The 115,343-nt window shown below is 55.4% G+C and carries 100 protein-coding genes (1 of these 100 cut by a window edge); 37 read left to right on the top strand and 63 right to left on the bottom strand.

The genetic code is table 11. The features are described 5' to 3' along the window. From ACOTZC_RS01030 to ACOTZC_RS00985, 10 genes are all read right to left on the bottom strand, one after another. Positions 1-771, bottom strand: the 5' portion of a protein-coding gene (locus ACOTZC_RS01030) for a winged helix-turn-helix domain-containing protein (protein WP_421635550.1). It extends 459 nt beyond the left edge of the window; 771 of the gene's 1,230 nt are visible here — the first part of the coding sequence; its start codon is at positions 769-771; its stop codon lies off the left edge, out of view. Positions 772-815: 44 nt separating this feature from the next. Continuing rightward, the gene (lpxK, locus tag ACOTZC_RS01025; RefSeq protein WP_126302795.1) at positions 816-1,793 is read right to left on the bottom strand and encodes a tetraacyldisaccharide 4'-kinase; all 978 of its coding nucleotides are present in this window, start codon (positions 1,791-1,793) and stop codon (positions 816-818) included. Then, positions 1,790-3,538: a lipid A ABC transporter ATP-binding protein/permease MsbA gene (msbA, locus tag ACOTZC_RS01020; RefSeq protein WP_023310998.1), complete on the bottom strand. Its 1,749-nt coding sequence runs from the start codon at positions 3,536-3,538 to the stop codon at positions 1,790-1,792. Before msbA ends, lpxK begins: the two co-directional genes overlap by 4 nt. A 36-nt stretch (positions 3,539-3,574) precedes the next feature. Continuing rightward, positions 3,575-5,839, bottom strand: coding sequence for a ComEC family protein (locus ACOTZC_RS01015; RefSeq protein WP_126302796.1), 2,265 nt, complete (start codon positions 5,837-5,839; stop codon positions 3,575-3,577). Positions 5,840-6,054: 215 nt separating this feature from the next. Next, positions 6,055-6,342 (bottom strand): integration host factor subunit beta, encoded by a 288-nt coding sequence (gene ihfB, locus ACOTZC_RS01010; RefSeq protein WP_008499965.1) that lies wholly within the window; start codon positions 6,340-6,342, stop codon positions 6,055-6,057. A gap of 170 nt (positions 6,343-6,512) precedes the next feature. Further along, entirely contained in the window at positions 6,513-8,186 is a 1,674-nt protein-coding gene (gene rpsA, locus ACOTZC_RS01005) for a 30S ribosomal protein S1 (RefSeq protein ID WP_008499966.1), read from the bottom strand. Positions 8,187-8,297: 111 nt separating this feature from the next. After that, positions 8,298-8,981 carry a (d)CMP kinase gene (gene cmk / locus ACOTZC_RS01000; protein WP_013097305.1) on the bottom strand — a complete coding sequence of 228 codons (684 nt, stop codon included), beginning with the start codon at positions 8,979-8,981 and terminating at the stop codon, positions 8,298-8,300. Positions 8,982-9,166: 185 nt separating this feature from the next. Continuing rightward, complete coding sequence (gene aroA / locus ACOTZC_RS00995) at positions 9,167-10,450, bottom strand: 3-phosphoshikimate 1-carboxyvinyltransferase (protein WP_421635549.1); 1,284 nt, start codon at positions 10,448-10,450, stop codon at positions 9,167-9,169. A gap of 69 nt (positions 10,451-10,519) precedes the next feature. Then, positions 10,520-11,608 carry a 3-phosphoserine/phosphohydroxythreonine transaminase gene (gene serC, locus ACOTZC_RS00990; RefSeq protein ID WP_029739497.1) on the bottom strand — a complete coding sequence of 363 codons (1,089 nt, stop codon included), beginning with the start codon at positions 11,606-11,608 and terminating at the stop codon, positions 10,520-10,522. 162 nt (positions 11,609-11,770) lie between these two features. Next, complete coding sequence (locus tag ACOTZC_RS00985; RefSeq protein WP_063408042.1) at positions 11,771-12,463, bottom strand: DUF421 domain-containing protein; 693 nt, start codon at positions 12,461-12,463, stop codon at positions 11,771-11,773. Between the two features lie 127 nt (positions 12,464-12,590). Between ACOTZC_RS00985 and ycaO the strand changes: the two genes are divergently transcribed. The 4 genes from ycaO (at position 12,591) to pflA (ending at position 18,893) form a co-directional block, all read left to right on the top strand. Further along, a complete protein-coding gene (ycaO, locus tag ACOTZC_RS00980; protein WP_164554872.1) occupies positions 12,591-14,351 on the top strand; it encodes a 30S ribosomal protein S12 methylthiotransferase accessory factor YcaO in 1,761 nt (586 codons plus the stop codon). A 406-nt stretch (positions 14,352-14,757) separates the two neighbouring features. Further along, positions 14,758-15,615, top strand: a complete 858-nt coding sequence (focA, locus tag ACOTZC_RS00975) for a formate transporter FocA (RefSeq protein ID WP_008499974.1) — start codon at positions 14,758-14,760, stop codon at positions 15,613-15,615. A 51-nt stretch (positions 15,616-15,666) separates the two neighbouring features. After that, entirely contained in the window at positions 15,667-17,949 is a 2,283-nt protein-coding gene (gene pflB / locus ACOTZC_RS00970; RefSeq protein ID WP_023310992.1) for a formate C-acetyltransferase, read from the top strand. Between the two features lie 203 nt (positions 17,950-18,152). Continuing rightward, the gene (gene pflA, locus ACOTZC_RS00965; RefSeq protein ID WP_047173346.1) at positions 18,153-18,893 is read left to right on the top strand and encodes a pyruvate formate lyase 1-activating protein; all 741 of its coding nucleotides are present in this window, start codon (positions 18,153-18,155) and stop codon (positions 18,891-18,893) included. 36 nt (positions 18,894-18,929) lie between these two features. On the opposite strand, the gene ACOTZC_RS00960 is transcribed toward pflA, so the two are convergent. The 10 genes from ACOTZC_RS00960 to lrp all read right to left on the bottom strand — a co-directional run bounded on the left by ACOTZC_RS00960 (position 18,930) and on the right by lrp (position 32,975). Next, on the bottom strand, positions 18,930-19,451 hold the full coding sequence (locus tag ACOTZC_RS00960; protein ID WP_045404123.1) for an anti-virulence regulator CigR family protein: 522 nt from the start codon (positions 19,449-19,451) through the stop codon (positions 18,930-18,932). 123 nt (positions 19,452-19,574) lie between these two features. Then, entirely contained in the window at positions 19,575-20,723 is a 1,149-nt protein-coding gene (locus ACOTZC_RS00955; protein WP_045404121.1) for an MFS transporter, read from the bottom strand. Between the two features lie 274 nt (positions 20,724-20,997). Beyond that, complete coding sequence (locus tag ACOTZC_RS00950; RefSeq protein WP_045404119.1) at positions 20,998-21,861, bottom strand: dimethyl sulfoxide reductase anchor subunit family protein; 864 nt, start codon at positions 21,859-21,861, stop codon at positions 20,998-21,000. Position 21,862: 1 nt separating this feature from the next. Then, on the bottom strand, positions 21,863-22,480 hold the full coding sequence (locus ACOTZC_RS00945; protein WP_021240882.1) for a DMSO/selenate family reductase complex B subunit: 618 nt from the start codon (positions 22,478-22,480) through the stop codon (positions 21,863-21,865). Between the two features lie 10 nt (positions 22,481-22,490). Continuing rightward, a complete protein-coding gene (gene dmsA / locus ACOTZC_RS00940) occupies positions 22,491-24,935 on the bottom strand; it encodes a dimethylsulfoxide reductase subunit A (RefSeq protein ID WP_045404117.1) in 2,445 nt (814 codons plus the stop codon). Between the two features lie 212 nt (positions 24,936-25,147). Beyond that, positions 25,148-26,440 carry a serine--tRNA ligase gene (gene serS / locus ACOTZC_RS00935; protein ID WP_008499983.1) on the bottom strand — a complete coding sequence of 431 codons (1,293 nt, stop codon included), beginning with the start codon at positions 26,438-26,440 and terminating at the stop codon, positions 25,148-25,150. Between the two features lie 92 nt (positions 26,441-26,532). Next, positions 26,533-27,876: a replication-associated recombination protein RarA gene (gene rarA / locus ACOTZC_RS00930; RefSeq protein ID WP_047173345.1), complete on the bottom strand. Its 1,344-nt coding sequence runs from the start codon at positions 27,874-27,876 to the stop codon at positions 26,533-26,535. A gap of 9 nt (positions 27,877-27,885) precedes the next feature. Beyond that, the gene (gene lolA / locus ACOTZC_RS00925) at positions 27,886-28,500 is read right to left on the bottom strand and encodes an outer membrane lipoprotein chaperone LolA (protein WP_023310983.1); all 615 of its coding nucleotides are present in this window, start codon (positions 28,498-28,500) and stop codon (positions 27,886-27,888) included. Between the two features lie 128 nt (positions 28,501-28,628). Continuing rightward, positions 28,629-32,345, bottom strand: coding sequence for a DNA translocase FtsK (ftsK, locus tag ACOTZC_RS00920; protein WP_248168961.1), 3,717 nt, complete (start codon positions 32,343-32,345; stop codon positions 28,629-28,631). Positions 32,346-32,480: 135 nt separating this feature from the next. Next, positions 32,481-32,975: a leucine-responsive transcriptional regulator Lrp gene (gene lrp, locus ACOTZC_RS00915; RefSeq protein WP_000228469.1), complete on the bottom strand. Its 495-nt coding sequence runs from the start codon at positions 32,973-32,975 to the stop codon at positions 32,481-32,483. A 544-nt stretch (positions 32,976-33,519) separates the two neighbouring features. Here lrp and trxB point away from each other — a divergent pair. The 5 genes from trxB (at position 33,520) to infA (ending at position 39,343) form a co-directional block, all read left to right on the top strand. Further along, positions 33,520-34,488, top strand: a complete 969-nt coding sequence (gene trxB, locus ACOTZC_RS00910; RefSeq protein WP_023616696.1) for a thioredoxin-disulfide reductase — start codon at positions 33,520-33,522, stop codon at positions 34,486-34,488. A gap of 114 nt (positions 34,489-34,602) precedes the next feature. Further along, positions 34,603-36,369: a heme ABC transporter permease/ATP-binding protein CydD gene (gene cydD, locus ACOTZC_RS00905; protein ID WP_348941848.1), complete on the top strand. Its 1,767-nt coding sequence runs from the start codon at positions 34,603-34,605 to the stop codon at positions 36,367-36,369. Next, positions 36,369-38,090 carry a heme ABC transporter ATP-binding protein/permease CydC gene (gene cydC / locus ACOTZC_RS00900; RefSeq protein WP_248182550.1) on the top strand — a complete coding sequence of 574 codons (1,722 nt, stop codon included), beginning with the start codon at positions 36,369-36,371 and terminating at the stop codon, positions 38,088-38,090. Before cydD ends, cydC begins: the two co-directional genes overlap by 1 nt. A gap of 45 nt (positions 38,091-38,135) precedes the next feature. After that, on the top strand, positions 38,136-38,840 hold the full coding sequence (gene aat / locus ACOTZC_RS00895) for a leucyl/phenylalanyl-tRNA--protein transferase (protein WP_126302804.1): 705 nt from the start codon (positions 38,136-38,138) through the stop codon (positions 38,838-38,840). A gap of 284 nt (positions 38,841-39,124) precedes the next feature. Continuing rightward, the gene (infA, locus tag ACOTZC_RS00890; RefSeq protein ID WP_002211347.1) at positions 39,125-39,343 is read left to right on the top strand and encodes a translation initiation factor IF-1; all 219 of its coding nucleotides are present in this window, start codon (positions 39,125-39,127) and stop codon (positions 39,341-39,343) included. A 208-nt stretch (positions 39,344-39,551) separates the two neighbouring features. On the opposite strand, the gene ACOTZC_RS00885 is transcribed toward infA, so the two are convergent. Then, positions 39,552-41,078, bottom strand: a complete 1,527-nt coding sequence (locus ACOTZC_RS00885) for an aryl-sulfate sulfotransferase (RefSeq protein ID WP_047173342.1) — start codon at positions 41,076-41,078, stop codon at positions 39,552-39,554. Between the two features lie 22 nt (positions 41,079-41,100). Next, positions 41,101-42,654: a bifunctional metallophosphatase/5'-nucleotidase gene (locus ACOTZC_RS00880; protein ID WP_248193268.1), complete on the bottom strand. Its 1,554-nt coding sequence runs from the start codon at positions 42,652-42,654 to the stop codon at positions 41,101-41,103. A 121-nt stretch (positions 42,655-42,775) separates the two neighbouring features. On the opposite strand from ACOTZC_RS00880, the gene ACOTZC_RS00875 reads away from it, so the two are divergent. Continuing rightward, a complete protein-coding gene (locus tag ACOTZC_RS00875; RefSeq protein ID WP_126811024.1) occupies positions 42,776-44,050 on the top strand; it encodes an IS1 family transposase in 1,275 nt (424 codons plus the stop codon). 146 nt (positions 44,051-44,196) lie between these two features. Here ACOTZC_RS00875 and ACOTZC_RS00870 read toward each other — a convergent pair whose 3' ends face one another. The 3 genes from ACOTZC_RS00870 to clpS form a co-directional block, all read right to left on the bottom strand. Then, positions 44,197-44,634 (bottom strand): hypothetical protein, encoded by a 438-nt coding sequence (locus ACOTZC_RS00870; RefSeq protein ID WP_126302807.1) that lies wholly within the window; start codon positions 44,632-44,634, stop codon positions 44,197-44,199. Between the two features lie 484 nt (positions 44,635-45,118). Continuing rightward, a complete protein-coding gene (gene clpA, locus ACOTZC_RS00865; RefSeq protein ID WP_008499992.1) occupies positions 45,119-47,398 on the bottom strand; it encodes an ATP-dependent Clp protease ATP-binding subunit ClpA in 2,280 nt (759 codons plus the stop codon). 27 nt (positions 47,399-47,425) lie between these two features. Then, positions 47,426-47,746, bottom strand: coding sequence for an ATP-dependent Clp protease adapter ClpS (gene clpS, locus ACOTZC_RS00860; protein WP_006174393.1), 321 nt, complete (start codon positions 47,744-47,746; stop codon positions 47,426-47,428). A 267-nt stretch (positions 47,747-48,013) separates the two neighbouring features. On the opposite strand from clpS, the gene cspD reads away from it, so the two are divergent. Next, positions 48,014-48,235 carry a cold shock-like protein CspD gene (gene cspD, locus ACOTZC_RS00855; protein ID WP_006809408.1) on the top strand — a complete coding sequence of 74 codons (222 nt, stop codon included), beginning with the start codon at positions 48,014-48,016 and terminating at the stop codon, positions 48,233-48,235. 70 nt (positions 48,236-48,305) lie between these two features. Here the strand turns inward: cspD and macB are convergent, their stop codons facing one another. Continuing rightward, positions 48,306-50,246, bottom strand: coding sequence for a macrolide ABC transporter ATP-binding protein/permease MacB (gene macB / locus ACOTZC_RS00850; protein ID WP_421635548.1), 1,941 nt, complete (start codon positions 50,244-50,246; stop codon positions 48,306-48,308). Then, on the bottom strand, positions 50,243-51,358 hold the full coding sequence (gene macA / locus ACOTZC_RS00845) for a macrolide transporter subunit MacA (RefSeq protein ID WP_045619541.1): 1,116 nt from the start codon (positions 51,356-51,358) through the stop codon (positions 50,243-50,245). Before macA ends, macB begins: the two co-directional genes overlap by 4 nt. 159 nt (positions 51,359-51,517) lie before the next feature. Here macA and ACOTZC_RS00840 point away from each other — a divergent pair, with 159 nt between their 5' ends. Then, complete coding sequence (locus ACOTZC_RS00840) at positions 51,518-52,474, top strand: VirK/YbjX family protein (RefSeq protein ID WP_163353643.1); 957 nt, start codon at positions 51,518-51,520, stop codon at positions 52,472-52,474. Here ACOTZC_RS00840 and ACOTZC_RS00835 read toward each other — a convergent pair. Then, positions 52,471-54,129 (bottom strand): ATP-dependent endonuclease, encoded by a 1,659-nt coding sequence (locus ACOTZC_RS00835; protein ID WP_163353642.1) that lies wholly within the window; start codon positions 54,127-54,129, stop codon positions 52,471-52,473. The genes ACOTZC_RS00840 and ACOTZC_RS00835 overlap by 4 nt on opposite strands. Before the next feature lie 372 nt (positions 54,130-54,501). On the opposite strand from ACOTZC_RS00835, the gene aqpZ reads away from it, so the two are divergent. The 4 genes from aqpZ to hcr all read left to right on the top strand — a co-directional run bounded on the left by aqpZ (position 54,502) and on the right by hcr (position 59,054). After that, the gene (gene aqpZ, locus ACOTZC_RS00830) at positions 54,502-55,197 is read left to right on the top strand and encodes an aquaporin Z (RefSeq protein ID WP_163353641.1); all 696 of its coding nucleotides are present in this window, start codon (positions 54,502-54,504) and stop codon (positions 55,195-55,197) included. 181 nt (positions 55,198-55,378) lie between these two features. Next, complete coding sequence (locus ACOTZC_RS00825; protein WP_033145072.1) at positions 55,379-56,278, top strand: lysine exporter LysO family protein; 900 nt, start codon at positions 55,379-55,381, stop codon at positions 56,276-56,278. A 144-nt stretch (positions 56,279-56,422) separates the two neighbouring features. Beyond that, complete coding sequence (hcp, locus tag ACOTZC_RS00820) at positions 56,423-58,075, top strand: hydroxylamine reductase (protein WP_045403612.1); 1,653 nt, start codon at positions 56,423-56,425, stop codon at positions 58,073-58,075. A gap of 10 nt (positions 58,076-58,085) precedes the next feature. Continuing rightward, entirely contained in the window at positions 58,086-59,054 is a 969-nt protein-coding gene (gene hcr / locus ACOTZC_RS00815) for an NADH oxidoreductase (protein ID WP_126302813.1), read from the top strand. Positions 59,055-59,142: 88 nt separating this feature from the next. On the opposite strand, the gene ACOTZC_RS00810 is transcribed toward hcr, so the two are convergent. Further along, positions 59,143-59,577 carry a DoxX family protein gene (locus ACOTZC_RS00810; protein ID WP_115874615.1) on the bottom strand — a complete coding sequence of 145 codons (435 nt, stop codon included), beginning with the start codon at positions 59,575-59,577 and terminating at the stop codon, positions 59,143-59,145. Positions 59,578-59,728: 151 nt separating this feature from the next. Here ACOTZC_RS00810 and poxB point away from each other — a divergent pair, with 151 nt between their 5' ends. The 4 genes from poxB to ACOTZC_RS00790 all read left to right on the top strand — a co-directional run bounded on the left by poxB (position 59,729) and on the right by ACOTZC_RS00790 (position 65,040). Continuing rightward, a complete protein-coding gene (poxB, locus tag ACOTZC_RS00805) occupies positions 59,729-61,447 on the top strand; it encodes a ubiquinone-dependent pyruvate dehydrogenase (protein WP_421635547.1) in 1,719 nt (572 codons plus the stop codon). Between the two features lie 38 nt (positions 61,448-61,485). Beyond that, positions 61,486-62,487 (top strand): low-specificity L-threonine aldolase, encoded by a 1,002-nt coding sequence (gene ltaE / locus ACOTZC_RS00800; RefSeq protein WP_109846001.1) that lies wholly within the window; start codon positions 61,486-61,488, stop codon positions 62,485-62,487. 10 nt (positions 62,488-62,497) lie between these two features. Continuing rightward, a complete protein-coding gene (locus ACOTZC_RS00795; RefSeq protein ID WP_248161340.1) occupies positions 62,498-63,934 on the top strand; it encodes an SDR family oxidoreductase in 1,437 nt (478 codons plus the stop codon). 92 nt (positions 63,935-64,026) lie between these two features. Then, positions 64,027-65,040 carry an NAD-dependent epimerase/dehydratase family protein gene (locus tag ACOTZC_RS00790; RefSeq protein WP_045354430.1) on the top strand — a complete coding sequence of 338 codons (1,014 nt, stop codon included), beginning with the start codon at positions 64,027-64,029 and terminating at the stop codon, positions 65,038-65,040. 69 nt (positions 65,041-65,109) lie between these two features. Here the strand turns inward: ACOTZC_RS00790 and ACOTZC_RS00785 are convergent, their stop codons facing one another. From ACOTZC_RS00785 to ACOTZC_RS00715, 15 genes are all read right to left on the bottom strand, one after another. Next, positions 65,110-66,933 (bottom strand): chitinase, encoded by a 1,824-nt coding sequence (locus ACOTZC_RS00785; protein WP_045403626.1) that lies wholly within the window; start codon positions 66,931-66,933, stop codon positions 65,110-65,112. 143 nt (positions 66,934-67,076) lie between these two features. After that, complete coding sequence (gene iagB, locus ACOTZC_RS00780) at positions 67,077-67,529, bottom strand: type III secretion system invasion protein IagB (protein ID WP_421635546.1); 453 nt, start codon at positions 67,527-67,529, stop codon at positions 67,077-67,079. 132 nt (positions 67,530-67,661) lie between these two features. Then, positions 67,662-70,430 carry a glycosyl hydrolase family 18 protein gene (locus ACOTZC_RS00775; protein WP_421635545.1) on the bottom strand — a complete coding sequence of 923 codons (2,769 nt, stop codon included), beginning with the start codon at positions 70,428-70,430 and terminating at the stop codon, positions 67,662-67,664. Positions 70,431-70,689: 259 nt separating this feature from the next. Continuing rightward, entirely contained in the window at positions 70,690-71,487 is a 798-nt protein-coding gene (locus tag ACOTZC_RS00770; protein WP_421635544.1) for a prepilin peptidase, read from the bottom strand. Beyond that, positions 71,484-71,969 carry a type II secretion system protein GspM gene (gene gspM / locus ACOTZC_RS00765; protein WP_045403637.1) on the bottom strand — a complete coding sequence of 162 codons (486 nt, stop codon included), beginning with the start codon at positions 71,967-71,969 and terminating at the stop codon, positions 71,484-71,486. Before gspM ends, ACOTZC_RS00770 begins: the two co-directional genes overlap by 4 nt. Then, the gene (gene gspL, locus ACOTZC_RS00760) at positions 71,966-73,111 is read right to left on the bottom strand and encodes a type II secretion system protein GspL (RefSeq protein WP_163353638.1); all 1,146 of its coding nucleotides are present in this window, start codon (positions 73,109-73,111) and stop codon (positions 71,966-71,968) included. The genes gspM and gspL overlap by 4 nt, the downstream gene beginning before the upstream one ends. Positions 73,112-73,126: 15 nt before the next feature. Next, complete coding sequence (gene gspK / locus ACOTZC_RS00755; RefSeq protein WP_126302821.1) at positions 73,127-74,146, bottom strand: type II secretion system minor pseudopilin GspK; 1,020 nt, start codon at positions 74,144-74,146, stop codon at positions 73,127-73,129. Then, entirely contained in the window at positions 74,143-74,823 is a 681-nt protein-coding gene (gspJ, locus tag ACOTZC_RS00750) for a type II secretion system minor pseudopilin GspJ (RefSeq protein WP_126302822.1), read from the bottom strand. The genes gspK and gspJ overlap by 4 nt, the downstream gene beginning before the upstream one ends. Then, the gene (gene gspI, locus ACOTZC_RS00745; RefSeq protein ID WP_023310955.1) at positions 74,816-75,199 is read right to left on the bottom strand and encodes a type II secretion system minor pseudopilin GspI; all 384 of its coding nucleotides are present in this window, start codon (positions 75,197-75,199) and stop codon (positions 74,816-74,818) included. Before gspI ends, gspJ begins: the two co-directional genes overlap by 8 nt. Next, positions 75,192-75,677, bottom strand: coding sequence for a type II secretion system minor pseudopilin GspH (gspH, locus tag ACOTZC_RS00740; protein ID WP_023310954.1), 486 nt, complete (start codon positions 75,675-75,677; stop codon positions 75,192-75,194). Before gspH ends, gspI begins: the two co-directional genes overlap by 8 nt. Next, positions 75,677-76,126, bottom strand: coding sequence for a type II secretion system major pseudopilin GspG (gene gspG, locus ACOTZC_RS00735; protein ID WP_023310953.1), 450 nt, complete (start codon positions 76,124-76,126; stop codon positions 75,677-75,679). Before gspG ends, gspH begins: the two co-directional genes overlap by 1 nt. Before the next feature lie 2 nt (positions 76,127-76,128). Next, on the bottom strand, positions 76,129-77,337 hold the full coding sequence (gene gspF / locus ACOTZC_RS00730; protein WP_023310952.1) for a type II secretion system inner membrane protein GspF: 1,209 nt from the start codon (positions 77,335-77,337) through the stop codon (positions 76,129-76,131). After that, positions 77,337-78,815 carry a type II secretion system ATPase GspE gene (gene gspE / locus ACOTZC_RS00725; RefSeq protein ID WP_047742354.1) on the bottom strand — a complete coding sequence of 493 codons (1,479 nt, stop codon included), beginning with the start codon at positions 78,813-78,815 and terminating at the stop codon, positions 77,337-77,339. Before gspE ends, gspF begins: the two co-directional genes overlap by 1 nt. Positions 78,816-78,827: 12 nt before the next feature. Continuing rightward, on the bottom strand, positions 78,828-80,753 hold the full coding sequence (gene gspD / locus ACOTZC_RS00720) for a type II secretion system secretin GspD (RefSeq protein WP_421635543.1): 1,926 nt from the start codon (positions 80,751-80,753) through the stop codon (positions 78,828-78,830). A 14-nt stretch (positions 80,754-80,767) separates the two neighbouring features. After that, the gene (locus ACOTZC_RS00715) at positions 80,768-81,499 is read right to left on the bottom strand and encodes a type II secretion system protein N (RefSeq protein WP_126302985.1); all 732 of its coding nucleotides are present in this window, start codon (positions 81,497-81,499) and stop codon (positions 80,768-80,770) included. A 300-nt stretch (positions 81,500-81,799) separates the two neighbouring features. Here ACOTZC_RS00715 and ACOTZC_RS00710 point away from each other — a divergent pair, with 300 nt between their 5' ends. Together ACOTZC_RS00710 and ACOTZC_RS00705 are read left to right on the top strand one after the other, a co-directional pair. Continuing rightward, positions 81,800-83,374, top strand: a complete 1,575-nt coding sequence (locus ACOTZC_RS00710) for a peptidoglycan-binding protein (RefSeq protein ID WP_421635542.1) — start codon at positions 81,800-81,802, stop codon at positions 83,372-83,374. Further along, on the top strand, positions 83,374-83,988 hold the full coding sequence (locus ACOTZC_RS00705) for a hypothetical protein (RefSeq protein WP_047173329.1): 615 nt from the start codon (positions 83,374-83,376) through the stop codon (positions 83,986-83,988). The genes ACOTZC_RS00710 and ACOTZC_RS00705 overlap by 1 nt, the downstream gene beginning before the upstream one ends. 18 nt (positions 83,989-84,006) lie before the next feature. Here the strand turns inward: ACOTZC_RS00705 and ACOTZC_RS00700 are convergent, their stop codons facing one another. The 3 genes from ACOTZC_RS00700 to ACOTZC_RS00690 all read right to left on the bottom strand — a co-directional run bounded on the left by ACOTZC_RS00700 (position 84,007) and on the right by ACOTZC_RS00690 (position 86,040). Further along, positions 84,007-84,630, bottom strand: coding sequence for a helix-turn-helix domain-containing protein (locus ACOTZC_RS00700; RefSeq protein ID WP_045403662.1), 624 nt, complete (start codon positions 84,628-84,630; stop codon positions 84,007-84,009). Between the two features lie 259 nt (positions 84,631-84,889). Then, entirely contained in the window at positions 84,890-85,720 is an 831-nt protein-coding gene (locus tag ACOTZC_RS00695) for an N-acetylmuramoyl-L-alanine amidase (protein ID WP_047173328.1), read from the bottom strand. Next, positions 85,717-86,040, bottom strand: a complete 324-nt coding sequence (locus tag ACOTZC_RS00690; protein WP_023310944.1) for a heavy metal-binding domain-containing protein — start codon at positions 86,038-86,040, stop codon at positions 85,717-85,719. The genes ACOTZC_RS00695 and ACOTZC_RS00690 overlap by 4 nt, the downstream gene beginning before the upstream one ends. Before the next feature lie 97 nt (positions 86,041-86,137). Between ACOTZC_RS00690 and ACOTZC_RS00685 the strand changes: the two genes are divergently transcribed. The 6 genes from ACOTZC_RS00685 (at position 86,138) to artJ (ending at position 90,658) form a co-directional block, all read left to right on the top strand. Further along, entirely contained in the window at positions 86,138-86,656 is a 519-nt protein-coding gene (locus ACOTZC_RS00685; RefSeq protein WP_023310943.1) for a lipoprotein, read from the top strand. A gap of 226 nt (positions 86,657-86,882) precedes the next feature. Further along, positions 86,883-87,611, top strand: coding sequence for an arginine ABC transporter ATP-binding protein ArtP (gene artP / locus ACOTZC_RS00680; protein WP_023310942.1), 729 nt, complete (start codon positions 86,883-86,885; stop codon positions 87,609-87,611). A gap of 19 nt (positions 87,612-87,630) precedes the next feature. Then, the gene (gene artI / locus ACOTZC_RS00675; protein ID WP_008500032.1) at positions 87,631-88,362 is read left to right on the top strand and encodes an arginine ABC transporter substrate-binding protein ArtI; all 732 of its coding nucleotides are present in this window, start codon (positions 87,631-87,633) and stop codon (positions 88,360-88,362) included. 6 nt (positions 88,363-88,368) lie between these two features. After that, the gene (gene artQ / locus ACOTZC_RS00670) at positions 88,369-89,085 is read left to right on the top strand and encodes an arginine ABC transporter permease ArtQ (protein ID WP_025756069.1); all 717 of its coding nucleotides are present in this window, start codon (positions 88,369-88,371) and stop codon (positions 89,083-89,085) included. Continuing rightward, a complete protein-coding gene (artM, locus tag ACOTZC_RS00665; protein ID WP_023310940.1) occupies positions 89,085-89,753 on the top strand; it encodes an arginine ABC transporter permease ArtM in 669 nt (222 codons plus the stop codon). The genes artQ and artM overlap by 1 nt, the downstream gene beginning before the upstream one ends. A 173-nt stretch (positions 89,754-89,926) precedes the next feature. Further along, on the top strand, positions 89,927-90,658 hold the full coding sequence (gene artJ, locus ACOTZC_RS00660) for an arginine ABC transporter substrate-binding protein ArtJ (RefSeq protein ID WP_021240923.1): 732 nt from the start codon (positions 89,927-89,929) through the stop codon (positions 90,656-90,658). A 58-nt stretch (positions 90,659-90,716) separates the two neighbouring features. Here the strand turns inward: artJ and ACOTZC_RS00655 are convergent, their stop codons facing one another. From ACOTZC_RS00655 to nfsA, 13 genes are all read right to left on the bottom strand, one after another. Continuing rightward, a complete protein-coding gene (locus ACOTZC_RS00655; protein WP_421635541.1) occupies positions 90,717-91,598 on the bottom strand; it encodes a formylglycine-generating enzyme family protein in 882 nt (293 codons plus the stop codon). Then, entirely contained in the window at positions 91,595-93,850 is a 2,256-nt protein-coding gene (locus tag ACOTZC_RS00650; protein ID WP_052135642.1) for a hypothetical protein, read from the bottom strand. The genes ACOTZC_RS00655 and ACOTZC_RS00650 overlap by 4 nt, the downstream gene beginning before the upstream one ends. A gap of 61 nt (positions 93,851-93,911) precedes the next feature. Next, entirely contained in the window at positions 93,912-95,381 is a 1,470-nt protein-coding gene (locus ACOTZC_RS00645; RefSeq protein ID WP_252040627.1) for a sensor histidine kinase, read from the bottom strand. Then, positions 95,365-96,072: a response regulator transcription factor gene (locus ACOTZC_RS00640; protein WP_023310937.1), complete on the bottom strand. Its 708-nt coding sequence runs from the start codon at positions 96,070-96,072 to the stop codon at positions 95,365-95,367. Before ACOTZC_RS00640 ends, ACOTZC_RS00645 begins: the two co-directional genes overlap by 17 nt. Before the next feature lie 72 nt (positions 96,073-96,144). Further along, complete coding sequence (gene rlmC / locus ACOTZC_RS00635) at positions 96,145-97,272, bottom strand: 23S rRNA (uracil(747)-C(5))-methyltransferase RlmC (RefSeq protein WP_248182518.1); 1,128 nt, start codon at positions 97,270-97,272, stop codon at positions 96,145-96,147. A 40-nt stretch (positions 97,273-97,312) separates the two neighbouring features. Beyond that, entirely contained in the window at positions 97,313-97,786 is a 474-nt protein-coding gene (locus ACOTZC_RS00630; RefSeq protein ID WP_045403675.1) for a YbjO family protein, read from the bottom strand. 65 nt (positions 97,787-97,851) lie between these two features. Beyond that, positions 97,852-98,697: a putrescine ABC transporter permease PotI gene (gene potI, locus ACOTZC_RS00625; RefSeq protein WP_023310934.1), complete on the bottom strand. Its 846-nt coding sequence runs from the start codon at positions 98,695-98,697 to the stop codon at positions 97,852-97,854. Continuing rightward, the gene (gene potH, locus ACOTZC_RS00620) at positions 98,694-99,647 is read right to left on the bottom strand and encodes a putrescine ABC transporter permease PotH (RefSeq protein ID WP_045354414.1); all 954 of its coding nucleotides are present in this window, start codon (positions 99,645-99,647) and stop codon (positions 98,694-98,696) included. Before potH ends, potI begins: the two co-directional genes overlap by 4 nt. Before the next feature lie 10 nt (positions 99,648-99,657). Then, positions 99,658-100,791, bottom strand: a complete 1,134-nt coding sequence (gene potG / locus ACOTZC_RS00615; protein WP_023310932.1) for a putrescine ABC transporter ATP-binding subunit PotG — start codon at positions 100,789-100,791, stop codon at positions 99,658-99,660. A gap of 143 nt (positions 100,792-100,934) precedes the next feature. Continuing rightward, on the bottom strand, positions 100,935-102,047 hold the full coding sequence (potF, locus tag ACOTZC_RS00610) for a spermidine/putrescine ABC transporter substrate-binding protein PotF (protein ID WP_045354411.1): 1,113 nt from the start codon (positions 102,045-102,047) through the stop codon (positions 100,935-100,937). 351 nt (positions 102,048-102,398) lie between these two features. Then, positions 102,399-102,875 carry a YbjN domain-containing protein gene (locus ACOTZC_RS00605; RefSeq protein WP_014169308.1) on the bottom strand — a complete coding sequence of 159 codons (477 nt, stop codon included), beginning with the start codon at positions 102,873-102,875 and terminating at the stop codon, positions 102,399-102,401. Positions 102,876-102,938: 63 nt separating this feature from the next. Beyond that, the gene (rimK, locus tag ACOTZC_RS00600) at positions 102,939-103,841 is read right to left on the bottom strand and encodes a 30S ribosomal protein S6--L-glutamate ligase (RefSeq protein ID WP_023310930.1); all 903 of its coding nucleotides are present in this window, start codon (positions 103,839-103,841) and stop codon (positions 102,939-102,941) included. A gap of 69 nt (positions 103,842-103,910) precedes the next feature. Further along, positions 103,911-104,633 (bottom strand): nitroreductase NfsA, encoded by a 723-nt coding sequence (gene nfsA, locus ACOTZC_RS00595; protein WP_045403691.1) that lies wholly within the window; start codon positions 104,631-104,633, stop codon positions 103,911-103,913. 184 nt (positions 104,634-104,817) lie between these two features. Between nfsA and ACOTZC_RS00590 the strand changes: the two genes are divergently transcribed. Next, positions 104,818-105,087, top strand: a complete 270-nt coding sequence (locus ACOTZC_RS00590) for a GrxA family glutaredoxin (RefSeq protein WP_006809455.1) — start codon at positions 104,818-104,820, stop codon at positions 105,085-105,087. Positions 105,088-105,117: 30 nt separating this feature from the next. Here ACOTZC_RS00590 and ACOTZC_RS00585 read toward each other — a convergent pair whose 3' ends face one another. Continuing rightward, positions 105,118-105,492 carry an inner membrane protein YbjM gene (locus ACOTZC_RS00585; protein ID WP_023310928.1) on the bottom strand — a complete coding sequence of 125 codons (375 nt, stop codon included), beginning with the start codon at positions 105,490-105,492 and terminating at the stop codon, positions 105,118-105,120. Between the two features lie 273 nt (positions 105,493-105,765). Between ACOTZC_RS00585 and ACOTZC_RS00580 the strand changes: the two genes are divergently transcribed. The 4 genes from ACOTZC_RS00580 (at position 105,766) to arsC (ending at position 109,797) form a co-directional block, all read left to right on the top strand. After that, positions 105,766-107,451, top strand: coding sequence for an aspartate:alanine antiporter (locus ACOTZC_RS00580; protein WP_163353629.1), 1,686 nt, complete (start codon positions 105,766-105,768; stop codon positions 107,449-107,451). Positions 107,452-107,702: 251 nt separating this feature from the next. Then, positions 107,703-108,023, top strand: a complete 321-nt coding sequence (locus ACOTZC_RS00575) for a metalloregulator ArsR/SmtB family transcription factor (protein WP_163353616.1) — start codon at positions 107,703-107,705, stop codon at positions 108,021-108,023. Between the two features lie 40 nt (positions 108,024-108,063). Next, positions 108,064-109,353: an arsenic transporter gene (locus tag ACOTZC_RS00570; RefSeq protein ID WP_163353615.1), complete on the top strand. Its 1,290-nt coding sequence runs from the start codon at positions 108,064-108,066 to the stop codon at positions 109,351-109,353. A gap of 12 nt (positions 109,354-109,365) precedes the next feature. After that, positions 109,366-109,797, top strand: coding sequence for a glutaredoxin-dependent arsenate reductase (gene arsC / locus ACOTZC_RS00565; protein ID WP_239632165.1), 432 nt, complete (start codon positions 109,366-109,368; stop codon positions 109,795-109,797). A gap of 21 nt (positions 109,798-109,818) precedes the next feature. Here the strand turns inward: arsC and ACOTZC_RS00560 are convergent, their stop codons facing one another. Further along, positions 109,819-110,370 (bottom strand): TetR/AcrR family transcriptional regulator, encoded by a 552-nt coding sequence (locus ACOTZC_RS00560; RefSeq protein ID WP_023310923.1) that lies wholly within the window; start codon positions 110,368-110,370, stop codon positions 109,819-109,821. A gap of 81 nt (positions 110,371-110,451) precedes the next feature. Here ACOTZC_RS00560 and ACOTZC_RS00555 point away from each other — a divergent pair, with 81 nt between their 5' ends. Together ACOTZC_RS00555 and ACOTZC_RS00550 are read left to right on the top strand one after the other, a co-directional pair. Continuing rightward, positions 110,452-111,666, top strand: coding sequence for an MFS transporter (locus ACOTZC_RS00555; RefSeq protein WP_023310922.1), 1,215 nt, complete (start codon positions 110,452-110,454; stop codon positions 111,664-111,666). After that, positions 111,656-112,468: a Cof-type HAD-IIB family hydrolase gene (locus ACOTZC_RS00550; protein WP_045403703.1), complete on the top strand. Its 813-nt coding sequence runs from the start codon at positions 111,656-111,658 to the stop codon at positions 112,466-112,468. The genes ACOTZC_RS00555 and ACOTZC_RS00550 overlap by 11 nt, the downstream gene beginning before the upstream one ends. A gap of 90 nt (positions 112,469-112,558) precedes the next feature. Here ACOTZC_RS00550 and ACOTZC_RS00545 read toward each other — a convergent pair whose 3' ends face one another. Continuing rightward, positions 112,559-113,791, bottom strand: coding sequence for an MFS transporter (locus tag ACOTZC_RS00545; RefSeq protein WP_045355703.1), 1,233 nt, complete (start codon positions 113,789-113,791; stop codon positions 112,559-112,561). A 168-nt stretch (positions 113,792-113,959) separates the two neighbouring features. Here ACOTZC_RS00545 and ACOTZC_RS00540 point away from each other — a divergent pair, with 168 nt between their 5' ends. Together ACOTZC_RS00540 and ybjG are read left to right on the top strand one after the other, a co-directional pair. Beyond that, complete coding sequence (locus ACOTZC_RS00540; protein ID WP_421635540.1) at positions 113,960-114,688, top strand: phosphatase PAP2 family protein; 729 nt, start codon at positions 113,960-113,962, stop codon at positions 114,686-114,688. Between the two features lie 7 nt (positions 114,689-114,695). Then, the gene (ybjG, locus tag ACOTZC_RS00535) at positions 114,696-115,304 is read left to right on the top strand and encodes an undecaprenyl-diphosphate phosphatase (protein ID WP_023310918.1); all 609 of its coding nucleotides are present in this window, start codon (positions 114,696-114,698) and stop codon (positions 115,302-115,304) included. Positions 115,305-115,343: the final 39 nt, after the last annotated feature.

Here is a 115,343-nt window from a genome sequence, read left to right as displayed (position 1 = left end):
TTCCACCGTGACCGGGATGACGCGCTGTTCGCGTTGCCAGATGTCCAGCAGCGGTTTCAACGCGGGCTGGCGAAGGCGATAGTAATCTGCCAGCCATTGCGTGCGGAAAACCCCCAGGCTGCGGGCGCTGTTTTCGAGCATGATGGCCTCGGCCGCCTCCTGGGTAAGCAGGCCACGCTCGTCGTCCCAGTGCGGCATCACGCGATGCGTCAGGTCGTACACGCGCTGAAAATTACGCCGCTCAATCACCATGACTTTGCCTGAGGTAAACAGCCCTTCGAGATGACGCTTATGCGGTTTCCACTCCCACCAGCCGCTGGTGCCTTTGCGCGGGTGTTCAAAATCGGCGGAGCGTACGGGACCGTTATCCTGAATATGCGCGATTAGCTGCTCAATTTCGGCCGCATGTTCCAGCATCCACGCCTGACGGTATTTCCAGCCCATCTTTTCCGGAGCAAGCATACGGTGGCGAACCAGGGCAAAATCGCTGCGGGGCAGGAAGCAGGCTTCGTGCGCCCAGTACTCCATTAACTCTCCCTTGCTGAGCGCCTCATCCAGCCACTGCGAAGGATAATTCCCCAGACGGCTAAACAGCACCAGGTAAGGGCTTCGCGCCACAATGCTAATGGTGTCGATTTGAAGTAGCGACATGCGCTGGACGGTCGAGAGAATATCGGCAGGCTGCGCGCGGCGGCGGGGCTTTTTAAGCAGCCCCTGCGCGGCAAGGTGTAAATGACGTGCGGCTGAAAGCGAGAGTTGCGGTAAAGACATGCGTTATCCTGTCAGTCAAAGCGCCACCAGAACCGCGTAAGCGTTTATTTCACCAACGCAATCAGTTCCTTGAGCAAACGTTCCGGCTGCTCGCCGCTGAGTTCAGCGTCAACCGGCAGATACCACCAGTTTTCTTTCGCGAAGGCACGGCATTTCACCGCATCTTTTTCGGTCATGATCAGCGACTGCCCGGGTACGGTCAGGGCGTCTACCTGCCCTTCCGCCAGCGCCTGGTGGTCGGCCAGCGGAACGCGTTTTTCCAGCCGGGCACCACACTGTTCCAGCGTCGCAAAGAAGCGCGGCGGATGGCCAATCCCCGCCATAGCCACCGGTGAAGGCAGCTCAGCAACCGACCGGCGCTCACCCGTCACCAGGTTGATCGCCAGGCCTGGCTGCAGGTACATCGGGATTTCACCCGCTTTTGCCTCACCACCGTTCAAAATCACCGCATCAACGGACTTAAGGCGCGAAGCGCGTTCGCGCATAGGTCCGGCCGGCAGCCACCAGCCGTTGCCGAAACGGCGAACCCCGTCGATCACCACAATTTCTTTATCACGCGCCAGGGCGTAGTGTTGCAGGCCATCGTCAGTGATAATGATTTGTACCGCATGTTCGGCAAGCAGTGCCTGAACGGCGTCGCTGCGCATCGGGGAGACCGCAACCGGCGCGCCGGTACGCTGGAAAATCAATACCGGCTCATCACCCGCTTCGGCAGTCGTGGTTTCCGCCGTCAGCAGCAGCGGATAACGCCCCGCTTTACCACCATATCCGCGCGATACCACACCCGGGCGGATACCGCGTTTTTGCAATTGCTCCACCAGCCAGATCACCACCGGCGTTTTACCGTTGCCGCCCGCCGTAAGATTACCGACCACCACCACCGGAACCGGCGCGCGCCAGGCACGCTTCAGCCCCAGACGGTAAAACAGACGGATAGTGCCGCTCACCAGGCCGTAAAGCCAGGAGAGCGGCAAAAGCAGCAGCCACAGCGGGGATTCACCGGACCAGATGCGTGCAATCATTCGCCGAACTGCATCTTATGAAGCTGGGCGTAAACGCCGCGGTGTTCCAGCAAATCAGCATGGCTTCCGCGTTCAACAATGATACCGTCCTCAACCACGACGATTTCGTCAGCCTGCTCGATAGTCGACAGACGGTGCGCAATCACCAGCGAGGTACGGTTCTTTTGCAGCTCATCCAGCGCAGACTGAATAGCGCGTTCAGATTCCGTATCCAGTGCGGAGGTCGCTTCGTCCAGAATCAGAATTGGGCTATCGCGCAGCAGCGCACGCGCAATGGCGATACGCTGACGCTGACCGCCGGAGAGCAGCACCCCGTTCTCACCGATTATCGTATCCAGACCGTTATCCATCTTGTTGATAAAGTCCATTGCGTAGGCCATACGCGCAGCATTCTCAATCTGCTCGCGGCTGTATTCATCCGTGCGCGCATACGCAATGTTGTTTGCCACAGTATCGTTGAACAGGTGCACGTTCTGGGAGACCAGCGCCACCTGGTTACGCAGCGACTGCAGGGTATACTCCCGCAGATCATGACCGTCCAGGAGGATCTCACCTTCGTTAATATCGTAGAAACGGGTGATCAGGCTGGCAATAGTTGATTTACCCGAGCCGGAACGACCCACCAGCGCCACGGTTTTACCCGCCGGAATGGACAGGTTGATATTACGCAGCGCCGGCGTTTCACGTCCAGGATAGGCGAAAGTGACATTGCGGAATTCAACGTCGCCACGGGCGCGCTCAATCTCGCGTGTACCTTCATCTTTTTCCTGTTCGGAATCCAGAATGCTGAACAGCGTCTGACAGGCAGCCATCCCGCGCTGGAACTGGGCGTTGACGTTCGTCAGGGATTTCAGCGGACGCATCAGGGCGATCATTGAGGAGAAGACCACGGTGATAGTACCCGCCGTCAGCGTCTCCATGACGCTCGGGAAGCTTGCTGCATACAGGACGAATGCCAGCGCCAGGGAGGCAATCAGCTGAATAATCGGGTCAGAAATGGAAGAGGCCGAGACCATTTTCATCCCCTGCAGACGCATTTTGTTGCTGACTTTATCAAAGCGTTTGGTTTCGACGTCCTGACCGCCAAAAATCAGAACTTCTTTATGCCCTTTCAGCATCTGTTCCGCGCTGGTCGTCACCTGTCCCATCGTGTTCTGCATGTTCTTACTGATATTGCGGAAGCGCTTTGAGACGACGCGGATAGCAATAGAAACTATCGGCGCCAGAACGATAAGGATGATCGACAGCTGCCAGCTGTAATAGAACATCATCGCGAACAGACCGATGATTGACGCGCCCTCACGCACAACGGTGATCAGCGCGCTTGAGGACGAGGAGGCAACCTGCTCAGAATCGTAGGTAATACGAGACAGCAGCGTCCCGGTAGACTGCTTGTCAAAGAACGAGACCGGCATGCCCATCATGTGGCTGAACAGGCGACGGCGCATGGTCATCACCACTTTCCCTGATACCCAGGAAATACAGTAGCTGGAAATATAGCTGGTGATGCCGCGTAAGATCATCAGTCCGATAACCACCAGAGGCATCCATAGCAACACTGAGCGATCCGTTTTACCAAAACCGTCGTCCAGTAACGGTTTGAGGAGCGATAGCATAAAAGTATCGCTGGCTGCGTTGAGGATTAACGCTACACCCGCCACGATCAGGCCTGCTTTAAAGGGTGCAATCATCGGCCAGAGTCGGCGGAAGGTTTGCCACGTGGAGAGATCTTTGTCGTTATGCATTCAAAAAACCAGCATTCGTTGAAATAGCCGCATATTCTACCCGTTATCGACGGGCTCGCCAAACCACTGATGATACCAAACGGGTAAAAATTGCTCTCGCAAGCGCCGGATTTGCCAGTGATGTTGCGAGAATGTCACCGATATTTGTCCAGAATGAGGGGTATCGTGCCAGATGTACCCCTCTTTTCGATAGCGTCGGACAACTTTTGCCGACGGGAATCGCCATGCGTTATAGCGGGCCGCGGAATCCAGTGCGATCTGACCTTCCACCCGCTGTACCAGCGGCAATGACGACGAAGTATTGCTGCCATGATGGGGCACCTGTATAAGCGTGGACGTCAGATAACGCCAGTAATGGCTAAGCATAGCCTGTTCCGCTTGCGCTTCAATGTCCCCCGTTAGCAGAACGCTCTGCTCACCGTCGTCCACCTTTACCACGCAGGAATGGTTATTTCCCTGAGCCGGGTAATTTTCGGGGGGCCAGTGGACAGTGAAGGAGAGTCCCTGCCATTTCCATCTCTGCCCGCGAAAACAGGGCCGATGTCCCGCCTGGCGCAACGGGCTTCTTACCCACGCGTCCGGCCACGCTTTTTGCAACGATGCGAGTCCTCCCGCATGGTCGAGGTGTTCATGACTGAGAATAACGCCTTCAGGCCGCAGGTGATGCCAGCGAAGCCACGGGATAATCAACCGCTGCGCGCTATCCCCGCCCGGCCAGGCGAGCCCGGTATCATAGAGAATGGCTTTTCCCTGCCGTTCAATGACCATCGCCAGCCCCTGCCCTACATCCAGCATATGCAGCGTCCAACTCTCGTTTTTTTCCGTTCTCCAGAGAGGAAATGTGAGTAAAACACTTCCTGCAAGACAAACGGCAGGAAGGGTTTTCCAGGCACGAAAGCGCCAGCCAATGATGATAAGCCAGGGCAGTAGCGTCATGTACTGCCAGCGTTGATCGACACTCTGCCAGCCGTCAGGCAGGCGCATGAGGAGCCAGAACAGCCCCGCAAGTGACTTATTGGCTGCGAACCAGACGACGCTTTCCGGTGCCGCCAGCGGCAGCAGATGAAGCAGCATGCCGAGCAGGATCAGCGGCACGGAGACAAACGTCACCAGGGGAACGGCAAAGAGATTCGCGACCAGGGAGGAGATGCTGAATCCATGGAAAATCAGAACCTGTAGCGGCATCAGCAGCATCAGCATGCCGACCTGCAGATAGATCAGGTTCAGCAGCGGCCGTATACGTCGTACCCGGTGCCAGCCAGGAAGAGGCAGCCACTGAAACCAGAAAATCAGCGCAGCGACAGCAAATGCAGACAAGAGCAGACTCTGCGAGAGTATGGCTAAGGGATCGCTTATCAGGATCGCCGCGATACAGCACACCCATACCTGCCATGGAGACCATTGCCGGGCAGCGATACGCAACATTGCAAGCACAGCCAGCGCGATGACCGTTCGTAGCGCAGGTGGTTGAAGAGCGGTTAGCCAGGCGTAGATCGCGGCAAAGCATAACCCGGCCAGAAGAGGCATTTGCCATTGGATCCAGTGGCTGGGTAATAAAAACTGAATCCCACGCGCGAGTAACCAAGCGAGGGATGCCGCCAGCGCGATATGCAGACCCGAAATAGCCATCAGATGCAGCGTCCCTGTTTCACGCATCAGGTCTTTTATTTCCCGGGGCACATCCAGACGTTCGCCCATTCCCAGTCCGAGAATGACCGCCCCCCATCGGTAAGCAGAAAGGCGGTTTTGCAGTGATATGAGATATTGCGCTCGCAGGCTGCAGCGTCCATCAACGAGTTCCGCACGGGTGAAACGCCCGCTAAGCGTTTGGTGCCGGGCAAAAGCGCTGCGCTGGGAATCATAGCCGCCGTCGTTCAGTTCGCCATGAGCAGGCCTGAGCCTGAGCGTCATACTCCAGCGCTGGCCGGCACACGCTTTCTTTGGCAGATAATTTCCATACAGCGTTACACCTGTAGAGGCCCACCAGCGCTTGCCATCAACGCGGAGAATGTTTCCCTGATGCTGCGTTGCGCCATCTGTGGCGGTAATTGCTACCTCAGCCTGCACGGCCCCCGTCGTTAAATGCTGCATCGGCCAGACGCTCTCCTTCGCAGCCAGAATACCCCACACGCAAAATAACAGCGTGAGACCCGCATACTTCAGTCGTACGTTTCGCCGTGCGGCCAGCACGACCCCGCCAACGATCATTATCCACACGGTGTGGCGTGATGGCAGTTCAGGTAACCAGAGTAACGGGGCTATTGCCAGAATGACGCAGACGCTAAGCGCGGGAATTCCCATTGCTACCTCCCTGTTTCAGAGGGGCAGTATCTAATCAGGCAGAGCGAATTGTCAGATGGGAAAAGTACGTTTTACAGCGCGCGCTGTTCTGTTTTTATCGGTTTGCAGAAAACGAAACGGAAAAATGCGGGGCACCTTCAGAAGGAAAGCGACAGAGACAAAAAAAGCACCCGCAGGTGCTTTCTTTCGAACCCAGTTTAACCGGCTGGCTAAACTCAGTTGCCGTAAATATTGGCGCGATCGCGCAGTTCTTTACCCGGCTTAAAGTGTGGAACGTACTTGCCTTCCAGTTCGACTTTATCGCCAGTTTTCGGGTTACGCCCGGTACGTGGAGCACGATAGTGCAGAGAAAAACTACCGAAACCGCGGATTTCAATGCGCTCGCCCTGGGCAAGAGTGGAGGCCATATGCTCCAGCATCTCTTTTACGGCATCTTCCACTGCCTTGGCAGGGATATGCGGTTGCTGACTGGCAAGTCTTTCAATCAATTCTGACTTGGTCATGATTCCTCCGGTTCCTTTCAAACCAATTAGCTGAACAGCTCATTAAACAAGGGCGGCCGTAGCCGCCCTTTGTTATTGATTACAGGACGAATCCTGCAATCTGTCAAGTTTGCTCCTCATCCTTCACGCTGTAAATGCGTTACAGCGCAAATGATGCTGAGAACCTGATATTACTCGCCTTTAGCTGCTTTGAAAGCTTCAGCCATTGCGTTGTTAGAGAAGTTTGCATCTTCCTGTTTGTTAACAGTTGCGATTGCATCTTTCTCATCAGCTTCGTCTTTAGCACGAACAGACAGGCTGATTGCACGGTTCTTACGGTCAACACCGGTGAACTTAGCTTCAACGTCGTCGCCTACGTTCAGAACCAGAGTGGCATCTTCAACGCGGTCACGTGAAGCTTCAGAAGCGCGCAGGTAACCTTCAACGCCGTCAGCCAGTTCTACGGTTGCGCCTTTAGCGTCAACTGCAGTCACTTTACCGTTTACGATTGCGCCTTTCTTGTTCAGTGCAACCCAGTTGTTGAACGGATCTTCTGCGAGCTGTTTAACGCCCAGGGAGATACGCTCACGCTCTGCGTCAACCTGCAGAACAACTGCAGCGATTTCGTCGCCTTTTTTGTATTCACGAACTGCTTCTTCGCCTGCAACGTTCCAGGAGATGTCAGACAGGTGAACCAGGCCATCGATGCCGCCGTCCAGGCCGATGAAGATACCGAAGTCAGTGATAGACTTGATTTTACCTTCAACACGGTCGCCCTTGTTGTGGGTTTCCGCGAACTGCTGCCATGGGTTGTTTTTGCACTGTTTCAGGCCCAGGGAGATACGACGACGTTCTTCGTCGATATCCAGAACCATCACTTCCACTACATCACCAACGTTAACAACTTTGGATGGGTGGATGTTTTTGTTGGTCCAGTCCATTTCGGAAACGTGCACCAGACCTTCAACGCCTTCTTCGATTTCAACGAAGCAGCCGTAGTCAGTCAGGTTGGTTACGCGACCAGTCAGTTTAGTACCTTCTGGGTAACGCTTAGCGATAGCTACCCATGGATCTTCGCCCAGCTGTTTCAGGCCGAGGGATACACGAGTACGCTCGCGGTCAAACTTCAGCACTTTAACAGTGATTTCGTCGCCCACGTTCACGATTTCGCTTGGGTGCTTAACGCGTTTCCACGCCATGTCGGTGATGTGCAGCAGGCCATCAACGCCGCCCAGGTCAACGAATGCGCCGTAGTCAGTGAGGTTCTTAACGATACCTTTGACTTCCATGCCTTCCTGCAGGTTTTCCAGCAGCTGATCGCGTTCTGCGCTGTTTTCGGATTCGATAACGGCACGACGGGAAACAACAACGTTGTTACGCTTCTGGTCCAGCTTGATTACTTTGAACTCAAGCTCTTTGCCTTCCAGGTGCAGAGTGTCACGAACTGGACGAACGTCTACCAGAGAACCTGGCAGGAACGCACGAATACCATTCAGCTCAACAGTGAAGCCACCTTTAACTTTGCCGTTGATAACACCGACCACAGTTTCAGCTTCTTCGTAAGCTTTTTCCAGCGTGATCCATGCTTCGTGACGTTTAGCTTTCTCACGAGAAAGCAGGGTTTCACCGAAGCCGTCTTCTACTGCGTCCAGAGCAACGTCAACTTCGTCACCAACCTGGATTTCCAGCTCGCCCTGGGCGTTTTTGAACTGCTCTGCCGGAATGGCGGACTCAGATTTCAGACCGGCGTCAACCAGTACTACGTCTTTGTCGATAGCAACAACAACACCGCGAACGATGGAACCCGGGCGGGTTTCGATTTCTTTTAAGGATTCTTCAAACAGTTGAGCAAAAGATTCAGTCATGTTTAATCTTCAGGTTAATATTAACGTCCACCTGGCTCCGTGCCGGATGGGGTTGTTTCACATACCCGCCGTCAATCCATTGCAGCGGGGGTACTGCTAAATCGGTCGCGATTACGCGAGTGCCAGTTTTTGGCGCGCATATTGTAGCGCTTTTTCAATCACTTGCTCAATAGTTAAACTGGTTGAATCCAGAACTAATGCATCTTCTGCAGGAACAAGTGGGGCGACGGCGCGGTTACGATCGCGGTCATCGCGCTCTTTTATCTCGGATAAAAGGCGATCAAAGTTAACACTAAACCCCTTTTCCTGCAACTGAAGCATGCGGCGTTGAGCACGTTCTTCCGAAGAGGCGTCAAGGAAAATTTTCACTGGCGCATCAGGGAATACCACCGTTCCCATATCGCGTCCGTCAGCGATCAGCCCCGGGGCTTCACGGAAAGCGCGCTGACGACGTAACAGCGCCTCACGAACGCGCGGGAACGCAGCGACCTGAGAGGCCGCATTAGCCACTTCCTGCGTACGGATTTCGCCGCTCACGTCTTCCCCTTCAAGGATGACTTCCAGGTTGCCATCGGTCGATACGAAACGCACATCCAGATGCGCAGCCAGCGGAACCAGCGCTTCTTCAGACGCGACATCCACATGGTGATGCAGCGCGGCCAGCGCCAGCACGCGATAGATTGCTCCCGAATCTAAAAGATGCCATTGCAATGCTTCCGCCATCGCTTTGCACAGAGTACCTTTCCCTGCGCCACTCGGCCCATCAATGGTGATTACCGGGGCAACTGCCGTCATCTTTTTCTCCTTAAATAAGGCATACCGTTTATATGAACGCCGCGCATTATACGCGCCAACGTGCGCAACTGTTACCTTTGCGTGCAAATTACGGAATGATTGAAGCAGAGTGTAGAAGAAATGAGCGGAGGTGTTCGTAATGAAGCGTAAGGAAATGCCGCATCGGGCGATGCGGCAATACGTTATCAGGCCAGCGTGCTAATGCGTGCCAGCTGTTCGAAGTAGTCCGGGAAGGTTTTCGCCGTACATTTCGGATCAAGAATAGTAACCGGCGTGTCTGACAACGCCACCAGCGAGAAGCACATCGCCATGCGGTGATCGTTGTAGGTGCCGATTTCCGCAAACTGCAGTTTTGCCGGAGGGGTCACGCGAATGTAGTCTTCGCCCTCTTCCACCTCGGCACCGACTTTTCGCAGCTCGGTCGCCATCGCGAACAGGCGGTCCGTCTCTTTTACGCGCCAGTTGTAGATGTTACGCAGCGTGGTAGTGCCTTTGGCAAACAGCGCCGCCGTGGCAATGGTCATCGCCGCATCCGGGATATGGTTCATGTCCATGTCGATGGCGTTCAGCTCACCGTGGGTACAGGAGATGAAGTCATCGCCCCAGGTGACAATGGCGCCCATTTTTTCCAGCACGTCCGCAAAACGGATGTCGCCCTGCACGCTGTTACGGCCAATACCGGTCACTTTTACCGTGCCGCCTTTAATCGCACCCGCGGCAAGGAAGTAGGACGCGGATGACGCATCCCCTTCAACCAGGTAGTTGCCCGGAGACTGGTACTGCTGCTCCCCGCGCAACACGAAGCGCTGATAGGACTGGTTTTCCACCTCAACGCCGAAGGTTTTCATCAGGTGCAGCGTGATATCAATGTACGGTTTGGAGACCAGCTCACCTTTAATTGTGATAACCGTATCCAGCGGTGCCAGCGGCGCGGTCATCAGCAGTGCCGTCAGGAACTGGCTGGAGACGCTGCCGTCCACCTCGACGTGACCGCCGGTAAAACCGCCGCGCAGACGCAGTGGCGGATAGTTTTCCTGCTCAAGATACTCAACCTGCGCGCCGCCCTGACGCAAAGCATCCACAAGGTGACCAATCGGACGCTCTTTCATGCGCGGCTCGCCGGTCAGCACAATGTTGTTGCTACCCAGGCACAGGGCCGCCGCCAGCGGGCGCATCGCGGTACCCGCGTTGCCCAAAAACAGCTCAAGCTCTTCGCCCGAGCGCAGCGCGTCGCCGTTGCCGGTCACTTCGCAGCGGGTACGATCGTCGGAGAGAGTGTAATGAACGCCCAACGCTTTCAGCGCATTGAGCATATGGCGCACGTCATCGCTGTCCAGCAGGTTTGTGAGGACGGTGGTGCCGTTTGCCAGAGCTGCCAGCAGCAGAGCGCGGTTCGAGACACTTTTTGAACCAGGCAGATTAATGGTGCCATCTACCCGCGCGATAGGTTGTAACGTCAGGGATTCCATGAAAACTAAACTCTCAACTAAACATAATAAAAACCCCGCAGGGACGCTGCGGGGGTGAAAAACAGCAAATTAACCGTGACGACGTTCGAAGTCGATCATGAAATCCGTCAGGGCTTTAACGCCTTCCAGCGGCATTGCGTTATAGATGGAGGCACGCATGCCGCCAACGACACGGTGACCTTTGAGCGCATGCAGGCCTGCCGCGAAGGACTCTTCCAGGAACACTTTGTCCAGGCTGCTGTCCGCCAGCTGGAACGGCACGTTCATGCGGGAACGGTTAGCTTTAGCCACATCGTTGCGGTAGAAATCGCTCTTGTCGATCACGCCATACAGGAGTTCAGCTTTCTGCTGATTGACCTTGTCCATCTGCGCCACGCCGCCGTTTTGCTTCAGCCATTTGAAGACCAGGCCGGAGAGATACCAGGCAAACGTTGGTGGGGTATTGAACATCGAATCGTTATCGTTGAGCACGGTGTAATCGAGAATCGACGGGCAGGATTTATGCGCTTTACCCAGCAGGTCCTCACGCACGACGACGATAGTCAAACCGGCAGGGCCGATATTTTTCTGCGCGCCCGCATAGATAACGCCGTAGCGGCTGACATCAATTGGCGCAGACAGAATGGTGGAGGAGAAGTCGGCGGCAACCACGACATCGCTGCCGAAGTTTGGCGTCTCGTCGATGGCAATCCCGTCAATGGTTTCGTTCGGGCAGTAGTGCAGATACGCTGCGTTATCGGAAAGCTGCCACTCGCTCATTGGCTTCACGGCGCGCAGACCGTCAACGGTTACTTTGGCGTCGATAACATTCGGCGTGCAGTATTTATGCGCTTCTTTAACGGCGCTTGCTGCCCAGTAACCCGCGTCAACGTAGTCAGCCGTCGTTTTGTCACCGAGGATATTCAGCGGAACGCCTGCAAACTGGCCGCGTCCACCGCCGTGACAGAACAATACTTTGTAGTTCGAGGGAATATTCAGCAGATCGCGAAAATCCTTTTCTGCCTCTTCCGCCACCTGAATAAACTCTTTACCACGGTGGCTGATTTCCATCACCGACGTACCGAGACCGTTCCAGTCACAGAGTTCCTGTTGAGCCTGTTTAAGCACGTCTGCCGGTAACATTGCCGGACCTGAACTGAAATTAAAGACTTGAGCCATTTCCCCTCACCACGCTAAAAGCCATAAGTTATAACTGTGGATATCGGTTTTATCATTCAGTGACACGCGCCGCAATGTCTAAAACTTATGACCCGTGAAATGTGCCCCGCGTCACACAAAACAATCTGCCGCCTCGCTAAGACAAAACCGACAAAATGGCTGTCAGGTAATGCGTTTGGCCCGGCTAACCTTCGTCCATTCCGGATTTGCACAGCGGGGGCATAATTGGCGATCCCCCGGCTGCATCGCGACAACATGGCTACATTGTACGCAAGCATACTCGCCTGATTCCGGTACCGTTCTGAAACGCTCAATGAGCATATCCGGCAGGATACACAGTCCCGGCTTCACCTCGTCGTCAGAATAGTAATAGACGCTGATCTGCCCGTTGGTTTCCATGATCGCCAGACGCACCTGCCCGAGCTGTTCAACGCTGTTCAGGCGAAGCTCCATAAAGAACTCAAACTCGGTCATATTGGCGCTTTGTACATTTTCCCAGGCCAGCTGTCCGTCCTCGACGATAACGACAGGCTTCCCTTCAAGCAGATCTTCCAGCTTTTCGCTTTTCGACATCAGCCACATGACAAGGCGGTAAAGTAGCGCCAGTGAGACAAAAACGATAAACACCGGCACCATCGGCACATCGTCATAAAAGGCGACGTCCCCCGCCGCCGAGCCCAGCGTCAGGATGATCAACACCTCAAAGAGCGACATCTGCCGCACGCCGCGGCGGCCGGTGATTTTAAGAAACAGGAAGACGAGGACGAAGGTATACAGGCTACGCAGCGCCACTTCGCCCAGAAATTCAGGAGGAACTTTATCAAACGCCATCCGCTGGAGATCAAATGCTTTCATTTTTCTATGCCTTAACAGTCAGTTACTGCCACTAAGCATAGTCCAGCCTTTTATTTTCGCCGAAGATAGCACCCGTCACGCAAAACCCGTATCATTGCGCGCTTTACGTACGATAAAAGTGAACGCCATGACTCAAACGTTTATCCCCGGCAAAGACGCCGCTCTGGAAGATTCCATCGCTCGCTTCCAGCAGAAACTGACCGACCTGGGTTTTAACATCGAAGAAGCCTCCTGGCTCAATCCGGTGCCTCATGTCTGGTCCGTGCATATTCGCGATAAAGACTGTGCCCTGTGCTTTACCAACGGTAAAGGCGCGACAAAAAAAGCGGCACTGGCCTCTGCGCTGGGTGAGTATTTTGAGCGTCTGTCCACCAACTATTTCTTCGCTGACTTCTGGCTGGGCGAAACCATCGCTAACGGCCCGTTCGTTCACTATCCAAATGAAAAATGGTTCCCGTTGACCGAAGATGACGAACTGCCGGAAGGTATTCTCGACGCGCGCCTGCGTGCTTTCTACGATCCGGAAAACGAACTTACCGCCAGCATGCTGATCGATCTGCAGTCTGGCAATGAAGACCGTGGGATCTGCGCCCTGCCGTTCACCCGTCAGTCTGACGAGCAGACCGTGTATATTCCGATGAACATCGTCGGCAACCTGTATGTGTCCAACGGTATGTCCGCCGGTAACACCCGCAATGAAGCGCGCGTGCAGGGTTTGTCTGAAGTCTTTGAACGCCACATTAAAAACCGCATCATCGCTGAATCCATCAGCCTGCCTGAAATTCCGGCAGACGTGCTGGCGCGCTACCCGGGCGTAGTGGAGTCCATCGCTAAGCTCGAAGCAGAAGGTTTCCCAATCTTTGCCTACGACGGCTCGCTGGGCGGCAAGTATCCGGTTATCTGCGTGGTGCTGTTTAACCCGACCAACGGCACCTGCTTCGCCTCATTCGGGGCGCACCCTGACTTCGGCGTGGCGCTGGAGCGTACCGTTACCGAGCTGCTGCAGGGCCGTAGCCTGAAAGATCTCGACGTCTTCACTCCGCCAACGTTTGACGATGAAGAAGTGGCCGAGCATACCAACCTTGAAACCCACTTCATTGACTCCAGCGGTTTAATTTCCTGGGATATGTTCAAGCAGGACGCCGACTATCCGTTCGTGGACTGGAGCTTTGCCGGTACCACGGAAGAAGAGTTCGCCACGCTGATGGCTATCTTCGACGCGGAAGATCAGGAAGTCTACATTGCCGACTACGAACATCTTGGCGTCTACGCGTGCCGCATTATCGTTCCGGGCATGTCCGACATCTACCCGGCTGAAGATCTGTGGCTGGCGAACAACAGCATGGGTGCCCATCTGCGCGAAACGCTGCTGGCTCTGCCGGGCAGCGAGTGGGAGAAAGAAGATTATCTGAACCTGATCGCCCAACTGGACGAAGAAGGCCACGATGACTTCACCCGCGTACGCGAACTGCTGGGTCTGGCGACCGGTAAAGACAACGGCTGGTATACCCTGCGCATCGGTGAGCTGAAAGCGATGCTGGCCCTGGCGGGTGGCGATTTGGATCAGGCCCTGGCCTGGACCGAGTGGACCATGGAATTCAACCAGTCTGTCTTCTCTGCCGAACGCACCAATTATTACCGCTGCCTGCAAACCCTGTTGCTGCTGGCCCAGGAAGAGGACCGCGAGCCGCTGCAATACCTGAATGCTTTCGTACGTATGTACGGAGCTGAGGCCGTAGAAGCAGCCAGCGCGGCTCTGAGCGGCGAAGCGCCGTTCTATGGCCTGCAGGCTGTTGATAGCGATCTGAAAGCCTTCCCGGCGCATCAATCGCTGCTGAAGGCCTACGAAAAGCTGCAGAAAGCAAAAGCCGCTTACTGGTTAAAATAAGCGCACATAACATTACCAGCAGTAGGCGTATTCAATCGTCTGGGCTATATTACGGGGCAATTTCATTGCCCCGTTTTTTATTTTCTTCGGCAATGACTGTTGATTGTAATAATAAAGTTAAACATGGGTAAATATAATAATATTTACCTGGGCTTTACTGTTACTTTTTATGGTAAATACTCCATATTAATTAACTGCGCCAGGGGTGGCCGAACGAAAAAATTCAACTCTTTTCATAACTTTTAAAATTTATTTTTATACTGATAATCAATTACTTACTCCGCATTTGTTGTAAAACCATACACACTGCGGGCCTATAAGCCAGGCGAGATATGATCTATATCAATTTCTCTTCTATAATGCTTTGTTAGTATCTCGTCGCCGACTTAATAAAGAGAGAGTTAGTGTGAAAGCTGACAACCCTTTTGATCTTTTACTCCCTGCTGCGATGGCCAAAGTTGCCGAAGAAGCGGGTGTCTATAAAGCAACGAAACACCCGATGAAGACGTTCTATCTGGCGATCACGGCTGGTGTGTTCATCTCTATCGCTTTCGTCTTCTACATCACCGCCACCACCGGTACTGCCGGAATGCCTTTCGGCATGGCCAAACTGATTGGCGGCATTTGCTTCTCACTGGGTCTGATTCTCTGCGTCATCTGCGGCGCCGACCTCTTCACCTCAACGGTGCTGATTGTCGTGGCAAAGGCCAGCGGAAGAATTACCTGGGGTCAGCTGGCACGTAACTGGCTTAACGTCTACGTGGGTAACCTGGTTGGCTGTCTGCTCTTTGTTTTGTTGATGTGGCTTTCTGGCGAGTACATGACCGCCAACGGTGGCTGGGGCCTTAACGTCCTGCAAACCGCCGACCACAAAATGCACCACACATTTATCGAAGCCGTTGCTCTCGGCATCCTCGCTAACCTGATGGTCTGCCTGGCTGTATGGATGAGCTACTCGGGTCGTAGCCTGATGGACAAAGCCTTAATTATGGTTCTGCCGGTTGCGATGTTTGTTGCCAGCGGCTTTGAGCACAGTATCGCGAATATGTTCATGATCCCAATGGGCATTGTCATCCGCGACTTTGCGAGCCCGGAGTTCTGGACCGCAGTTGGTTCATCCCCGGAAAGTTTCTCTCACCTGACTATTATGAATTTCATTACTGATAACCTGATCCCTGTCACTATCGGGAACATTATCGGTGGGGGTCTGTTAGTTGGGTTGACATACTGGGTCATTTACCTGCGTGGCGACGATCATCATTGATGGTTTTCTCAGGCAGTAAATAAAAAATCCACTTAAGAAGGTAGGTGTTACATGTCCGAGCTTAATGAAAAGTTAGCCACAGCCTGGGAAGGTTTTGCGAAAGGTGACTGGCAGAATGAAGTAAACGTACGTGACTTCATTCAGAAAAACTATACCCCGTATGAAGGTGACGAATCCTTCCTGGCTGGCGCAACTGACGCGACCACCAAGCTGTGGGACAGCGTAATGGAAGGCGTTAAACTGGAAAACCGCACTCACGCGCCAGTTGATTTTGACACCTCCGTTGCTTCCACCATCACTTCTCACGATGCTGGCTATATCAACAAAGCCCTTGAGAAAATCGTTGGTCTGCAGACTGAAGCACCACTGAAACGCGCAATCATCCCGTTCGGTGGTATCAAAATGGTTGAAGGTTCCTGCAAAGCGTATAACCGCGAGCTGGATCCAATGCTGAAAAAAATCTTCACCGAATACCGCAAAACCCACAACCAGGGTGTATTCGATGTTTACACCAAAGACATTCTGAACTGCCGTAAATCTGGCGTTCTGACTGGTCTGCCAGATGCGTATGGCCGTGGCCGTATCATCGGTGACTACCGTCGCGTTGCGCTGTACGGTATCGACTTCCTGATGAAAGACAAGTACGCGCAGTTTGTTTCCCTGCAGTCCGATCTGGAAAACGGCGTAAACCTGGAAGCGACTATCCGTCTGCGTGAAGAAATCGCTGAACAGCATCGCGCGCTGGGTCAGATCAAAGAGATGGCGGCGAAATATGGCTGCGATATCTCTGGTCCGGCTACCAACGCTCAGGAAGCTATCCAGTGGACCTACTTCGGCTACCTGGCCGCAGTTAAGTCTCAGAACGGTGCAGCAATGTCCTTCGGTCGCGTATCCACCTTCCTGGATGCCTACATCGAACGTGACCTGAAAGCAGGCAAAATCACCGAGCAAGACGCTCAGGAAATGATTGACCACCTGGTCATGAAACTGCGTATGGTTCGCTTCCTGCGTACCCCTGAATACGATGAGCTGTTCTCCGGTGACCCAATCTGGGCAACTGAATCCATCGGCGGTATGGGCGTTGACGGCCGTACTCTGGTAACCAAAAACAGCTTCCGCTTCCTGAACACCCTGTATACCATGGGTCCTTCTCCGGAGCCGAACATCACCGTTCTGTGGTCTGAAAAACTGCCTCTGAACTTCAAGAAATTCGCCGCTAAAGTGTCCATCGACACCTCTTCTCTGCAGTACGAGAACGATGACCTGATGCGTCCGGACTTCAACAACGACGATTACGCTATCGCTTGCTGCGTAAGCCCAATGGTTGTTGGTAAGCAAATGCAGTTCTTCGGTGCGCGTGCAAACCTGGCGAAAACCATGCTGTACGCAATCAACGGCGGCGTTGATGAAAAACTGAAAATGCAGGTTGGTCCTAAGTCTGAACCGATCAAAGGCGACGTTCTGAACTTCGACGAAGTGATGGACCGCATGGATCACTTCATGGACTGGCTGGCGAAACAGTACGTCACTGCGCTGAACGTTATCCACTACATGCACGACAAGTACAGCTACGAAGCTTCTCTGATGGCGCTGCATGACCGTGACGTTATCCGCACCATGGCGTGTGGTATCGCTGGTCTGTCCGTTGCAGCTGACTCCCTGTCTGCAATCAAATATGCGAAAGTTAAGCCAATTCGTGACGAAGACGGTCTGGCTATCGACTTCGAAATCGAAGGTGAATATCCGCAGTTTGGTAACAACGACTCTCGCGTTGATGACATGGCGGTTGACCTGGTAGAACGTTTCATGAAGAAAATTCAGAAACTGACTACTTACCGTAACGCTATCCCGACTCAGTCTGTTCTGACCATCACCTCTAACGTTGTGTATGGTAAGAAAACCGGTAACACCCCAGACGGTCGTCGTGCTGGCGCGCCATTCGGCCCAGGTGCTAACCCAATGCACGGTCGTGACCAGAAAGGTGCGGTTGCCTCTCTGACTTCCGTTGCTAAACTGCCGTTTGCTTACGCGAAAGATGGTATCTCTTACACCTTCTCTATCGTGCCAAACGCGCTGGGTAAAGACGACGAAGTGCGTAAAACTAACCTCGCGGGTCTGATGGATGGTTACTTCCACCACGAAGCGTCCATCGAAGGTGGTCAGCACCTGAACGTGAACGTCATGAACCGTGAAATGCTGCTCGACGCGATGGAACACCCTGAGAAATATCCTCAGCTGACCATCCGCGTATCTGGCTACGCAGTACGTTTTAACTCCCTGACTAAAGAACAGCAGCAGGACGTTATCACCCGTACTTTCACTCAGTCCATGTAAGTGGAATTGACTGAAATCACGCGTTAACAAGCGTACAATAAAGGCTCCACGTCAGTGGGGCCTTTTTAGCACCCTCTCCACCTCAGTCTCTTTTGTCCGCTATCTATACTGAATGGATAACAGCCAAAACAGACTTAACACAGCCGGCTTTGAGCTGTGCATACACAGGCCCGGGACGGGCCGATGATGGAGATATCACCGCAATGTCAATTATTGGTCGCATTCACTCCTTTGAATCCTGTGGCACCGTCGATGGCCCGGGTATCCGCTTTATCACCTTTTTCCAGGGCTGCCTGATGCGCTGCCTGTACTGCCATAACCGTGACACCTGGGATACGCACGGCGGTAAAGAAGTGACCGTTGAAGACTTGATGAAAGAGGTGGTGACCTACCGCCACTTTATGAACGCGTCCGGCGGCGGCGTCACCGCATCCGGCGGTGAAGCCATTCTGCAGGCTGAATTTGTCCGCGACTGGTTCCGCGCCTGCCATACAGAAGGCATTCATACCTGCCTCGACACCAACGGCTTTGTACGCCGCTACGATCCGGTTATCGACGAGCTGCTTGAAGTGACCGATCTGGTCATGCTCGATCTCAAACAGATGAACGATGAGATCCACCAGAACCTCGTTGGCGTCTCAAACCACCGCACGCTGGAATTCGCCAAATACATTGCCGATAAAGGCATCAAAACCTGGATCCGCTACGTGGTGGTTCCCGGCTGGTCAGATGATGACGACTCCGCGCACCGCCTGGGGGAATTTACCCGCGACATGGGCAACGTCGAGAAAATTGAGCTTCTGCCCTATCACGAGCTGGGTAAACATAAATGGGTGGCAATGGGCGAAGAGTACAAACTCGATGGCGTGAAGCCGCCGAAGAAAGAGACGATGGAACGCGTCAAAGGTATTCTTGAACAGTACGGCCACAAGGTGATGTATTAAAGAAAAGGCCCGGTGAGAACCGGGCCTTTTTATATTCTATTTAAAGACGCCGTTAATAACGGAGGTCACAATGGCTGTACTCAGCGCAATTAAGACCAGGTCATCTCCGACCACGCGCCATTCATAGCCCGGGTAGGAAGGAAGCTGGCCCAGCATTGAGGCCGGCACGGTTTTCTTCGCAATGCCCGGAGGCAACGGCTTACCGCGCGCCAGGTTTTTCGCGATACCCGGAGGCAGAGAGTCATAGCCCGTTAAGCCATAATTCAGCGCCAGATGGCGGGCATGATCGAAGCTCACGCGAGCGTCGACATCGTTACCGACATCTTTACTGCTTTTAAAACTTTTATCCGATTTCCCAGGGTTATCCTGGCCGTTATTTTGCTTATTGCCATGGTTACCAGAATTCCCGTTACCATGATTACCGCCATTACCTTGCCCGCCACCGTTCCCGTGACCACCGCCATTCCCGTTACCAGGATTAGCCATGACCGGAGCCGTTGCAAACGTTAAAGACAACACTACGGCAAGTGCGGTAGCGGAAAAACGACGAATAGACATGATTGCTGCCTTATAGTGGTAGGACTCACATGAATTATCGCCTGGCGTAATAAACAAACAATAAGTAAAACTCTTAGTTGTGACAGGGACAAAAAAGCCTGTCATCGACAGGCTTTTAATTAATCAGGCATGAGCCACAGGCGTTGGGTGCTCTCCCGCTTTGCGCAGCAGCATTAAAAGATAAATAAACGATACGCTGGCGATCATGATAAACAATAAATTATCAGAGTAATTCTGCATCAGCATCGCGGTAAACGTCGGCCCTAATAAACTGCCGATGGTATAGCTCAGTAACAGCGCCTGGTTCATTGCCACCAGCTGGTGATGTTCTACTTTCTCACAGGCCCAGGCCATCGCAACCGGATAGAGCGTAAAGCCGGCGGCCCCGAGAATAAACAGCGCAGGCGCCATCGCGGCGTTGCTGAGCATCGCAAGGCATCCCATAATCACCACAAAGACCTGGACGCGCAGCACCAGAAGACGACCGAAACGATCCGCCAGACGGCCTATCGGCCACTGCCCGACAATACCCGCGCTCACCATGACCGCCATCCAGAAGCCAATTCCGGAATCGCTGACGCCCTGATGATTAAGATAGAGCGGCATCAGGCCGTAGAGCGAGCCCAGTACAATCCCCGAGATAATGCAGCCGTTAACGCCCAGACGCGCATGACGAAGTCTCAGCATCGGCCAGACGTGGGTCGCTTCCTGATGCTCGCTGTTCTGGTTCACAATGCGCGTGAAGAGCAGCGGCAGGATCGCGGCCAGCACCATGCCCGTTACCCACGGCAGAACGCTCATCAGATCGGTTGGCAGCTTGCTGACCATCAGTTGCCCCAGCACGGTGCCGACGTAATAAACCATCATATAGGCCGCCAGCAGGCGTCCACGGTTGCGGGAGGTGCCGCTGCACATCAGCGCACTTTCAACCACCACCCAAATCATCGCGCAGCCTACGCCAGCGATAAAGCGCCACGCCATCCAGCTCCAGAAGCCGACCATCAGGCCCAGCCCGGCACACCCGGCGGCGAAAATCAGCGAAGCCAGATAATAGCTGCGATTAAAGCCAAAGCGCTTAATCAGGCTCCCGGTCATTAGCGTACCCAGCAGGTTCCCGGTAAAAAAGGACGAGCTGACCATACCCACCTGCCAGGTCGGTAAGTTTTCATGGGCGAGCCATAGCGGGACGAGCGTATTTAACACTGCGATCGCCAGGGTCAACAGAAGCAGGCCACAGAGCAACAGAAGCACTGGCCGGGTATAGGTGGTCATGGATTAAAAACCGTGAGGAAGTTCAGATTTCGTGCGCATCATGCCACTGGCAAAAACAAAGTCAATCCACTGATTTAGCCGCCTCGCACAATATGTTCCCTGTCGATTTAAAAAACTTATCCTGCTAATGCCACGCCTGCTATAGATATTAATTATGTGTCTGTTTTTATTTATTAATGGGCGAAATTAAAACAAAACGACAGTCGAAAAATTTCATGATCGAAAAAAGAAAAACCGGGCACTCAGGCCCGGCTTGATATAACTCAATGCAACGTTAGCTGGCGATAGCCATACCAACGGTCATATGCAACCCGTAGAACACGCCGCGGCCAATCAGTTCACCCGCCAGTACCAGCACAAAAGCCAGTGACAGCAGCGGCAGCGCCGGCTGATAGCCTTTGAGCTGAGGGGCAATCCAGAATACCAGCGCGGCGACCAGAAGAACGATACGCCAGGCCATCAGCGCACCGTAGTCCGGCACCAGGGCAGAAGCCTGCTGGATAGAGCTGTGAATGGTTGCCAGTTCAGCCCCCTGCATCAGGGCGACCATCGCACTCACCACCAGCGCCAGCAGCGAAACAGCGGGCAGCAAACGCATTGCCCACCCGTCTACGCCCGCCACGCGCAGCAGCAGGTAGCCCAGCAGCGGCCCGCCGATAAACATCGTCAGGAAGAAGCTCATCGGCGTCCAGACGCTGTACCAGGTTGGAACGGTATCGATGGTGTTATAGACGCGCACCATCATCCACACGAACACCACGCCCAGTACCATGGTCACGATCAGCCACAGGCTGCGCAGACCCGCAGGCAATTTCTTCAAAGCGGCCAGCAGCCAGCCCAGCCCACCGACGGCAAAGAAAATTGCCCCGCTGGCAATCTCGTTACTAAGGGATGAGGCCCCCACGCGGTTCAGAGAGTTAAACGCGCGCATCGGCGAACCCAGGTGCAGCGTAGAGGCGATAAACCCAATCCCCATCAGCACCCACAGGCCAAACATGCTCAACACCAGACGCTGCTGCTGTTCAGCGTTGAGATTCCCCTTCAACAGAGCCAGCGCGAGCACAATGAAACCGCCCGCCACGCACTGACCAAAGACCGTGAAGATCATCAGCGGCCATTCATGCCATCCACTTCCCATCTCACACCTCCTTCGGATTTGCCAGGTAGCCGGTAGTGTCACCTGTAGGACGGCTGTTGGCGTTAGGTTTAATCACAATGCTCGGCTTCGTGAAGTGCGCAGACGGCAGCGGTGCCACTGCGGCAAGCTGACCGTGTTTTTGACGCAGCTCTTCAATCGGGCCGAAGTCCAGCGCGCGCAGCGGGCAGGACTCAACGCAAATCGGCTTTTTGCCATCCGCCACGCGGGTGTGGCAACCGTCGCATTTTGTCATATGACCTTTGGCGGCGTTGTACTGCGGCGCACCGTACGGGCACGCCATGTGGCAGTACCGGCAGCCGATACAGACATCTTCATCCACCACCACAAAGCCGTCTTCACGCTTGTGCATTGCCCCGCTCGGGCAGACCTTGGTGCAGGCCGGATCTTCACAGTGGTTGCAGGCAATCGACAGGTAATAGGCAAAGACGTTCTGATGCCAGACGCCGTTATCTTCCTGCCAGTCGCCCCCGGCGTATTCGTAGATGCGGCGGAAGCTGACGTCAGGAGTCAGGTCTTTGTAATCTTTACAGGCCAGCTCGCAGGTTTTGCACCCGGTGCAACGGCTGGAATCGATAAAAAATCCATACTGGGTTGTCATCGGCTACTCCTTAAACCTTTTCAACCTGGACAAGGTTTGTGTGGGATGGGTTGCCCTTCGCCAGCGGCGACGGACGCTGCGTGGTCAGTACGTTAATACTGCCCGCCTGGTCGATACGGTTGGCATCAGGGCTGTACCAGGCCCCTTCTCCCAGCGCCACTACGCCTGGCATCATGCGCGGCGTCACCTTAGCTTCAATGTGCACCTCGCCGCGACCGTTGAAGATACGCACGCGATCGCCATTGCTGATGCCTCGCGCTTTGGCATCCATCGGGTTGATCCACATCTCCTGACGGCAGGCGGCCTTGAGTACGTCGACGTTACCGTAGGTGGAGTGCACGCGCGCTTTGTAGTGGAAACCGGTCAGCTGCAGCGGGAATTTCGCCGTCAGCGGATCGTTGTAGTTTTCGAAACCTGGCGTGTAGATCGGCAGCGGATCGATAACGTCCCCTTCCGGCAGCTCCCAGGTCGACGCGATTTTTGCCAGCTCTTCGGAGTAGATTTCGATTTTGCCCGACGGCGTGGTCAGCGGATTCGCCTGCGGATCTTCACGGAACGCTTTGTAAGCCACGTGGTGCCCTTCCGGATCGCGCTGTTTGTACATACCCTGCTTGCGGAAGGTATCGAAATCCGGCAGGTCAGGGACCGCCTTACGGGAGAGTTCATGCAGATGACGCATCCACCCTTCCTGTGTACGTCCCTCGGTAAACTGCTGCTCAACGCCAAGACGTTTCGCCAGCTCAGAGGTCATCTCATAAATGGTTTTGCACTCGAAGCGCGGTTTGATCGCCTGATCGGTGAAGATCACGTAGGACATGTTGCCGCAGGAGGCGTCCAGCGCGAAATCCATCTGCTCAGAGGCGGTGCAGTCCGGCAGCAGGATATCGGCATATTTCGCCGAGGAGGTCATGTGGCAGTCGATCACCACAATCATCTCGCACTTCTTATCATCCTGCAGGATTTCATGGGTGCGGTTGATTTCGGAGTGCTGGTTGATGAGACAGTTACCGGCATAGTTCCAGATCATCTTGATCGGCACGTCCAGCTTGTCCTTGCCGCGCACGCCGTCGCGCAGGGCGGTCATTTCAGGACCACGTTCGATCGCATCGGTCCACATAAACATGGAGATGCTGGTCTGAACAGGGTTATCCAGCGTCGGCATACGTTCAAACGGCACTTCATACGAGCCTTCACGCGCGCCGGTGTTACCGCCGTGAATACCGACGTTGCCGGTCAGAATGGAGAGCATGGAGATCGCACGGGTCGCGATTTCGCCGTTCGCATGGCGCTGCGGTCCCCAGCCCTGGCTAATGTAGGCCGGTTTGGCCGAGCCAATCTCACGCGCCAGCTGAACGATACGCTCGGCCGGAATACCGGTGATGGTGGACGCCCACTCGGGCGTTTTCGCCACGCCGTCGCTGCCCTGCCCGAGAATATAGGCTTTGTAATGACCGTTAGCAGGCGCGCTGGCTGGCAGGGTTTTCTCGTCATAGCCGACGCAGTATTTATCCAGGAAAGGCTGATCGACGAGGTTTTCGGTGATCATCACCCACGCCAGCGCGGAGACCAGCGCTGCATCGGTACCCGGACGGATTGGGATCCACTCGTCTTCACGTCCGGCGCCGGTATCGGTATAGCGTGGGTCGATGATGATCATGCGGGCATTGGATTTGGCGCGGGCCTGTTCAAGGTAATAGGTTACCCCGCCGCCGCTCATGCGGGTTTCGCCCGGGTTATTACCGAACAACACCACCAGCTTACTGTTTTCGATATCAGACGGGCTGTTGCCGTCCGCCCAGCCGCCGTAGGTGTAGTTGAGTCCCGCAGCAATCTGCGCCGATGAGTAGTCACCATAGTGATTGAGATAACCGCCGCAGCAGTTCATCAGGCGTGCCACCAGCGTTTTACCCGGTGGCCAGGAGCGGGTCAGCGTACCGCCGAGCGTCCCGGTGCCGTAGTTCAGGTAGATGGATTCGTTGCCGTACTCTTTGATAAGGCGCTGCATATTGGTGGCGATAATGTCGTAGGCTTCATCCCAGCTAATCCGCTCGAACTTCCCTTCCCCACGCTTACCGACGCGCTTCATCGGATATTTCAGGCGGTCCGGATTATACACGCGACGACGCATGGAGCGGCCGCGCAAGCAGGCGCGAACCTGATGTAACCCTTCATAGTTATCGTCCCCGGTATTGTCGGTTTCGACATATTTAATTTCGCCATCCACCACGTGCATACGCAGCGGACAACGGCTACCGCAGTTAACGGTACAGGCACTCCACACCACTTTTTCCGGAGCTGAAGCTGGGGATAATGCATCCGCCGCTGAGGCCAGTCGGGTAAAAGGGAGCGTGAAAGCGCTGCTGGCTACGGCCAGGCCGCCTATTGCCGTGGTTTTCATCAACCCACGGCGAGTGACCTCGGCAGCCATTAATGCTTCAGGCGCGTTGATTTTCATAGAGACTCACTTTGGTTGCTCACAAAGAAAAGAGTGGCGGCGCAAAACCGCTATTTAGTTTTATATACAACGAATTTCTACGTAATCAGCTTTTTATGCTGACTTTCATTCGGAGGAGTATTACTACTTTAGAGGGAGGGGGTATTGCGTCGTATCAATTCCGCGGCATAAAAAAAGCGCCTAAAGGCGCTTTTTTGTTGTGAGGCAAAGAATTAGCCAATGTACTGCTGGCCTTTCATGTATGGACGCAACACTTCAGGGATCTCAATACGACCATCTGCCTGCTGATAGTTTTCCAGCACGGCAACCAGCGTACGGCCCACAGCCAGACCAGAACCGTTCAGGGTATGCACCAGACGGGTTTTCTTGTCAGATTTGCTGCGGCAGCGTGCCTGCATACGACGCGCCTGGAAATCCCAGACGTTAGAGCAGGAGGAGATTTCACGGTAGGTGTTTTGCGCAGGCACCCACACTTCAAGATCGAAGGTTTTGCAGGCGCCAAAGCCCATATCACCGGTGCACAGGGCCATACGACGATACGGCAGGCCCAGCAGCTCCAGCACTTTCTCAGCGTGACCGGTCATCTCTTCCAGCGCGTCCATGGACTCTTCAGGACGGACGATCTGCACCATCTCAACTTTGTCGAACTGGTGCATACGGATCAGACCGCGCGTGTCGCGACCGTAAGAACCTGCTTCAGAACGGAAGCACGGAGAGTGTGCCGTCAGCTTAATTGGCAGGTCGTCTTCATCGATTATCTCATCACGCACGAGGTTAGTCAGCGGCACTTCAGCGGTTGGGATCAGCGCGTAGTTGCTGCTGTCTGCTTCCTCGTCCAGCGGACGGGTATGGAACAGATCGCCGGCAAATTTCGGCAGCTGGCCCGTACCGTACAGCGTATCGTGGTTGACCAGATACGGCACGTAGGTTTCGCTGTAGCCATGCTGCTCGGTGTGCAGATCCAGCATGAACTGCGCCAGCGCGCGGTGCAGATGGGCAATCTGGCCTTTCATCACCACAAAACGGGAGCCGGTCAGCTTAACCGCTGCCGCAAAGTCCAGCCCCGCGTGCATTTCGCCCAGCGTCACGTGATCGCGCACTTCGAAGTCAAACTCACGAGGTGTACCCCAGCGTTTCACTTCAACGTTGTCGTTTTCATCTTTGCCGACAGGCACGCTGTCGTCAGGAATATTCGGGATAGCCAGGGCAATATCACGAATCTCGGCCTGAAGAACGTCCAGCTCAGCTTTTGCCTGATCCAGTTCTTCACCCAGTTTGTTCACTTCCAGGCGTAATGGCTCAATATCTTCCCCGCGCGCTTTCGCCTGGCCGATGGATTTCGATCGAGAGTTACGCTCTGCCTGCAGATTTTCAGTTTGTACCTGCAGAACTTTACGACGCTCTTCGAGAGCGCGCAGCTTATCTACATCCAGCTTAAAGCCCCGGCGTGCCAGTTTTTCAGCGACTGCGTCTGGCTCATTACGCAGCAGATTGGGATCGAGCATGCTTATCCTGTGCTTATCGAATTAAAATAGGAAAATGTGACCACAGCCTGCGGCCACAAGGATACATTGCCAACATTACCGCAACGATTGAACTAACGGTAGCGTTTTATAGGGCTATTTTGATCCTGTCCGGCGAGCCAGGTGAGCTTTTCACCAATCTTGCCTTCAAGACCTCTGTTTGTGGGGTGATAATAGCGCGTTTGTGCCATCTCCTGCGGGAAATATTCCTCCCCGGCAGCGTAGGCATTGGGTTCATCATGAGCGTAACGATACTCCTGCCCATATCCCATCTCTTTCATCAGTTTGGTCGGCGCGTTACGCAGGTGAACCGGCACATCGTAGTCCGGACGTTCACGCGCATCGGACATCGCCGCTTTAAACGCGGTATAAACCGCATTACTTTTCGGCGCACAGGCCAGATAGACAATTGCCTGCGCAATGGCTCGTTCGCCTTCCGCGGGCCCAACGCGGGTGAAGCAATCCCAGGCCGACAGTGCAACCTGCATGGCGCGAGGATCGGCATTGCCGACATCTTCTGACGCAATCGCCAGACAGCGACGCGCGACATATAACGGATCGCCGCCCGCAGTGATAATACGCGCGTACCAGTAAAGCGCCGCATCCGGCGCGCTGCCGCGCACGGACTTATGCAGCGCCGAGATCAGGTCGTAAAAACGGTCGCCTTTGTTATCGAAACGCGCGCTGCGCTCCCCCGCAATTTCGGTGAGCAGTTCCGGTTTCAGCACCCGCTTCCCTGCATCGTCGATTTCGGCCATATCGGCCATCATTTCCAGCGTATTCAGCGCACGACGCGCATCGCCGTTGACCAGCTCGGCAATTGCACGACGCGTGTCGTCAGGCAGAACGATATCCTGTCCGCCGTAGCCGCGCGCTTTGTCGTCCATCGCCTGGGTGAGAACCTTTTCGATATCATCGGTGGTGAGCGATTTGAGCAGGTAAACGCGCGCGCGGGAAAGTAGCGCCGAGTTCAGTTCAAACGACGGGTTTTCGGTGGTCGCACCGATGAAGAAGATCGTGCCGTCTTCAATATGCGGCAGGAAGGCATCCTGCTGGCTCTTGTTGAAGCGGTGGACTTCGTCCACGAAGAGGATGGTGCGCCGCCCGGCATTGCGGTTCTGCCGCGCACGCTCGATCGCCTCACGGATCTCTTTCACGCCGGAGGTGACCGCCGAGATACGTTCAACGTCCGCGTTGGCATAGCGGGCGATCACTTCTGCAAGCGTAGTCTTGCCGGTGCCAGGGGGTCCCCAGAGGATCATGGAGTGAAGATGCCCCGACTCAATGGCGCGCGGCAATGGCTTACCGGCAGCCAGCAGATGCTGCTGGCCGATGTACTGCGCTAAATTTTCTGGCCGCATACGGGCGGCCAGAGGTTGAAACGCGTTATCTGAAAAATCGAGCGACAGATTGCCCACTCATGCCTCTTACTTATTGCGTTGGTCGTCCACCGTTACGCCCTGCGGCGGGGTAAAGGTGAATTTCGAAGCATCAACGGCGCCGTTCTGCTGAGACTTGAGCTGGTAGCTGCTGCGCTGATCGTCCTGCTCAACCGCGCCGAACTGATTAATCGTACCGTTGGTGCTTACGTTAATGGTGAACTGCTTCAGGTTGCCGTTGCTGCCTTTCGGCGTCAGGACAAACTCGTCACCCGTCTGTTTAATATTGTACTGCTGCCAGTCGCTGGACTGGTTACGAGCAATCAGCATAAACGGCGTATTGCTGGTGGCATCTTTCAGCCAGGTCGCCGTTGCCTGCTCAACGAACGGGTTGAAGAACCATAAGGTTTTACCGTCAGAGACCAGGATGCTTTCATCCGGCTGGGTCATGTGCCAGTTGAACAGATTCGGGCGTTTTACCCACAAATCTCCCTGACCTTCCTGCACCGCGTTGCCGCTGCCGTCCGTCACTTTTTGCGTGAAGCTGGCGTGGAAGCTGCTTACTTTATCCAGTCGGCTTTTAAGGTCGCTGGCCGCATCAGCCCAGACGCTGCTGGCGACAAAACTGGTGAGTAATGCACAGGCGATGGCGATTTTTTTCATTGTTATTCCTTAAAATACGTCTTCCCGATATGGGGTTTCCGTCTTCTATTCTGGACCTGCCCGAAGGCAGGCGACAGAAGAAAATGCTTAATTTTGGCTGATTTACCCTTCTTTGCAATCGCTGAAGGCTAATCAAACGGCGGCGGTGCCAGCACCTCGCGGTTACCGTTATGCCCCTGCTCGCTCACAATGCCCTGCGCTTCCATCTGCTCGATGATACGCGCTGCGCGGTTATAGCCAATTCGGAACTGGCGCTGCACGCCAGAGATTGACGCTTTGCGTTTTTCGGTAACGAAGTTAACCGCCTGATCGAATAACGGATCCAGCTCTTCGCCGCCGTCGAAGCCACCGCCGCCGCCTTCGCTTTCCGTATCGCTGGTGATGCCGTCAACATATTGCGGACGACCGCGCGCTTTCCAGTCCTGCACGACGGCGTGTACTTCCTCATCGCGGACGAACGCACCGTGAACGCGCACCGGAGAGGTGGAGTTCGGGCCTGAATAGAGCATGTCACCCATACCCAGCAGCGACTCTGCGCCGCCCTGGTCAAGAATGGTACGGGAGTCAATTTTACTGGATACGGTAAAGGCGATACGCGTCGGAATGTTCGCTTTGATAAGACCGGTGATAACGTCCACGGAAGGACGCTGGGTCGCCAGCACAAGGTGAATACCGGCCGCACGCGCTTTCTGCGCCAGACGGGCAATCAACTCTTCTACTTTCTTACCGACGGTCATCATAAGGTCAGCGAATTCATCAACCAGCACGACGATATAAGGCAGCTTTTCCAGCACCGGATGCTGAGCATCCATGCTGTCACCCGGCTTCCAGTAAGGATCCGGGATCGGACGCCCCATGCGCACAGCCTGGGCGATTTTCTCGTTATAACCGGCCAGGTTACGCACGCCTAACGCAGACATCAGCTTGTAGCGGCGTTCCATCTCATTGACGCTCCAGCGCAGGGCGTTGGCGGCGTCTTTCATGTCGGTGACCACTTCGGTCAGCAGATGCGGGATGCCTTCGTAGACCGAAAGTTCGAGCATTTTCGGGTCGATCATGATGAAACGCACATCTTCCGGCTGCGCTTTATAGAGCATGCTGAGGATCATGGCGTTCACACCGACAGACTTACCGGAACCGGTAGTACCCGCTACCAGCAGGTGAGGCATTTTGGCAAGATCCGCAACGACCGGATCGCCAGCGATATCTTTACCCAGCACCACCGTCAGCGGAGAGGGGTTATCGCGGAATTTGGTGTTATCCAGCACTTCGCGCAGGTAGACGGTCTGACGTTTCTTGTTCGGCAGCTCAAGACCAACGTAAGGTTTACCCGGTATCACTTCCACCACACGCACCGCCACGGTCGACAGAGAACGCGCCAGGTCGCGGGACAGGTTGGAAATACGCGCGGCTTTAACGCCGGGTGCCAGGTTCAGTTCAAACCGGGTGATCACCGGACCCGGCGAGTAGTTCACCACGTCCGCCTTGATGCGGAAGTCAGCCAGACGAGCTTCCACCAGACGCGCCATCTGCTCCAGCGCGAAGGTATCGACCGGCTCCACTTCTGACGGCGGCGGCGTTAACAGATCCAGAGACGGCAGCGGCGTGCTTGGACGCTGCAGCGGACGGCTGTCACCGTTACGCATCAGCAGCGGGTGAATCAGACTTTCCTGCGGCTGAGGCGCAGTCTGCTGGAACTGCGGTGGCTGTGGCGGCTGCTTCGGCTGCGGCTGCTGAACAGGTTGATGCTGCTGCGCATACGGCTGCTGAACAGGCTGATGCGGCTGCGCGTAGGCCTGTGTTGCTGGCTGCTGGCGCACAGGCTCCGCTTCAGGCATCACGCTCGGGGTAAATAACGGCTCGCTCGGGCCATCATCCACCAGATCCTTCATCGGCGAGAATTCAAAATCAGACAGCGAGAACGGATTTGCGCCAGCCGGTTGCTCACCGGAATAGCGCTGCTGTTGAGTGGCCGCAAACTGGCGCGCCAGTTCTGCTTCAGCCGCGTCCTCTTCGTCTTCCAGCACCGGTTCATCGTGCTGGTATTCATCACCGTAGCGCTGATTCTGCTGCGCGGCGAACTGACGGGCCAGCTCGTCCTGCTGCATTTCATCGGCGTCGTCTTCGTACTCAGGCTCGCGCGCTTTCTCTTCGGCCATACGCTGGGAAGGCAGCTTGATGCCATAAGAGGCAAGCTCACGACGGGTGGGTACACGAACGCGGTTAGGGCGAGGCAGTTGCGGACCAATCCCCTCCTTCACCTGAGGACGTGGCGTGCCCCCTGTCGCCAGGCTAAAGACAGGTGCAGCTACGGCAGCGGCCGCGGTAGCCTGCTTCACGCTTTCCGCTACGGGTGCGACTGCAGGCGTCGGGTCGATCGGTGGAACGGAAACAGAAGGCGCTTTCGTCACCGGCTCCTGCACCGGTTCAGGCACAGGCTGGTACCAGGCCGCCAGCTGCTCGCGTTCACGCGCGCGACGCTCTTCAACTTCTTCAAAATAGTACATCGGTGGACGAGAGGGTTTTACCTCTTCCACTATTTCAGCTTCAGGCTGCGGCTCTACATAAGGCTGAACAGGTTCAACCGGCTCAGGCACATACTCCTGATAAGGTTGGGCCACAGGCTGTTCATAGTGCGGGTAATCTTGCGGTTCATACGCAGGCTGCGGCGGCTGATAAGGCTGCTGCCACTGCTCCTGCTGCACAGGAATGTAGCTTTCAGGTTCAGGCGCGATAACCGGCTCCGGCGTGTGAACGCCTGGCGCAGTCTGCCAGTCAACCTGAGGCTGCTGAATAACGGATTCCGGCGGCGAAACCGGCGCGGATGGCATCACGGCGTCGACAGGCGCGGCATACACCTGCGCAGCGGTCGTCGCGGCTGCGGCGGCCGCAACCGGCTCGGTAACCGAATGACCATTTAACAGCGGATCGTATTCGTCGAAGTCACCCGGAGTGGCCCGGCTGCCGGAGAAGAGCACATCGTCAGGATCGACGGCGATACCTGCAGCGCGATACGCCACCTGCTCGTCTTCATCCATGCGCTTACCGGAGAAGAGAGCCGCATCGGTTTTACGACCCAGCGGGTTGGCAAATTTCTCAGCAACACGCTGACGACGGGCTAGCGCGCCGCGCAGAATACGCGCACGACGAGACTCGCGACGCTGCACAGGCGCGTCATCTTCCTCTTCATCTTCGTATTCGTCTTCATCAACCCACGTATCGTCACGGCGGGTACGGTTGCTGGCGAAGGTCAGAATGGTGAGGATAAAACTGCCGATTTTCTCGGCAATGCTCACCCAGGACCAGCCGGTGAACAACGTCAGCCCGGCCGCCCAGATACACAGCAGCGCCAGCGTGCCACCGCTGCTGTGCAGCATCGGCTGCAGCGCAGAACTGAGTAAACTGCCGATCACCCCGCCAGAGGCGAAGTACCAGATATCATCCGCATTGATTGCCGCCAGCCCGCACGAGGTGAGGATCAGCGCCAGCGCGCCAATCAGGCGCAGCGACACGGCAAAATAGTCGATGTAATCATCGTTCTGACGATGACGCCACGCAAACCAGCATCCGCCAATGATAATAACGGGAAGGGTGTAGGCCATCACACCGAAAATGAAAAACAGCGTGTCCGCAAGCCAGGCACCGGGGACACCGCCTAAATTATGGATAGGCTCATGCCATGCAGTTTGTGACCAGCTGGGATCTGAAGGGTTGAAACTGAGTAAGGCTGCCATCAGCCAGACGGCAAAAAGGGCAATAACAATCAGCAAAGCCTCGAGGAGACGACGTCCGCTGCTTAGCTTCGATAGTGTGACTTCTTTGTCTTCAGTGTATTCCTGGCTCAAAAAAGGCTCTCCAGGTATCAGGCATATCCTGCCTTTTTGCTAAAACGGACAACAGCGCCGGGACTCCCCGGCACTGTTGCTGTATGGATTAACAGGAGTGTAATCAAACTACGCTGATTTTGCACCTGTTCCGTGTTAGCGCGTCTTAATAACCAGACGATTGCTCTGTTTGACCTCTTCCATCACCACATACGTACGGGTGTCGTTCACGCCTGGCAGACGCAGCAGGGTTTCCCCCAGCAGCTTACGGTAGGCGGACATATCAGGCACACGGGTTTTCAACAGGTAGTCGAAATCACCGGATACCAGATGACACTCTTGAATTTCTTCAAGTTTTTGTACAGCGGCGTTAAATTGCTCAAACACATCCGGCGCACCACGATTCAGAGTAATCTCAACAAATACCAGAAGTGAGGCATCCAGATAATGCGGGTTCAGCAGAGCAGTATAGCCCTGAATGAAACCCTGTCTTTCCAGTCGGCGCACACGCTCAAGGCACGGCGTCGGGGAAAGTCCCACACGTTTTGAAAGCTCGACGTTGGAAATACGCCCATCCTTTTGCAATTCATTAAGAATGTTACGATCGATACGGTCGAGATCTTTGCCAGGGCGCTTCTTGCTATCTACCATTATTATTGTCTCTCTGTATTCCTTCCCTACTCCTGCCTGGACCCTGTGCACATCACTGTTCAGAGCCTGTACCCGTTAGTCATCACATCGCCTGGTTTTGTATTAGACGCGATGCGGATTCGGGTTCTGTTGGTAAGAAGACCGTTGCCCGAAGGCAGTCACCGACATCACGTATGGCGTCTGTCCACGCCATGCGTAGATTTCACTGACCCGGTAAAAATGGCATTTACGTGCATGCCTATGCGGCATACGGTTAACGCGGTTTTTTTTCTTCCTTGAATGTTTTCGCAAAAGCGCAGGGGATTGTCAAAGCAAAACATCGTTTTTTAGTACAACATGCCGGATATTCATTACGGCAGGGTATTAATCCTCATTTTATTGCCTTACAAACGACCGGTTTTCAGGCGAAAGCGTGATGTTATAGCGCGCCACTCATCGTCCGTGGCTATTACACAGATTGATATCAAAATTGCTGCGCTCTTTTTTTACGACAACAAATTCCCTACAATCCAGCCAAATGTCTGCCAACAACAATGGGGATCTCATGGGCACGGCCAAACACAGTAAGCTGCTAATCCTTGGTTCTGGACCTGCGGGATATACCGCAGCGGTCTATGCTGCACGCGCTAACCTGCACCCGGTACTCATCACCGGAATGGAAAAAGGCGGTCAGCTGACCACCACCACCGAAGTGGAAAACTGGCCAGGGGACCCGAACGACCTGACCGGGCCGCTGCTGATGGAACGTATGCACGAGCATGCCGCTAAATTCGAAACTGAAATTCTGTTCGACCACATCAATAAGGTCGATCTGCAGAACCGTCCGTTCCGCCTGACGGGCGACAGCGGCGAATACACCTGTGACGCGCTGATCGTTGCCACCGGCGCCTCTGCCCGTTATCTCGGTCTGCCATCCGAAGAAGCGTTCAAAGGTCGCGGCGTCTCTGCCTGCGCAACCTGTGACGGTTTCTTCTACCGCAATCAGAAAGTCGCGGTCATCGGCGGCGGCAACACCGCCGTAGAAGAAGCGCTCTACCTGGCGAACATTGCCTCTGAAGTGCACCTGATCCACCGTCGCGAAACCTTCCGCGCGGAGAAGATCCTGATCAAACGCCTGATGGATAAAGTGGCCAGCGGCAACATCGTGCTGCATACCAACCGTACCCTGGAAGAGGTGACGGGCGACCAGATGGGCGTTGCCGGTCTGCGTATCCGTGATACCCAGAACACTGACAACGTCGAAACGCTTGAAGTGGCGGGTCTGTTTGTGGCGATCGGTCACAGCCCGAACACCGCGATCTTCGACGGTCAGCTGGAGCTGGAAAATGGCTACATCAAAGTGCAGTCCGGCATTCACGGTAACGCGACCCAGACCAGCATCCCGGGCGTGTTCGCGGCTGGCGACGTGATGGACCATATTTATCGTCAGGCGATTACCTCTGCTGGCACCGGCTGTATGGCCGCGCTGGACGCTGAGCGCTACCTCGATGGACTGGCTGAACAAGGTAAATAATCTTTACAAGTCAGTAACAAACGTAAATAAAGGCGGCGATAAGTCGCCTTTATTGTCTCCCCGTTGTAACATTGCGCTGCCCAATTTCTAATAACGTCACCTGCAAAGTACGCAATGGAAAAAACCCGTCAACAAGAGTTAACACGCTGGCTGAAACAGCAAAGCGTTATTTCCCGCCGCTGGCTTACGATTTCCCGTCTCCTGGGGTTCGTTAGCGGTCTGTTGATTGTTGCCCAGGCATGGCTGCTGGCCCGCATTCTTAATCACATGATCATGGAGAACATCCCGCGCGAAGCGCTGTTGCTGCCTTTTATTGTCCTGATCCTGATTTTTATCCTGCGCGCCTGGGTGGTGTGGCTGCGTGAGCGCGTCGGTTTTCACGCCGGACAGCACATCCGCTACGAGATCCGCCGTCAGGTGCTCGATCGTCTTCAGGAAGCGGGACCCGCGTGGATCCAGGGTAAACCGGCCGGTAGCTGGGCGACGCTGATCCTTGAGCAGATTGACGATATGCACGACTACTATGCGCGCTATCTGCCGCAAATGGCCCTTGCCGTCTTCGTTCCGCTGCTGATCGTGATCGCCATCTTCCCGCTGAACTGGATGGCTGCGCTGATTCTGATGGGCACCGCCCCGCTGATCCCGCTGTTTATGGCGCTGGTCGGCATGGGGGCAGCGGATGCCAACCGCCGTAACTTCCTGGCACTGGGTCGCCTGAGCGGTCATTTCCTCGATCGTCTGCGCGGCATGGAGACGTTACGCATTTTTGGCCGCGGTGAAGCGGAAACCGAAAATATTCGCCGGGCATCGCAGGACTTTCGTCAGCGCACCATGGAAGTGTTACGCCTTGCCTTCTTATCCTCCGGCGTACTGGAATTCTTTACCTCGCTGTCGATTGCCCTCGTGGCGGTCTACTTTGGCTTCTCCTACCTTGGCGCGCTGGATTTCGGCCATTACGGCACGGCGGTGACCCTTTCTGCCGGCTTCCTGGCGCTGATCCTGGCCCCGGAATTTTTCCAGCCGCTCCGCGATCTGGGGACCTTCTATCACGCCAAAGCGCAGGCGGTTGGCGCAGCCGATAGCCTGAAAACGTTCCTGGAAACGCTGCTGGCTCACCCGGAGCGCGGTGACGTGACGCTGAATGCTAAAGACCCCGTGACCATCGAAGCACAGGACTTTTCCATTCTGTCACCGGAAGGCAAAGTGCTCGCGGGTCCGCTGAATTTTACCTTACCTGCCGGACAACGGGTGGTGCTCGTCGGCACCAGCGGTTCCGGTAAAAGTTCTCTGCTGAATGCGCTGTCCGGCTTTATGGCCTACACGGGTTCACTGCGGATCAACAAAACCGAACTGCGCAACCTCGATCCAGACGCCTGGCGTAAACAGCTCAGCTGGGTAGGACAAAACCCCCAGCTTCCCGCCTCTACGCTGCGTGAAAACGTCCTGCTGGCGCGCCCGGACGCGCGTGAAGATGAACTGCAATCGGTGCTCGATCGCGCCTGGGTCAGCGAGTTTCTGCCGCTGCTTCCGCAGGGGGTAGATACCGTTGTCGGCGATCAGTCCGCCGGGCTGTCGGTCGGACAGGCGCAGCGCGTAGCCGTTGCCCGCGCGCTGCTTAATCCATGCCAGCTGATGCTGCTGGATGAGCCCGCCGCCAGCCTGGACGCCCACAGCGAACAGCGCGTAATGGAGGCCCTGAACGCCGCCTCCCGGCAGCAAACCACCCTGATGGTCACCCATCAGCTGGAGGGGATTGCCGACTGGGACCAGATCTGGGTCATGGAGAACGGCCGTATTGTTGAGCAAGGCGATTACGCCTCTCTCGTTGCCGCGCAGGGACCGTTTGCCGCCCTGCTGGCGAACCGTCAGGAGGACATCTGATGCGTGCTCTGCTGCCTTATCTTGCGCTCTATAAACGCCACAAATGGATGCTGACGCTGGGGATTGTGCTGGCGATTGTCACGCTGCTCGCCAGCATTGGCCTGCTCACCCTTTCCGGCTGGTTCCTGTCAGCCTCGGCCGTCGCGGGCTTTGCCGGTTTATACAGCTTCAACTATATGCTCCCGGCAGCCGGTGTTCGCGGTACCGCCATCACGCGGACTGCCGGACGCTATTTCGAACGGCTGGTCAGCCACGACGCCACTTTCCGCGTGCTGCAGCACCTGCGCATCTACACCTTCAGCAAACTGCTGCCCCTCTCCCCTGCCGGGCTGGCGCGTTTTCGTCAGGGTGAATTACTTAACCGTGTTGTTGCGGATGTCGACACGCTGGATCACCTTTACCTGCGCGTGATTTCCCCGATCGTGGGCGCGTTTGTGGTGATTGTGGTTGTCACGCTGGGGCTGTCTGTTCTGGATGTTTCCGTTGCGCTGACGCTGGGCGGGATCATGCTGCTGACGCTCATCATTCTGCCGCCGCTGTTTTACCGCGCCGGGAAATCGACCGGGGAAAACCTGACGCGCCTGCGCGGAGACTACCGCCAGCAGCTCACCTCCTGGCTTCAGGGGCAAGCAGAGCTGACGATTTTTGGCGCCAGCAAGCGCTACCGTGCGCGGATGGAAAGTACGGAGCTTAACTGGCATGAGGCCCAGCGCCGCCAGTCGGAGCTGACGGCCTTCTCTCAGGCGCTGATGATGTTAATCGGCGGCGTGGCGGTGATTGCCATGCTGTGGCTGGCTTCCGGCGATGTCGGGGGGAATTCACAGCCGGGTCCACTTATTGCCCTTTTCGTCTTCTGCGCGCTGGCGGCGTTTGAGGCGCTAGCCCCGGTAACGGGCGCCTTCCAGCATCTGGGCCAGGTGATCGCCTCTGCCCTGCGCATCACGCAGATTGCCGAGCAGGAGCCTGAAGTCACGTTCAGTGCCGGGCAGACCGCGGTACCAGAGCAGGTTGCGCTGACGCTTGAAGATGTCACCTTCGCCTATGACAAACAGGCGCAGAACGCGCTGGACGGTATCAACCTTTCTGTTAACGCAGGTCAGCGGATGGCGATCCTCGGCCGTACAGGCTGCGGTAAATCGACGCTGCTGCAGTTGCTGACCCGCGCCTGGGATCCGCAGCGCGGCCATATTCGTTTTAATAACACGTTGCTGACCGATTTCAGCGAGCAGGCCCTGCGCAAGACGGTGAGCGTCGTTCCGCAGCGCGTGCATCTGTTTAGCGCCACCCTGCGCGATAACCTGCTGCTGGCCGCGCCAGAGGCCTCTGATGATGCGCTTCGCGCCGTGCTGGAGCAGGTCGGGCTGCAAAAACTGCTTGAGGACGACGGGCTGAACAGCTGGCTGGGCGAAGGCGGCCGTCAGCTCTCGGGCGGTGAACTGCGCCGTCTGGCTATTGCGCGCGCGCTGCTGCACGATGCGCCGCTGATGCTGCTCGACGAACCCACCGAAGGGCTGGATGCCACAACCGAAAGCCAAATCCTTGATTTACTGGCGAATGCCATGACAGGCAAAACCGTGCTGATGGTCACACACCGCCTGCGCGGACTGGCGAGTTTTGATCGGATAATTGTGATGGACAACGGACACATTATTGAGCAAGGTAGTCACGCAGAGCTGTTGGCGAAACAGGGTCGCTACTACCAGTTTAAACAGCGTCTGTAGACTATATTTGTAGCGTCCTCACTCGCGTACTGGAGTTTTGCTGTCATGCGCCTGGTCCAGCTTTCTCGTCATAACATCGCGTTCCCTTCTCCGGAAGGGGCGCTGCGTGAGCCCAACGGGCTGCTGGCCCTCGGCGGTGACCTCAGTCCCGCTCGACTATTAATGGCGTACCAGCGCGGTATATTCCCCTGGTTTTCCCCCGGCGATCCGATTTTATGGTGGTCCCCCGATCCGCGTGCCGTGCTGTGGCCAGCGCAGTTTCACGCGAGCCGCAGCATGAAGCGTTTCCATGCGAAATCACCCTACCGCGTCACCCTCAATCACGCCTTTGGTCAGGTCATTGAAGGCTGTGCCGAAGACCGCTATGAAGGGACATGGATAACCCGCGATATCATTACCGCCTACCTCCAGCTCCATGAGCTTGGCTACGCCCACTCCATCGAGGTGTGGGAAGGCGGAGCACTCGTCGGCGGCATGTACGGCGTGGCGCAGGGGACGCTGTTTTGCGGCGAGTCGATGTTCTCTCGTGCGGTTAACGCCTCGAAAACCGCGCTGCTGGTCTTCTGCGAGGCGTTTGCCCAGCGCGGCGGACGCCTGATCGATTGTCAGGTGCTCAACGAGCACACGGCCTCCCTGGGGGCTGTTGAAATCCCGCGACGCCAGTATATCGAGCATCTGGATGCCAGCCGTCAGGAGAAGCTTCCGCGCGACTTCTGGATACCGAGAACGCTCTTTATGCCCAATGCCTAAATGTTTTCCGCATATTTTTTGTGAGGGTGTTATAATTATGCCGCAGAGTAGCTTCTGCCTGTTGCCCCGCCGCCGTTTGGGACCCTCGCTTCAGATAACGTCCTGACGTTTATCCTGTTGTCTCCCCTTTACGAATGCGCTTCCTGTTCGGTTGTACCGTGACGCTTGGGCAATGCGCCGAAACTGTTTTGCTGCGTTTTAATCGCGCAATTCTTTACTTAATTGATGAATTTCGGCATTATCTTGCCGGTTCAAAACTTGGTAGTGATACCCCAGAGGATTAGATGGCCAAAGAAGACAATATTGAAATGCAGGGTACCGTACTTGATACGTTGCCTAATACCATGTTTCGCGTAGAGCTGGAAAACGGTCACGTGGTAACTGCGCACATCTCCGGTAAAATGCGCAAAAACTACATCCGCATTTTGACGGGCGACAAAGTGACTGTTGAACTGACCCCGTACGACCTGAGCAAAGGCCGCATTGTCTTCCGTAGTCGCTAATTGTTTTCGCCTGTAATGGCAGATGAATATTAAATAAGGCCGGGATTTTCCCGGCCTTACTTTTTTTGTGCTGCAGGTGATTATTTGAACAATTATTCAGCCGTTCGTTTCAGCGTCAGGCTGTCTGGTCGACAGCAAGGCCAGCCACTGTAAGTGACCGACATTAGCAGCCGCAATGCCCTTTTAATGGCTGTGTCTGGCTATGCTATCAGCCGTTTGCCACCTGATAACCTATATTTATCAAAGCATCAAGCTCGTCTTTTGCAAACAACCTTGCCCGATAGCATTCGCCAGGGAACTCTGGATAGCCATCCAGCGAGCAAATCAAATCGTAGATTGTGGCAATAATATGGCCTGTCACATCGCTGATAAAGAAAGAGCGCGCATGGTTGGTGTAGATGCCATAGTAGTCACCATAATCTATTGCTGCCCCCATAAAATCAGTGACTTGAGGAACACGATCGGAAGGTAACTCGAAACTTTCGTGAGCCTGAGTTGCTGTATTGGCGACGAGATCAACAGCATAGAAAACGACTCTCGCAGGATCGGTTTTGTAAAAAACAGCCGTTGAATCAAGCGTAATATCTCGAGTAACTGCATTGCCTTCATTATCGACGCAGGAGCGATTATCAAATAGCGAAAGAACAAATTTCCCTTCAGTCTCATTGCTTAACCCAGCAAAAGCGCTATTTTTAGTGACAAATACGGTATGAGCACCATTTTCAAAATCCGCTATACCGGAAGTATCTATCTGCGTAACGCCCTGTCCTGCAGCGAAATTACTGTTAAACCCCCCTGTATTAATACTCCACAGCATCTTACCATCGGCAGGAGAAATACCAAACGTCAGGCCTGCAGAGCGAGTATGAACAACAATCGCTTCAGCATTTGCCTCACCCGCGGGGATCCAGGAAAGCGAGTTAAGGTGAGCATCGTTTGTGGGACTATTATTCAGGATCTTCGTATTATCAAAAGCACGAGTGTAATTTTTTGCCCACAGCAACACGCCTGTCTTTTCATCAAATTTTAATATTGATGCATCCTGTCGCATAGTATTGGTAGAACGGTCCGGGTTATCATTACCAATCATGAAGAGATTACCAGCTGAATCCCAGATCAGATCGTGGGTGTTAGCATAGCGGTTGCCATCGCGGTCACGTAAATCAAATTCCAGAATCTCGTTGCCCAAAATATCGATTTTGAAAAAGCGTCGCCCATACCAATGTTCATCTTCATCACTGCCGATATAGAAATAACCTTTATGCGTTTTTAGCATCTGGTTACGGTAGGGCTGAGCATAATAGCAGCGAAGATCGCCGTTCCGGTCGTAGCCATCACAATTGGTTGTCATTAACCAACTGTTTCCCCATACGGTCGTGAAGTTAGCGGGATCCGTTTGCTCAATATCGATATGGAAAATTGTCCCATCGCGGTAGAGTTGTTCCTGTGTGCTTACTTGGATGATTTGATTAAAAATTTCCACTCCGCTAAGGTTTTTAAAGATAACCTGCACTTGGTTAAGGTAGTTTGCGTACAGCCCAATAACTGGAACTTTTATCTCAGGTAAAGTGATAATGTCACTTGAAGAATACGTAAAATCTAAACTTGTCGTGCTAGTCGATCTTCCCAGAACCGTATAGGAATATGTTGCCTCTTCATCAATTATAAACTTCAGATAGACCGCAAGCTGGTTGTTAGCAGGAGCGAGATCCATTCCAAGATAGGTAATTGCCATATTATTCACCTGTTGTTAATTATTACTGTGTAACTTCTTTTACTCGCATCTCATTCACCTGTTGGGGAATGATCTTATTTCCTTTCACCAGATAATCAATAACCGCATTGGAAAGGTTATATCCACCTTTTACCTGTTTGTTCTGACCATCAATGAATGCAGTAAAGCCATCACCACCAGGGGCAAGGAAACTATTTGTCGCTACGCGATAGGTATCAGAGTCTACAATTGGCTTGCCATTAAGCGTAAGTAGCACAACGCGTTGCCCGACAGGTTTATGTTGGTCGTAGCGCATCTCCAGTCCTTTCGACATCTGCAAAACACCGTTAGTGAGTGATGCACTGTGCTCCATAAGATTTCGTAAGGATTTCCCTTTCAAATCCATTATGGTTAGCTCATTTGGAAACGGGAACGCGCTAATAACATCGCCGAGGGTTATCGGACCGGCATTCAAATCAGCACGCAGACCACCTGAATTAGTGAGCGCCAGTTGCGCATCAGGCGCAGCAGCAAGCATTGCATCGGTAAATAAATTGCCCAGCGAAGATGATTCCCCGTAGGCGCGCGTAAGCGTAACAGGCGTCTCTCCAACTTTTTGGCGAACCGTTTCGGAGAGCTTTTTATTCCAGCTATCAATAACACTCTGAGTTGCCGGATCGGGTTTCCATTCATCAGCGTAAAGGGTTTTAAGTTCGAAGCTTTTTATTTTGTTGTGATGTTTTTTTAGATCCACATCCAGGACCAGTTTACCAATATCAATCCCACCACTATCAGTCGAAAGCACCAGCGTGTTATCTACTTTAAGCGGCTCCGGCGTCCCAACATGCGCATGTCCGGTAATCAGAATATCCAGTCCTTTCACCTGTTTCGCCGCCTGGATATCCTTATCAAGGGCACGTTTGACATCAGTATTGCCGATACTGGACTGGCGTGCAGGGAAACCTTCATGAATGAGTGCAACGGTTATATCTACTTTTCCACGTAGTTCATCCAAATAACGCTGGAGATATTTCACCTCGTCACGCGCTTCAATACCCTGACGCATTGACGATGAAACGGTATCATCGAAAGCGAATACGCCATGCAACCCAATGACCCCAATTTTAACGCCACCCTTTTCAAGGATTGTATACGGCTTATTCCAGAAAAGGACATTGCTATTTTTATAAAACACGTTACCTAACAGTATCGGGAATTTAGCCTGACTGAGCTGTATCAGCGTATTATCCCAACCATGGTCGAACTCATGATTGCCGACAGACGCAGCATCAAATGACATTGTATTCATAATATCTATGATTGCCCGCCCTTTTGTCAGGCTGCTAATGTATGGACCGGTAAAGTAATCTCCAGCATCGAAATAAAAAGTAGCCTTATTTTTTTGCTTTTCTTGCTTAACGTAAGTCGCAATATTTGCGAAGCCACCGACAGCTCTTTTACCTTCTGCAACATAAGGGAGTTTATAGGGCTCAACATGTGCATGCAGGTCATTGGTATAAATGACGGTAACGTCCTGCGCTGGACTTAGCGAAGCATATCCCGATAGTAATAAAACCGCGATTACTGTTTTTTTCATTTTTAACTCTCGAATTAAAGAAAGAATTTCATTATCGATTAGCAAAAAACAGATTTTGTGAACCTTCTCACGACATATGGAAAAGGGAGACGCGAAAATTTACGACTAACAGAATCAGTTGGTGAAGCACATGGAATCCGCTCAAAAAATAGATCTCAATGTTTGCAAAAGCTGGTCATGTCCAAATCTCGGAATACCAGATGCGAGTGATTATGTTTTTCCTGTTTATCGTCTGGGCTACGCAGCACTTGAATGTCAAAAATGTGGCAGTCTTCCTCCACTGTTTAATACAAAAGAATGTGACGAGTGGTTCAGTCAATTCATGCAACGAAAATTAGGAAATACAGGACAAGGTTGTCCCCGCTGTTTTACAGCGCACATCATTCGCTATGGATACACAAAAGCCAGAACACCCCGCTTTCAATGTTGTACCTGCCGTTATGTATTTACTCCACACTATGACAATGCTGTAGGCCTGAATAAAAATATCACCCTTCTTTCCCAGCTCGAACAAGGGGTGCACTCTGGTGAAACGACAAACCAAAGGGTGCTTGCGCAAGCGGTTAACGGGTTCGAGCGCGATCTGCATGTTTCACTCCCTGCGCTAACAAGGGTGTCAACGACCACAATGGTTATACCGTTTCAGGGTCATTCAACCAGGCAGAAACTGTATGTTGTGATCAGTGCCGATGCTGACTCCGGCAAAATTATTCAAATAACAACCAACTATTGCGACTGGAAGGCAGGTGATTCATTGCTCTATCAGGGTTCTAAGTCTTTCCCTTCTTCGATACTACCGTCGAGCGATACCGATCTTATTCGGGAGCAAGAAATGCAATTTCTTAAACGGAGTCAATTTGATGAAATTCAGTACGGTAGTGCCGAGCTTAAGCGAAACGACCGGGGAAGCATAGTCCGTCCTGTCATTACCATACACAGTCATTTCCAGCGATTAAAACGACGCTTCCCGGGTGTAACCGATCATTATCTCGCCCATGAGTGCGTTTTGCGCGGCGGGGCTATAACTGCCTGGTCAACAGAAGTCCGACTTGGAAAAACCGATCTTTGGTTTGTATCTGAAAAGAATGAAAAGGCCAACCTCTCTGACAAAGCATTTTGCCTTACAGGTAGCTGGAAAATGGGATGGTGGAAAAATGTGTGGCAGCGTTGGGATAATGGCGAGGTATGCAAGATGATTGGCCTACTGACCGGACAGCAAAGTACAGCGGAGCCCGCGTTGATTTCACTTGCATACTGCACTGCGTTTGCTGTCTGGCTGAAATCCCATCCATGGTCATTACAGTGTCATAACTATGGGGCACGGGTAGTGAGCCAGCATTTAGTGGGTCTTGGCTGTATTTATAACCAACAGATGAAGGAAAATTCAGGCAGTTAAGGGCCACATAACGCGAGCTGTACGGCGGCGAACTGCACTTTTTTTTAGTGTCATCAAAAGTTATTAACGTCTTCCTGTAACACCCACTTTTCCGAGAATTAATCCATTTGGCGTCAGAGCAACTCCCCCGACGCCTCGGATCGACGTCAGGAAATAATGTGAATTACCGTTTCTGCACTTTGAGGTGCAACGACATCTGCGGCCATCGAATGCGTAATGTTATGGAGTAGCCCAGTCAGGTGCGGCAACATATCGCGGTCAAAATGCGATACCAGCAGTATGTGGTTTAACGCCCGACAGTAATCACACTGTGCTTCGGTGTCTTCAAGCAGCCACTCTTTTTGTCTCGGTTGTTCCGCTTCGTCCTCAAATTCCACCACCTGAAAATCATGCATTGACTCTGTGAGGCCGGATTTCATTTCTTCCAGATACGCCCCAAGGCAGCGACAGATGGGCTGCGTTTGTGGGAGTGATGTGCAATCGAGGAGGATTTCGGTGAGCAATTTGCAGCGCTCTGCAAGGGTTGGGAGATCGGGGTTGAGGGAGAGTTCGCTATAAAGCGGTGAAAGATTGTTATGTTCCATTTGATTATGACTCCGTGTGAAATGATGAGATCTCCACCCGAACGCCAACTCAGGCGGCAGACTGAACCGGTTTGGCGTACCGACCCACACGGGAAAATCGGCGCTTCAAAAGAAGCCCCGGTTCAGCCCACCATAATTGAGTCTGCGATTATATCGCTAGCTTTCAAAAGTGTGAACGAACCTGATGATAGTTGACGTATCAACATCATTTCTCGTGTGTAATCAGGACGCCAATCCCGGCACCTGATTTTGCAGGTGCGACGCCATTTTATTACTGTGGTTTTATCCAGCAATTGACTTCGAAGGAAACTGGAAAGCGCCTCGCAAAATTCCTCTGCGGTCTGTTGCCCTCACCCCAACCCTCTCCCACAGGGAGAGGGAGAAAACACTAAAAACGACAACACTGTTGTCGTTTTGCTTTTACCTTGGCAGGCATAAAAAAACCGGGCAAAAGCCCGGTTTTTAACATTAACGTTCAACTCACTCAGTGAGCCGCTTCCGGCTTGTGCTTCGCCGCGCTCTGGAAATCGTACGTCAGTTCGTTTTTCGCCTGATCCAGCGCCACGGTCACCTGACCGCCGTCCACCAGCGAGCCAAACAGCAGCTCGTTCGCCAGCGGTTTCTTCAGGTTGTCCTGAATCACGCGCGCCATCGGACGGGCACCCATCGCTCGGTCGTAGCCTTTCTCGGCCAGCCAGTTGCGGGCCTCCTGGCTCACTTCCAGCGACACGCCTTTCTGATCCAGCTGAACCTGCAGTTCGACGATGAACTTGTCCACCACCTGATGGATCACCTCGGTAGACAGGTGATCGAACCAGATAATGTTGTCCAGACGGTTACGGAACTCCGGCGTGAAGATCTTCTTGATCTCCTCCATCGCATCGGTGCTGTTGTCCTGGTGGATCAGGCCGATGGATTTACGCTCGGTTTCACGCACGCCGGCGTTGGTGGTCATCACCAGCACCACGTTGCGGAAGTCCGCCTTGCGCCCGTTGTTGTCGGTCAGCGTCCCGTTGTCCATCACCTGCAGCAGGATGTTGAACACGTCCGGGTGCGCTTTCTCGATTTCATCGAGCAGCAGGACCGCGTGCGGATGCTTGATCACCGCGTCGGTGAGCAGGCCGCCCTGGTCAAAGCCCACGTAGCCCGGAGGCGCACCAATCAAACGGCTGACGGTGTGACGCTCCATATACTCGGACATATCAAAGCGAAGCAGCTCAATGCCCAGCGCTTTGGAGAGCTGAACCGTCACCTCGGTTTTCCCCACACCGGTTGGGCCAGCGAACAGGAAGGAACCGACAGGCTTGTGGTCATGCCCCAGCCCGGCGCGGGCCATCTTGATCGCTTCGGTTAAGGCCTCAATGGCTTTATCCTGACCAAAGACCAGCATTTTCAGGCGATTGCCGAGGGTGCGCAGCGTGTCGCGGTCGCTCTGAGAAACGCTCTTCTCAGGGATACGCGCGATGCGGGCCACCACGGACTCGATATCCGCCACGTTAACGGTTTTCTTACGCTTGCTGGCCGGCATCAGGCGCGCACGCGCCCCCGCCTCATCAATCACGTCAATTGCCTTATCCGGCAGATGACGGTCGTTGATGTATTTCACCGCCAGCTCCACCGCCGCACGGACCGCTTTCGCGGTGTAACGCACGTCGTGGTGCGCTTCGTACTTCGGCTTCAGGCCGTTGATGATCTGCACCGTTTCCTCGACGGACGGCTCGGTCACGTCGATTTTCTGGAAGCGGCGCGCCAGCGCACGGTCTTTCTCAAAGATGTTGCTGAACTCCTGGTAGGTCGTGGAGCCAATCACGCGGATCTTGCCGCTGGAGAGCAGCGGTTTGATCAGGTTCGCGGCATCCACCTGGCCACCGGAGGCCGCACCTGCGCCGATGATGGTGTGGATCTCATCGATAAACAGGATGCTGTTGGTGTCCTGCTCCAGCTGTTTTAACAGCGCCTTGAAGCGTTTTTCAAAATCACCGCGGTATTTAGTGCCCGCCAGCAGCGAGCCGATATCCAGCGAGTAGATGGTGCAGTCGGCAATCACTTCCGGCACGTCCCCCTGGACAATGCGCCAGGCAAGCCCTTCGGCAATCGCGGTTTTACCCACGCCTGACTCACCCACCAGCAGCGGGTTGTTCTTGCGGCGACGGCACAGCACCTGGATCGCGCGCTCCAGCTCTTTATCGCGACCAATCAGCGGGTCGATACCGCCAACGCGAGCAAGCTGGTTAAGGTTGGTGGTGAAGTTTTCCATACGATCCTCCCCGCCTGCTTGCTCTTCATTGTTATTGACCTGATTGCTGGAATCCGATGCCTGGTTAGGCTCGTCTTTGCGCGTTCCGTGAGAAATAAAGTTAACCACGTCGAGGCGGCTGACTTCGTGTTTGCGCAGCAGGTAGGCAGCCTGTGACTCCTGCTCGCTGAAGATGGCGACTAAGACGTTTGCGCCAGTCACTTCGCTACGCCCGGAAGACTGGACGTGGAATACCGCGCGCTGCAGCACGCGCTGGAAGCTGAGCGTCGGCTGCGTGTCGCGCTCTTCTTCACTGGCTGGCAGCACCGGTGTGGTTTGTTCGATGAAGGCTTCGAGTTCCTGACGTAGCGCCACCAGATCCACGGAGCAGGCTTCCAGCGCTTCGCGGGCAGATGGGTTGCTAAGCAGTGCGAGCAGTAAATGCTCGACGGTCATAAACTCATGTCGGTGCTCACGCGCTCTGGCGAAAGCCATATTTAAACTGAGTTCCAGTTCTTGATTGAGCATAGGCACCTCCCCCAATTTTATGCCTTATCAGGCCTTTTCCAGCGTACACAGCAACGGATGCTCGTTCTCCCTCGCATAGTCGTTCACCATCGCCACTTTGGTTTCCGCCACTTCGGCTGTGAAGATGCCGCAGATAGCTTTGCCACGATAATGAACGGTAAGCATCAGTTGCGTTGCACGTTCTACATCATAAGAAAAGAACTTTTGTAGCACGTCAATAACAAATTCCATCGGCGTGTAATCATCGTTCATTAACATAACTTTATACATAGATGGCGGTTTTAGCGCGTCGCGCACTTTGTCTTCCGCCAGCTGGTCGAAATCCAGCCAATCGTTGGTCTTACCCATTATGCATAACCACTTTGAATCTACCTCAGATGTTAGATAACAATCATCTATTACTGTCATCCGCGATGTCTGTCACAAACTGTTGCAATAGCGTTAACTGCTTCAAACTTTGGTTGATTATTGTCCCATCTCCAGCGCCAAACGCTTGACGACTTCTTTCGTTTCTCTAAATTGTACAAGCGTGAGATGGCGAGGTTTTGAACAGCCCCCACTCCACCACCGGTTCATTCCATCTTAACTTATAAGATTTACTAAGGATGTCGAAGCATGGAAATGGGTACTGTTAAGTGGTTCAACAACGCCAAAGGGTTTGGCTTCATCTGCCCCGAAGGCGGCGGCGAGGATATCTTCGCTCACTATTCCACCATTCAGATGGATGGTTACAGAACGCTCAAAGCCGGGCAGTCCGTCCGGTTCGATGTACATCAGGGACCAAAAGGCAATCATGCAAGCCTAATCGTACCCGTTGAAGCAGAGACGGTTGCATAGCTCTCTGTTTTATTGTGTACATCCCGCAGTCAAAATGCCAGCCCGATCGGCTGGCATTTTTATTTTCGGGTTATTCCCGAGCCAGCGCGTCCACCGGATCCAGCCGCGCCGCGTTGCGGGCGGGCAACCAGCCAAACAAAATGCCGGTAAAGGTCGAACACAAAAACGCGGTGATAATGGCAACCGGTGAGAAGACAATCTCCCAGCCGGGTAAAAAGAGCTGGAGCGCAAACGCGATCATCATCGAGAGCGCAATGCCCATCGCCCCGCCGACCAGACACACCAGAACCGCCTCAATCAAAAACTGCTGCAGCACATCGCTGGCCCGGGCGCCGACCGCCATGCGAATACCGATCTCTCGCGTGCGCTCGGTGACCGACACCAGCATGATATTCATCACCCCGATGCCGCCGACGACCAGCGAGATCACCGCCACCAGCGTGAGAAACAGCTGAAGAGTACGTGTGGTCTTTTCCGCCGTTTTCAAGAGGCCGTCCATATTCCAGGTGAAGAAATCTTTCTTCCCGTGGCGCAGGGTTAACAGTCGCTCAAGCTGCTGTTCGGCGAGCGCGCTGTCGTAGCCCTCCTTCACGCGTACGGTGATGGAGTTGAGCCATGACTGCCCCATAATCCGCCCGGAGATGGTGGTATAGGGCAGCCAGACGCGCAGGATCTTGCTGCTGCCAAACATCGACTGCTTCTCTTCCGCCACGCCAATGACCGTGGCGGGCATGTTGCCGACCAGGATCACTTCGCCCACCACGCTGGCTTTATTGGGGAAGAGCTGCCTGCGCGAGTTCGCGTCCAGCACCACCACCTGCGCCCTGCCCGCCAGCTGCTCGGCGTTGAAGGTAGCGCCTTCGCTGAAGGTCATGCCGTAGACGTTGAAATAGTCCCCGCTCACGCCGTTCGCGCTGGCGGCCACGTCAACATTCCCCACGCGCAGACGCAGGTTCTGCGACACCGCAGGCGTGGCGGAGTTCACCCACGGCTGCTTCTGAATTGCCCCCAGATCGTCATACTTCAGCGCCTGCTGATACTGCGGCTCGTCGTCACCAAAATCTTTGCCCGGATAGACGTCAATGGTATTAGTGCCGATGGCGCGGATATCGGCCAGCACCAGCTGCTTGGCCGCGTCGCCCACCACCACGATCGATACCACCGAGGCGATACCAATAATGATGCCGAGCATCGTCAGCAGGGTACGCATTTTGTTAGCCGCCATCGCCAGCCAGGCCATGGTCAGCGCTTCGCGAAAGCCGCTGGAGAACTGTCCCCAGCCGGTTGATGCCGGTAGCGCTTCTTTCGGCGCCGCAGCCCTGGACTCACGCGGCGGTGGATTGCTGACCAGCTCGCCGTCGTGGATCTCAATAATGCGTTCCGCCTGCGCCGCCACCTGCGGATCGTGGGTAACGATAATCACCGTGTGCCCCCGATCGCGAAGCTGATGGAGGATCGCCATCACCTCTTCGCCGGAGTGGCTGTCGAGCGCGCCGGTCGGTTCATCCGCGAGGATCACCTGCCCGCCGTTCATCAGTGCCCGGGCAATACTCACGCGCTGCTGCTGGCCGCCGGACAGCTGCGAGGGCAGGTACTCCACCCGCTCCGCCAGCCCCAGACGCGTCAGCAGCATCTGCGCGCGCTCAAGGCGCTTTTTCCGTTCGACGCCCGCATACACCGCGGGCACTTCCACGTTCTGGGCCGCGTTAAGGTGAGAAAGCAGATGGTAACGCTGGAAGATAAAGCCGAAGTGTTCCCGGCGCAGCTTCGCCAGCGCGTCGCCGTCCAGCGTGGAGACATCCGTCCCGGCCACGCGATAGGTCCCGCTGGTCGGTTTATCCAGACAGCCGAGAATGTTCATCAGCGTCGATTTACCGGAACCCGACGCGCCGACAATCGCCACCATCTCGCCCGCCTCCACGCGCAGGGAGATGCCCTTCAGCACCTCCACCGGGCCGTCGCCTGACGGATAGCTGCGACGAATGTTATTTAGCTCAAGCAGCGCCGTCATTTAGCGGCTCCGGGCAGGGTTTCGCTGACAACAACCTCCTCGCCCTCTTCCAGTCCTTTCACCACCACCACGTCGGTGTCGTTGCGCGCGCCGATCACGACCTCGCGCTCGCGCGTTTCGCCGTTGCGCAGCACTTTCACTTTATAACGACTATCACCGGCGGACTCGCCGAGCGCAGAGAGCGGAATGGTCAGCACGTTCTTCACGCCGGTCAGCTGGATATGCACCTGTGCGGTCATGTCCAGACGCAGCACGCCCTGCGGGTTTGGCACCTCAAAGCGGGCATAGTAGAAGATAGCGTCGTTAACTTTCTCCGGCGTCGGCAGAATGTCTTTAAGCACGCCTTCGTAGCGCGTCTGCGGGTCGCCAAGCACCGTAAACCAGGCGTTCTGCCCCGGCTTAAGATGGATCACATCCGCCTCTGAAACCTGGGCTTTGACCAGCATGGTGCTCATGTCCGCCAGGGTCAGAATGTTCGGCGCCTGCTGCGCGGCAATCACCGTCTGGCCCTGCAGCGTGGTGATCTGGGTCACTTCACCCGCCATCGGCGCGACGATTTTGGTGTAGTCGAGGTTGGTTTTTGCCGTATCCAGCGAGGCCTGATTGCGTTTGATCTGCGCGTCAATCGTGCCAATTTGCGCCTGTTTTACCGCCAGTTCAGTGGTGGCAGTATCTAAATCCTGTTTCGAAATAGCCTGGGTTTTGGCCAGCGCCTGCTGACGGGTCAACGTTACCTGAGCCAGGTTACGTTCTGCCAGCGCCTGCGCACGCTGCGCGCGCAGCTCCATCAGCGTGGCTTCCACCTCGCGGATCTGGTTCTCAGCCTGCTCAGGATCAATAACGCCGAGCAGCTGGCCTTTTTTCACCTTGTCGCCAATCTCAACCGACAGCGTTTTCAGCTGGCCGCTGACCTGCGCCCCGACGTCAACCTTGCGCAAAGCGTCAAGCTTGCCCGTCGCGAGGACGTTTTGCTGCAGTTCGCCCGGGCGAACAATCAGCGTCTGATACTGCGGCGCCGGCGCATTCAGCACCTGCCATAGCCAGTACCCACCGGCTAAAACCACGACCGCCAGCAGCAGAAACAGCGTTCTGCGTTTTCCCTTGAGGTTCATAAATATTCCAAATAAATGTTCTGGCAATGATAAGCGTTGATTCTAACTAAACGACTCTTCAACGAAAGCCCTGTTCTCCGAAATCGTCCTAATTTGTTTACGAGATGTTGACATTTCTCCTGCTGAAATAGCGATATTCCAAAAGGATGAGGATCTACCATGTCTTCTATCGTCGATACATCACTTTCAAACCTGCCGCAGCCAAAATCCGGCTGGCAGCTCTTCAAAAACCTGGCTTTCGGTGAGATCGCACCCGGGCTGGCATGGGAAAAAACCGCCTATCGACGCAAGTTCATGCTGCGTTCACTGGCGACACCGCTCAGCACCGCTCGCCTGCTGTCTGATCTTGCGAAACATCCGCACTTGATGCAAATGCTCCAGGTTCAGCCTGGGCTGCCCTGCCGCCTTCATCGTCCGTGGTTAACGGTCAATATGGATCGACAGCGTGTGCTGGAATCGCTGTCCTGGCACTATCAGATGATGTGCCGCCAGCTGCCGGCGACGCTGACAAAGGGTTACCTTTCAAAGCAGGGCGTGTCCCTGCTGACCTTAACCGGAAAAGATGAACAGCAATTTACCGTCCGCCTGTGTGCCGACGCGTTTATGGATAAAGAGGGAGAAGCTACCCTCGTTTTCTGTGACAGTCAAAATACGGCGCTGGCGGAGATGACCTTTACGCTATGCCAGTTTGAGGGAAAAACGACGCTGTTCATTGGCGGTTTGCAGGGCGCAAAAGCGCATGTTCCCCATGAGCTGATCCAGGGAGCGACGAAAGCCTGCCACGGCCTGTTCCCGAAACGTCTGCTGGTCGAGGCCGCCATGACGCTCGGCGCCGCGTTCCCGGTAGAGCAGATTGTCGCCGTCAGTAACGATACCCATATTTATCGCAGCTGGCGCTACCGCAAGAAAAAAGAGGGCAAACTGTTGGCCGATTACGACAGTTTCTGGCTCTCCATCGGCGGTGAAAAGCAGGATAACGGTAATTTTATGCTGCCACTCGTCATGCCGCGTAAACCGATGGAAGAGATCGCCAGCAAAAAACGCTCCGAATATCGCCGCCGCTACGCGCTGCTGGATAGCCTGATTCAGCAGATGAAACAGGCGACCCAACGCTAATCCGCTTTCCCGCGTGCCAGCCACAGCACGCGGGAGAACATCTTCCGTAGCAGGGTCGGTACCGCCTCCACGCCCCGCCTGCCCGCTTCCGTCGCCACTTCAATGGCTAAATCCGGTTTTGACGAACGGTGAATGGCTTTGGCGATCACCCGCCGCATGTTCATCGGGACATCGACCGGCACCATGGCAATGCGGTGGAAGACGTCGTCGAACCCCTGACGATACATAAAGTGTTCCATGTCCATCGCGGGGAGCATGGTTAAATGGTCGCGCTCTTCCTCGCGCTCGTTATTCAGCAGGCTCCGCACGGTCGAGGCATATTTTTTACCCGCCTCATCACCGTCTACCAGAACGTGCCACTCGATCCCCATCCGGCGGGCGAATTTTATCAGCGGCTTTAATCCCGACTGGGCGAATTCGATCACCTTAATGCCTTCCGCATCAAAGTGGTGGCCGCATTGGCGCGCCAGCTCGTTGATGACCCAGGTTTCCGTTTCCCCCTCCACTAGCAGCCAGCAGCGGGCAAAGAGCGACGACGCCCGGTTAAAGCGAATATGAAACGCGATGCGCCGCCCGTCTTCCGCATTCAAACCGCCCGCCCCAAGCCGGAAAGCGGAGACGCGGGAGGATTCACGCACCAGGCGACAGACGTGTTCAACCGGCGTCAGCGATAATAACTCTCCGGAATTGGTGGTCGTAATGCGCTGGAGCGGCAGCAGGTTCAGCAGATGCCATGCCACGGAGAGCATGATGGGATGCAGGCGCGTTTCCGGGTCTTCCACCAGCAGCAGCGGCCGGGCGTCCCGGTCAAGACGAACGGTGCCTTTGGCCTGCAGAAGCGTTGAAAACAGACCCAGCAAAATCACCCGATGGGTACGGCCGCCGGGCCGGTCGATCATCCGGTTAATGATGTCGAGATAACGCCAGCTTCGCTGCTCATCATGAGAGCGGCGGCGCATCAGACGGTGGCGCGACTCCGAGGTTCCCTGCTCGGAAAAATAGTGCTCCAGGAGTTGCACCATTGCGGACAACCCCTGACGAATTTGACCGTCGGTCAGATTCTGCGGGCGCGACACCAGCTCTCTGGCCAGAAAATCCAGCTCGCGGGCGGTGACTTCAACTTCCGGCATATTGGGTACGGTTCCGTTACGAATACGCCGCATAAAGCGCGCATCGCGCAGGCGTAACACCGGCGTCAGGCGGATCAGGTGACGGGCCAGATCGTCGATATTGTCCAGCGAGATCGGGTTGGCTTTCTCATCGAGAAAATCACGCAGGGTGAGTACCCCTTCGTTCTCCGCCATCTCACCTTCAAGCCGATAGAAAATCCGGTGGAAACCGTCATCGCACGGTACCCAGCAGGGTGACAGCGGGCGGAAGCGACGCACGCGGTGACGTCCGGGCTCGGATTCGCGGAACGTCAGGATGATATGCAGGTGCTTCTCGCGCCCCGTTACGTCGCCGGGCGGAAACCAGAAATCATCGCGAACGAAGTGATACAGATCGTCTTCGGGCGAAAGCAGTAGCGTCAATGCATCCAGCAGGCTGGACTTACCCCACGCGTTCTCGCCGATCAGGACGTTGTTCTGCTCCAGCTGCAGCGACAGGCGGTTAATACCGCGAAACCCGACAATTTCCACACGTTCGAGAAGCATAAATCCCCCGCGATATGATCACTTTTTCCTTTAAGTAATCAGCAGTATAGCGGGATGCACACGGGCTTGACACTGCAATCCGCCTCCATATCCTGGCGGAAGCACGAAAAATTCAGAATTTATCCATCAGGTTTCATTTGAAATAACCCGCATCTCACAAGATACTACCGCCCGCAAATTGGTCTATGCTCTATTTACCGCTGATTTGAACAAGGATTGACATCACATTGCCTTAAATCAAATTAATCGAATTTATTTAAGTGGCGAAGGGGTGTTGTTGGTTTTTAAAATACGGGCTCTTTGAGTCGTCATCCCTTTATGGCGATATATCCCGTGCGCGGGAATGCGTGCGGATAATTATTTGAGGTGGTTATGTTTAGAAAATTGGCAGCAGAATGCTTTGGTACATTCTGGCTGGTATTTGGTGGCTGCGGTAGCGCCGTTCTGGCAGCAGCATTCCCGGAATTAGGTATCGGTTTTGTCGGCGTCGCGCTGGCGTTTGGTTTAACCGTATTAACCATGGCATTTGCCGTGGGACATATTTCCGGCGGTCATTTTAACCCGGCAGTGACGTTAGGTTTATGGGCGGGCGGCCGTTTCCCGGCGAAAGACGTAATTGGCTACATTGTGGCGCAGGTAGTTGGCGGTATTATTGCGGCGGGCGTTCTGTACGTGATTGCCAGCGGTAAAGCCGGCTTCGACGCGGCGGCCAGCGGCTTTGCCTCTAACGGCTTCGGCGAACACTCTCCGGGCGGTTACTCCATGCTGTCTGCCATCGTGATTGAAATCGTGCTGACCGCCGGCTTCCTGCTGGTGATCCACGGCGCAACGGACAAACACGCGCCAGCCGGTTTTGCCCCGATTGCCATTGGTCTGGCGCTGACGCTTATCCACCTGATTTCTATTCCGGTCACCAACACCTCCGTTAACCCGGCACGCAGCACCGCCGTCGCCATCTTCCAGGCCGGCTGGGCGCTTGAGCAGCTGTGGCTGTTCTGGGTGATGCCAATTATCGGCGGTATCCTGGGTGGCGTGCTGTATCGCACCCTGCTGGAAAAACGCGATTAATCTTTCCCTCCCTCTCCCCGTGGGAGAGGGCCACGGTGAGGGCCACAGGCCGCACACCCCACATAGACACAAGCCGGGTAAGGCGTAGCCGCCACCCGGCTTTCTTTTGCCGCTTTACTGAACAGCCTTTATTGGGTAGTGTCACTGGCGCTTAACCGATACTCAAAAGGACCGGCTGTTCATGTTTTCAGGACTCCTCATCATTTTGCTGCCCTTGATCGTGGGCTATCTTATTCCGCTGCATCGTGAATCCGCATTAAGGCTCATTAATCGATTCCTGAGCTGGATTGTCTACGTTATTCTTTTCTTTATGGGGATTAGCCTGGCATTTCTGGACAACCTGTCGGCGAATTTACTCTCCATCCTCCATTATTCTGTCGTCACCGTGGTGGTTATTTTGCTGTGCAATATTGCCGCGCTGCTGTGGCTGGAACGCACTATTCCATGGAAAAATCACCACCATCAGGAAAAACTCCCTTCACGAATTGCAATGGCGCTGGAATCATTAAAATTATGCGGCGTCGTGGTGCTCGGTTTTCTTCTTGGGCTGACCGGTTGGGCATTTTTACAGCACGCGACTGAGGCCAGTGAATATACGCTGATCTTCCTGCTGTTCCTGATCGGTATTCAGCTGCGAAATAATGGCATGACGCTGAAACAAATTGTCCTCAACCGTCGGGGGATGATGGTTGCCGTTATGGTTGTCGCCAGTTCAATGGTGGCGGGCGTCATCAACGCCTTTATTCTCGATCTGCCGCTGAAAACCGGCCTGGCGATGGCATCCGGTTTTGGCTGGTACTCCCTCTCCGGTATTCTGCTGACCGAATCATTCGGCCCGGTGATCGGCAGCGCCGCCTTCTTTAACGATCTGGCGCGCGAGCTGATTGCCATCATGCTGATCCCGAGCCTGGTTCGCCGCAGTCGTTCTACCGCGCTGGGCCTGTGCGGCGCAACGTCGATGGACTTTACCCTGCCGGTACTACAACGCTCAGGAGGGCTGGAGATGGTTCCCGCGGCTATCGTGCACGGCTTTATTTTAAGCCTGCTGGTTCCGGTCCTGATGGCCTTCTTCTCTGCCTGATACTTCTTTGGCGGTAGGTTTCCTGCCGCCAAAATTGCGCTAAATCAATCTCCCTCTATTTTGTAGCAGAAAGCCCTTTTCTCCGTTCTGGCACAGGCATAACCTTAAACATGTATATTAAATATAACTTTAACAGGTGTGATTATGTTTTGTGTGCAATGTGAACAAACCATCCGTACCCCGGCAGGCAATGGCTGCTCTTACGCACAGGGTATGTGCGGCAAAACCGCAGAAACATCTGACCTGCAGGACCTGCTGATTGCGGCTCTGCAAGGCCTTTCCGCCTGGGCGTTCAAAGCCCGCGAATACGGCATTGTCGACCACTACGTCGACAGCTTCGCCCCGCGCGCCTTCTTCTCCACGCTGACCAACGTTAACTTCGACTCTCCGCGCATTGTCGGCTATGCCCGCGAAGCGATTGCCCTGCGTGAAGCGCTGAAAGCCCAGTGCCTGAAGGCGGACGCCAGCGCCCGCGTGGAAAACCCGATGTCTGAACTGCAGCTGGTCAGCGACGATCTCGGCGACCTCCAGCGTCAGGCGGCAGAGTTCACCCCGAATAAAGACAAAGCGGCGATTGGCGAGAACATTCTCGGCCTGCGCCTGCTGTGCCTGTACGGCCTGAAAGGCGCTGCGGCCTATATGGAACACGCGCACGTTCTGGGTCAGTACGACAATGAGATTTACGCCCAGTACCACAAAATCATGGCGTGGCTGGGTACCTGGCCTGCCGATATGAATGCCCTGCTGGAATGCTCAATGGAAATCGGCCAGATGAACTTCCGCGTGATGAGCATTCTTGACGCCGGTGAAACCAGCACCTACGGCCACCCGACGCCGACGCAGGTCAACGTCAAGGCAACCGAAGGCAAGTGCATTCTGATTTCCGGTCACGACCTGAAAGATCTCTACAACCTGCTGAAGCAAACCGAAGGCACCGGCGTTAACGTTTATACCCACGGCGAAATGCTGCCGGCACACGGCTACCCGGAACTGCGTAAATTTAAGCATCTGATCGGTAACTACGGCAGCGGCTGGCAGAACCAGCAGGTGGAGTTCGCCCGCTTCCCTGGCCCTATCGTGATGACCTCTAACTGCATCATCGACCCGACCGTCGGCGCGTACGATGACCGCATCTGGACCCGCAGCATCGTCGGCTGGCCGGGCGTGAGCCATCTTGAAGGTGACGATTTCGGTCCGGTTATCGCCCAGGCGCAGCAGATGGCGGGCTTCCCGTACACCGAGATCCCACATCTCATCACCGTCGGATTTGGTCGTAAAACCCTGCTGGGTGCCGCTGATTCGCTGATCGATCTCGTCAGCCGTGAAAAGCTGCGCCACATCTTCCTCGTCGGCGGCTGCGACGGCGCGCGCGGCGAGCGTAACTATTTCACCGATTTCGCCACCCGCGTGCCGGAAGACTGCCTGATCCTGACCCTGGCGTGTGGCAAATACCGTTTCAACAAGCTGGATTTCGGCGACATCGAAGGTCTGCCGCGCCTGATCGATGCGGGCCAGTGTAACGATGCTTACTCGGCCATCATTCTGGCGGTCACCCTGGCGGAGAAACTGGGCTGCGGCGTGAACGACCTGCCGCTGTCGCTGGTGCTGTCATGGTTTGAGCAGAAGGCGATTGTCATTCTGCTGACCCTGCTCTCTCTTGGCGTCACCAACATCGTGACCGGACCGACCGCGCCAGGCTTCCTGACGCCGGACCTGCTGGCCGTGCTGAACGAGAAATTCGGTCTGCGTTCCGTGACCAACGTTGAAGACGATATGAAGCAGCTGCTGAGCGCGTAAGGAGGGATTCATGACCATGCCAACCTCACAATGCCCGTGGCGGATGCAGGTTCATCACATCCATCAGGAGACGCCGGATGTGTGGACGCTGTCGCTGTTGTGCCATGACTACTATCCATATCGTGCAGGCCAGTATGCGCTGGTCAGCATTCGCAATTCGGCGGACACCCTGCGCGCCTACACGATCTCCTCGACGCCGGGCGTGAGCGAATACATTACGCTCACCGTCCGCCGCATTGACGACGGCGCGGGCTCCCAGTGGCTGACGCAGGACGTGAAGCGCGGGGATTACATCTGGCTGTCCGACGCGCAGGGGGAATTCACCTGTGACGACAAAGCTGACGATAAATTCCTGCTGCTGGCGGCGGGCTGTGGCGTAACGCCGATTATGTCAATGCGCCGCTGGCTGGCGAAGAACCGCCCCCAGGCCGACGTGCAGGCGATCTTCAGCGTCCGTTCCCCGGAAGATGTGATTTTCGCCGAGGAGTGGCGTGAATATCCGGTGACGCTGGTGGCTGAGCACAACGCGACCCACGGTTTTGTGCCCGGTCGCCTGAGCCGCGAGCTGCTGCAAAGCGTGCCGGATGTTGCGAACCGAACGGTGATGACCTGCGGCCCGGCGCCGTTCATGGCTATCGTGGAAGAAGAAGTGAAAGCGCTTGGCGTAACCCGCTTCTTCAAAGAGCAGTTCTTCACGCCGGTGGCGGAAGCGGCAAGCAGCGGCGTTAGGTTCACCAAACTGCAGCCTGCCCAGACCTTCTTTGGCCGCGTGGGGACCACGCTGCTGGAGGCGCTGGAAAGCAACAAGGTGCCGGTAGCGGCTGCCTGTCGTGCTGGCGTGTGTGGCTGCTGTAAAACCAAAGTGGTTTCCGGTGAGTACACCGTCACCAGCACCATGACGCTGTCCGACGCGGAAATTGCCGAGGGTTACGTGCTGGCGTGCTCGTGCCATCCGCAGGGGGATTTGGTCCTCGCATAAACGATAAACGTTCGTTCGTAGGCCCGGTAAGCGTCAGCGCCACCGGGCTTTTTTGCCGGGCGGTACTGCGTTTACCCGACCTGCAATTTTACCGCCACGCGGGCGCTTTACCCAGCGCAAACCGCCCTGCCCCTAAAAACGCGACAGCCAGCGAGCCGATAAAGAAGTACACCAGGCTTTCAATCGCCCATGCCCCAACCTTATCAAGGGCGAACGTTTCACCCATTCCCACCATCAGCCACGCCACAATCATCGTAAACGCCAGCACCAGCGCGGCCGGGCGCGTAAACAGCCCGACAATAATCAAGATCGGCGCCACGACTTCGCCAACCAACACGCCGTAGGCGATAAATCCCGGCAGCCCTTTTTCCACCAGCATGCCGCTGATAAACCCCACGCCGCCAAAAAGCTTGTGCAAACCATGAAAAAGCATCAGCCCGCCGACGGCAAGTCGTAACAAGAGTTTGCCAAGATCGTCGCACGATAGCTTTTCATTAACAGCAATTAACAATGATTTAACCATTTGAAATTATTCCTGTTTTAACTGAGGCACTCCCAGATTATGCCGAATAATTGCGCGTGAAAAGCACCTTTTAATTGTGGGGATGCGACGGGCAATACGGAGACTTTCTTCTAAGCTTGTAAGCGTTATCACAAAAAGGAGACGGACAACCATGAAACAAACCGTGGCTGCATATATAGCGAAAACGCTCGAACAGGCTGGCGTAAAATGTATCTGGGGCGTCACCGGCGACTCCCTGAACGGACTCAGCGACAGCCTCAACAAGATGAAGACCATCGAATGGATGCCGACCCGCCATGAAGAGGTTGCCGCCTTCGCCGCAGGCGCTGAAGCGCAGCTTACGGGTGAACTGGCCGTCTGCGCCGGATCCTGCGGGCCGGGTAACCTGCACCTGATCAACGGCCTCTTCGACTGCCACCGCAATCACGTGCCGGTGCTGGCGATTGCCGCTCATATCCCCTCTTCCGAAATCGGCAGCGGCTATTTTCAGGAGACGCATCCGCAGGAGCTGTTCCGTGAATGCAGCCATTATTGCGAGCTGGTTTCATCCCCGGAGCAGATCCCTCAGGTGCTGGCGATCGCCATGCGTAAAGCCGTGCTGAATCGCGGCGTTTCTGTGGTCGTTATTCCGGGCGATGTGGCCCTCAAGGCTGCGCCAGAAGGGGCAAGCACTCACTGGTATCACGCCCCGCAGCCCGTCGTCACGCCAGCAGAAGAGGAGCTAAAAAAGCTGGCGCAGCTGTTGCGTTACTCCAGCAATATCGCCCTGATGTGCGGCAGCGGCTGCGCTGGCGCGCACAAGGAGCTGCTGGAATTTGCCGGTAAGCTGAAAGCGCCGATTGTCCACGCCCTGCGCGGCAAAGAGCACGTCGAGTACGACAACCCCTACGATGTTGGCATGACCGGACTGATCGGTTTTTCTTCAGGCTTCCACACCATGATGAACGCCGACACGCTGATCCTGCTTGGTACCCAGTTCCCGTATCGCGCGTTCTACCCGACGGATGCCAAAATCATTCAAATTGATATCAACCCTGCCAGTATCGGCGCGCACAGCAAGGTCGATATGGCGCTGGTGGGCGATATCAAATCCACCCTTTCCGCCCTGCTGCCGCTGCTGGAAGAGAAAACCGATCGCAAGTTCCTTGATAAGGCGCTAAGCGACTATCGCGATGCCCGCAAGGGGCTGGACGATCTCGCCAAACCGAGCGACAAAGCCATTCACCCGCAGTACCTGGCGCAGCAGATCAGCCATTTCGCTGACGACGATGCCATATTTACCTGCGACGTGGGCACGCCAACCGTCTGGGCGGCACGCTATCTGAAGATGAACGGCAAACGCCGCCTGCTCGGCTCGTTCAACCACGGTTCGATGGCCAACGCCATGCCGCAGGCGCTGGGCGCAAAAGCGACGGCGCCGGAGCGTCAGGTCGTGGCGATGTGCGGCGACGGCGGGTTCAGCATGCTGATGGGGGATTTCCTGTCGGTGGTGCAGATGAAGCTGCCGCTGAAAATTGTGGTTTTCAACAACAGCGTGCTGGGCTTCGTGGCGATGGAGATGAAGGCCGGAGGCTATCTCACGGACGGCACCGAGCTGCACGACACCAACTTCGCGCGCATCGCCGAAGCCTGCGGCATCACCGGTATTCGCGTGGAGAAAGCCTCAGAGGTGGACGAAGCCCTGCAGCGTGCGTTTTCCATTGACGGCCCTGTGCTGGTGGATGTTGTCGTCGCCAAAGAGGAGCTTGCGATCCCGCCGCAGATCAAGCTTGAGCAGGCTAAAGGCTTTAGCCTGTATATGCTGCGCGCCATCATCAGCGGGCGCGGTGACGAGGTGATCGAACTGGCAAAAACCAACTGGCTCAGGTAAAACATTTCGCACGACCTCTTAAAATAAAGGGATGTGAAATGATTGATTTACGCAGTGATACCGTAACCCGCCCGAGCCGCGCCATGCTCGAAGAGATGATGGCCGCCCCGGTCGGGGATGACGTCTACGGCGATGACCCGACGGTCAACGAACTGCAGCGCTACGCGGCTGAACTGAGCGGCAAGGAGGCCGCGCTGTTCCTGCCGACCGGAACGCAGGCTAACCTGGTCGCGCTGCTCAGCCACTGCGAGCGCGGTGAAGAGTATATCGTCGGCCAGGGCGCGCATAACTATCTGTATGAAGCAGGCGGTGCCGCCGTGCTCGGCAGCATTCAGCCCCAGCCGATTGACGCCGCGCCGGACGGTTCCCTGCCGCTCGATAAAGTCGCGGCGAAAATCAAAGCCGACGATATTCACTTCGCCCGCACCCGGCTGCTCAGCCTCGAAAACACCCACAACGGCAAAGTCCTGCCGCGCGAATACCTGAAAGCAGCGTGGGAATTCACCCGCGAGCGCGGGCTCGGCTTGCACGTTGACGGCGCGCGCATCTTTAATGCCGTCGTGGAGTACGGCTGCGAGCTGAAAGAGATTGCGCAATACTGCGACTCGTTCACCATCTGCCTCTCCAAAGGGCTGGGCACGCCGGTGGGCTCTCTGCTGGTGGGCAACGCGGACTACATCAAGCGCGCCAACCGCTGGCGCAAAATGACCGGCGGCGGCATGCGTCAGGCGGGTATTCTGGCGGCGGCCGGGCTGTATGCCCTGAAAAACAACGTGGCGCGCCTGAAGGACGATCACGACAACGCCGCGTGGATGGCTACGCAGCTGCGCGAGATTGGCGCCGAGGTGATGCGCCACGACACCAACATGCTGTTCGTACGCGTGGGCGATGACCGCGCCGCCGCGCTGGGCGAATTTATGAAATCACGTGGCGTGCTGATCAACGCCTCACCCGTCGTGCGTCTGGTCATGCATCTCGACGTGAGCCGCGAACAGCTGGCCGACGTGGTGAAACACTGGCAGGCGTTTTTACAGCGATAAGGAGCATCACGTGCCGCAACGAATTCTGGTGCTCGGCGCCAGCGGGTACATCGGTCAGCATCTCACCGCGGCGTTAAGCCAGCAGGGGCACCTGGTGCTGGCAGCGGCACGCAACACCGAACGCCTGCAAAAGCTTAGTTTGCCTGGCGTTACCTGCCACAGCGTTGACCTCAACTGGCCGAAGGAACTTCCCGCCCTGCTGGAAGGGGTCGACACGCTTTACTACCTGGTGCACAGCATGGGTGAAGGCGGAGATTTTATCGCCCACGAGCGGCAGGTGGCGATGAACGTCCGCGATGCCCTGATGCAAACCCCGGTGAAGCAGGTCATTTTTTTAAGCTCGCTCCAGGCGCCTGAACACGAGCAGTCCGATCACCTGCGCGCCCGCCAGCTGACGGCCGAAACCCTGCGCGGGGCGAATATCCCCGTCACCGAACTGCGCGCCGGGATCATCGTCGGCGCGGGCTCCGCCGCCTTCGAAGTGATGCGCGATATGGTCTACAACCTGCCGGTGCTCACGCCACCGCGCTGGGTGCGCTCGCGCACCACGCCGATTGCGCTGGAAAATTTGCTGCACTATTTGGTAGCCCTGCTGGATCATCCGGCAGAGCAACACCGCGTGCTCGAGGCGGCAGGTCCTGAAGTGCTGAGCTATCAGGAGCAGTTCGAGCATTTCATGCGCGTCAGCGGCCGCCGCCGCTGGCTGATCCCCATCCCCTTTCCGACCCGCTGGATTTCGGTATGGTTTTTGAATGTCATCACCTCGGTGCCGCCGACGACCGCCAAAGCGCTGATCCAGGGGCTCAAACACGATTTACTGGCGGACGATCGCGAACTGCGGGCACTCATTCCCCAGGACCTGATCCGCTTTGACGATGCCGTGCGCAATACGCTGAAAGAAGAAGAGCAGCTGGTGAACTCCAGCGACTGGGGTTACGACGCCCAGGCGTTTGCCCGCTGGCGCCCGGAGTACGGCTATTACCCGAAACAGGCGGGCTGCACGGTGAGAACCCACACCAGCCTGGCCGCGCTGTGGGAGGTGGTGAACCAGATTGGCGGCAAAGACGGTTATTTCTTCGGCAATATCCTCTGGCAAACGCGCGGGGCAATGGATCTGCTGGTGGGGCACAGGCTGGCAAAAGGCCGCCCAGCACGCCCGTATCTTGAGTTGGGCGATGCGGTTGACAGCTGGAAGGTCATCATCGTCGAGCCGGAAAAACAGCTGGCACTGCTGTTCGGTATGAAAGCCCCGGGGCTGGGCCGGCTCTGCTTTACCCTGAAAGACAAAGGCGATTGTCGTGAACTGGACGTCCGCGCCTGGTGGCATCCCCACGGAATGCCGGGTCTGTTCTACTGGCTGTTGATGATCCCTGCCCACCTGTTTATCTTCCGGGGAATGGCGAAACGCATTGCGCAACGGGCAGAACAAAAGACGGAAAAGATCTAAATAAAACTCTCTTTCTTTCACCTTTCCCATTGCATAGCGCCGTAATTCACGAAAGAATGCGCACGAAATTCTTTTCAACACAGTGGATAGCTATGAAGGTACTGGTTACCGGGGCGACCAGCGGCTTAGGCCGAAATGCGGTCGAATTTCTGCGCAACAAGGGCATCAGCGTCAGGGCTACAGGTCGCAACGAAGCGATGGGAAAACTGCTGCAAAAAATGGGCGCGGAGTTCGTCCATGCTGACCTGACGGAGCTGGTCTCCTCGCAGGCGAAAGTGATGCTCGCCGGTATCGACACGCTGTGGCACTGTTCCAGTTTTACCTCCCCATGGGGGACCCAGGAAGCCTTCGATCTCGCCAACGTGCGGGCTACCCGCCGTCTGGGTGAATGGGCCGTTGCCTGGGGCGTGCGTAACTTTATTCATATCTCGTCACCGTCACTCTATTTCGACTATCACCACCATCGTGACGTGCAGGAAGATTTCCGCCCTGCTCGCTTTGCCTGCGAGTTTGCCCGCAGCAAGGCGGCCAGCGAAGAGGTGATTGACCTGCTGGCACAGTCGAACCCGCACACCCGTTTTACGGTCTTACGTCCGCAGAGCCTGTTCGGGCCGCACGACAAAGTGTTTATTCCGCGCCTGGCGCAGATGATGCACCACTACGGCAGCGTGCTGCTGCCGCGCGGCGGCGATGCGCTGGTGGATATGACCTATTACGAAAACGCCGTCCACGCCATGTGGCTGGCAAGCCAGCCGGACTGCGATAAGCTCATCTCCGGTCGCGCCTACAACATCACGAACGGCGAACCCTGCACGCTGCGCAGCATTGTGCAGCGCTTAATTGACGAGCTGCAGATCGACTGCCGCATCCGTTCAGTCCCTTACCCAATGCTGGATATGATTGCCCGCAGCATGGAGCGTTTTGGTAGTAAATCGGCCAAAGAGCCTGCGCTGACGCATTACGGCGTATCAAAGCTTAACTTTGATTTCACGCTGGATATTTCGCGAGCGGAGAACGAGCTTGGGTACAAACCGATCGTGACGCTGGATGAAGGGATTACGCGTACGGCGGCGTGGCTGCGGGATCACGGGAAGCTTCATCGGTAGATCGGGTCCTGCATTTTTACGACGAGAAAAAAACGGCAACCCGAAGGTTGCCGTTTGTCATTTTGCTGATTACAGCGCAGTCCACGCGTCCTGCCATGCAATCCCTTTACCTGGCTCGTAGTAGGATGGCGCGTTATTGCACCAGCCGCTGTACGGATAAGGTTTGCACTGGAACAGCTGGCCGCGGTTGTTCACGATATCGCCCGCTTTCCATTTGGTTTTGGAGGTCCAGGTCGGGTAAGTCCCGGTTTGGCCGCCGTTGGTCTGCTTAGCCTGTACGTTCAGCGTATAGGTTGTGGTGCTGCTCAGCTCGCCGTCACTGACGGTAAGGTTGATCGGGTACTGCGTCGCCGCAGCCACTTCCGGCGCATTGAAGGTAATAATCGCTTTATCTTCGCCGCTTACGGTCTGACCGTTCGGAGCCGTCCAGGTATAAGTCAGGTGGTCACCGTCTTCGTCAGTCGAGCCAGACGCGTTCAGAGAAACAGATTTACCCGCTTCAACCGCACCCACCGGACCGGCGATTTTTGCTACCGGCGCATGGTTTACCGGCGCTGGCGTATTATCGTCCGGAGCCGGGGTGTTATCGTCTGGCACCGGCGTGGTATTGCCTTCGTCCGTTGGGTCGACAGGGGTCGGCGTTGGCGTGACGCTACCGCCGTCGGAAGTCCCGTCTTCACCCACCACGTTGACATTGAAGTAATGCTTCACGCATTTGGTGTAGTCACCCTCTTTAAAGGCGCTGAATGGCGTCTGGTAACCCACCAGCTGGCAAGAGTAGGTCTGGCCTGACGGAGTATCCGCGCTCCATCCCCAGTCCTGTTCCCAGTAGATCTTCAGCGCGCCGGCACCGCCTTCGTCGAATTGTTTCATGTTGGCGCAGCCCAGCACTTCGTTAGAAGGAACTGGTACTTTCAGGTAGTTGGCGAACTCTTTGTAATATTTGATACGGTTTTGAGACTGGGCGATCTCAGTCGGACCACCGCACTCCACGCCGCCGTTGATGATCTGCGTGGTCACGCCGAAGCCCGGTACCAGACCATTCGCCTTATCGTGATCGTTCGGCTGCCAGGTGCCGTCGATAACCTGCAGCATGCTCGGTTTTGGCGGCTGCGGGTAGGCGAAGAAGAAGATCGCGGAAGCAAGGTTCAGCCAGGTGTCCGCCACCAGCTCAGGTTTGTCCAGCAGTACACGGACGTCGCCGTACATCGCTTCAGAGAACGGGCCGTAGTTGTAGTTATAGGAGAGCTGTTTCGCACCGCGACCAAAGTAGCTAACGAAATCGCCATCTTTGTCTTTACCGCACGGCCAGGTCTGACCCTGCCAGACATCCGGGTTACATTCACCGTTGTAGCCGCCCTTCTGACCTTCGCTCCAGCCCATCTCACGCACGTAGACCAGCGCCTGTCGCCACTCGGCTTCCGGACGCCACGACTCGTGGCCGCCGGTTTCCTGCGCGAAGTGCGCAAACATGGTTGCCAGAGACTTACGGCAGATGGCATCGCTGTTACGACCATCGGTATAGGTCTGGCACAGCGCCGGGAATTTACCCACCGCTTTCAGGAAGTTGCTGTAAGTATATTCCGGCGCACGCAGTGGGAAGAGGTAATCCCAGTCGCTGGCCTTGATAATCCCTTCCACGCGCTTGACGTTTTCCGGGTTTGTCGATTTCCCCGGCTCAATTTGTTCCACCAGGCTGTTGTCCAGCGTGCGGATGGTTGACTTCACTGAAGCCATAAGCGGGAAGTTGGTCAACTCCTGCTCTTTCTTCTGCAGATCGCTGGCCTTAACGGTGTAAGGTTCGCTGCTGGCCTGCAGCAGGGTTGCCTGAGCCATAAACGGTGCAACACATGCGCCCGCAATAAGAACACTGAGTAATGTCCTTTTGTTCATATTCAATGGTCCTCTTAAGGATATTAAGGGTCTATAAAAGTTAATTTGTTTCGCGGTTTATTTATTAATCATTTAATAAATAAACCCGGGAGCAGTTTTCGTTTTATGAAGAACACCAGTCGGTACTCTTCAAAAAATAAAAATCAATAATAATAACGGTTGCTGGTGCTACGTTTTAACTTCTGATATTTATTCCAGACCTTGCGGGCATAGACCATGCGCTGCGCGAAATTCTCTTTTTTCAGTCCCGCGTTATAGGCGCCGACCGCCTCCCAGTTATAGCCATAAACTTTAATCATTCCGGATAATATCGATGCGCCAACCATAATCGAGGTGCAGGGCTCGGTAATTAACCGGTACTCATTAATGCCTTTTCGCTCCAGCTCGGAAAAATGTGAGCTGTTAATCTGCATCAGGCCGACATCACGCGAGCCATCATTATTCTGTCCAATCGCGTTGGGATTCATTCCCGATTCAACATTAGCAATGGCATACAACAGATAAGGATCCACATGATAATAACTGGCGGCTTTATCCCAGCAGTTGGCAAAGACGCTATGGCTTATTACCAGCAACAATAAAAATAACGTTTTCATTTTCAGTCCGGCTCTTTTTCATTGTCTCCTTACGCGGTTATTACTCTTTTCCTGATTTACGGCCCACGTCCGTCTCGGGACGTGGACCGTAATAGCGGGCAAATTTCTTACCCGCATCGTTATAGCAGTGGCTTACTGGCAGTCAGTCGCCGGGCCTTTTTTCACCCATACATCGCTGCTACCTGGTTTATCACCCTTCGTCCACCATTTCGCGGTGTAGGTGTAACCGTTGTAGGTAGTGGTGTCGCCGCCGTTATAAACCACGTCGGAGCGCCAGTTGAATTTCACCTGACTTACCAGCTCCCATGCATCCACACCGAAGCCCGGCTGGTTGCCCTGAGTCCAGTATTTTGCTTTCCAGACCAGGTTGTCGAAGCTGACGGTATTCCCCGCGTTGTAAACCTTGCTTGCGCTCCAGGCCGCATATTTGCTGGCGTTAGCGTCAACTGGCTTATCGCAGCTATTGATGGCAGAACCTTCGTCAGACGGCGTGTTACCTTCATCGGATGGGGTGTTACCTTCGTCAGACGGCGTATTCCCTTCATCGGAAGGGGTGTTGCCTTCGTCAGACGGCGTGTTGCCTTCATCGGATGGGGTGTTGCCTTCGTCAGACGGCGCTTCCGCCGCTTTAGGCGTTACCGTCACCTGTACGTTAGTCTGTACGCTGGACTTGCCATCGCTTACCACCACGGTCAGCGTGTAAGTTGATTCCGTGTCCACGTCCGGTGCGGTGATGTTCAGGTTCGCGGTGTCTGCGCCTGTCGCCTGCATATTCGCAGGAACGCTCCAGGAGTAGGTCAGCGCGTCGCCATCTGGATCGCTCGCCTGAGCGTGCAGAGAGTAGCTCTGGCCAGCTTCCAGCGTCACGGCTTCCATCTGGTTCACAACCGGCGCCTGGTTTGCTTTCGGCGCTTTGTTCACGACCTGGACGTCAGCAGTGCTGCTCAACCCTTTCGCGTCAGTAACCGTCAGGCGGAACGCCAGAGTCTGGTTACTGGTGACAGCGGCAACGTTAAAGGTCGCTTTCGCTTTGGTGCTGTTGGTGATGGTCACGGATGGACCAGAGATCTGCGTCCACTTGTAGGTGATGGCATCGCCATCCGGATCGGTGGAAGCCGAGCCATCCAGCGTCACCGTCGCCGGACCGGTTACGCTCTGGTCAGCGGCAGTCGCCACAGGCGCATGGTTGGTTACTACCGGATCAACCGGCGCAGCGCCGCCGCCCGTCAGGCTTTCATTCATCGCGTTCAGAATGTCTCCGGTATCGGAGTCGATGGACCAGGCAAACAGACCGCCCAGGTTTTTCGCCAGCACATACTGACCTTTCGCCGTTGCGGAACGCGCGTCTTCATAGGTGATCAGATCGCCGGTGGTTTTGTTAAACAGATACGGCGCTTCAGCGGTGGCATCATAGTTGTATTCCCAGCCCGCTTTGCCTTTGTACTCGTTAACGATCTGACGATAGTCAACCACGCCCGGCTCCCAGGTCCCTTTCACCATGCCCGTTGCCGTGCCGGTGAACGGGTTGTTATTGCTGTAACCGTGAACGCCGGTCCAGCCGCGACCGTACATGGCCGTCCCCACGACAATTTTGCCGGGCTGTACGCCCTGTGCCAGCAGCGCATTCACGCCGTTTTCGGTGGTGTAATTAGTATCCGGTTTGTTCGCCGGCGCACGCAGTGCCGCCTGATGACCCAGATCGGTGTTGCTCCAGCCGCCGTAGAAGTCGTAGCTCATCAGGAAGATATGATCCATGTACTGCTGGGCAGCGGTGTAATCAACGTCTTCAATTTTGTCGCTGCCTGAACCGATTGCTGAGGTCAGTTCAAAGGTACGGCCGGTTTCGGCTGACAGTTCATTCATCATGGTGCGCAGTTCGCGCATCAGTGCGGTATACGTCTCTTTATCCTGCTGCGGGTTGCCCAGCGTTTCGTTCTGACCGCCGCCGCCAGGGAATTCCCAGTCGATGTCTACGCCGTCGAAGAATTTCCAGGTTTTCAGGAAATCTTTTACGGACGCGACGAAGCGCGCGCGGATCGCCGGGTCGTGCATTTTGAAGAACGGGTCAGACAGCGTCCAGCCACCGATAGACGGCAGCACTTTCAGCCCTGGATTGGCTTTCTTCATCGCCATCAGCTGGCCGAAGTTGCCTTTGTAGGGGTCGTCCCAGTTGCTGACGCCAGCCTGAGGTTTCTGCAGGGCGGCCCACGGGTCGTGAATCGCCACCTGGAAGTCCTGACGGCCCGCACAGGCGCGTTTCAGCGCTTCGAAGCTGTTACCGCCTTCGATGGTTTTCAGGCTGTCGTTGATGCCGTCGCCACCGCAGATTGGAATGAAGCCGTACAGAATGTGGTTAAGGTTAGCCGCCGGAATTTTGTCCACGGGGAAGTTACGGTCGTAAACACCCCACTCAGGGAAATAAGCCCCCACCACTTTATCGGTGTGCTTAGAGAGGGTTTTGTTATTTTCCTGCATGGTGGTGTTGAGTGGCAGCAGATGGCTACCGTCGGTATCCGCGACGATAATCAGTTTGCTGGCACTGGTGCTGCAGCCGCTGGCATTGCAGAGCTCAACCGTTTCCTGATAGCGACCGCCTTTCTTCACTTTAAACGTAGCCGTGCCGGACATGCTGCCTGCGCCGGTCCAGACGGTTTTGCCGTCAAGCAGCACTTTCGCTGAAGTCGGCGCCGCGCCGCTCCAGACGTCCCACTGCACTTTAACATCGGCGCCATCATGAACTTTGACGAGGTTGTTGTAAGCAGAAGCAGACTGATCAACTTCAACAATGGCAAATTTATCATTACCACTGGCGATAGTTGCTTTACCGGGCACTGCTGCGAACACCGGGCTTGCAGCCGCTGCAACGAAGAGTGCCAGATATTTAGGCTTCAGAAATTTCATTATTTGATCCTGATAATACGATTTGTGAAATTAAATACCCATGCTTTTCCATTAAACATGGACGAACGTTATTGACTGATAAATTAATCATGAACGCTTCTGGTTCATGAAAGACCTTCTTATTATTACGCCGTACTTTCCTCCACTCATAAAACCTTCAACAAATATTTTATTGCGGAGAGGAGAATACAGTGGGGAATTTAATTTTTCCTTTCATTCCCTCAATGAAAAAACTTCAAAAAAAACTTGACTTCATTATTTAAAAGATGAAATGGAGAATTTGATAAATAAAGACAGCCAGCCCGGAAAACGCAATATATGGGCCAAAGGAAATAAGGTTATTTTTATTCTCAAAGGGTTTTAAAAGGCAATTCATAATGATGCCCCCCAGCGCCGCGATCAGCATAATAGAGGGTAACGCCTGCCATCCGCACCACGCGCCTAGCACCGCCAGCAGCTTAAAATCACCATAGCCTAACCCTTCTCGGCCGCTCAGCAGGCGGAATGCCCAGTAAACCAGCCAGAGCGACAGATATCCCGCCACCGCGCCAAAGATAGCATCGGTCAGCGGTAGCGTCCGGAACAGGGCATGGAACATCAGCCCCGTCCACAGCAGCGGCTGGGTCAGGCAGTCCGGCAGCAGCATATGGCGCGCATCGATCACCGCCAGCGGCAGCAGAAAACTCCACATCACCCACAGCGCGATGAGCGCCGAAAACGACGGTGCCAGCGCGGCGCTGGCGGCGAAAAAGGCAGCGCTACAGACTTCCACCAGCAGCAGTCGCAGCGGAATCGCGCAATGGCAGTGGCGGCAGCGACCGCGCAGCGCACACCAGCTAATGATGGGAATATTTTCCCACGCGCTCAGGGAATGGTGGCATTCCGGACAGTGAGAGGCGGGAAACAGCAGATTGCCTGCCCCCTCTTCTTCCATTACCAGCGGCGGAATACGCTCCGCGACTACGCCCAGGAAACTGCCGAGGATCGCGCCCAGCGCTCCGCTCATCGCGCACAGTCCCGGCAGATTCGCTTGCTGCAACAGCATTAGCGGGTTCATGCGCTTTTCGCCCAGCTCAGCGTAATGTGTGCCTTGACGTCACTCTGACGATCCACCGGCGTTAACGCGAGTTTCTCCAGACGTATACCGGAAGAGACGTTCATCTCACGCAGCCAGTTTTGCAGGGCAGAAATGTTGACGCGCTCGATAACAAAGGTTAGCGACTGCTCTTCCTGACGCACGTCTGTCAACGCGACGTGCACGACTTTGGCACTTTCTTCCACCACGCTGCGCGGATTCGGGGTATTGACTATTCTGGACTGGAGATGGTTTTTATCAATTTCCTGGCGCATCCAGTTCAGCGTCTGCTTCTGCTTAAATAACACGGCCTCGTTATTTTTGATCAGAGTATCGAGCGGCATCATCGCGCCGTAATAAACCATCGCACAGCAGAGTGCCCCGCCGCAGAGTTTAAATAAATTACGCTCGCGTGGACTATAATTTTGCCAGCGGTTTTTTAACTGGGCTATTTGCGTTTTCATTTATAGCTCCCGGTAATAATGGCGGTATAAGGCGCCTCGCCGGAAATTGGCTGCATCGCAAATTCAAAAGTTTCGGCGCTGCGGGCGACAAAATCCTGCAGGGTCTGTTTATCCATGGATTTCACATTCAACGTCAGCTGATTTTGCGTTTCGTCATATTCCACGTTATTGATCTCCAGAGACGGCAATGACTGCTTGATTTGATTCAGCGCTTCGAGCTGCAGGAAGATCCCTTTCTTCGCCTTGCTGATATTCTGCCCGAAGTAGTACTTCAGGTTGCTGGTCTGGCGCAGGGTCGGGAAATAGTGCTGCGCTACGGTGGTCATCTCACGGTGGATCTCGTTTTGCTGGTGAGTGAGCATCAACGCCATACCTACGCGGGGGCCGATCAGCAGGCCGACGCAAACCAGCGCCGCAGCAGCGAGGGCCGTTTTCGCGTGGCGAAAATGCGGACCGCTGGCGCTGCGCCCGGAAAACTCCCCGTGCAGCATGTTGATACGACAGCCCTGCCACTGGGGCTGGATCAGCACCAGCGGATGCTGCCACGCCAGCAGTTCATCCACCTGTACCTCCTGCGGCACATCGCCATAGCAGCACACCTCACCCGCCGGGCATTTACTCAACAGCAGCGGCAGCAGGACCGCATCGGCTTCGCCAGCGCTGCTGGGGGAAAAACGCAGCCAGTAGCTCTCTTCCAGGCTCACCAGCGTAGTGCCCCCTTCGCTCACCGGCAGCAGCCAGGCATCCGGCAGCGCCTGGACCACCGTGAGCCCCGCCTGAGCGAACAGCTCAAGCCAGTGGCGCAGACGTTCAGCGTCGATGGCCACGGCATCCACTTCTGGCCCCTTTTTGTTCAGCACCGTCCAGTGCAGCGTCTCCACCTCGCCGAGCAATGTCTCTTCCGCCATCCACGAGAACTGCGCCGTCTGGGCTGAAAGTCCTTTTTTCGGCAGGGTAAAATGACGAAAGATCGTCTCGCTCGCCGGCAGCAAAAGGCACACCTGCTGAGAAAGCGGATGGCAGGAAAGTTCGCTCAGTGCGCTCCAGCCCGTCAGATATTCCACCCGATCGTTACCGGATTCACACCACCAAATTTTGCCGTCCTCACGGGTATCGGGACGAATAAAAAGCACCTTTTTCATCATCTTCTACTTATCTTATTCAACCATTCGGTAGCGGCGTTGCCAGGTAACGACCTTGCCCACCTCACTGTCAACGTGAAGCTGGCTGACGACGCGCAGCGTTAAATCATCGGTATTGCCGGTTGTATCCACCCGAAAATAGCGACTGTTGACCGCAACCCTGTCCTGGATCTGCGCCAGGATATCTTTGGTCTGCGGATAGTTGCTCTCCAGCACTTTGCTGAATGCCTCGAGCGATGCCCACCCCTCCTCCGGGCGTGAATCGATCAGGCGGGCAGCGTCGTCCGTGTTTAACACGCCGGTAAAAACCGCCGCCAGCAGCGGCGCCTGTTCGCGTGTTAAGGTATTCACATTTATGGTGCCATCCGTATCCGGCAAGGCGCACAGCAGCTTGCTGACCTTCGGCCACGCAGCCTGCGGAAAGGCGGGCAGCAGTCTGATTTCGTTGATGGTGCGCATCATTTGATTCGCCGGACCGCGGGCGGGCGTCACGCTCGCCCAGCTATCGACTTCCTGGCCCTGTTTCGCCGTCACGTCGTCGGCGTCAAGATAATCCACCAGCTGCTGGTAAATCTCTTCTGCCGCCAGCGTACCGACGCCACTTTCAGCCAGCAGTTGTTCGATAATCTGCTCTTTGACCGGTTTTTCCGGCAGCGCAGTAGGGTCGGCCGGGGCCGCTGGCGCCGCGTCACCGGCCAGGAGACTATTGACGTTAAAGCAGGTCCGGGCATCCTCCACCTGACTCACCACGGTGTAATTATCCCCGTGGGTTTCCAGCGGCTGCGCCCAGTCACCTTGCGGCGACAGCCCCGCCCCTTCTGAACTGGCCGCTTTATGCAACACGTTTTCCAGTACCTTCTGTTGACGGGCAATGGCCCAGCGCAGCGTCTGCTGGCTGACCTGGTAATGCGTTTTTTGCAGGTGGCGGCAGAACTGCTGACTGATCTTCGCCGCCAGGGCGGACATCATCACCAGCAGGATCAGCACCACCAGCAGCGCCACGCCACGCTCTTTTCGCGCTGTTTTGCCGCTCATGAACTCACTCCTGGATCGACTGCCGTATCGGGCTGCGGGGTTGTTACGGGCTGGGCCGCATTCTCCGCAGCCGGCTGCGTCGGGTCCGCATTCGTCTCTTTTGGCGCGGTCTGGATCTCAGGCATATCGCCGGGAGTGATAAAAACCCAGCGCCAGGTTTCGCCGTTTTCCATGGTCAGATTCAGCTCAACGCCATCAGGCTGATGGGCGATGTCGGTCCATTTTTCCTGCCAGCCTTCGTGCCAGAAGCGCCATTTCATCGCTTTCACATCGCTCAAAATCGGCACTTCTTCCGGCTGCGCGCTGGCGGGACCGTCGATAGCAGCCCAGACGTTGCGCCACAGGCGCTTGTCCTTTAACGTCCAGCGCACCCGCTCCAGCTGCACCTGGCCGCTGATGCCGTTCAGGGTTGTCATTTCCACACCATTCTGCTGCTGAACGAACACCTCGCCGCTGTTGCGCGGCGCGCGCGCCTGCTGCTGGTAAAAGTCACGCGAGAGGAGGTTGTACGTGCGCTGAAGCGCCGTCACTTTTGCCGCCGCCTCGTCGCTGGCCGTCGAGGTGCGCATCGCGCCGTCGAGAGTTTGCCAGGCGAGAATGCTGATCACCGCGAAGATGGCCAGCGCAATCATAATTTCCAGCAGGGTAAAGCCCTGCTGACGCTGCACCTTACTCACGATCCACCTCCGGTTCGGCGAGCTGAAGCGCCACCACCGGTTGCGCATCGCTTGCTTCGCTGTAAACCCGTACCTCATCGGCAAAGGTATTTTCGGCGGTTTTCACCCGCTGGATATGCCAGGTCCAGGTTTGTCCGCCCATGGTTTCGGTACCCACCTGCTCGGCGTCCGGGAAATCGGTCTGAGCCAGCTGCGCTTGCGCCAGCTGATTTTCCGCCACCCAGCCGGCCTGCAGCGTTTCCGACAGGCTGTGGGTAAAGCGCACGTTCAGGGTGACGGAGTTCATCAGCGCCAGCGCCGCGGTGGAGAAAATCACCAGCGCCACCATCACTTCCAGCAGGGTCATCCCCTGCTCTTTGGTTTTGCGTTTAGTCATCGTTTTCCACCACCACGGGAACAGAGCCCTGTGACGTCACGTGAAAGCGCTGCTTTTTATCCAGGCTTTCGAGGCTGAGCGTGAAGCGGCTAAGCTCGCCGTCCGGCAAAAAAATGATTTGCGGTTCATCGTCCAGCGTGGCCGCCAGCGTTCGCGATGAGAGGGAGACATGCATCTCCTCAGGAAACTCGCCGCGGGTGGCGATCCGCCCCGATTTTAACGGTGCCCAGTGGCGCTCTCCGTTATTTACAACCTGCGTCACCAGTTCAAATTCTGACGAGGTCATCACCAGCCCGACAATATTTCCGTCCATTACCGCACGGTCAGAACCATATTCAACGAGGGATTTTAGCTGCTGACCAAATGTATCTGCGCCGCTGCGTGATGGAATGGTGGTGACCACCATCATGGCGCTCAGGGCGAATATCACCAGCGCCACGATAATTTCCAGCAAGGTAAATCCACGTTGCTTATTCATTACTTATCTTTTTTATCAAAAGACCAGTTGCTGATATCGTCGGCAGTATTAGCTTCTGCATCCGGACCGGCTGAGAAAATATCGACAGCGCCATGCTCACCCGGGCTAACCAGAATATAGTCATTGCCCCACGGGTCCTGCGGCAGGCGGCGAATATAGCCATCGTCACGGTAACCTTTCGGAATGGGCGCAATTTCAGGTTTGGTTACCAGCGCCTGCAACCCCTGCTCGGTGGTCGGATAGCGATGGTTGTCGAGTTTGTACATATCCAGCGAACCTTCCAGCGCCACAATATCGCTGGTCGCTTTCTGAATATCGGCTTTTTCTTTATTGCCCATTAAATTAGGCACGACCATACTGGCCAGCACGCCGAGAATAACGATAACTACCATTAATTCGAGCAGCGTGAACCCCGCCTGACGCTTCAGGCTATTTTTTTTCAAAGTCATGATTAACCCACCATATTATTAAGTTGAAGAAGCGGTTGTAATATTGAAAGAACGATAAATAAAACAACGGTCGCCATAGTTACTACCAGTGCCGGTTCAAATACCGACAGCGTTAACGTAATTCGATGCTGTAATGCAGATTCCTGGTTTTCCGCCGCACGATCCATCAACGAGCCCAGCTCGCCGCTCTCCTCCCCGGAGGCCACCATGTAGAGCATGGTGGGTGGGAAAATTCTCGCCTGTTCCAGCGCGTTGTAGAGGGATGCCCCCTGGCGAACGGTGTCCGCTGCCTGCTCAAGCACCTGCCGGGCATAGAGGTTTTCAATCCCGTCCATCGCGATGTACATCCCCTCCAGCAGCGGAACGCTGCTGGCCTGCAAAATACTCAGCGTACGGATGTAGCGCGCGCTGTTGATGGCGCAGACCAGTTTTTTCAGCGGTGACTTTAGCAACAGCCACCGATGATAAACAAACCGGTTCTTTTCTACTTTTATCCAAAATTTAAAGCTCGCCGACGCCCCGAACAGGCCGCCGGCGATAACGATGCCCCAGGCCTGTAGAAAGTCGCTCACCGCAATCAGCGTGCGGGTGGTCACCGGCAGCTCTTGTTTCATGTGGGTGAACTGGTCGATGACCTGCGGCACCACGGCGACCAGCAGAATGGAGATCACCGCGATCGCCACCACCGTCAGGGTGATGGGGTAGACCATCGCCTGGGTGAGCTTGCTTTTCATCTTCTGGCGCTGCTCGTTGTACTCGGCGAGCTTTTCCAGCACGCCACCGAGATGACCGGTCTTTTCACCGGCCATCACCAGGGTGCAGTAGAGCTTATCGAAGCTGCGCGGAAACTGGCTGAAGGCGTCGAACAGCGTGTGACCTTCCACAATCTTGTCGCGGATCTCGGTCACCATCGCCGCCAGGGTTTTATCTTCCGTCTGCTTCGCAATCGCCTTCAGCGCACTCTCCAGCGGCAGCGCGGCATTGACCAGCGTCGCGAGCTGTCGGGTAAACATCGACAGCACCGGAATCGACAGTTTTGCCCCTTTACGGGCGTTTTTTCCCGCCGCCGGATCGCTGGTCGGCGCAATGTTCACTGGCATCAGCTTCTGTTCGCGCAGCATCTGGCGCACCTGCTTTGGCCCTTCGGCCTGAAGGGTGCCGCGCTGGGTTTTCCCCGCAGCGTCCGTTGCGGACCACGCATACCAGGCCATTACGCATCCCCCCCGCGCTCGGCGGTGACGCGCATCACCTCTTCCAGCGAGGTCACGCCGGAGATCACCTTCAGCAGACCGTTTTCACGCAGGCTGTAGGCCTCTTTGAAAAGCTGCGTTTCGATGGACATCTCATCTTTGTCTTCATGGATCGCACGGCGCATGGCGCTGTCGACCACCAGAAATTCATGGATGCCTGCGCGCCCCTGGTAGCCGCTCTGGCGACACTGTTCACAGCCCACGGCGCGATAAATCGCTTTCGGCGGCGTTTCCATAAAGGTGAACAGCGCTTTCTCATTGTCATCCAGCGGACTGGTCGTGCGACAGTGCGGACACAGCCGACGCACCAGACGCTGGGCAATGACGCCAAGCAGCGACGAACCAATTAAAAATGACTCCAGCCCCATATCACGCAGACGGGTAATGGCGCCCGCGGCACTGTTGGTGTGCAGCGTGGACATCACCAGGTGACCGGTGAGCGAGGCCTGTACTGCGATTTGCGCGGTTTCACCGTCACGAATTTCCCCGATCATCACCACGTCCGGGTCCTGGCGCAGAATGGCGCGCAGTCCGCGCGCAAAGGTCATGTCCACGCGCGGGTTGACCTGGGTCTGCCCTACCCCTTCCAGTTCATACTCGATCGGATCTTCCACGGTCAGAATGTTGCGTTCATGGCCGTTAAGCGCCGACAGCAGCGCGTACAGGGTGGTACTTTTCCCCGAACCGGTCGGGCCGGTCACCAGGATGATGCCGTGCGGACGTTCAATCAGTCCCTTTAACTTCACCAGCTCTTCGTCAATCAGACCGAGCTTGTTGATGTCCGGCTTAAGATTGCTTTTGTCCAGCAGACGCATCACCACGCGTTCGCCGTACTGAGACGGAATAGTGGAGACACGAACGTCAATAGCCTTACGACCAATGCGTAGCGAGATACGACCGTCCTGGGGGAGACGTTTTTCGGCGATGTCCAGTTTGGACATCACTTTGATACGCGACACCAGCAGCGGCGCGAGCTTGCGCGCCGGCTGCAGCACCGGACGCAGCACGCCGTCAACGCGAAAACGAATGCTCAGGGTGCGCTCGAAGGTCTCGATGTGAATATCGGAGGCCCCCTCCTTCACCGCTTCGCCCATAATGGCGTTGATCAGGCGGATCACCGGCGAGTTCTCGTCGTTATCGAGCAGATCTTCGTTGTCCGGGATCTCCTCGGTTAACGCCATCAGGTCAATATCGGCGTCCATGTCGTCCACCAGCTGCTGCGAGACGCCGCTGTTCTGCTGCCAGATGTTGGTCAGCAGTTCGTCAAACGCGTCCGCCGTCAGGATCGTCGGGGCATAGGAGCGCCCCAGCACGCGGCGCATCTCCAGCAGGGCATACGCCTGCGCATCCTCGCGGATATAAACCTCGTCGTTATAGAACAGGACCCCGTTCTCTTTCGCCCAGGTGCTGGTACAGAGCGCATTACTCATCTCGGTCATGTCGCTTGCGCCTTACTCTTTAAACGGGTTGCGGGACGACACCGGCGCACTGGCGCTCACTGGCGCGGCGTGGCTCTGGGACGGATAGGCTGGCAGCATCGGTGAATCAGCATTCTCTACGATGCCCAGCTTGTGCTCTTCCATACGCTGCTGTTGACGCGCCTGGATCTGATCGTATTTCTCTTTCGACGCCGCGCCGTAGTTGTCATCGTCGCGCAGTACGGTGGTGTGAATAAACACCATCAGGTTACGTTTGGCGCTGTCCTGGGAGGTATAGCGGAACAGCTGACCCACTACCGGAATATCACCCAGCAGCGGCACTTTCGAGACCGACTGTTTGGTGACGTTTTCCATCAGGCCGCCCAGCACCACCGTCTGCCCGCTGTGGACCATCACTTCGTTGTTGATGGTGCGGGTGTTGAACGTTGGGCCCAGGCTGGCATCGGCCGTCGAGGTGTTATCCACGCTGGAAACTTCCTGCTCGATCTTCAGATGGATCATGTCGCCATCGTTGATCTGCGGTACGATTTTCAGCTTCGTACCAACGGTTTTACGTTCCACCGAGTTAAAGACGTTATCGCCGCTGGTGGTCTGCGAACCGGAGAGTACCGGCACGTCCTGACCGACGTTGAACGACGCCTCTTTGTTATCCAGCGTCACCACGCTCGGCGTCGACAGAATGTCGTTTTTACCGTTAGTGGACAGCGCCGTCATCAGCGCGCCAAAGTCGCCGTTAAAGAAACCGGTCGCCAGGCCCGTATAGCTGCCAATGACTTTTGACTTCTTGATCTGGCTGATCGGCAGGCCGGTCGAACCAAACTGAACCCCACCGTGTTTACCGGTCCACTGCACGCCCAGATCAAGACCGTTACCGTCCTGAACTTCGGCGATGATCGCCTCCACCAGCACCTGCGGACGGCGGATATCCAGCTTGTCGATCACTTTTTCCAGCGAATTCATGACGTTTGGCTGGGCGGTGATCACCAGCGAATTGGTAGACTCGTCGGCGGTAATATTCAGGTCACCTGCCATCGGCGCGGCTTTGCTCTTGCCGCCGCCCGCTTTATCTTTCAGTTGCTCGCCGATCCCCGTCAGCACCGGCACTACTTTGCTGGCGTTGGCGTATTTCAGGTAGAAGACGCGGGTGTTGCCCTCGTTGTTCTGCTCGCGATCGAGCTGGGAGATTAGCATCCGGGTGCGCTGACGCGCGTCCGGGCTGCCGCTGATCACCAGGCTGTTGGTTTCGTCGTCGGCGACAACTTTGGTCGCCAGCTGCGGGGCGTTTTGCCCTTTCTGCTCTTCGTTGTTGAGGTTGTTCAACATGTCAGAAAGATCTTTGGCCGAGGCAAAACGCAGCGGCACGATTTCACGGCGCTGGACGCCGCTTTGATCCACACGCTGCACCAGATCCACCAGGCGGTTAACCACCGAGGCTTTGCCGGTTAACAGCAGCACGTTTGACGGTTCAAAATGGACCACGTTGCCGATGCCGGAGGCGTCGTTCAGCTGACGCAGCAGGGGAGCCAGCTCACGTACCGGGACGTTCTCCATCCGCACCACGCGGGTGATGATTTCGTCACCTTTTCCGGGGTTTTTGCTGTCGGCAATCGGTGCGCCCGACATGCGGGCCACCGAAGAGCGCACGACTTTCACCATCCCGTTATCCATCGGAATCACCGACAGACCATAGAGATCCAGCACGCTCAGGAAGAACTGGTAATATTCATCTTCCGTCAGTACGTTGTAGGTGCGAACCGACACCGTTCCCTGAACGGAAGGATCGACCAGAATGGTTTTATTAAGGTTACGCCCGACGGTATCGATAAATTCGCGGACATCGGTATTTTTAAAACTGGCGCTAAAGTTCGCCGCGAACAGCGAACCTGAATATAACGACAATGCGGTCAGCGCTACGCACGCCCATGGAAATTTCTTCATGTCTGTTACACTTATTAATTGTTTAGAACATTGACCCGAATATTTTCAAGGTGAGCGTGACGCCGAATAACGACATCCGCCTCTTTCATTTTTGACCAGCGGGCAACGAGCTCTTTTGCCTGCGCCTCTTTAGTCATATCCACATCGTCAACTTTTACCACCACATCACCTTTTTCCAGGCCAGCATGGCTGTAGAAAGGGGACGCATTGCGTGGATTAATGTTGTAGCCTTCCAGCTGGCCTTTTTCGATTATTGGTTTTAACACCAGATAATCATCCAGATGCAGATTATCCAACCCTGCATCTTTCTTCGATTTGGTTACCGGGGCGCTGTCAACGCCGCCTTTGAAATAGTCTGGTTTTTTAAGTGAAATAACCTGCGGCGCGCCTTCATAATTCACCATCACATTATCAGGATGAATTTCCGCAATATAGGCATTGTCAAAACCGACGAGCATTTCGCCCTCGCGATAGCTCTTTTGTCCGGCGGGGGTTTTTATCACCGCAAAGGACAGCCAGGCTTCGTCGCTGCTGAGAATACCTTCGATTTCCGCACTGAGCGGCTTTTTCACTGCCGCCGGCTGTTTCTCTGGCATCACCGCCGGTGTAAAAAGTACAAACTGAGTTTCATCATGACTTTTTTTTTGCATCTTCTGCTTTGAATCAGATAATCTGTTCGTAACTTTCTTATAATCTTTATAAACCATATACCCTTGCTGGCCGCAGAATATAAGCAGCACAAACATGACGCAGGGCACAATCAATTGAGTAACAAATGACATCCGCATTTTTTAACGAGCCTTTCTGCCAGTCAGTAATTCACAGCACAGGGCTGTATGAGTGAGTGGCGTAAATACTAATGAGTTTCCTCTCCCCCGCCCATGTATACTTCCACCAACAATAATTTAGAAAAAGATTGAACGTTAAATAAACCTATGTTAAAAGCGCAGGCCGAATATTTTTATCCTGCATTCAAATTGCCCCTTCCGCCTGTATCCTTTACTTTTCCGTCTCCTTGTTATGAATGAAAGAGACGGTAATACGCTATGTATATGCGCCATTTTAATTTCACTACCCAGCCTTTCCGGACTATAAGCCGGATGCCAGGTGATTTTTTTGTTCCGTATCATCAGGATGTGTTCGGTTTGCTGAAAGAGAAGTGCCAGACAGCAGGCGTTACTGCGCTCTTTAGCGACGACAACTATCTCACCTCGCAGTTTTGCGATGCGCTTAAAAAGCATGACGGCACGCTGATTGCCATTAACGCCTTCCCAAAACTCAGCGCCAGCGGCATGCTCTATAAACTCAACACCACCACTAAAGAGAGCAAAACCCGGATCCAGGCTATTGATGCTGTGCTGCGTCAGTGGCAGGACGAGATGTTGTCCCGCAAAACCACGCGTAAAGTACTGGTCATCTCGCATATTCAGTCGATGAAAGCGAATTGCCATGACGCACTGTCCATGCTGTTAACCCGCGCGCAGGAGCTGGATGTGCCTCTGTCGGTTGTGCTGATGGGATCGGCCGACCAGGAAGCCGCCCTCCAGCAGTCCGGGTTGCGTGAATCTCTTCATACGCATCACACGCTCCGGCCCCTCACCTGCCGCGAGTCCCTGAGCTATGTTCAGGCCCAGTGTGACGCGCATGGCAGCGACGCGACGCCGTTCACCCCGACCCGCGTGCGCAAAATGCACGCGCTGACCAAAGGACAGACAGGCAAACTCAACGAGCTGGCACACCTCGCCATGCTAGCCGCCTGGACCGAGCGTTCAGCGCAGGTATCGCCTCGCCATCTGCGTCTCGCTGCAGGAGAAGTTCTGCCGGCGAAACCGAAGGGCAAACGCCTTGCCGTTATGGGCCTTTTTGCTTCTGTGCTGTTTGCCGCCTGCGGCTGGACATTGATGCCCGCCATCACCGCCAGACTGCCGGTACAGCTGCCCGTGATGGCCAGCTGGAAACCACAGACGCCAAAAACCGACGCCCCCGTAATGCCGGTTATTGAGAATGAAGTGGTGAATAAGCCCGATGCGATGCATCAGCTCTATACCATGTGGGGTTATGACGCCACGGCGGAAGAGGCGCTCTGCCAGAATGCCGGGCGGGTCAACCTGATGTGTAAGGAGGGCAGCGCGCCGCTTGAAGAGCTGGCGAAAGAGGGTTACCCGTGGATCGGCGAGATCAAAACCGGCGATCACCTGAACTATGCCGTGGTGGCCAGAGTTGATGATAACTCGCTGGATCTGCTGATGAATAATCGCACCTGGCAGGTCAGCCGCAGCTGGTTTAACCAGCATGCAACCGGCAATTACACCCAGTTGCACCGCCTGACGCCGCAGGGTAAAGACACCATCAGTGCGGAAAGTAGCACCAAAGATCTGGGCTGGATGGATCAGCAGCTTAGCCTGGCGCTGAATCTGCCCGAAACCCACGCACAGGTGTGGACGGCCGAACTGATGCAACGTACCCGCGAGTTCCAGCAGAAAATGCATCTGCATGTGGACGGGATTGCGGGCGAAGATACATTGATGCAGTTAATGCGTGAAACCAAAACCACGCCAAGCGTACTTATTCAGTCTGCGAATACATCTGCGACCTCCAGCACACAGGAGAAGCATTCATAATGTCGACGATTACACTGGCTGCCCAGCGCAGCTATACCCTGAACGCGCCGGTCTGGTTTTCTTACCGGCGCCCCTCGCTGAAAAAAGTGTTCTGCGCCTCCCTGATCTGGGTGGTGGGAATAGTGATGACGATCGCCGCAGGACTTTACGCCCATCTCTACTGGGATCTACGCCATCCGGCGCCTGAGCCGATAAAAGCGAGCGCCGTTAAACCAGAAACGCAGCTATCGGATATGCATTATGTCTATGTGAGTAAACCGTTCCCGCAGCCTGAACCAAAACATGAGCCGGTGACAAAAGAGATGCCGCCGCTGCAGGAGATGCCAATTGATAGCAGCGATGCCGACTGGCAGCAGGCGCCTTACGGTGAAATGCCGCATGATATTTCCCGGGATACGTTGCCGGGAGTCGAAGTGAATAGCTCAGCGATACCCAAACAGGATAATACCGAACAGGCCGCTGATGACGGGGCAATAAAGGCATTATTGATGAAGGCGTTAAAAGAGCAGGAAAAAGATTATTCGCAAGGGAAAATGCCCGCGCCTCCCGTGGATGAAACCACGGCAGGAACGCAGGCAAATAACTCACTGAAACATAGTCCCCCTTTCAGTTAAAAAGGGGATGAAAGGAGATTAATATTTTTCCGGCAGCGCCGACAAATACATAAGACGGCCTTTATCAACCTGAATGTAATTACCTTTTTTCAGGTCAGCGAGGATTTTAATAATGGTACTGCGGGCCAGGCTGGTGTATTCCTGAATATAGTCGTAAATATTGATATCGCGCTGATGGTGCACCATCAGTTCGTTAATTTCCAGCAAGAACTCGCGAACAATCGAGTACGCGCTGCGGGCGACCAACACTTCGTCACGCTTGCTGAGCAGGCAAATATACCAGGAAAGGACTTTACTCAAGGCTTCCCACAGGTTTTTTTCGCTCATCAGACGGACAAAATCATCTTTTTTAATGGTGCGCACCACGGTATTTGCACGTACCAGACCGTACATATGCGTTGAATTGTAATAAATAGAGGAGAGACCGAAAATACATTTATTCTGTAAGGTAAACATACAAAGTTCATCCGACTCGCGGCGGAATTCAACCTCACCGCTAATGATAAAATGAATATCTTCGTTACTCTCTGTACTAATACGCTGCCATTTTCGTAAGGTTCTTTCTTCAAAACCTTCAGTTACCGCAATAATGGCGTCGAGTTCATCTTTTGGACGGCTATTTTTACTGTAGATACTTAACATAGTTAGACCTATTAATATTAAGTTGGAAAAGGTGAACGAGTGCAATCACAGCGCATAAATGCGAATTCCATTTAACAAATGTAAGTAACGCTAAGACGTTAGCGTATCAGTATTTCTTATTTGTCGTGCTGATATATTGTCAAACACGTTTGCGAGTAATTTCGACTGAGGAAACTATAAAACATCAACGCGGTGAATGTGATTAAAAAATCAGTCCAAAAGAAGACCGTGTAAAGGTGGAGTCGGGTAACCCGAGGGATTACCCCTGCCCGTAGCGCTCTAACAGCGCCTCCGCGATAGCCAGCGTTTCGCGATCGGCCACGCCGTCCCAGCGCGCCGGGCGAAAATGCATCTGAAACGCGACGATCACGCGCTTCTGCTGTGCGTTCGTCATGTTGTCGGTCACCTCATAGCCGTAGCGCGCCAGCAGATCGAGCAGCACCTTCGGCTCCACAAGCTCATCTCGCGGCTTGCCGTTCAGGTAAAACGCCACCCGCACCGGGTCAGGCCATGCGCCAATCCCCTGCAGCGCCAGCTGACGCCAGGGGAACTGCGGGCCGGGATCGTCTTTGCGCTGCGGGGCGATGTCCGAATGGGCCACCACGTTTTCAGGTCTGATGTTGTAGCGGGTAATAATGTCTCTGGCGAGCGGCACCAACGCCGCAATCTGCGCTGGCTCAAAAGGGGTAAAGTGCTTAACGCCCGACGTTTTTTTCCAGCCACGGTTCTCCAGTTCAATGCCGACCGACGTATCATTGATGCGGTTGGTGCCGCGCCAGAAGCTGATGCCCGCATGCCAGGCCAGTTCGCTTTCGGGCACCAGCTGCCAGATGCGCGGCTTACCGTCCGGAGCAGGGGGTTTAGCCGGGATCAAATAGTGAGAGCTGACGTTCTTATCCGTCAGCGTGGCCAGCGAGCTGTCAAAGTCATCCGCGGTGTAGTGGATCACCAGCACCTTGATGCGCGGGTAAGCCGCCTGCGCCTGATGGCGCGTGTCCAGCTCGTAGGCGCCTTTATCAACGATCCCTTTTTCCGTGACGCATCCTGCCAGCAGCAGAGCCAGCAGGAGCGTGGCAAGCGAACGCGTCATCGGAGGGTTTTCACCGCCGTACCGCTTACGCTCACCATCAGCATGCTGGCATCTTTTCCGACCGTTTCGTAGTCGATATCAATCCCTACGACCGCGTCCGCGCCGAGGGCTTCCGCCTGCTCGCCGAGCTCTTTAAAGGCGATTTCACGCGCTTTGCGCAGCTCTTTTTCATATGCGCCCGAGCGGCCGCCAACGATATCGCGGATACCGGCAAAAAAGTCGCGGAAGATATTGGCACCGAGAATCGCTTCACCGGTGACCACGCCGCAGTACTCGGTGATGGTCTGCCCTTCCAGGGTTGGCGTTGTTGAAAACTGCATGGTTTCTCTCCTTCTTTAGCGTTCAATGCCTTAGGCACAGCATTATCGGTTCGTTACGCTATGATTGAAAGGATAGTTAATAAATAAGGAAATCAACATGCGCTATTCTGCTTTAACACTTTTGGTGCCCTGCGCGCTGGTGCTCAGCGCCTGTACCACCACGGTCACGCCAGCCTTTAAGGATATCGGTACCCGCAGCGGCCCCTGCATTGAGGGCGGCCCGGACGCCGTGGCGCAGCAGTTCTATGATTATCGCATCCAGCACCGCAGCAACGATCTCACCGGCCTGCGCCCGTATCTGAGCGACGGTCTGGCTAAATTGCTTAATGACGCCACCCGCGATCCGCAGCACAACGCGCTGCTGAAATCCGATCCGTTCTCCAGCCGTACCACGCTGCCGGACAGCGCCGAAGTAGCCAGCGCGTCAACCATCCCGAACACCGATGCCCGCAATATTCCGCTGCGCGTGAAGCTGACGCAGGGAACCCAAACCTGGCAGGATGAAGTGCTGATGATCCGTGAAGGACAGTGCTGGGCGGTAGACGACGTGCGCTACGTTGGCGGCAGCGTTCATGCCCCGGCAGGCACGCTTCGCCAGTCGATTGAGAATCGCTAAACCCGCCGATATAACCTGGTAACCCCCGTAAAATGTGCGGCATTTCATGCGGAATGCCGACATTTATACTCGCCGACCTTACCGTTCGCTATTTTGTGCTATGTTTAAGAGGAAACGCGGGTTATATTTAACTTTTAACGCATAAATATTGCATAACTATTCTGTCAACGGTACTATCTGCGGCCTCAATTGCTATAGATTGCCTGGATGAGTAAAGACTGCCCCGATGAGTATTAAACTAAACGGCATTAACTGCTTCTACGGCGCACACCAGGCGCTGTTTGACATCACGCTGAACTGCCCGGAAGGCGAAACGCTGGTTTTGCTTGGCCCAAGCGGTGCAGGCAAAAGCTCCCTTCTGCGCGTCCTTAATCTGCTTGAAATGCCCCGTTCAGGTACGCTGGCAATTGCCGGTAACCATTTTGATTTCGCGAAAACGCCGTCTGATAAAGCGATTCGCGAACTGCGTCAAAACGTCGGCATGGTCTTCCAGCAATACAATCTCTGGCCGCATCTGACCGTCCTGCAAAACCTGATTGAAGCGCCGTGCCGCGTGCTGGGATTAAGTAAGGATCAGGCGATCGCGCGCGCTGAAAAGCTGCTGGATCGTCTGCGCCTTAAGCCTTACAGCGACCGCTACCCGCTGCACCTTTCCGGTGGTCAGCAGCAGCGCGTAGCCATTGCCCGCGCGCTGATGATGGAGCCTGCGGTACTGCTGTTTGATGAGCCAACCGCGGCGCTGGACCCGGAAATTACCGCCCAGATCGTCAGCATCATTCGCGAGCTGGCGGAAACCAATATTACGCAGGTTATCGTCACCCACGAAGTGGAAGTGGCGCGTAAAACCGCCAGCCGTGTGGTCTACATGGAAAACGGGTATATCGTTGAGCAAGGTGATGCGAGCTGCTTCGCGAACCCGCAAACCGATGCCTTCAAAAACTATTTATCTCATTGATTGTGTCAGGGGAAATATAATGAAAAAAGTATTACTTGCCGTGCTGCTTGCTGGCGTTACCCTTTCTGCTACCGCAGCCCAGACCATTCGTTTCGCCACGGAAGCCTCTTACCCTCCGTTTGAGTCGATTGATGCGAACAACAAAATTGTTGGCTTCGACGTGGACCTGGCTAACGCCCTGTGTAAAGAGATCGACGCGACCTGTACCTTCAGCAACCAGGCGTTCGACAGCCTGATCCCAAGCCTGAAGTTCCGCCGTATCGACGCCGTGATGGCCGGTATGGACATCACCCCGGAGCGTGAAAAGCAGGTGCTGTTCACCACCCCTTACTACGACAACTCCGCTCTGTTCATTGGTCAGAAAGGTAAATTCACCTCTGTCGATCAGCTGAAAGGCAAAAAAGTTGGCGTGCAGAACGGCACCACGCACCAGAAATTCATCATGGATAAACATCCGGAAATCACCACCGTTCCGTATGACAGCTACCAGAACGCGAAGCTGGATCTGCAAAATGGCCGTATCGACGGCGTATTTGGTGATACCGCGGTTGTTACCGAGTGGCTGAAAGCCAACGACAAGCTGGCGCCAGTGGGCGACAAAGTGACCGATAAGGATTACTTCGGTACCGGTCTGGGAATTGCCGTTCGTCAGGGCAACACTGAGCTGCAGCAGAAATTCAACGCTGCGCTGGAAAAAGTGAAGAAAGACGGCACCTACGAAACCATCTACAAAAAATGGTTCCAGAAGTAATTCCTGATGAATGAAATTTTTCCTTTAGCAAGCGCCGCCGGGATGACCGTCGGCCTTGCCGTTTGCGCACTGATTATCGGCCTCGTGCTGGCGATGTTCTTTGCGGTGTGGGAATCCGCGAAATGGTTCCCCGTCGCCTGGACAGGCTCCGCGCTGGTCACCGTGCTGCGTGGGCTACCGGAAATTCTGGTGGTCCTGTTTATCTATTTCGGTTCCTCACAGCTGCTGCTCACGCTGTCGGACGGCTTCACCCTTAATCTCGGCTTTGCGCAGATCCCGGTGCAGATGCAGATTGAAAACTTCGACGTCAGCCCGTTCCTGTGCGGCGTGATTGCCCTCTCCCTGCTCTACTCCGCGTACGCGTCGCAAACCCTGCGCGGTGCGCTGAAGGCCGTGCCGCAGGGACAGTGGGAGTCGGGTCAGGCGTTAGGGTTGTCAAAATCCGCCATCTTCTTCCGTCTGGTGATGCCGCAGATGTGGCGTCATGCCCTGCCGGGCCTCGGCAACCAGTGGCTGGTGCTGCTGAAAGATACCGCGCTGGTGAGCCTGATCAGCGTTAACGATTTGATGCTGCAAACCAAAAGCATCGCCACCCGTACCCAGGAGCCTTTTACCTGGTACATTGTGGCGGCGGCTATCTACCTGGTAATCACGTTGCTCAGTCAGTACATCCTCAAGCGTATTGACCTGCGTGCGACGCGCTTTGAACGGAGACCAGGCTGATGCTTGAATATTTCCCCGAGCTAATGAAAGGGCTGCACACCAGCCTGACGCTGACCGTGGCGTCCATTATCGTGGCGCTGATCCTGGCCCTTATCTTCACCATCATCCTGACGCTGAAAACGCCGGTGCTGGTGTGGATTGTGCGCGGTTACATCACCCTGTTTACCGGTACGCCTCTGCTGGTGCAGATCTTCCTGATTTACTACGGCCCGGGCCAGTTCCCGTCGCTGCAGGAATATCCGGTTATCTGGCATCTGCTCTCTGAGCCGTGGCTGTGTGCCCTGATTGCCCTTTCGCTGAACAGCGCGGCCTATACCACCCAGCTGTTCTACGGAGCGATCCGCGCCATCCCGGAAGGCCAGTGGCAGTCCTGCGGGGCGCTGGGCATGAGCAAGAAAGACACGCTGGCGATCCTGCTGCCGTACGCCTTTAAGCGCGCGCTCTCCTCCTACTCCAACGAAGTGGTGCTGGTGTTCAAGAGTACCTCTCTGGCCTACACCATCACCCTGATGGAGGTAATGGGTCACGGACAGCTGCTGTATGGACGCACCTATGACGTGATGGTGTTCGGTGCGGCAGGCGTGGTCTATCTGGTGGTTAATGGCCTGTTGACGCTGATGATGCGCCTGATCGAGCGTAAAGCGCTGGCATTTGAGCGCAGAAATTAACTACGCGAGTGCATAAAACTGTATGCATGAAGCGGGTAACCTGATGGGTTATCCGCTTTTTTTTACCACATAAATAATACTTAATCATTTTTATTGCATATAAATTCATTAAATGGCATTGTACATCCATGCCGCAGACACGGCGCATAAATAAGACAGACGGGAGCATTACAATGAAAAAGTTAGTTCTGGCCGCATTACTCGCCACCTTCGCCGCTGGCGCATCCGCAGCTGATAAAATCAATTTTGGCGTGTCCGCCACCTATCCGCCGTTTGAATCGCTGGATGCCAGCAACCAGATCGTGGGTTTCGATATCGATCTGGCGAAAGCGCTGTGCAAACAAATGCAGGCCGACTGCACCTTTACCAACCATGCCTTCGACAGCCTGATCCCGTCGCTGAAATTCAAAAAATACGACGCGGTGATCTCCGGGATGGACATCACGCCTGAGCGCAGCAAGCAGGTTGCGTTCACCGACCCGTACTACGCCAACTCGGCGGTCGTGATTGCGAAGAAAGGCGCCTATACCTCTTTCGATCAGCTGAAAGGCAAACGCATCGGGATGGAAAACGGCACCACTCACCAGAAATACCTCCAGGACAAGCATCCGGAAGTGAAAACCGTAGCCTATGACAGCTATCAGAACGCGATTATCGACCTGAAAAATGGCCGCATCGACGGCGTGTTCGGCGATACCGCCGTGGTGAACGAATGGCTGAAAACCAATCCGCAGCTGGGCACCGCAACCGAGAAAGTGACCGATCCGCAGTACTTCGGTACGGGTCTGGGCATCGCGGTACGTCCGGATAACAAGGCCCTGCTGGAAAAACTGAACGGCGCGCTGAAAGCGATTAAAGCGGACGGTACGTATCAGAAAATCAGCGAGCAGTGGTTCCCGCAGTAATCTCAGAATGCTGAGTTAACAATCACCTATAAAAGGCTATGCCAGAGGCGTAGCCTTTTTAATTCGCTAACAGGCTGTTTTCAACACAGCGAAAACCTATTGAGCGCGAGGGAGGCCCCTGAACGGTTTCAGGTCTCATACTTCCTCTGGTAATGGTGTAACCCTCTCCGGCATCTCTGGGTAGTCCCCGGATAACCCGTTTATCACCTTTCTCTGGCCCCTGAGGATCTTGCTCAGGAGAATGACTGTAATAATCCGCCGCATACCAATCTTTGACCCAGTCAGCCCCATTTCCCTGAATATCATATAAACCGAGCGGATTCGGGGCATAATTTCCTACCGGACGGTTTTCCGTAGAGGGGGCGATGTTACGTTTGATGTCATTTTCGTAGTGATACCAGTTATCACTGTTGCCAAAAATCAGGAACTGACCTCGGCTGCGTGCTGCGTACTCCCACTGCGCTTCCGTTGGCAGGTCGGTGTGACGCTTGCTGACTTGACCCAGCCACCGGCAGTAGGCCTGCGCATCCTGCCAGTTAGCCGATGCTGGATAATTATAGCCAAGCGCAATTTTCAGTGAGGCATAATCTGAATCGCTATCATTGGCCGTCTTCCGAAAATAATCGTTCGGCTCCCGCCCCTGGATCTCCAGCCAGCGGTTAAATTCTCCCCACGTCACCCGGTACTTACTGATACGGAAATCAGACAATGTCACCCAGTGAAGCGGTTTATTGTCAGCATCTGCACTGAACGGCAGTTTCTCACCAATGAGAGCACCAAAATCACCCATCTGAAAACGGCCACCTTTCACTGTGACCATATTTTCCAGCGCCCTGTTAATCAGATCTGTCTGCTCAGTCTTCATTTTTTGATCATCCCGGCAGCCAGTCAGCACCAGAGTAATCAGTAATCCTGTCACACCATAGCCTGTATACGTCATGCTGTATCTCCATGCATGGAGTAAATCAGCCGCGTACAGCTATGGAGATACGTCGGCAGCACTTCTCTTAATGGTAAGGTAGACATATTGATGTGCCCTGGAGGGATAGCGGGGGCTTCTGGCAGGTGGAGGTAAAGGTTTCTCAGATTATCGGCATAATGGCTGGGTTCAATCGTGATGTTCCGCGCTGCGGGGACCAACGAACCAGCAAAACCATAGGTTTTGGGTGTCTCACCTTGTGCCAGAAAAGCAATGACCCTTTGTTCATTAATACGCCAGTTACTTTTTTCCTCTCCAGGCATTTTTGAAAGATGCTGCATTACATTTTCATATTCTCGCTGCGACTGTACCCAGCGAAGAGCATAAATAATGGCTCGTTTACGAGCGCTAAAAACAGCTCCGCCCTCACAGGTCGTCTCTTCATGACTCACTGGACTGGCGACATTATCCCAAAGGTTTGTATCAATCAGTGCAGCAATGGCTGCGCCTTTGCTCTCCGGCGGAGTAAACTTTAAACAATCTCCTTTTGTATTCAGTATGTTAGTCATCAGCGCCACGCGGGATTCTTTTTTATCCCAACTTTTTTTAAGTTCAGCGGCTATATTTCCCCCAGCATCAATCACACGATTGATCCCATACATCCCCACTAGTAACGGAATGGCGCAGAAAGCATAATAATCGTCCGCCATCATAATCTGCATCAGCCGGATATAATCCGCATTTCGCAGCATATAGGTCAGGCAGGGCATAAACTCAGACATGATTGCGGGACCGTCAACCTCAAAGCTCATCGAGCCTTTCCCCCCCGTCCCCCAGCACAACCCGCCGCCAACCTCTATACGCACCTTACCATCTTGCCATCTGAACTTAAGCTGCCCGCTAAGACCGCCACCAGCCTGAGCAGCCACCCCCACCCCAACCTTCGCCAACGTACTGTATTTTTCGTCGTGATCAGGATTGAGCCAGACCAGTGCACCAGACACATTCGCCCCGGCTTCTGCCCCGACAAATACGCCTAGCTCCGCCCCACCGCCTAAGGGCATATGCCCTTCTTTAGTAACGTCTATCTGCCGCCAAAATCCGTAACCCTCATCCGGCATAGCTTTTACAGGCAACCCTTTTGCCCGATCGCCAGTAATATTGACCCCCGCCTCTATACCCAGACTTGCCCCAACGCTCCCCGACAATGTCAGCTCAATATCAAAACGGAATGTACCGAGTATCCCCATTCCTCCACCGGGAATTTTCGCCGGATCTAACGGATAGCAAATTTTTACGCCGACATTACCCGGAAGGTGAAGCCTGCCGCTGCTTTTTGCCTCTGCAAGCGCAAGGTTGGCGTAAAAGCTGGTCTTACCGTGCAGCTCTGCTTTTGGCTTGTATTGTCCGGTGCGGATATCAATTTCGAACGGATTCAATAACCCCTTCATGCTCGCGCCATACGCCCAACGTAATAGCTGAGCCTGTGCATCAAATGCCATGCCAGAACCTTCATAAGGTGAATGTTTCAGGCTTCGGTTAAATTCTTGTGCCCATACGCTCCAGACGCCAGAGTTATCATCGAGCAGTTTCACTTCCCACGCTTTCATTGACGGCTTCAGTTTTGCTAGTTGTCCTTTTAGCTTTTCCGGGTCGATTTCATGGCGGGTATGGTTCTGGCCATCTTTGTCGGTATATTCAACCGCCCTTAAAAAGCTCTTACCGCCGCTTTTCTTTTCCGCGCTGTTCAATCTGTATCGGCGCCAGTGGCTACGAATTTTATTTGAGCGGACGTAGACATATTTGGTTCCGTTTTTCCCACCCATTACGTCTATAAGTTCCATCAGCCCAAGTGCGTTCTTTTTGCTATTTTCATCCAGTAATGTTGCGGCAGGGAGGTTTTCTGTAGGGGTCAATGCTGCAAGTTCGGCCCGTAAGGTCTGACAGGCTTCATCAAGATGTCGATACTCATCCTTCAACAGATTCTGAAAGCGATTACGCTCTGGTACATCGACCCAGCCCAGAGTAGTGACGTCTTTCTGGAGTTGCTCAATACGCTGTAACGCATCCGCTCTCTGCGCCAGGCAGTGAGTGAGTCGGTTACTTTCCTGCTCAAGTTCGTTCCAGTCGCATTGGTCAACTGCCAAAAGGGTTTCACTGTCGGGATGAAAATAAAGACGGGGATAAGAGGGGACAACGACTTCTTTGCAGACCCCGCCTGGGCGTGTCATCACGCTGTAGCATCCATCCCAGGGTATGACTTTTACAGTCATCACTAAATCCTTTTAGTTTGAGCGGTTATTCTCCTCTATCATACTTCCAACGAACACCATCTCAAAGCGGTACATAAAAACGAAAAATCGCTCCCTTTTGTGCCTCCATCAGCTTTATTCCGCCGCCGTGCAGCTCCAGCATACGTTTAACGATTAACAGCCCCAACCCGCCGCGATTCTCCCGCGATGCCTGGGTATTCAATGCCGACGGCCGCTGGAACAGATCGTCGCGCAGCGAGGAGTCCACGCCCGTTCCGCTGTCAGCCACTTCGACCTGAAGCCGTTCATTCTCCTGCCAGACCGCCAGACGAATTTCCCCACCAGATGGCGTATGGCGCATCGCGTTATCGAGCAGGTTGGTCACCACGCGTTCGATCATCGACACGTCGGCGTTAATCAGCGGCAGCGGTCCCGGCACGTCAATATGCAGATTCACTTCTCGTGTGCGGGCGGTGAGCTCAAACTTCTGCGCCACGTCGGAAATCAGCTCCCCCATCGCGAAACGCTCGCGCTGCGGCTTAATGCCGCCGTGCTCAAGGCGCGCCAGCTCGAACAGCTGCTGCGAAAGATGACGGACTTTTTGTCCCTGACGCAGCGCGGTGGCGAGATACTGCTGGTGCTCCTGCGGCGTCAGCGTGGCGGCTTTTAGCGACAGGGTTTCCAGATAGCCCAGCAGCGAGGTCAGCGGCGTACGGAGATCGTGCGAAATGTTAGCGATAAACTCCCGGCGCTGGCGATCGCTGTCGGCCAGCTGGTCCCACTGGCGGGTAATTTTGCGCGCCAGCTCGATAAAGCTGTTGCGCAGGATCGCCACTTCATCCTTTGCAGCCGCGTCCGATGGCTGCGCCGCCAGCTGTCTGATAGCGCTGATGCTGTCCTGCTCCAGCCCGGCGAGCTCCACCGTCAGCTGTTTTACCGGGCGCGTGACCCAGTACCAGACCAGTAAACCTGCCAGCAGGCCAAACAACGCAACCCACAACAATGACCACAGCACCGTGCTCCACAGCGCCTTATGCCAGGCCATTTCCGCCAGGGCGTTTGACTCCTCGCCCTGCAAAATAATGTACAGGTAGCCCTTAAGCTCGCCGTCCTGCCGTAGCGGCGTGGCGCTAAAGACCTTTTTATTTTGACTGCGAGGATCGTCGCCCAGGATCGGTATGGCGGTACCGCTCAGGAAGGTCTGAACCGGGGCCAGATCGATTTTTTGTCGCTGAATGTGGCCCGGCGGTGCGGCATCGGCCAGGATATCGCCGTCCGGGGAGACAACATACAGCTCAACGCTCGGATTAAAGGTCATCAGCCGATCGAACAGCGGCTTGAGAGCCCTTCGGTCGACCCTGCCCTGCGCGTCCAGAATCGGTTCACGCTGGACTATCTGCTGCGCCAGCCCGCCCGACAGCCGCTGCACCATCGCGTTACCGTACTGCGTACTGGTGTAGAGCTGTACCGCGCAGGCGACGGTGGCGCAGAGCATCATCAGCAGGATGAACAGCAGCGTCAGACGCTGACTCAGGCTAAAGCGGCGCATCATGATTTGGCTCCGCAAATTTATAGCCCTTGCCCCAGACGGTGCGAATAATCTCCGGCTCGGCGGCGTCCTTCTCAATCTTGATGCGCAGGCGGTTGATATGGGTGTTAACGGTATGCTCATAGCCTTCGTGCTGATAGCCCCAGACCTGCTCCAGCAGCGCCAGACGAGAAAAGACCTCGCCAGGATGACGGGCAAAGAAGTAGAGCAGCTCGAATTCACGCGGAGTGAGATCCACCACCTGGCCGTGAAGCAGCACGCTGCGCGCCAGCGGATCGATGGTCAGACCGTGGGCCTGAATTTGACCGTCGGTTTGCACCTGCCCCATCGCCTGCTGGCGGCGGAACAGCGCTTTGATGCGCGCAATGAGTTCCTGCACCGAGAACGGCTTAGCCAGATAATCATCGGCGCCGGTTTCCAGCCCGGTAATGCGGTCGGTCTCGCTGCTGCGGGCGCTGATGATGATCACCGGCAGGTAGCGCGTCATCTGACGAATACGGCGGCAAATCTCCAGACCGTCAACGCTGGGCAGCATCAGGTCGAGGATCACCGCATCCCACGGCTGTTTTTCAAGACGCAGTAAGGCCTTGCCCCCGTCGGGCTCGTGGGTGATGGCATAGCCTTCGTCTTCTAAATTGAGTCGCAGAAGCGCCGCGATATCATGGTCGTCTTCCACCAGCAGGATCTGCTTCATGGGTAAGCCTTCAATCATTTCTTATGACGTAAGCTTACCTGATTTCGAGCGGGGGAAGAGTTCACATTTTGTTTAAGATTTCACGAGCAGCGTCAACACTTCATAATGCGCGGTATGCGGGAACATATCGAAAAGCTGAACGCGTTCAATGCGGTAGCCCGGCAGGCTAGCAATGTCTTTCGCCATGGTCTGGGCGTTACAGCTGGAATAGACGATGTACTCGGGCGCCATCTGGCTCAGGTAGTCGCACAGCGCCTTGCCGATGCCGCGGCGCGGCGGGTTGACCAGCACCAGCTCCGGCACGTTGCCCTGGCCGGTCGCAAACTGCGTGGAGTCCAGCGCCTGGAAGTGCAGATTCGTTAACCCCAGCCCGGCGGCAGACTGTTTCGCGCAGGCAATCGCTTCAGCAGAAATCTCTATTCCGGTGAGCTGCATCTCGGGCGTGGCGCAGTGCAGGCCAAAGCCGCCCACGCCGCAGAAGAGATCCCACATATGATGGATGTTTAACGCACGTACCCAGTCGCGGGCGGTGGCGTACAGGCTGCTAGCCACGGTTGGGTTAGTCTGGAAGAAGCTTTGCGGGCGGATCCACAGCGGCACGCCGTTGAAGTTTTCGGCCAGCGCGTGCTGGTCGGTGAAGAAAATCTCTTTCTCCCCTTCCATGATCGCCATATGCACCGGCTGAATATTTGCGGTAATGACCTTCAGCTGCGGCAGCTGTTCCTGCAGCCACGGCAGCGCCGCGCGCAGCTGCTCGAGCTTGGCTTCCGAACGCAGCACGAAGCGCAGCATCATGCCGCCGTCGAGTTGGCTTTCCGTCAGCAGAAGGTATTTCAGCTCGCCGCGCCTGCGGGCAACGCTGTAGGGCGTTAACCCCGCGCGCGCGATAAATGGTTTCAGCGCGGCAAAGACGGGCTCAAACGAGGCGGGATACAGCGGGCAGTCGGTTAAATCTTCCGGCGTGCCGTCGCGGTGCAGCATCCCCAGCAGCGGTTTTTCAACGCTGCCGCTGACCACCATTTTGGCTTTATTACGAAAGCCCAGCTCCGGGCCGCTGACGGGTGCGCACCACTCGCCCACCGCGTGTGCTGCCAGCAGCTGTTGCAGGTCGGCCATTTTGGCGGTGAGTTGTTGAGAAACCGGCTGTTCTATCCACTGACAGGAGCGGCAGCGTCCGGCGTCATAGAGTGCGCACTGCATATGAAAACCTTAAGAATCACGAGGGCTGCGATTATACACATTATTGCAGGCGGAAGAACCGCCGGCTTGAGGCCGGAACGAAGAGTAGACAGAGCACCAGCATATCCGGAAGTTTTTGCATAAACAGCGCGCGCAGGATCTCGCGCTTGGATTCCCCGGCAATGCTGAACAGCTCCGGGTAGCCGTATCCCAGAGAGGCGGCCCACAGATAGCTGGCGGCGGTAATTTGCGTCAGCAGATAGACCCAGCGCGCCCAGCTGCGCCCTTTGACCAGCGAAAACGCGCAGTAGATCTCGATAAACACCAGCACCAGGCTGCTCAAAAAGACCAGCGTCAGATTCCACGTCTGCACGCTGCGGTGAATGAATTCACCGATGCCGCGCACGCCCAGGGTGTTCAGGATCATCAGCACGTCCAGGCAGCGGATCATAATAATGGCGAGCGCCGCCACCTGAACCAGAGCAGGTACGTTAGGACGCGCGTGCGTAGTACGTGATTTTTTTAATAATCCCAATGTTTTACTTCCCTGAAAAACAGTGCCGCGTCATGCGCGGCACTTCACTGGAAATTTTAAATCCTTCAGCCGCGTCTTGCACGCTGGATATCGCGCACGCGCTGCTTTTCCGCGCGCGCCATCAAATACCAGGCGATAAATCCGACAATTCCGACCACGCCGAGGATGATGGAAGCCAGAGCGTTAATCTCCGGGTTGACCCCCATGCGCACGCTGGAGAAGACCAGCATCGGCAGCGTCGTCGCGCCCGGCCCGGAGACAAAGCTGGCGATAACCAGATCGTCCAGCGACAGCGTAAACGCCAGCAGCCAGCCGGAGATCACCGCCGGCATAATCATCGGCAGGGTAATGATGAAAAAGACCTTCAGCGGCGTCGCGCCAAGATCCATCGCCGCCTCTTCAATGGAGCGATCCAGCTCGCGCAGGCGCGAGGAGATCACTACCGCCACGTAGGCCGTACAGAAGGTGACGTGCGCCAGCCAGATGGTGAGCATGCCGCGATCCGCCGGCCAGCCGATGGCGTGCGCCAGGGCCACGAACAGCAGCAGCAGCGCGAGTCCGGTGATCACGTCCGGCATAACCAGCGGCGCGGTGATCATAAAGGCGAACCCGTTTGAACCGCGAAAACGCCCGAAGCGCACCATCACCAGCGCGGCGATCGTGCCCAGCACCGACGCCATTGTCGCCGCCAGGGCGGCAATCGTCAGGCTCAGCCCCACCGCGCTCATCATCGCATCGTCGTGGAACAGCTCGCTGTACCAGCGCGTCGACCAGCCCGCCCAGACCGTTACCAGCTTAGAGCTGTTGAACGAGTAGATCACCAGCATCAGCATCGGCGCATACAGGAAGGTAAAGCCAATAACCAGGATCGCTATTCGCCACGGGGAGCGCACTACCGGTAAGTTGTTCATCCGTGATCTCCCATCTGTTTCTGCTGATGCTTGTGGAACCACATGATCGGCACGATCAGCAGCAGTAGCATCACGATCGCCACCGCCGAGGCCACCGGCCAGTCGCGGTTATTGAAGAACTCCTGCCACAGCACGCGGCCAATCATGATGCTGTCCGGGCCGCCGAGCAGTTCCGGGATCACAAACTCCCCGACCGCCGGGATAAAGACCAGCATTGACCCGGCGATAATGCCGCCTTTGGTCAGCGGGACAATGACGCTGAAGAAGGTTTTTAACGGGCGGGCGCCGAGATCGAGCGACGCTTCCACCAGCGAATAATCAATGCGCGTCAGGGCCGTATAGATCGGCAGCACCATAAACGGCAGATAGGCGTACACAATGCCGATATAGACCGCGAGGTTGGTGTGCAGGATCGTCAGCGGCTGATCGATAACCCCAAGCCACATGAGAAAGTTATTCAGCACGCCGTTGTTTTTCAGGATCCCCATCCAGGCATAAACGCGGATCAGGAACGAGGTCCACGACGGCAGGATAACCAGCAGCAGCAGGATGTTACGCGTCGACGGTTTGCTGTGCGCCACCGCCCACGCCAGCGGGTAGCCCATCACCAGACAGCAGAGCGTCGAGATCGCCGCCACCTGCAGCGACTGCAGATAGGCTTCGAAATAGAGCGGGTCGTCGGTGAGCTGCAGGAAGTTGCCGAGGTTAAGCGTCAGCGTAAGCTGCCCGTCGGCCCAGTCCAGCAGGTTGGTATAGGGCGGGATCGCCCGCGCCATTTCCGCCAGGCTTATCTTGAAAACAATCAGGAACGGCAGCAGGAACAGAAGGATCAGCCACACGTACGGCATGGCGATCACCAGCTTGCGGCCGTGTTTCATCTGCATGCGCGTCAGCCACTGGGCAAGGCCGCCCGGCTTTTCTGCGCGGGCTGGAGGTTCAAGTGCACTCATTTGCCGCTCCTTATACCGTCAGCACGACGCAACTGTCAGCGTCCCAGCACAGGCGCACTTCGTCACCCCAGGTCGGCTGCCCCTTGCGGTAGCGATGTTCGTTCTGTAGCTGCGCGCTGAGCATCTGCCCGCTTTTCAGCCGCACGTGGTAGATGGACAGGTCTCCCAGATAGGCAATGTGCACCACTTCGCCCACGGCAAAGTTATAGCCATCGGCAGGCGGATCCTCGCAGAGCATGATTTTCTCCGGACGCAGCGCGACGTAGACCGGCACGTTATCCACCACCGAGTTGTCAGGATCGACCTTAAGCGGATGCTGCAGCCCCGGCGATTCGATGACCAGGCCATCCTCCTGACGATCTTTCAGCAGCCCTTCGAAAACGTTGACCGAGCCGATAAACTCCGCGCTGTAGCGGGTCGTCGGGTGCTCATAAATCTCTTCCGGCTCGCCGATCTGCACGAACTTCCCGCGGTTCATGATCGCGATGCGTCCGGCCATGGTCATCGCCTCTTCCTGGTCGTGGGTGACCATCACGCAGGTCACCCCCACGCGCTCCAGGATATCCACCACTTCGAGCTGCATACGGTCGCGCAGTTTTTTATCCAGCGCGCCCATCGGCTCATCGAGCAGCAGCAGTTTCGGGCGTTTTGCCAGACTGCGGGCCAGGGCCACGCGCTGGCGCTGGCCGCCGGAGAGCTGGTGCGGTTTGCGCTTCGCGAACTCCTGCATGTGCACCAGACTCAGCATTTCGGCCACGCGCGCGTTAATTTCGGCCTTCGGCAGCTTGTCCTGCTTCAGGCCAAAGGCGATGTTCTGCTCCACCGTCATGTGCGGGAACAGCGCGTAGGACTGGAACATCATGTTAATCGGGCGCTGATACGGCGGCACGCTGGAGAGGTCCACGCCATCGAGCATGATTTGCCCGGCGGTGGGCTGTTCAAAACCGGCCAGCATACGCAGCAGGGTCGATTTACCGCAGCCAGAAGCCCCCAGAAGGGCAAAAATTTCGCCTTTATAGATAGTCAGGCTGACGTCATCCACGGCATGCTGACCATCGAAAGATTTGGTGAGGTTACGAATTTCAAGAAGCGGGGTCAGCGCTTTACGGACTTTCGCCTGCGGGCGGGGGATCGCGTCATTCACGGGGTGTTCTCCGGCATAGATCAGTACTGGTGCAAACGCACCGTCAGGGTGCGCATCGCCGGGCGGCGCTAACGCTTGCCCGGCCTACGGGTTGTAAAGGCCCGGTAAGCGATAGCGCCACCGGGCAACAATACCCAACGCCGTTATTTACCGCTTTTCACCTTTGTCCACGCGCGGGTACGCACGCGGTCAATTTTTGGATCCTGAACTTTCAGGGTGAAGAGCTTGGCGAACACATCCGCTGGCGGATAGATAGCCGGGTTATTACGGATTTCTTCGCTCACCAGCGGCAGGGAGGCCTTGTTACCGTTCGCGTAGTAAACGTGGTCACTGATGTGGGCGATCACCTCAGGACGCATCAGGTAGTTGAGGAACTGATACGCTTCGTCCTTGTTCTTCGCATCAGCCGGCATCGCGAAGACGTCAAAGAAGGCCAGCGCCCCCTCTTTCGGAATGAAGTAAGAGACGTTCACGCCGTTTTTCGCCTCTTTCGCGCGGTTAGCCGCCTGCCACACGTCTCCAGCCCAGCCGATCGCGACGCAGATGTCGCCGTTAGCCAGATCGTTAATGTACTGAGACGAGTGGAAGTAACGAATGTTTGGACGCAGCTTCAGCAGCAGATCGGTCGCCGGGCCGGTGTAATCATCGGCTTTACTGCTGTTCGGGTCTTTGCCCAGGTAGTTCAGCACGGTCGCGAAAATCTCTTCCGGCGCATCGAGGAAGGAGACGCCGCAGCTTTTCAGCTTCTCAAGGTTTTCTGGCTTCAGCACCACGTCCCAGCTGTCCAGCTTGACGTCCGGGCCCAGCACCGCTTTGACTTTATCCACGTTGTAGCCGATACCGGTGGTCGCCCACAGGTAAGGCATCGCGTATTTGTTGTCCGGGTCATGCTTCGCCACCAGCTTCAGCACTTCCGGATCGAGGTTTTTCCAGTTCGGTAACTTGCTCTTGTCCAGAGGCTGGAAGACGCCTGCCGTCAGCTGACGCTCCAGGAAGCTTGCAGAAGGCACCACGAGATCAAACCCGGTGCTGCCCGCCATCAGTTTTCCTTCCAGCACTTCGTTGGAATCGAATACGTCGTAGACCACTTTAATGCCGGTCTCTTTTTCAAAATTCGCCACAGTGTCCGGCGCAATATAGTCAGACCAGTTGTAAACGTGCAGCGTTTTTTGTTCCGCAGCGAGCGAGCCGGCAGAGACGGCCATCAGAGCACCCGCAACCAGACCCGATAACCATTTTTTATTCAAGGCGATCATATCTTTATTCCTTCTGAAAGCTCGTTAACAAACGAACTAAAACTGTGCAATCTGAAGATATGCAATAATCATGCATAGTTTGTCGCTCTGCCCAAAATAAAAAGAAACCTCTTTACCCGGCAGCTTCCGCTCGCTTTTTTAAGCATCGCAAGAATAACTGTAGCCCGTGTCTCCGGCTATAGCCCAGACGAAAAAACGCCTTTTATCAATTTTTTATGCAGGTTAAGTCTACGTGATAAGCCGAAACGGCCTTCAGGGAGGTGAAAAACTCTTTAAAGAAAGGTTAAAAGCAGCAGAAAAAATGGCCTTCTGCAGCCGCTATGGCAGCGACTGCGCAAAAGTCAGACAGGCTTAGTGAAGAAAATTGGGAGATGCATCATTATTCTCTGCATCATCTTCCGCGCTATACAGCAGATGGTGTGCATTGGCTTCCATCATGACCATGGAAATTTGCTCTTCGCTCAAGCGCATAAACCAGGAGAACTGCTTGAACGACAGCCCGGCACCGGAGAATAAAGACTGGCAAACGACCAGTTTTGGCAGATTATCATCCTGTATGTCGAGAAATGCTTTCACCGTCAAAGAACTGGCGTTGATCGCTGACAGGTCGGAGGCCAGCGCCAGTAGCGCGGACGGCTTCACTTCGGCCAGCGCCGAGAAAAGGATGACGTCGTTAATGAGATCGATTTTGGCATCGAAAATGCCGTCGAAATTCTGCATATGAGGCAGATGCAGCGCCTGGCAGGAATCGCATTCGAAGAACGTAATTCCGGCATCATCAAGCCATTGACGTAACGTATCCAGTGTTGGTACGACCTGTAAATCCATCGCTGTGCAGCCTCTTCAATATAATCTGTGCATAGGGTACGCAAAAAGTGCGTTCAATACCATTTAACCGCCCGTTTTCAGACAGTAGCCCGGCGTGGCATGACGCTCGATCCATGCGATCATTTTACCCGCAATATCGACTCCTGTGGTTTTTTCCACGCCTTCCAGCCCCGGCGAGGCGTTCACCTCCATGACCAGCGGCCCGCGCGTCGCCCGCAGAAGGTCTACGCCCGCCACGTCCAGCCCCAGGGTTTGCGCCGCTTTCACGGCAATTTCCCGTTCGCGATCGCTGATATCCGCGATTCTTGCAATGCCGCCCCGGTGAAGGTTAGAGCGGAAATCGCCCTCTTTCGCCTGGCGCTCAATGGCCGCCACCACCTCATTGCCGACCACGAAGCAGCGAATATCGCGCCCTTTAGCCTCTTCGATGTACTCCTGCACCAGGATGTGCGCATTGAGGCCCCTAAAGGCGTCAATCACGCTCTCCGCCGCCTGACGCGTTTCCGCCAGCACCACGCCAATGCCCTGCGTACCTTCCACCAGCTTAATCACCAAAGGCGCGCCGCCCACCATGTCGATCAGATCGCTGGTGTCGTCCGGTGAATGGGCAATCCCCGTGACGGGGAGATCGATCCCCTGACGGGCGAGGAGCTGCAGCGAGCGCAGCTTGTCGCGGGCGCGGGAAATGGCGACGGATTCGTTGAGCGGATAGCTGCCCAGCATCTCGAACTGGCGCAGCGCGGCGGTGCCGTAATAGGTTATCTGGGAGCCGATGCGCGGGATCACGGCATCAAAGTGCGGCAGCTTGCGGCCTTTGTAGTGAATCGACGAGGCGGCCGGGTCAATGTTCATATAGCAGGACATCGGGTCGAGGATCTCAACCTGATGCCCGCGTTTCGCCGCCGCGTCTCGCAGGCGCTTACATGAATAGAGCGTTCCATCCCGGGACAATATGGCAATTTTCACCCTGCACCTCTCTGAAGACATGGAAAAAGCCTGCATATCATATACGCAGGCAGGCGCAGGCGGAATGGACTATCGCGTCGCCCAGCCCTGTTTGTGCAGGTAATCAAGAATAAACGGGCGGTTTTCTTTAATGATGGTGCGACGAATATGGTCAGTCCAGGTATCGCGACGGTTATTGCTGCCGCGCGTCAGGTAGTAGTTCGCCAGTTCTTCATCATATTGATTCAGGACGTCCTGATCGACCGGCTGGTAGTGGTTTTCGTGCACCAGCATGGCGGCAGGAATGCGCGGCTTCAGATCCGGGTTATCCGCAGGCCAGCCGAGGCACAGGCCGAACAGCGGCAGAACGTGTTTTGGCAGCTTCAGCAGCTCGGTCACGCTTTCAATGTTGTTACGCAGGCCACCGATGTAGACACCGCCCAAACCCAGCGACTCCGCCGCCGTAAAGGCGTTTTGCGCCATCAGTGCGGTATCCACCACGCCCAGCAGCAGCTGTTCGGCCAGCCCCAGCTCTGCCTCAGGGCAGATCTGCAGGTGGCGGTTAAAGTCGGCGCAGAACACCCAGAACTCCGCGGCCTGGGCCACATGCTTCTGCCCGCCGGTCAGCGTGACCAACTGTTCACGCATGGCCGGATCGGTGATGCGGATAATCGAGCTGCACTGCAGGAAGCTGGAGCTGGAGGTCGCCCTGGCGCTGTTAATAATCGCTTCGCGCTGCGCCTCGGTAATCGGCTCGTCGGTGAAGTGGCGGATGGAACGGTGGGATGTGAGCAGGTCTATGGTTGGCGTCATCTTGTCTCTCTTTGTCTTGCTTAAACCGTATGGCAGCCAGTATAGGCAATGATTTGCGCGGTGTAATTGGCGAAACATAGCCTTACTGTATCAAAGCGACAGGCGAAACCTTCTTTAATGGCGGCAGGTTATCGGGCACTATATGTCCTATTCGCCGTCAGGCTTGTTTTTTGAGGAGAGAGAAATGTTTGCAGTAATTTTTGGTCGTCCAGGGTGCCCTTACTGTGTGCGCGCGAAAGAGCTGGCTGAGAAACTGACCGAAGAGCGCGATGACTTCAACTTCCGCTACGTGGATATCCACGCGGAAGGCATCACCAAAGCGGATCTTGAAAAAACCGTCGGCAAGCCGGTTGAAACCGTACCGCAGATCTTCCTCGATCAGAAACACATCGGCGGTTGCACTGACTTTGAAGCTTACGCCAAAGAGCATCTGGGCCTGTTTGCCGCTCAGTAATGCGAAGACGCCCTCACCCTGAGGGCGTTTTTAATTATGGTGCCGTCGATGCTTAATCAGACTGCACACAAACAAATAGCACAGCGCGCCGAGGGCGCACCAGAAGACGCCGCTCAGCAACCACGCCAGCTCCTGCCAGAAACTTCGCGTTGATACATACAGCATGCGCATCAGCAGCAGACACAGCGGTGCCGCCAGCATTGCGCCAATAAGCGGCTTGACCACCTCCCCTTTACGGGAAAGAAAACTGGCAGCCGCTCCCGGCAGGGTAAAAAAGAGCAGTCCCAGCTCCGGATGTCCGGCAGCCCTGAATGCCCCTTTCACATTAAAAGCGAGCGACATGCACACGACGGTAAACAGCAAAAAGCAGCTGATCACCCCCGCCCAGTTTCGTTTAATGTTCAAACTATCCTCCTGACTTATCTCTATCAAATACACCTTCGTCGGGTAGACGCCCAGTCAGATAAAGCAGTGCGGCAATCCTTGCCAAAGTACGCACAGGGTGATGCGATAATAGGTAGCTGTCAGTAGCTAATACGATTAAACTATCGGCCAGCTAATGTTTTAGGGAATAAATAAGGTAACAGGGAGGGTTGAACGCGTTCCCTGGCCCAGAAAACAGTAGCCCAAATAGTCCTTTCATTCAACAACTTACTGGTAAACAAGAAGTTAGCCTCCGTGAATATAAACGTCGCAGACTTGTTAAATGGGAATTACATCCTGTTATTATTTGTGGTACTGGCGCTGGGCCTTTGCCTGGGTAAATTGCGCCTGGGTTCAGTTCAACTTGGTAATTCCATTGGCGTTTTAGTCGTCTCCTTATTATTAGGTCAACAGCACTTCAGCATTAACACGGACGCGCTCAACTTAGGTTTTATGCTGTTTATTTTTTGTGTTGGCGTGGAAGCGGGACCGAACTTTTTTTCAATTTTCTTCCGCGACGGCAAAAATTATCTGATGCTGGCGCTGGTGATGGTCGGCAGCGCGCTGCTGATCGCGTTAGGGCTGGGTAAACTGTTTGGCTGGGATATCGGGTTAACGGCCGGTATGCTGGCAGGCTCCATGACCTCCACTCCCGTGCTCGTGGGTGCCGGTGATACCCTGCGTCATTCCGGCATGGCCGGCGCACAACTTTCTGCCGCACTCGACCACCTGAGCCTGGGCTATGCCCTGACCTATCTGATTGGTCTGGTGAGCCTCATTGTCGGCGCGCGCTATCTGCCAAAACTGCAGCATCAGGATCTGCAGACCAGCGCCCAGCAAATCGCCCGCGAGCGCGGTCTGGATACCGATTCCAAACGTAAAGTCTATCTCCCGGTGATCCGCGCCTATCGCGTTGGGCCAGAGCTGGTGGCATGGGCAGACGGCAAAAATCTGCGCGAGCTGGGAATTTACCGCCAGACGGGCTGCTATATCGAACGTATCCGCCGCAACGGCATTCTGGCGAACCCGGACGGCGACGCGGTGCTGCAGATGGGCGACGACATCGCGCTGGTGGGTTACCCGGACGCCCACGCCCGTCTCGACCCGAGCTTCCGTAACGGCAAAGAGGTGTTCGACCGAGACCTGCTCGACATGCGTATCGTCACCGAAGAGATCGTGGTGAAAAACCATAACGCCGTGGGCCGCCGTCTGGCGCAGCTGAAGCTGACCGACCACGGCTGCTTCCTCAACCGCGTGATCCGCAGCCAGATTGAGATGCCTATCGACGACAACGTCGTGCTCAACAAAGGCGACGTACTGCAGGTCAGCGGCGACGCACGACGCGTGAAAACCGTTGCCGACCGCATCGGCTTTATCTCCATCCACAGCCAGGTCACCGACCTGCTGGCCTTCTGCGCCTTCTTTATCGTTGGCCTGATGATCGGAATGATTACCTTCCAGTTCAGCAACTTTAGCTTCGGCATCGGTAACGCCGCCGGGCTGCTGTTTGCCGGGATCATGCTGGGCTTCCTGCGAGCCAACCACCCAACCTTCGGCTACATTCCGCAGGGCGCACTGAACATGGTGAAAGAGTTCGGTCTGATGGTCTTTATGGCGGGCGTGGGCTTAAGCGCGGGAAGCGGTATCGGCCACAGCCTGGGCGCCGTCGGCTGGCAGATGCTGTTGTCCGGACTGATCGTCAGCCTGGTGCCGGTCATTATCTGCTTCCTGTTCGGCGCCTACGTGCTGCGCATGAACCGCGCCCTGCTCTTTGGGGCAATGATGGGCGCGCGTACCTGTGCGCCAGCCATGGAAATCATCAGCGATACCGCACGCAGCAACATCCCGGCGCTGGGCTATGCGGGCACATATGCTATCGCTAACGTGCTGCTGACGCTGGCGGGTACGCTGATCGTTATCATCTGGCCTGGACTCGGATAACTCCTAAGTTTGCGCGCGGGGAAAATATTTTCGTTACGCGCAGAACTTTTTTATCAGGGGGCAGTCATAACTAGTGCCACTGCTTTTCTTTGATGTCCCCAATTTGTGGAGCCCATCAACCCCGCCGTTTTGGTTCAAGGTTGATGGGTTTTTTGTTGCCTTAAATTCACCTTCCTCTATTCTTTTCTTCTCTCTTGCCACCAAAACACATATGATTAAACATATATAAAATCACACCTGCAGGAAATCCCATGCTCCACCCGCTCCAGCTCTTCAAAACCCTCTCCGACGAAACGCGGCTCGCCATCGTCATGCTGCTCCGCGAAGCGGGCGAGCTATGCGTCTGCGATCTCTGCTCCGCAACCACCGAGTCGCAGCCTAAAGTCTCCCGCCACATGGGGCTGCTGCGCGAGTCCGGGCTGGTTATCGATCGCCGTGAAGGGAAATGGGTCCATTACCGTCTCTCTCCCAACATGCCTGCGTGGGCGGCAGTCGTTATCGACAACAGCTGGAACTGCCTGCGGGAAGAGACGCGCATGAAGCTGAAAAATCGACTTTCAGGCTCGTGTTGATAACAATACATTCACAAAAACAGATATAACGGAGTAAGCGATGTTTCTGGCAGGAGCGATTTTTTTATTCACATTGGTACTGGTCATCTGGCAGCCCAGGGGACTCAGTATCGGCTGGAGCGCAACCATCGGTGCCGTGCTGGCGCTGGCCAGCGGCGTGATTCACATTAACGATATACCTGTGGTGTGGAATATCGTCTGGAACGCTACGGCGACGTTCATTGCCGTCATTATCATCAGCCTGCTGCTGGACGAGTCCGGCTTTTTCGAGTGGGCGGCGCTGCACGTCGCCCGCTGGGGGAACGGTCGCGGGCGATTGCTGTTTACTTATATCGTGCTGCTGGGTGCAGCCGTGGCGGCGCTGTTTGCCAATGACGGCGCGGCGCTGATCCTGACGCCTATCGTCATCGCCATGCTGCTCGCGCTGGGGTTCAGCAAGCAGGCCACGCTGGCGTTTGTGATGGCGGCGGGCTTCATCGCCGATACCGCCAGCCTGCCGCTGATTGTGTCCAACCTGGTCAACATCGTGTCGGCAGACTTCTTTAAGCTGGGGTTCAGCGAATACGCTTCGGTAATGATCCCGGTGGATATCGCCGCGATTGCCGCAACTCTGGTCATGCTGCATCTGTTCTTTCGCAAGGAAATCCCCCCGAAATATGACCTGGCAAAACTCCGCGAGCCCACTCGGGCCATTCACGATCTCCCGACGTTCAGAACGGGCTGGATTGTGCTGCTGCTACTTCTCGTCGGCTTCTTCGTGCTTGAACCGCTCGGCATTCCTGTCAGCGCCATTGCGACCGTCGGCGCGCTGATTTTATTCGCCGTCGCAAAACGCGGACATGCGATAAACACCGGAAAAGTGCTGCGCGGCGCACCGTGGCAAATCGTCATCTTCTCGCTGGGGATGTATCTGGTTGTGTACGGCCTGCGCAATGCCGGGCTGACGGAATATCTCTCAGGCGTACTGGATAGCCTGGCCGGACACGGTCTGTGGGCCACCACGCTGGGAACCGGGTTCATCACTGCGTTTCTGTCATCCATAATGAACAATATGCCCACCGTGCTGATTGGCGCGCTCTCCATCGAGGGCAGTACGGCGACAGGATTGATTAAGGAAGCGATGATTTACGCCAACGTGATTGGCTGCGATCTGGGGCCGAAAATCACGCCTATCGGCAGCCTCGCCACCCTGCTCTGGCTCCACGTGCTGGCGCAGAAGAACATGACGATCACCTGGGGCTACTATTTCCGGACGGGCATCGTTATGACGCTGCCGGTCCTGTTTGTGACGCTCGCCGCGCTGGCGCTACGTCTCTCCTTCACACTGTAATGAGCCACTGATATGAGCCACATCACCATTTATCACAACCCGGCCTGCGGAACCTCGCGCAACACGCTGGAGATGATCCGCAACAGCGGCGCCGAGCCAGAGATTATCCTCTATCTGGAAACCCCGCCGTCGCGCGATACGCTGACCGCTCTGATTGCCGAGATGGGCATTTCAGTGCGAGATCTGCTGCGTAAAAACGTGGAGCCCTATGAACAGTTCGGCCTTGCTGAAGATAACTTCACCGACGACCAGCTTATTGATTTTATGCTGCAACACCCGATCCTGATTAACCGTCCGATCGTGGTGACGCCGCTGGGCACCCGCCTGTGCCGCCCGTCTGAAGTCGTCCTCGACATCCTGCCGGATGCGCAGAAAGGGGCGTTTACGAAAGAGGATGGCGAAGCGGTGGTGGACGCCAGCGGGAAAAAAATCGAACACAGGTAAAACTGGCAGGGCGAGTGTTACCTAAGGATTCCCCTCGCCCGCAATTCTCCCCACCATCGCCCGGATCTCTTCGCGGGTTAACGGCGCCCGGTCGGTCACGTAGTGCAGCGTCATCCCTTCAATAAACGCGTCCAGCGCGCGGGTGGTCACCGGGTCGAACCACTGCTCCAGCGTGGTCTGGCTCATCTTCATCCAGTCCTGCATCACCGTTTTGAGCGCCGCGCTGCGGTGCATAAAGGCATAGAGCTGATACATCAGCGCCATGTTGTGCGGCGTGGTCACCTGCGAGCTGTGGATCAACGTGGTGATGGATTCGCACGCCATTTCCGGCCCTGTGACGCCCGCGAAGAAATCCCGGTACTGCTTCGACATCTGGCGGGTAAACCACGTGAAGGCCTCCTCCAGCAGCGGCTCCATACCGTCGAAATAGTAGGTCATCGACCCCAGCGGCACGCCCGCGCAGGTGGCGATTTTACGGTGCGTGACGGCGTGAATGCCGTGTTCGGCGATGGTATCGAGCGTTGCCTGCAGGATCTTCTCCCGGCGATGCGGATCGTTCGGTGGTCTGCTCATAAATTCCTCACGTGGTTTGTGTACAAATGTACACAAACTTGCTAGTGTTGTCGCTATTGTTGTACTTCTGGTGCTATCCCGATGACGCTGACCTCTCCCCGTAAAGCCCTGCAGCGACGCCTGTGGGCGCTGTTTATGTTCTTCTTCATTCCCGGCCTGCTGATGGCCTCCTGGGCCACGCGCACCCCCGCCATTCGCGATATTTTGTCCGTCTCTACCGCCGAGATGGGCATCGTGCTGTTCGGCCTGTCGATAGGCTCCATGAGCGGCATTCTCTGCTCCGCGTGGCTGGTAAAGCGCTTCGGTACGCGAGCGGTGATCCGCACCACCATGTGCTTTGCCGTGTTCGGGATGGGAATATTAAGCGTGGCGCTGTGGTTTGCCTCGCCGGTGCTGTTCGCCCTGGGCCTGACGGTATTTGGCGGCAGCTTCGGTTCGGCGGAAGTTGCTATCAACGTGGAAGGGGCGGCGGTCGAACGTGAGATGAATAAAACCGTGCTGCCAATGATGCACGGTTTTTACAGCCTCGGCACGCTGGCCGGTGCGGGCGTGGGGATGGCATTGACGGCCACCGGCGTGAGCGCGAATCTGCATATCCTGCTGGCGGCGCTGGTGTGCATCATTCCGATCCTGACCGGCATCCGGGCCATCCCGGACGGCACCGGTAAGAACTCCGCTGACGAACAGCACTCGGCTGAAAAAGGGCTGCCCTTCTACCGCGACTTCCAGCTGATGCTGATCGGCGTGGTGGTGCTGGCGATGGCGTTCGCCGAAGGTTCCGCCAACGACTGGCTGCCGCTGCTGATGGTGGACGGTCACGGCTTTAGCCCGACCTCCGGCTCGCTGATTTACGCCGGGTTTACGCTGGGGATGACCGTCGGGCGCTTCACCGGCGGCTGGTTTATCGACCGCTACAGCCGCGTGGCGGTGGTGCGCGCCAGCGCCCTGCTGGGCGGCCTGGGTATCGCGATGATCATCTTTGTGGATGTGGACTGGATTGCCGGCGTCTCGGTGATCCTCTGGGGGCTGGGCGCGTCCCTCGGCTTCCCGCTGACCATTTCAGCCGCCAGCGATACCGGCCCGGATGCCCCGACGCGCGTCAGCGTGGTGGCAACCACGGGCTATCTCGCCTTCCTGGTCGGGCCGCCGCTGCTCGGCTTCCTCGGCGAGCACTACGGGCTGCGCAGCGCCATGCTGGTGGTGTTAGGGTTGGTCATTATCGCCGCGCTGGTGGCGCGCGCGGTGGCAAAGCCGGAAACAAATCAAACGACACTGGAGAAGGGATATGAGCGTTAAACTGATCGCCGTCGACATGGATGGCACTTTTCTGAGCGATGCCAAGACCTATAATCGGCCGCGCTTTCTGGCGCAGTATGCCCGCATGAAGGCGCAAGGCATTCGCTTCGTGGTCGCCAGCGGCAACCAGTATTACCAGCTGATCTCCTTTTTCCCGGAGATTGCGCATGAAATTGCGTTCGTCGCCGAAAACGGCGGCTGGGTCGTAAGCGAAGGTGAAGATGTTTTTAACGGCGAACTGTCGAAAGCCCATTTCGAGACCGTCGCGAACGTGTTAAACGAGGTTACGGGCATTGAGATTATCGCCTGCGGGAAAAGCAGCGCGTACACGCTGAAATGCTATGACGAGGGCTTTAAGGAGATCGCGGCGAAGTACTATCACCGTCTGGAAATGGTGAGTAATTTCGACAACCTGAACGATATTTTCTTCAAGTTCGGACTCAACGTGTCTGACGATGAAATTCCGCGTATTCAGGCGCTGCTGCATGAAAAGCTGAGTGACATCATGGTCCCCGTCACCACCGGCCACGGCAGTATCGACCTGATCATCCCCGGCGTGCATAAAGCCAACGGCCTGCGGATCCTGCAAAAGCGCTGGGGCATTGACGATAGCGAAGTGGTGGCCTTCGGCGACAGCGGCAACGACGTGGAGATGCTGCGCCAGTCCGGTTTCAGCTTTGCGATGGCGAATGCCAGACCGCATATCAAAGCGGCAGCGCGTTTTGAAGCGCCGCATAATAATGATGAAGGCGTTTTAAACGTGATTGAGAAGGTGTTGAACGGGGAGGCACCGTTTAATTGACCGGTGCGGTCTGGTGCCCTCACCCTAGCCCTCTCCCACAGGGAGAGGGGACTGTTCCGTGCTCGCCAACAGGAAGAGGGAATAAACAGGTTAAGGTTGCAGGGCGTTCCCGACGCGTTTGTCTTTCAGGAACACCACCATCAGGCCAACCCACAGCACGCCGTTGGCGAGGTTAAACAGGCTGAACAGCCCGTTGCCGCCCATCGCGTAGGCATGCTTGCTCACTTCGATACCGACGGTAAAAATCAGCATCTGCAGCATCCCCATCGCAGCTGACACCGTGCCTTTACTCATCTCGCTGGCAAACAGCGTCAGGCGCACCAGCCCGGCGTTGGCCACGCCAATCCCGAAGGCATAAAGACTGAGCCCCGCCGTCATCCACAGGTAGGCGTGGGATGACGCGACGGTAGCCACCGCAGCCAGAATCAGCCCTGCCGCAATCGGCCAGCCGCCCATGATAATCAGCGAACGCACGGTGCGTCGTGACGTCAAACGTGCCAGCACCAGGTTCCCGATAATCAGCGCGCCAAAGATCGGCACCTGCAGCAGGCCATACTCGTAGCTGCTGAGCTTTTCACCGCTGATGATAATGACCGGCGACTGCGCGATCCACGCCAGCAGCGGCAGGCTAACGAACCCGGTCGCCAGCGCGCCCGCCACAAAGCGGCCGTTCTTCAGCACCTCTTTGTAATCCCGACCCAGCTCTTTCAGCGAGAGTTTCTCGCCGATGCGGGTGGCCGTTTCCGGCATCGCCCGGTGCAGGCCAAAGAACGCGAAGGCGGCGAGAACCGCAAAGAGCACAAACATCCCTTCCCACGGCGCAACGTGCACCCACGCGGCACCCACCAGCGGCCCGAGTAAGGGGGCGATCAGCGCCACGTTCGCCATCAGCGCGGTAATTTTGATACACACCGCCTCTTCAAACGACTCCTGAATGGCGGCATATCCCACGGCGCCGATAAAGCACAGGCTCACCCCCTGCAGGAAACGCAGCAGGGTAAATTGTTCAATGTTTTGCGCCAGCAGCGTGGCGAGACAGGTGACGATAAACCACACCACGCCCGTGAGCATTACCGGACGGCGGCCAATACGATCCGACAGCGGCCCTAACAGCCACTGTAAAAACATGCCGCCGGCCAGATAGGCGGTCATGGAGGTCGGCACCCACTCAATACCCGCGTTGTACTGCGCCACAACGGCCAGCATACCGGGCTGGATCATATCGTTGCCGATATAGGTAGAGAATTCGTAGAGCACCAGACACAGAGGGAAAAGCAACGCCTGACGACCCAGACGTGAACCAGAAGAAGAACGGTTTAACATGCAATCTCTTTATAATGACAAAATCGCGACGAGTTTAATGAAATGCCGCAGCCCGAGATAGTGATTTATCGAGGATAAACAGAAATAAAGCACATATCGTCTTCGTTTAAGGTTTCCTTAAGTTGACGCTTCTATGATAGCCCGATTACTCGTCAACGATCCCAAATTATGGCACTCACCTCCAGCCGTTCAGAATTGTCTAACTTACAGACAAATAAGACAAAACGACTTTACCGCTTACCGGGCCGCTTTTATGGTTATCAGCTTTTCGTACTGATCGCCCTTGCCGTGGTGTTTACGTGGCTATCGCGCAGTGAAGCTCTCGACAGATGGATCACCTCCTTTTGGTATGACGCGGCAACGCAGAGCTTTCCGCTACAGAAGGACCACCTGCTGGATCTGCTGAACCACCGCCTGGCGAAGTACATCGCCATCGGCTTAGGTGCCGTGGCGCTGTTTTACGGCGCCTACAAGCGCAACGCAAGGCTGGTCACGGCGGCGCTGCTGATGGGCGTTGGCGCGCTGGTGGTAGGCGTGCTGAAAAGCGTGAGCCATCACAGCTGCCCGTGGGATCTGGTGGAATATGGCGGTAAGGCTATGTCTTATCCCCTGTTCAGCGCCGTCCCTGCTGACAGCGGTCCGGGGCGCTGTTTTCCCGGCGGTCATGCCTCCAGCGGCTTTATGGTGATGGGGCTGTTTTTTGCCTTCAGGCGCGAGCGTCCGCGTCTCGCCTGGTGCTTCGTCGCGCTGGGCGTGGTGTTAGGTCTGGCGATGGGCTACGGCCAGGTCATGCGCGGGGCGCATTTTTTCTCTCACAACCTGTGGGCCGGGTGGTGGGTCTGGTTTTCCCAGGTGGTTGTCTACGGACTTATTTCCACCCGGTTTGCTAAAGAGTGATAACGCTATGTTAGAGAATCTGAATTATCAGCTGTTTTATCTGATCAACGCCACGCCAGCCTCGCCTGAGTGGACGATCGATTTTGCCACCTTTCTGGCAAAAGATCTGATCAGCATCGTGCCTGCACTGGCTGCGATTCTCTGGCTGTGGGGGCCCCGCAGCCAGGTGAAGGCGCAGCGCCAGCTGGTGATTAAAGTGGCGATGGCGCTCGGGGTAAGCGTCCTGGTCAGCTACATTCTCGGCCATGTCTTCCCGCACGATCGTCCTTTTGTTGATCACGTCGGCTATACCTTCCTGCACCACGCGCCGGATGACTCGTTCCCGAGCGATCACGGTACGGTGATCTTCACCTTCGCGCTGGCTTTCCTGTTCTGGCATCGCCTGTGGTCCGGCGCGGTCCTGATGGTGGCGGCCCTGGCAATCGCCTGGTCTCGCGTTTACCTGGGCGTTCACTGGCCGCTGGATATGGTGGGCGGTTTCCTGGTCGGGATGATTGGCTGCGTGAGCGCGGCTATCCTGTGGAGCCTCTTCGGTGAAGCGCTCTACCGCACGCTGTCTTCGCTCTATCGCGCCATTTTCGCTATCCCGATCCGCAAAGGCTGGATACGTGACTAACCCCAACCTGACAGGTTACACTTGAACCCCCGCCCTGCG

This window comes from Enterobacter cloacae complex sp. SHL009 (assembly GCF_049237205.1).
In the GTDB taxonomy this organism is placed as follows: Bacteria; Pseudomonadota; Gammaproteobacteria; order Enterobacterales; family Enterobacteriaceae; genus Enterobacter; species Enterobacter cloacae_M.
Note: the sequence above shows the minus strand (reverse complement) of the source record. Positions and strands in the feature narration are given on the sequence as shown.

Excerpts from the sequence above, each read along its gene's own strand:
- lpxK (WP_126302795.1), bottom strand. The coding sequence starts at position 1,793 with ATGATTGCACGCATCTGGTCCGGTGAATCCCCGCTGTGGCTGCTGCTT.
- msbA (WP_023310998.1), bottom strand. The coding sequence starts at position 3,538 with ATGCATAACGACAAAGATCTCTCCACGTGGCAAACCTTCCGCCGACTC.
- ACOTZC_RS01015 (WP_126302796.1), bottom strand. The coding sequence starts at position 5,839 with ATGGGAATTCCCGCGCTTAGCGTCTGCGTCATTCTGGCAATAGCCCCG.
- ihfB (WP_008499965.1), bottom strand. The coding sequence starts at position 6,342 with ATGACCAAGTCAGAATTGATTGAAAGACTTGCCAGTCAGCAACCGCAT.
- rpsA (WP_008499966.1), bottom strand. The coding sequence starts at position 8,186 with ATGACTGAATCTTTTGCTCAACTGTTTGAAGAATCCTTAAAAGAAATC.
- cmk (WP_013097305.1), bottom strand. The coding sequence starts at position 8,981 with ATGACGGCAGTTGCCCCGGTAATCACCATTGATGGGCCGAGTGGCGCA.
- aroA (WP_421635549.1), bottom strand. The coding sequence starts at position 10,450 with ATGGAATCCCTGACGTTACAACCTATCGCGCGGGTAGATGGCACCATT.
- serC (WP_029739497.1), bottom strand. The coding sequence starts at position 11,608 with ATGGCTCAAGTCTTTAATTTCAGTTCAGGTCCGGCAATGTTACCGGCA.
- ACOTZC_RS00985 (WP_063408042.1), bottom strand. The coding sequence starts at position 12,463 with ATGAAAGCATTTGATCTCCAGCGGATGGCGTTTGATAAAGTTCCTCCT.
- ycaO (WP_164554872.1), top strand. The coding sequence starts at position 12,591 with ATGACTCAAACGTTTATCCCCGGCAAAGACGCCGCTCTGGAAGATTCC.
- pflB (WP_023310992.1), top strand. The coding sequence starts at position 15,667 with ATGTCCGAGCTTAATGAAAAGTTAGCCACAGCCTGGGAAGGTTTTGCG.
- pflA (WP_047173346.1), top strand. The coding sequence starts at position 18,153 with ATGTCAATTATTGGTCGCATTCACTCCTTTGAATCCTGTGGCACCGTC.
- ACOTZC_RS00960 (WP_045404123.1), bottom strand. The coding sequence starts at position 19,451 with ATGTCTATTCGTCGTTTTTCCGCTACCGCACTTGCCGTAGTGTTGTCT.
- ACOTZC_RS00955 (WP_045404121.1), bottom strand. The coding sequence starts at position 20,723 with ATGACCACCTATACCCGGCCAGTGCTTCTGTTGCTCTGTGGCCTGCTT.
- ACOTZC_RS00950 (WP_045404119.1), bottom strand. The coding sequence starts at position 21,861 with ATGGGAAGTGGATGGCATGAATGGCCGCTGATGATCTTCACGGTCTTT.
- ACOTZC_RS00945 (WP_021240882.1), bottom strand. The coding sequence starts at position 22,480 with ATGACAACCCAGTATGGATTTTTTATCGATTCCAGCCGTTGCACCGGG.
- dmsA (WP_045404117.1), bottom strand. The coding sequence starts at position 24,935 with ATGAAAATCAACGCGCCTGAAGCATTAATGGCTGCCGAGGTCACTCGC.
- serS (WP_008499983.1), bottom strand. The coding sequence starts at position 26,440 with ATGCTCGATCCCAATCTGCTGCGTAATGAGCCAGACGCAGTCGCTGAA.
- lolA (WP_023310983.1), bottom strand. The coding sequence starts at position 28,500 with ATGAAAAAAATCGCCATCGCCTGTGCATTACTCACCAGTTTTGTCGCC.
- lrp (WP_000228469.1), bottom strand. The coding sequence starts at position 32,975 with ATGGTAGATAGCAAGAAGCGCCCTGGCAAAGATCTCGACCGTATCGAT.
- trxB (WP_023616696.1), top strand. The coding sequence starts at position 33,520 with ATGGGCACGGCCAAACACAGTAAGCTGCTAATCCTTGGTTCTGGACCT.
- cydD (WP_348941848.1), top strand. The coding sequence starts at position 34,603 with ATGGAAAAAACCCGTCAACAAGAGTTAACACGCTGGCTGAAACAGCAA.
- cydC (WP_248182550.1), top strand. The coding sequence starts at position 36,369 with ATGCGTGCTCTGCTGCCTTATCTTGCGCTCTATAAACGCCACAAATGG.
- aat (WP_126302804.1), top strand. The coding sequence starts at position 38,136 with ATGCGCCTGGTCCAGCTTTCTCGTCATAACATCGCGTTCCCTTCTCCG.
- infA (WP_002211347.1), top strand. The coding sequence starts at position 39,125 with ATGGCCAAAGAAGACAATATTGAAATGCAGGGTACCGTACTTGATACG.
- ACOTZC_RS00885 (WP_047173342.1), bottom strand. The coding sequence starts at position 41,078 with ATGGCAATTACCTATCTTGGAATGGATCTCGCTCCTGCTAACAACCAG.
- ACOTZC_RS00880 (WP_248193268.1), bottom strand. The coding sequence starts at position 42,654 with ATGAAAAAAACAGTAATCGCGGTTTTATTACTATCGGGATATGCTTCG.
- ACOTZC_RS00870 (WP_126302807.1), bottom strand. The coding sequence starts at position 44,634 with ATGGAACATAACAATCTTTCACCGCTTTATAGCGAACTCTCCCTCAAC.
- clpA (WP_008499992.1), bottom strand. The coding sequence starts at position 47,398 with ATGCTCAATCAAGAACTGGAACTCAGTTTAAATATGGCTTTCGCCAGA.
- clpS (WP_006174393.1), bottom strand. The coding sequence starts at position 47,746 with ATGGGTAAGACCAACGATTGGCTGGATTTCGACCAGCTGGCGGAAGAC.
- cspD (WP_006809408.1), top strand. The coding sequence starts at position 48,014 with ATGGAAATGGGTACTGTTAAGTGGTTCAACAACGCCAAAGGGTTTGGC.
- macB (WP_421635548.1), bottom strand. The coding sequence starts at position 50,246 with ATGACGGCGCTGCTTGAGCTAAATAACATTCGTCGCAGCTATCCGTCA.
- macA (WP_045619541.1), bottom strand. The coding sequence starts at position 51,358 with ATGAACCTCAAGGGAAAACGCAGAACGCTGTTTCTGCTGCTGGCGGTC.
- ACOTZC_RS00840 (WP_163353643.1), top strand. The coding sequence starts at position 51,518 with ATGTCTTCTATCGTCGATACATCACTTTCAAACCTGCCGCAGCCAAAA.
- ACOTZC_RS00835 (WP_163353642.1), bottom strand. The coding sequence starts at position 54,129 with ATGCTTCTCGAACGTGTGGAAATTGTCGGGTTTCGCGGTATTAACCGC.
- aqpZ (WP_163353641.1), top strand. The coding sequence starts at position 54,502 with ATGTTTAGAAAATTGGCAGCAGAATGCTTTGGTACATTCTGGCTGGTA.
- ACOTZC_RS00825 (WP_033145072.1), top strand. The coding sequence starts at position 55,379 with ATGTTTTCAGGACTCCTCATCATTTTGCTGCCCTTGATCGTGGGCTAT.
- hcp (WP_045403612.1), top strand. The coding sequence starts at position 56,423 with ATGTTTTGTGTGCAATGTGAACAAACCATCCGTACCCCGGCAGGCAAT.
- hcr (WP_126302813.1), top strand. The coding sequence starts at position 58,086 with ATGACCATGCCAACCTCACAATGCCCGTGGCGGATGCAGGTTCATCAC.
- ACOTZC_RS00810 (WP_115874615.1), bottom strand. The coding sequence starts at position 59,577 with ATGGTTAAATCATTGTTAATTGCTGTTAATGAAAAGCTATCGTGCGAC.
- poxB (WP_421635547.1), top strand. The coding sequence starts at position 59,729 with ATGAAACAAACCGTGGCTGCATATATAGCGAAAACGCTCGAACAGGCT.
- ltaE (WP_109846001.1), top strand. The coding sequence starts at position 61,486 with ATGATTGATTTACGCAGTGATACCGTAACCCGCCCGAGCCGCGCCATG.
- ACOTZC_RS00790 (WP_045354430.1), top strand. The coding sequence starts at position 64,027 with ATGAAGGTACTGGTTACCGGGGCGACCAGCGGCTTAGGCCGAAATGCG.
- ACOTZC_RS00785 (WP_045403626.1), bottom strand. The coding sequence starts at position 66,933 with ATGAACAAAAGGACATTACTCAGTGTTCTTATTGCGGGCGCATGTGTT.
- iagB (WP_421635546.1), bottom strand. The coding sequence starts at position 67,529 with ATGAAAACGTTATTTTTATTGTTGCTGGTAATAAGCCATAGCGTCTTT.
- ACOTZC_RS00775 (WP_421635545.1), bottom strand. The coding sequence starts at position 70,430 with ATGAAATTTCTGAAGCCTAAATATCTGGCACTCTTCGTTGCAGCGGCT.
- ACOTZC_RS00770 (WP_421635544.1), bottom strand. The coding sequence starts at position 71,487 with ATGAACCCGCTAATGCTGTTGCAGCAAGCGAATCTGCCGGGACTGTGC.
- gspM (WP_045403637.1), bottom strand. The coding sequence starts at position 71,969 with ATGAAAACGCAAATAGCCCAGTTAAAAAACCGCTGGCAAAATTATAGT.
- gspL (WP_163353638.1), bottom strand. The coding sequence starts at position 73,111 with ATGAAAAAGGTGCTTTTTATTCGTCCCGATACCCGTGAGGACGGCAAA.
- gspK (WP_126302821.1), bottom strand. The coding sequence starts at position 74,146 with ATGAGCGGCAAAACAGCGCGAAAAGAGCGTGGCGTGGCGCTGCTGGTG.
- gspI (WP_023310955.1), bottom strand. The coding sequence starts at position 75,199 with ATGACTAAACGCAAAACCAAAGAGCAGGGGATGACCCTGCTGGAAGTG.
- gspH (WP_023310954.1), bottom strand. The coding sequence starts at position 75,677 with ATGAATAAGCAACGTGGATTTACCTTGCTGGAAATTATCGTGGCGCTG.
- gspG (WP_023310953.1), bottom strand. The coding sequence starts at position 76,126 with ATGACTTTGAAAAAAAATAGCCTGAAGCGTCAGGCGGGGTTCACGCTG.
- gspF (WP_023310952.1), bottom strand. The coding sequence starts at position 77,337 with ATGGCCTGGTATGCGTGGTCCGCAACGGACGCTGCGGGGAAAACCCAG.
- gspE (WP_047742354.1), bottom strand. The coding sequence starts at position 78,815 with ATGACCGAGATGAGTAATGCGCTCTGTACCAGCACCTGGGCGAAAGAG.
- gspD (WP_421635543.1), bottom strand. The coding sequence starts at position 80,753 with ATGAAGAAATTTCCATGGGCGTGCGTAGCGCTGACCGCATTGTCGTTA.
- ACOTZC_RS00715 (WP_126302985.1), bottom strand. The coding sequence starts at position 81,499 with ATGTTTGTGCTGCTTATATTCTGCGGCCAGCAAGGGTATATGGTTTAT.
- ACOTZC_RS00710 (WP_421635542.1), top strand. The coding sequence starts at position 81,800 with ATGTATATGCGCCATTTTAATTTCACTACCCAGCCTTTCCGGACTATA.
- ACOTZC_RS00705 (WP_047173329.1), top strand. The coding sequence starts at position 83,374 with ATGTCGACGATTACACTGGCTGCCCAGCGCAGCTATACCCTGAACGCG.
- ACOTZC_RS00700 (WP_045403662.1), bottom strand. The coding sequence starts at position 84,630 with ATGTTAAGTATCTACAGTAAAAATAGCCGTCCAAAAGATGAACTCGAC.
- ACOTZC_RS00695 (WP_047173328.1), bottom strand. The coding sequence starts at position 85,720 with ATGACGCGTTCGCTTGCCACGCTCCTGCTGGCTCTGCTGCTGGCAGGA.
- ACOTZC_RS00690 (WP_023310944.1), bottom strand. The coding sequence starts at position 86,040 with ATGCAGTTTTCAACAACGCCAACCCTGGAAGGGCAGACCATCACCGAG.
- ACOTZC_RS00685 (WP_023310943.1), top strand. The coding sequence starts at position 86,138 with ATGCGCTATTCTGCTTTAACACTTTTGGTGCCCTGCGCGCTGGTGCTC.
- artP (WP_023310942.1), top strand. The coding sequence starts at position 86,883 with ATGAGTATTAAACTAAACGGCATTAACTGCTTCTACGGCGCACACCAG.
- artI (WP_008500032.1), top strand. The coding sequence starts at position 87,631 with ATGAAAAAAGTATTACTTGCCGTGCTGCTTGCTGGCGTTACCCTTTCT.
- artQ (WP_025756069.1), top strand. The coding sequence starts at position 88,369 with ATGAATGAAATTTTTCCTTTAGCAAGCGCCGCCGGGATGACCGTCGGC.
- artM (WP_023310940.1), top strand. The coding sequence starts at position 89,085 with ATGCTTGAATATTTCCCCGAGCTAATGAAAGGGCTGCACACCAGCCTG.
- artJ (WP_021240923.1), top strand. The coding sequence starts at position 89,927 with ATGAAAAAGTTAGTTCTGGCCGCATTACTCGCCACCTTCGCCGCTGGC.
- ACOTZC_RS00655 (WP_421635541.1), bottom strand. The coding sequence starts at position 91,598 with ATGACGTATACAGGCTATGGTGTGACAGGATTACTGATTACTCTGGTG.
- ACOTZC_RS00650 (WP_052135642.1), bottom strand. The coding sequence starts at position 93,850 with ATGACTGTAAAAGTCATACCCTGGGATGGATGCTACAGCGTGATGACA.
- ACOTZC_RS00645 (WP_252040627.1), bottom strand. The coding sequence starts at position 95,381 with ATGATGCGCCGCTTTAGCCTGAGTCAGCGTCTGACGCTGCTGTTCATC.
- ACOTZC_RS00640 (WP_023310937.1), bottom strand. The coding sequence starts at position 96,072 with ATGAAGCAGATCCTGCTGGTGGAAGACGACCATGATATCGCGGCGCTT.
- rlmC (WP_248182518.1), bottom strand. The coding sequence starts at position 97,272 with ATGCAGTGCGCACTCTATGACGCCGGACGCTGCCGCTCCTGTCAGTGG.
- potI (WP_023310934.1), bottom strand. The coding sequence starts at position 98,697 with ATGAACAACTTACCGGTAGTGCGCTCCCCGTGGCGAATAGCGATCCTG.
- potH (WP_045354414.1), bottom strand. The coding sequence starts at position 99,647 with ATGAGTGCACTTGAACCTCCAGCCCGCGCAGAAAAGCCGGGCGGCCTT.
- potF (WP_045354411.1), bottom strand. The coding sequence starts at position 102,047 with ATGATCGCCTTGAATAAAAAATGGTTATCGGGTCTGGTTGCGGGTGCT.
- ACOTZC_RS00605 (WP_014169308.1), bottom strand. The coding sequence starts at position 102,875 with ATGGATTTACAGGTCGTACCAACACTGGATACGTTACGTCAATGGCTT.
- nfsA (WP_045403691.1), bottom strand. The coding sequence starts at position 104,633 with ATGACGCCAACCATAGACCTGCTCACATCCCACCGTTCCATCCGCCAC.
- ACOTZC_RS00590 (WP_006809455.1), top strand. The coding sequence starts at position 104,818 with ATGTTTGCAGTAATTTTTGGTCGTCCAGGGTGCCCTTACTGTGTGCGC.
- ACOTZC_RS00575 (WP_163353616.1), top strand. The coding sequence starts at position 107,703 with ATGCTCCACCCGCTCCAGCTCTTCAAAACCCTCTCCGACGAAACGCGG.
- ACOTZC_RS00570 (WP_163353615.1), top strand. The coding sequence starts at position 108,064 with ATGTTTCTGGCAGGAGCGATTTTTTTATTCACATTGGTACTGGTCATC.
- arsC (WP_239632165.1), top strand. The coding sequence starts at position 109,366 with ATGAGCCACATCACCATTTATCACAACCCGGCCTGCGGAACCTCGCGC.
- ACOTZC_RS00560 (WP_023310923.1), bottom strand. The coding sequence starts at position 110,370 with ATGAGCAGACCACCGAACGATCCGCATCGCCGGGAGAAGATCCTGCAG.
- ACOTZC_RS00555 (WP_023310922.1), top strand. The coding sequence starts at position 110,452 with ATGACGCTGACCTCTCCCCGTAAAGCCCTGCAGCGACGCCTGTGGGCG.
- ACOTZC_RS00550 (WP_045403703.1), top strand. The coding sequence starts at position 111,656 with ATGAGCGTTAAACTGATCGCCGTCGACATGGATGGCACTTTTCTGAGC.
- ACOTZC_RS00545 (WP_045355703.1), bottom strand. The coding sequence starts at position 113,791 with ATGTTAAACCGTTCTTCTTCTGGTTCACGTCTGGGTCGTCAGGCGTTG.
- ACOTZC_RS00540 (WP_421635540.1), top strand. The coding sequence starts at position 113,960 with ATGGCACTCACCTCCAGCCGTTCAGAATTGTCTAACTTACAGACAAAT.
- ybjG (WP_023310918.1), top strand. The coding sequence starts at position 114,696 with ATGTTAGAGAATCTGAATTATCAGCTGTTTTATCTGATCAACGCCACG.